98 protein-coding genes and 3 riboswitches (2 of these 101 only partly in view) are annotated in these 115343 nt (G+C 52.2%); of the genes, 74 read left to right on the top strand and 24 right to left on the bottom strand.

Annotation, left to right across the window (positions count from 1 at the left end; all coding sequences use genetic code 11):
- A protein-coding gene (locus ACR9FF_RS04345) for a formate/nitrite transporter family protein (RefSeq protein ID WP_435169278.1) crosses the window boundary here: on the top strand, positions 1-350 show its 3' end. The gene continues 439 nt to the left of window position 1, outside the view; only the last 350 of its 789 coding nucleotides appear in the window; the start codon falls outside the window, past its left edge; the stop codon is at positions 348-350.
- A 235-nt stretch (positions 351-585) separates the two neighbouring features.
- Here ACR9FF_RS04345 and ACR9FF_RS04350 read toward each other — a convergent pair whose 3' ends face one another.
- Positions 586-3507 carry an S-layer homology domain-containing protein gene (locus tag ACR9FF_RS04350; RefSeq protein ID WP_435169280.1) on the bottom strand — a complete coding sequence of 974 codons (2922 nt, stop codon included), beginning with the start codon at positions 3505-3507 and terminating at the stop codon, positions 586-588.
- A 162-nt stretch (positions 3508-3669) separates the two neighbouring features.
- Here ACR9FF_RS04350 and ACR9FF_RS04355 point away from each other — a divergent pair, with 162 nt between their 5' ends.
- The 4 genes from ACR9FF_RS04355 to ACR9FF_RS04370 all read left to right on the top strand — a co-directional run bounded on the left by ACR9FF_RS04355 (position 3670) and on the right by ACR9FF_RS04370 (position 8824).
- Positions 3670-4527, top strand: a complete 858-nt coding sequence (locus tag ACR9FF_RS04355; RefSeq protein ID WP_435169282.1) for an AraC family transcriptional regulator — start codon at positions 3670-3672, stop codon at positions 4525-4527.
- Positions 4528-4642: 115 nt separating this feature from the next.
- Positions 4643-5605 (top strand): N-acetylglucosamine kinase, encoded by a 963-nt coding sequence (locus ACR9FF_RS04360; protein ID WP_435169284.1) that lies wholly within the window; start codon positions 4643-4645, stop codon positions 5603-5605.
- A gap of 37 nt (positions 5606-5642) precedes the next feature.
- Complete coding sequence (locus tag ACR9FF_RS04365) at positions 5643-6956, top strand: 6-phospho-beta-glucosidase (RefSeq protein WP_127496250.1); 1314 nt, start codon at positions 5643-5645, stop codon at positions 6954-6956.
- Positions 6957-7178: 222 nt separating this feature from the next.
- Positions 7179-7279: riboswitch (purine riboswitch) on the top strand.
- A 159-nt stretch (positions 7280-7438) separates the two neighbouring features.
- Complete coding sequence (locus tag ACR9FF_RS04370) at positions 7439-8824, top strand: NCS2 family permease (protein ID WP_435169286.1); 1386 nt, start codon at positions 7439-7441, stop codon at positions 8822-8824.
- Positions 8825-9011: 187 nt separating this feature from the next.
- On the opposite strand, the gene ACR9FF_RS04375 is transcribed toward ACR9FF_RS04370, so the two are convergent.
- The gene (locus ACR9FF_RS04375) at positions 9012-10085 is read right to left on the bottom strand and encodes a phosphodiester glycosidase family protein (protein WP_435169288.1); all 1074 of its coding nucleotides are present in this window, start codon (positions 10083-10085) and stop codon (positions 9012-9014) included.
- Positions 10082-10510, bottom strand: coding sequence for a hypothetical protein (locus ACR9FF_RS04380; protein WP_435169290.1), 429 nt, complete (start codon positions 10508-10510; stop codon positions 10082-10084). The genes ACR9FF_RS04375 and ACR9FF_RS04380 overlap by 4 nt, the downstream gene beginning before the upstream one ends.
- Positions 10511-10793: 283 nt before the next feature.
- On the opposite strand from ACR9FF_RS04380, the gene msrB reads away from it, so the two are divergent.
- The 5 genes from msrB to ACR9FF_RS04405 all read left to right on the top strand — a co-directional run bounded on the left by msrB (position 10794) and on the right by ACR9FF_RS04405 (position 15112).
- A complete protein-coding gene (msrB, locus tag ACR9FF_RS04385; RefSeq protein ID WP_317980407.1) occupies positions 10794-11750 on the top strand; it encodes a peptide-methionine (R)-S-oxide reductase MsrB in 957 nt (318 codons plus the stop codon).
- 18 nt (positions 11751-11768) lie between these two features.
- Positions 11769-12341, top strand: a complete 573-nt coding sequence (locus tag ACR9FF_RS04390) for a nitroreductase family protein (RefSeq protein ID WP_127496246.1) — start codon at positions 11769-11771, stop codon at positions 12339-12341.
- Positions 12342-12529: 188 nt separating this feature from the next.
- Entirely contained in the window at positions 12530-12976 is a 447-nt protein-coding gene (locus ACR9FF_RS04395; RefSeq protein WP_435169293.1) for a MarR family winged helix-turn-helix transcriptional regulator, read from the top strand.
- Between the two features lie 135 nt (positions 12977-13111).
- Positions 13112-13546: a MarR family winged helix-turn-helix transcriptional regulator gene (locus tag ACR9FF_RS04400; protein ID WP_116394132.1), complete on the top strand. Its 435-nt coding sequence runs from the start codon at positions 13112-13114 to the stop codon at positions 13544-13546.
- 48 nt (positions 13547-13594) lie between these two features.
- The gene (locus ACR9FF_RS04405) at positions 13595-15112 is read left to right on the top strand and encodes a DHA2 family efflux MFS transporter permease subunit (protein WP_317980409.1); all 1518 of its coding nucleotides are present in this window, start codon (positions 13595-13597) and stop codon (positions 15110-15112) included.
- A gap of 434 nt (positions 15113-15546) precedes the next feature.
- Here ACR9FF_RS04405 and ACR9FF_RS04410 read toward each other — a convergent pair whose 3' ends face one another.
- Together ACR9FF_RS04410 and ACR9FF_RS04415 are read right to left on the bottom strand one after the other, a co-directional pair.
- On the bottom strand, positions 15547-16737 hold the full coding sequence (locus ACR9FF_RS04410) for an IS256 family transposase (RefSeq protein ID WP_317982533.1): 1191 nt from the start codon (positions 16735-16737) through the stop codon (positions 15547-15549).
- Positions 16738-16897: 160 nt separating this feature from the next.
- Positions 16898-18184, bottom strand: coding sequence for a LysM peptidoglycan-binding domain-containing protein (locus tag ACR9FF_RS04415; protein WP_435169296.1), 1287 nt, complete (start codon positions 18182-18184; stop codon positions 16898-16900).
- A gap of 253 nt (positions 18185-18437) precedes the next feature.
- Positions 18438-18538: riboswitch (purine riboswitch) on the top strand.
- A gap of 191 nt (positions 18539-18729) precedes the next feature.
- Between ACR9FF_RS04415 and purE the strand changes: the two genes are divergently transcribed.
- The 16 genes from purE to ACR9FF_RS04495 all read left to right on the top strand — a co-directional run bounded on the left by purE (position 18730) and on the right by ACR9FF_RS04495 (position 36504).
- The gene (gene purE / locus ACR9FF_RS04420; protein WP_435169298.1) at positions 18730-19215 is read left to right on the top strand and encodes a 5-(carboxyamino)imidazole ribonucleotide mutase; all 486 of its coding nucleotides are present in this window, start codon (positions 18730-18732) and stop codon (positions 19213-19215) included.
- Positions 19212-20378 carry a 5-(carboxyamino)imidazole ribonucleotide synthase gene (gene purK / locus ACR9FF_RS04425; RefSeq protein WP_435169300.1) on the top strand — a complete coding sequence of 389 codons (1167 nt, stop codon included), beginning with the start codon at positions 19212-19214 and terminating at the stop codon, positions 20376-20378. The genes purE and purK overlap by 4 nt, the downstream gene beginning before the upstream one ends.
- A 7-nt stretch (positions 20379-20385) precedes the next feature.
- Positions 20386-21681 (top strand): adenylosuccinate lyase, encoded by a 1296-nt coding sequence (gene purB / locus ACR9FF_RS04430; protein ID WP_116394136.1) that lies wholly within the window; start codon positions 20386-20388, stop codon positions 21679-21681.
- A 21-nt stretch (positions 21682-21702) separates the two neighbouring features.
- Positions 21703-22602 carry a phosphoribosylaminoimidazolesuccinocarboxamide synthase gene (locus ACR9FF_RS04435; protein ID WP_435169302.1) on the top strand — a complete coding sequence of 300 codons (900 nt, stop codon included), beginning with the start codon at positions 21703-21705 and terminating at the stop codon, positions 22600-22602.
- Between the two features lie 351 nt (positions 22603-22953).
- Positions 22954-23196 carry a phosphoribosylformylglycinamidine synthase subunit PurS gene (purS, locus tag ACR9FF_RS04440; RefSeq protein ID WP_435169304.1) on the top strand — a complete coding sequence of 81 codons (243 nt, stop codon included), beginning with the start codon at positions 22954-22956 and terminating at the stop codon, positions 23194-23196.
- 3 nt (positions 23197-23199) lie between these two features.
- Positions 23200-23895, top strand: coding sequence for a phosphoribosylformylglycinamidine synthase subunit PurQ (gene purQ, locus ACR9FF_RS04445; protein ID WP_116394138.1), 696 nt, complete (start codon positions 23200-23202; stop codon positions 23893-23895).
- A complete protein-coding gene (gene purL / locus ACR9FF_RS04450; RefSeq protein WP_435169307.1) occupies positions 23873-26116 on the top strand; it encodes a phosphoribosylformylglycinamidine synthase subunit PurL in 2244 nt (747 codons plus the stop codon). The genes purQ and purL overlap by 23 nt, the downstream gene beginning before the upstream one ends.
- Positions 26101-27579 carry an amidophosphoribosyltransferase gene (gene purF, locus ACR9FF_RS04455; RefSeq protein WP_116394140.1) on the top strand — a complete coding sequence of 493 codons (1479 nt, stop codon included), beginning with the start codon at positions 26101-26103 and terminating at the stop codon, positions 27577-27579. Before purL ends, purF begins: the two co-directional genes overlap by 16 nt.
- A 24-nt stretch (positions 27580-27603) precedes the next feature.
- On the top strand, positions 27604-28647 hold the full coding sequence (gene purM / locus ACR9FF_RS04460) for a phosphoribosylformylglycinamidine cyclo-ligase (protein WP_127496239.1): 1044 nt from the start codon (positions 27604-27606) through the stop codon (positions 28645-28647).
- Positions 28647-29258, top strand: coding sequence for a phosphoribosylglycinamide formyltransferase (gene purN / locus ACR9FF_RS04465; protein ID WP_127496238.1), 612 nt, complete (start codon positions 28647-28649; stop codon positions 29256-29258). Before purM ends, purN begins: the two co-directional genes overlap by 1 nt.
- Before the next feature lie 35 nt (positions 29259-29293).
- The gene (gene purH, locus ACR9FF_RS04470) at positions 29294-30844 is read left to right on the top strand and encodes a bifunctional phosphoribosylaminoimidazolecarboxamide formyltransferase/IMP cyclohydrolase (protein ID WP_116394143.1); all 1551 of its coding nucleotides are present in this window, start codon (positions 29294-29296) and stop codon (positions 30842-30844) included.
- A gap of 129 nt (positions 30845-30973) precedes the next feature.
- Positions 30974-32242 carry a phosphoribosylamine--glycine ligase gene (purD, locus tag ACR9FF_RS04475; RefSeq protein WP_435169310.1) on the top strand — a complete coding sequence of 423 codons (1269 nt, stop codon included), beginning with the start codon at positions 30974-30976 and terminating at the stop codon, positions 32240-32242.
- 421 nt (positions 32243-32663) lie between these two features.
- Positions 32664-33482, top strand: coding sequence for an alpha/beta hydrolase (locus ACR9FF_RS04480; RefSeq protein ID WP_127496236.1), 819 nt, complete (start codon positions 32664-32666; stop codon positions 33480-33482).
- Positions 33483-33566: 84 nt separating this feature from the next.
- Positions 33567-34637 (top strand): DUF3048 domain-containing protein, encoded by a 1071-nt coding sequence (locus ACR9FF_RS04485; protein WP_435169313.1) that lies wholly within the window; start codon positions 33567-33569, stop codon positions 34635-34637.
- Between the two features lie 230 nt (positions 34638-34867).
- Positions 34868-35479 carry a DUF47 domain-containing protein gene (locus tag ACR9FF_RS04490; protein ID WP_116394147.1) on the top strand — a complete coding sequence of 204 codons (612 nt, stop codon included), beginning with the start codon at positions 34868-34870 and terminating at the stop codon, positions 35477-35479.
- Between the two features lie 29 nt (positions 35480-35508).
- Positions 35509-36504 carry an inorganic phosphate transporter gene (locus ACR9FF_RS04495; RefSeq protein WP_116394148.1) on the top strand — a complete coding sequence of 332 codons (996 nt, stop codon included), beginning with the start codon at positions 35509-35511 and terminating at the stop codon, positions 36502-36504.
- 59 nt (positions 36505-36563) lie between these two features.
- Here ACR9FF_RS04495 and ACR9FF_RS04500 read toward each other — a convergent pair whose 3' ends face one another.
- Together ACR9FF_RS04500 and ACR9FF_RS04505 are read right to left on the bottom strand one after the other, a co-directional pair.
- Positions 36564-37907 carry a lytic polysaccharide monooxygenase gene (locus tag ACR9FF_RS04500; protein WP_435169315.1) on the bottom strand — a complete coding sequence of 448 codons (1344 nt, stop codon included), beginning with the start codon at positions 37905-37907 and terminating at the stop codon, positions 36564-36566.
- Positions 37908-38299: 392 nt separating this feature from the next.
- On the bottom strand, positions 38300-38869 hold the full coding sequence (locus ACR9FF_RS04505; RefSeq protein WP_162862772.1) for a hypothetical protein: 570 nt from the start codon (positions 38867-38869) through the stop codon (positions 38300-38302).
- Positions 38870-39210: 341 nt separating this feature from the next.
- Here ACR9FF_RS04505 and ACR9FF_RS04510 point away from each other — a divergent pair, with 341 nt between their 5' ends.
- The 9 genes from ACR9FF_RS04510 (at position 39211) to ACR9FF_RS04550 (ending at position 49481) form a co-directional block, all read left to right on the top strand.
- Positions 39211-39501 carry a YerC/YecD family TrpR-related protein gene (locus tag ACR9FF_RS04510; RefSeq protein ID WP_015842506.1) on the top strand — a complete coding sequence of 97 codons (291 nt, stop codon included), beginning with the start codon at positions 39211-39213 and terminating at the stop codon, positions 39499-39501.
- Between the two features lie 4 nt (positions 39502-39505).
- Complete coding sequence (locus ACR9FF_RS04515; protein WP_435169318.1) at positions 39506-40279, top strand: sirohydrochlorin chelatase; 774 nt, start codon at positions 39506-39508, stop codon at positions 40277-40279.
- Positions 40280-40314: 35 nt separating this feature from the next.
- Positions 40315-41229, top strand: coding sequence for a diacylglycerol kinase (locus ACR9FF_RS04520; protein ID WP_127496231.1), 915 nt, complete (start codon positions 40315-40317; stop codon positions 41227-41229).
- Positions 41230-41344: 115 nt separating this feature from the next.
- Entirely contained in the window at positions 41345-42853 is a 1509-nt protein-coding gene (gene rlmD / locus ACR9FF_RS04525) for a 23S rRNA (uracil(1939)-C(5))-methyltransferase RlmD (protein ID WP_373312761.1), read from the top strand.
- Between the two features lie 107 nt (positions 42854-42960).
- Positions 42961-43362, top strand: a complete 402-nt coding sequence (locus ACR9FF_RS04530; RefSeq protein WP_201007002.1) for a hypothetical protein — start codon at positions 42961-42963, stop codon at positions 43360-43362.
- Positions 43363-43549: 187 nt separating this feature from the next.
- On the top strand, positions 43550-44920 hold the full coding sequence (locus tag ACR9FF_RS04535; RefSeq protein ID WP_435169321.1) for a spore germination protein: 1371 nt from the start codon (positions 43550-43552) through the stop codon (positions 44918-44920).
- A 28-nt stretch (positions 44921-44948) separates the two neighbouring features.
- Positions 44949-46052 carry a GerAB/ArcD/ProY family transporter gene (locus tag ACR9FF_RS04540; RefSeq protein ID WP_435169323.1) on the top strand — a complete coding sequence of 368 codons (1104 nt, stop codon included), beginning with the start codon at positions 44949-44951 and terminating at the stop codon, positions 46050-46052.
- On the top strand, positions 46049-47149 hold the full coding sequence (locus tag ACR9FF_RS04545; RefSeq protein WP_435169325.1) for a Ger(x)C family spore germination protein: 1101 nt from the start codon (positions 46049-46051) through the stop codon (positions 47147-47149). The genes ACR9FF_RS04540 and ACR9FF_RS04545 overlap by 4 nt, the downstream gene beginning before the upstream one ends.
- 256 nt (positions 47150-47405) lie before the next feature.
- The gene (locus tag ACR9FF_RS04550; protein WP_435169327.1) at positions 47406-49481 is read left to right on the top strand and encodes a choice-of-anchor J domain-containing protein; all 2076 of its coding nucleotides are present in this window, start codon (positions 47406-47408) and stop codon (positions 49479-49481) included.
- A gap of 70 nt (positions 49482-49551) precedes the next feature.
- On the opposite strand, the gene ACR9FF_RS04555 is transcribed toward ACR9FF_RS04550, so the two are convergent.
- Together ACR9FF_RS04555 and ACR9FF_RS04560 are read right to left on the bottom strand one after the other, a co-directional pair.
- On the bottom strand, positions 49552-50190 hold the full coding sequence (locus tag ACR9FF_RS04555; RefSeq protein ID WP_435169329.1) for a cyclodeaminase/cyclohydrolase family protein: 639 nt from the start codon (positions 50188-50190) through the stop codon (positions 49552-49554).
- Positions 50191-51045, bottom strand: coding sequence for a bifunctional 5,10-methylenetetrahydrofolate dehydrogenase/5,10-methenyltetrahydrofolate cyclohydrolase (locus ACR9FF_RS04560; protein ID WP_435169331.1), 855 nt, complete (start codon positions 51043-51045; stop codon positions 50191-50193).
- A gap of 82 nt (positions 51046-51127) precedes the next feature.
- Positions 51128-51212, bottom strand: a riboswitch (ZMP/ZTP riboswitch).
- A 449-nt stretch (positions 51213-51661) separates the two neighbouring features.
- Between ACR9FF_RS04560 and ACR9FF_RS04565 the strand changes: the two genes are divergently transcribed.
- From ACR9FF_RS04565 to ACR9FF_RS04595, 7 genes are all read left to right on the top strand, one after another.
- A complete protein-coding gene (locus tag ACR9FF_RS04565) occupies positions 51662-59278 on the top strand; it encodes an S-layer homology domain-containing protein (protein ID WP_435169333.1) in 7617 nt (2538 codons plus the stop codon).
- A 121-nt stretch (positions 59279-59399) separates the two neighbouring features.
- Complete coding sequence (locus ACR9FF_RS04570) at positions 59400-60617, top strand: HupE/UreJ family protein (RefSeq protein WP_435169335.1); 1218 nt, start codon at positions 59400-59402, stop codon at positions 60615-60617.
- Between the two features lie 17 nt (positions 60618-60634).
- On the top strand, positions 60635-61699 hold the full coding sequence (locus ACR9FF_RS04575) for a permease (RefSeq protein ID WP_435169337.1): 1065 nt from the start codon (positions 60635-60637) through the stop codon (positions 61697-61699).
- Positions 61700-61712: 13 nt separating this feature from the next.
- The gene (locus tag ACR9FF_RS04580) at positions 61713-62660 is read left to right on the top strand and encodes a TIGR03943 family putative permease subunit (protein ID WP_435169339.1); all 948 of its coding nucleotides are present in this window, start codon (positions 61713-61715) and stop codon (positions 62658-62660) included.
- 33 nt (positions 62661-62693) lie between these two features.
- Positions 62694-63551 (top strand): hypothetical protein, encoded by an 858-nt coding sequence (locus ACR9FF_RS04585; protein WP_435169341.1) that lies wholly within the window; start codon positions 62694-62696, stop codon positions 63549-63551.
- Between the two features lie 152 nt (positions 63552-63703).
- Positions 63704-64774, top strand: coding sequence for a CapA family protein (locus ACR9FF_RS04590; RefSeq protein WP_435169343.1), 1071 nt, complete (start codon positions 63704-63706; stop codon positions 64772-64774).
- A gap of 72 nt (positions 64775-64846) precedes the next feature.
- Complete coding sequence (locus tag ACR9FF_RS04595) at positions 64847-65266, top strand: hypothetical protein (RefSeq protein WP_435169345.1); 420 nt, start codon at positions 64847-64849, stop codon at positions 65264-65266.
- 48 nt (positions 65267-65314) lie between these two features.
- Here the strand turns inward: ACR9FF_RS04595 and ACR9FF_RS04600 are convergent, their stop codons facing one another.
- Together ACR9FF_RS04600 and ACR9FF_RS04605 are read right to left on the bottom strand one after the other, a co-directional pair.
- Complete coding sequence (locus ACR9FF_RS04600; RefSeq protein ID WP_127496221.1) at positions 65315-67093, bottom strand: ABC transporter ATP-binding protein; 1779 nt, start codon at positions 67091-67093, stop codon at positions 65315-65317.
- Positions 67080-68855: an ABC transporter ATP-binding protein gene (locus tag ACR9FF_RS04605; RefSeq protein ID WP_116394162.1), complete on the bottom strand. Its 1776-nt coding sequence runs from the start codon at positions 68853-68855 to the stop codon at positions 67080-67082. Before ACR9FF_RS04605 ends, ACR9FF_RS04600 begins: the two co-directional genes overlap by 14 nt.
- A gap of 249 nt (positions 68856-69104) precedes the next feature.
- Between ACR9FF_RS04605 and ACR9FF_RS04610 the strand changes: the two genes are divergently transcribed.
- From ACR9FF_RS04610 to ACR9FF_RS04655, 10 genes are all read left to right on the top strand, one after another.
- Positions 69105-69890, top strand: a complete 786-nt coding sequence (locus ACR9FF_RS04610) for an aminoglycoside adenylyltransferase domain-containing protein (protein WP_435169348.1) — start codon at positions 69105-69107, stop codon at positions 69888-69890.
- 650 nt (positions 69891-70540) lie between these two features.
- On the top strand, positions 70541-70789 hold the full coding sequence (locus tag ACR9FF_RS04615) for a hypothetical protein (protein ID WP_435169350.1): 249 nt from the start codon (positions 70541-70543) through the stop codon (positions 70787-70789).
- Between the two features lie 25 nt (positions 70790-70814).
- On the top strand, positions 70815-71357 hold the full coding sequence (locus ACR9FF_RS04620) for a histidine phosphatase family protein (protein WP_435169352.1): 543 nt from the start codon (positions 70815-70817) through the stop codon (positions 71355-71357).
- An 83-nt stretch (positions 71358-71440) separates the two neighbouring features.
- A complete protein-coding gene (locus ACR9FF_RS04625) occupies positions 71441-72556 on the top strand; it encodes an AI-2E family transporter (RefSeq protein ID WP_127496213.1) in 1116 nt (371 codons plus the stop codon).
- Positions 72557-72694: 138 nt separating this feature from the next.
- The gene (locus ACR9FF_RS04630; protein ID WP_435169354.1) at positions 72695-73828 is read left to right on the top strand and encodes a GerAB/ArcD/ProY family transporter; all 1134 of its coding nucleotides are present in this window, start codon (positions 72695-72697) and stop codon (positions 73826-73828) included.
- Positions 73818-75407: a spore germination protein gene (locus ACR9FF_RS04635; protein ID WP_435169356.1), complete on the top strand. Its 1590-nt coding sequence runs from the start codon at positions 73818-73820 to the stop codon at positions 75405-75407. The genes ACR9FF_RS04630 and ACR9FF_RS04635 overlap by 11 nt, the downstream gene beginning before the upstream one ends.
- 4 nt (positions 75408-75411) lie before the next feature.
- Positions 75412-76521, top strand: a complete 1110-nt coding sequence (locus ACR9FF_RS04640) for a GerAB/ArcD/ProY family transporter (protein WP_435169358.1) — start codon at positions 75412-75414, stop codon at positions 76519-76521.
- Positions 76518-77750, top strand: a complete 1233-nt coding sequence (locus ACR9FF_RS04645) for a Ger(x)C family spore germination protein (RefSeq protein ID WP_435169360.1) — start codon at positions 76518-76520, stop codon at positions 77748-77750. The genes ACR9FF_RS04640 and ACR9FF_RS04645 overlap by 4 nt, the downstream gene beginning before the upstream one ends.
- Positions 77751-77753: 3 nt before the next feature.
- Positions 77754-78011 carry a hypothetical protein gene (locus tag ACR9FF_RS04650; RefSeq protein ID WP_127496208.1) on the top strand — a complete coding sequence of 86 codons (258 nt, stop codon included), beginning with the start codon at positions 77754-77756 and terminating at the stop codon, positions 78009-78011.
- Positions 78012-78243: 232 nt separating this feature from the next.
- Positions 78244-79239: a LysM peptidoglycan-binding domain-containing protein gene (locus tag ACR9FF_RS04655; RefSeq protein ID WP_435169362.1), complete on the top strand. Its 996-nt coding sequence runs from the start codon at positions 78244-78246 to the stop codon at positions 79237-79239.
- 455 nt (positions 79240-79694) lie between these two features.
- Here ACR9FF_RS04655 and ACR9FF_RS04660 read toward each other — a convergent pair whose 3' ends face one another.
- Entirely contained in the window at positions 79695-80912 is a 1218-nt protein-coding gene (locus ACR9FF_RS04660) for an MFS transporter (RefSeq protein WP_435169364.1), read from the bottom strand.
- Positions 80913-81026: 114 nt separating this feature from the next.
- Here ACR9FF_RS04660 and ACR9FF_RS04665 point away from each other — a divergent pair, with 114 nt between their 5' ends.
- The 4 genes from ACR9FF_RS04665 (at position 81027) to ACR9FF_RS04680 (ending at position 83277) form a co-directional block, all read left to right on the top strand.
- Complete coding sequence (locus tag ACR9FF_RS04665) at positions 81027-81827, top strand: helix-turn-helix domain-containing protein (protein WP_435169366.1); 801 nt, start codon at positions 81027-81029, stop codon at positions 81825-81827.
- Between the two features lie 121 nt (positions 81828-81948).
- A complete protein-coding gene (locus tag ACR9FF_RS04670) occupies positions 81949-82314 on the top strand; it encodes a MerR family transcriptional regulator (protein WP_435169368.1) in 366 nt (121 codons plus the stop codon).
- Between the two features lie 2 nt (positions 82315-82316).
- Entirely contained in the window at positions 82317-82634 is a 318-nt protein-coding gene (locus ACR9FF_RS04675) for a thioredoxin family protein (RefSeq protein ID WP_116394238.1), read from the top strand.
- A gap of 121 nt (positions 82635-82755) precedes the next feature.
- A complete protein-coding gene (locus ACR9FF_RS04680; RefSeq protein ID WP_317980441.1) occupies positions 82756-83277 on the top strand; it encodes an ankyrin repeat domain-containing protein in 522 nt (173 codons plus the stop codon).
- Between the two features lie 135 nt (positions 83278-83412).
- Here ACR9FF_RS04680 and ACR9FF_RS04685 read toward each other — a convergent pair whose 3' ends face one another.
- From ACR9FF_RS04685 to ACR9FF_RS04700, 4 genes are all read right to left on the bottom strand, one after another.
- On the bottom strand, positions 83413-84975 hold the full coding sequence (locus ACR9FF_RS04685; RefSeq protein ID WP_435169371.1) for an ABC transporter substrate-binding protein: 1563 nt from the start codon (positions 84973-84975) through the stop codon (positions 83413-83415).
- Between the two features lie 156 nt (positions 84976-85131).
- Positions 85132-86010, bottom strand: a complete 879-nt coding sequence (locus tag ACR9FF_RS04690) for a carbohydrate ABC transporter permease (protein ID WP_435169373.1) — start codon at positions 86008-86010, stop codon at positions 85132-85134.
- Between the two features lie 20 nt (positions 86011-86030).
- Positions 86031-87023, bottom strand: a complete 993-nt coding sequence (locus ACR9FF_RS04695; protein ID WP_435169375.1) for an ABC transporter permease — start codon at positions 87021-87023, stop codon at positions 86031-86033.
- Between the two features lie 177 nt (positions 87024-87200).
- Positions 87201-89528 carry a helix-turn-helix domain-containing protein gene (locus ACR9FF_RS04700; RefSeq protein ID WP_435169377.1) on the bottom strand — a complete coding sequence of 776 codons (2328 nt, stop codon included), beginning with the start codon at positions 89526-89528 and terminating at the stop codon, positions 87201-87203.
- Positions 89529-89736: 208 nt separating this feature from the next.
- On the opposite strand from ACR9FF_RS04700, the gene ACR9FF_RS04705 reads away from it, so the two are divergent.
- Complete coding sequence (locus ACR9FF_RS04705; protein ID WP_435169379.1) at positions 89737-91824, top strand: right-handed parallel beta-helix repeat-containing protein; 2088 nt, start codon at positions 89737-89739, stop codon at positions 91822-91824.
- A 122-nt stretch (positions 91825-91946) separates the two neighbouring features.
- On the opposite strand, the gene ACR9FF_RS04710 is transcribed toward ACR9FF_RS04705, so the two are convergent.
- Genes ACR9FF_RS04710 through ACR9FF_RS04720 form a run of 3 tightly spaced genes read right to left on the bottom strand, consistent with a single transcriptional unit; the run spans position 91947 to position 94779 of the window.
- Positions 91947-92513, bottom strand: coding sequence for an NAD(P)H-dependent oxidoreductase (locus ACR9FF_RS04710; RefSeq protein WP_435169381.1), 567 nt, complete (start codon positions 92511-92513; stop codon positions 91947-91949).
- Positions 92514-92553: 40 nt separating this feature from the next.
- Complete coding sequence (locus ACR9FF_RS04715) at positions 92554-94335, bottom strand: DHA2 family efflux MFS transporter permease subunit (RefSeq protein WP_435169383.1); 1782 nt, start codon at positions 94333-94335, stop codon at positions 92554-92556.
- 3 nt (positions 94336-94338) lie between these two features.
- Positions 94339-94779 carry a MarR family winged helix-turn-helix transcriptional regulator gene (locus ACR9FF_RS04720; protein WP_127496847.1) on the bottom strand — a complete coding sequence of 147 codons (441 nt, stop codon included), beginning with the start codon at positions 94777-94779 and terminating at the stop codon, positions 94339-94341.
- A gap of 563 nt (positions 94780-95342) precedes the next feature.
- Here ACR9FF_RS04720 and ACR9FF_RS04725 point away from each other — a divergent pair.
- The gene (locus ACR9FF_RS04725) at positions 95343-96626 is read left to right on the top strand and encodes a histidine--tRNA ligase (RefSeq protein WP_435169385.1); all 1284 of its coding nucleotides are present in this window, start codon (positions 95343-95345) and stop codon (positions 96624-96626) included.
- Positions 96627-96640: 14 nt separating this feature from the next.
- Here ACR9FF_RS04725 and ACR9FF_RS04730 read toward each other — a convergent pair whose 3' ends face one another.
- Positions 96641-97459, bottom strand: a complete 819-nt coding sequence (locus tag ACR9FF_RS04730; protein ID WP_127496845.1) for a methyltransferase domain-containing protein — start codon at positions 97457-97459, stop codon at positions 96641-96643.
- Positions 97460-97631: 172 nt separating this feature from the next.
- On the opposite strand from ACR9FF_RS04730, the gene ACR9FF_RS04735 reads away from it, so the two are divergent.
- From ACR9FF_RS04735 to bshB2, 3 genes are all read left to right on the top strand, one after another.
- A complete protein-coding gene (locus tag ACR9FF_RS04735; protein WP_435169387.1) occupies positions 97632-98186 on the top strand; it encodes a GNAT family N-acetyltransferase in 555 nt (184 codons plus the stop codon).
- A gap of 84 nt (positions 98187-98270) precedes the next feature.
- The gene (locus ACR9FF_RS04740; RefSeq protein WP_116394239.1) at positions 98271-98615 is read left to right on the top strand and encodes a YojF family protein; all 345 of its coding nucleotides are present in this window, start codon (positions 98271-98273) and stop codon (positions 98613-98615) included.
- A gap of 35 nt (positions 98616-98650) precedes the next feature.
- The gene (gene bshB2 / locus ACR9FF_RS04745; protein ID WP_116394191.1) at positions 98651-99313 is read left to right on the top strand and encodes a bacillithiol biosynthesis deacetylase BshB2; all 663 of its coding nucleotides are present in this window, start codon (positions 98651-98653) and stop codon (positions 99311-99313) included.
- Between the two features lie 62 nt (positions 99314-99375).
- Here bshB2 and ACR9FF_RS04750 read toward each other — a convergent pair whose 3' ends face one another.
- Entirely contained in the window at positions 99376-99984 is a 609-nt protein-coding gene (locus ACR9FF_RS04750; protein ID WP_435169390.1) for a transglutaminase-like domain-containing protein, read from the bottom strand.
- A gap of 130 nt (positions 99985-100114) precedes the next feature.
- Here ACR9FF_RS04750 and ACR9FF_RS04755 point away from each other — a divergent pair, with 130 nt between their 5' ends.
- The 10 genes from ACR9FF_RS04755 to ACR9FF_RS04800 all read left to right on the top strand — a co-directional run bounded on the left by ACR9FF_RS04755 (position 100115) and on the right by ACR9FF_RS04800 (position 107171).
- The gene (locus ACR9FF_RS04755) at positions 100115-100459 is read left to right on the top strand and encodes a DUF1801 domain-containing protein (protein WP_435169392.1); all 345 of its coding nucleotides are present in this window, start codon (positions 100115-100117) and stop codon (positions 100457-100459) included.
- A gap of 162 nt (positions 100460-100621) precedes the next feature.
- Entirely contained in the window at positions 100622-101725 is a 1104-nt protein-coding gene (locus tag ACR9FF_RS04760; RefSeq protein ID WP_435169394.1) for an amidohydrolase/deacetylase family metallohydrolase, read from the top strand.
- Complete coding sequence (locus tag ACR9FF_RS04765; RefSeq protein ID WP_201007087.1) at positions 101703-102815, top strand: DgaE family pyridoxal phosphate-dependent ammonia lyase; 1113 nt, start codon at positions 101703-101705, stop codon at positions 102813-102815. Before ACR9FF_RS04760 ends, ACR9FF_RS04765 begins: the two co-directional genes overlap by 23 nt.
- A complete protein-coding gene (dagF, locus tag ACR9FF_RS04770; protein WP_435169396.1) occupies positions 102808-103566 on the top strand; it encodes a 2-dehydro-3-deoxy-phosphogluconate aldolase in 759 nt (252 codons plus the stop codon). The genes ACR9FF_RS04765 and dagF overlap by 8 nt, the downstream gene beginning before the upstream one ends.
- Positions 103556-104575 carry a sugar kinase gene (locus tag ACR9FF_RS04775; RefSeq protein WP_435169398.1) on the top strand — a complete coding sequence of 340 codons (1020 nt, stop codon included), beginning with the start codon at positions 103556-103558 and terminating at the stop codon, positions 104573-104575. Before dagF ends, ACR9FF_RS04775 begins: the two co-directional genes overlap by 11 nt.
- An 11-nt stretch (positions 104576-104586) precedes the next feature.
- Positions 104587-105300, top strand: a complete 714-nt coding sequence (locus ACR9FF_RS04780; protein WP_435169400.1) for a GntR family transcriptional regulator — start codon at positions 104587-104589, stop codon at positions 105298-105300.
- Between the two features lie 17 nt (positions 105301-105317).
- On the top strand, positions 105318-105689 hold the full coding sequence (locus ACR9FF_RS04785) for an iron chaperone (protein ID WP_127496831.1): 372 nt from the start codon (positions 105318-105320) through the stop codon (positions 105687-105689).
- A 1-nt stretch (position 105690) separates the two neighbouring features.
- A complete protein-coding gene (locus ACR9FF_RS04790; protein ID WP_435169403.1) occupies positions 105691-106212 on the top strand; it encodes a GNAT family N-acetyltransferase in 522 nt (173 codons plus the stop codon).
- 34 nt (positions 106213-106246) lie between these two features.
- The gene (locus ACR9FF_RS04795; RefSeq protein WP_435169405.1) at positions 106247-106729 is read left to right on the top strand and encodes a DinB family protein; all 483 of its coding nucleotides are present in this window, start codon (positions 106247-106249) and stop codon (positions 106727-106729) included.
- Between the two features lie 127 nt (positions 106730-106856).
- Entirely contained in the window at positions 106857-107171 is a 315-nt protein-coding gene (locus tag ACR9FF_RS04800) for a hypothetical protein (protein WP_435169407.1), read from the top strand.
- Between the two features lie 60 nt (positions 107172-107231).
- Here ACR9FF_RS04800 and ACR9FF_RS04805 read toward each other — a convergent pair whose 3' ends face one another.
- The 3 genes from ACR9FF_RS04805 to ACR9FF_RS04815 all read right to left on the bottom strand — a co-directional run bounded on the left by ACR9FF_RS04805 (position 107232) and on the right by ACR9FF_RS04815 (position 111369).
- Positions 107232-107570 (bottom strand): hypothetical protein, encoded by a 339-nt coding sequence (locus ACR9FF_RS04805; RefSeq protein WP_435169409.1) that lies wholly within the window; start codon positions 107568-107570, stop codon positions 107232-107234.
- 447 nt (positions 107571-108017) lie between these two features.
- The gene (locus ACR9FF_RS04810) at positions 108018-109646 is read right to left on the bottom strand and encodes a response regulator transcription factor (protein ID WP_435169411.1); all 1629 of its coding nucleotides are present in this window, start codon (positions 109644-109646) and stop codon (positions 108018-108020) included.
- A gap of 10 nt (positions 109647-109656) precedes the next feature.
- On the bottom strand, positions 109657-111369 hold the full coding sequence (locus ACR9FF_RS04815; protein WP_435169413.1) for a sensor histidine kinase: 1713 nt from the start codon (positions 111367-111369) through the stop codon (positions 109657-109659).
- A gap of 219 nt (positions 111370-111588) precedes the next feature.
- On the opposite strand from ACR9FF_RS04815, the gene ACR9FF_RS04820 reads away from it, so the two are divergent.
- The 3 genes from ACR9FF_RS04820 to ACR9FF_RS04830 all read left to right on the top strand — a co-directional run.
- Positions 111589-112473, top strand: a complete 885-nt coding sequence (locus ACR9FF_RS04820; protein ID WP_127496825.1) for an ABC transporter permease — start codon at positions 111589-111591, stop codon at positions 112471-112473.
- 13 nt (positions 112474-112486) lie between these two features.
- Positions 112487-113365 (top strand): carbohydrate ABC transporter permease, encoded by an 879-nt coding sequence (locus ACR9FF_RS04825; RefSeq protein WP_201007096.1) that lies wholly within the window; start codon positions 112487-112489, stop codon positions 113363-113365.
- 63 nt (positions 113366-113428) lie between these two features.
- On the top strand, positions 113429-115343 hold the 5' end (the start) of the coding sequence (locus ACR9FF_RS04830) for a carbohydrate binding domain-containing protein (protein ID WP_435169416.1). The gene runs 2387 nt beyond the window's last position; 1915 of the gene's 4302 nt are visible here — the first part of the coding sequence; its start codon is at positions 113429-113431; its stop codon lies off the right edge, out of view.

The following is a 115343-nucleotide window of genomic DNA, read 5'->3' on the forward strand; positions in this document are numbered from 1 at the left end:
AAAAAATGACTCTTGGCACCTCGCAGCTGTTTTTCAGGGGAATCTTGTGTAACTGGCTTGTCTGTCTGGCGATCTGGACTTCAAAACGGGCTACAAGCGATGCGGCAAAGCTCATTCTCATCTGGTGGATGTTATATGCCTTCATTGCTTCGGGTTATGAGCATAGCGTTGCGAATATGACCGTGCTCGGTCTGGCATTGCTGCTTCCTCATCCGGACACGATAACGATTGCCGGTTGGTTTCACAATATGATACCGGTTACCCTCGGCAATATCGTTGGCGGCGGGTTGTTCCTGGGCGTGGTGTACTGGTTGATTTCCCCGTATCGCGAAAAGGAGCGGAAAGCGTGACTACTCTTCCGGGAGGCCTTGTCATGAAGCCTCCCTTTGCCTCCATATGACAGGGGTTGACCAGTCGGCGGCAACACTTCGGTCCCGGCAAATATGAGGACCGTAGAAGACCAGTTCGAGGATTGGCAAGGCGTTATCGAAGACGACCGTACCCGTAAATACGGTAGAAAGCGTTCATAACAGGCGAAAAAACTCCCTTCAAGCTGCGATATAGCAGCCGGAAGGGAGTTTTTGATTAAATATTTAGAGCATCAAGCAAGGCATAAGCGACCTTCACGGCTTCGGCGCGCGTCAGGGTGTCATTCGGGCGGAAGCTGCCGTCCGGATAACCGCTCACGATACCCTCGGCAGTCGTTTGACTTACCGCATCGAGGGCCCAGGCCGGGATAGCATTTGCATCGTTGAATGTCTTGCCGGTGCCAGGCGGAGCGATGCCGCCAGCCTTCAGAACGCGCGCGGCGATTACCGCGATTTCGGCGCGTGTGATTCGCTGCGATGCGTTAAAGACAGAGCCGTCTTTCGTATCGAAGCCGGTCACATAGCCGGCATCGGTGGCTGCTTTCACTTGCGACTTGGCCCAAGATGGAATCAGGCTGTCATCGGCAAAGCGGGTTGCACCGGGCGCGGCAGGAAGATTTAGCGAGTCTGCCAGCAGCTTCACCCATTCTGCGCGTGTCACCGGCTGGTCCGGACGGAACGTTCCGTCTTCGTAACCGGAGATTACCTCCATGCCGATCAAGCGGTCGGCATAAGGTTTTGCCCACGATGTGGTAAGATCCGGGAAGGCTTGAGGCGCGTAGCCGAACACGCCGAATTTCGTGAAATGCTTAACGTTGACCGTAATGCTGCTTCCGTTTGCTTGGCCGCCGAGGAAAATCCATTTCTTCAGCTTTTCGTTATAGTAGTACACGGCAGGCTGGCCGTTTGGCGCAGCCGAATTCACCGCGTAGTTAAAGGTTAATTCAACCGGCTTGCTGAACGTTGTACCGGCGCTGCTTGTCATCTCTACGATTGAGCTCAGCGCTTGCAGATTGCCAAGCGGAGGCTGTTGTCCTGAAGGGAGAACCTGCGCTCCGATTGTACCGCTTGCGGACAATGCTCCTGCCGGTATCTTGAAGGCGATCACGTCTTTCAAGCTGCCTTCCGCGCCTTTGGCCGAATCAAAGGTAACGGAAACGGATGTTGCAGGCGTGCCCGGTGATGTTGTGTTTCCGCCGCCACCCGGGGTTGAAGTTGATGGCATCGCTTTGATCGTGATGGCAAAGGTTTTGGAATCCGAGGAATCGCCGCGCGAAGCGGTTGCTTTAAGCGTAACCGACGCGTCAGGCTGTCCCGCCGCAGGGCGGCTCACATTGGCGATGCCATTTTCAATTGCAACTGCATTGGCTTGGTCAGCCGTTTCCTCCCAGGCAATTGCTGCACCATGCTCTCCATCGGAAGGGAGAGTGATATTCTCGGTAACCGCATCCGTATGGCCAAGCGTCAGCTTGCCGAGCGTATCTTGCACCGCCTGCTCATCCGTGTATGCAGCCGTATCCACGAAGATGGGATTCGAGTAGAACCACAGATCCTGATAGTTGCGGTTGTTAATCTCGTTGAATCGGGCCGTTGCATCGGCGGTTGTTGTTTTTGGATCGATGAGCGGATTGCCGTCCAGCGTCTCGCCCGGCACGTTCATTCCGAGATTCGTGCCTCTCAGACGGAAATATTGATCCTTGCTTGCTTTCGGCAGGTCGTAAGTGATGACGTTATAGCCGTTTGCGTCCGTTGTCCAATCCTCGCTGGTGAAAGTGGCAACGACGCGGGTGGAATCGTTCGTATCCTTGTCGTAAGCCGGAGTTCCTTTCTCCGCCGGGCCGGTCACATCGCCTGCAATCAGATCGATATGGTCAACCGCCGGCTTCATGCCGCCGGATTGTCCGCTGTTGATCGGATTCTCGTAGTTATTGGCCTCCGGGCTCTTGAACTTGATCGTAAGGGTAAGCTTATCCCCTTCGGTTGCCTGCAGGGTTCCGCCCATCTCGGCATTGGTGCCGCCGTCGGCAAGGCGGAAGTCCAAGGCGTTAATCAGGTCGCCAAAAACGGAGAACGATTTACCCGAGCGCATGCCGTTCAGTATATCCTGCGTAGATTTTCCTTCGCTCCAAATATAGTTTTTAGCGTATTCGCCCGGCCAGTAGCCGCTAGAATTGGTATCGATGGTTTTAAAATGGTAGTCCGAATTCGCGAAATTCCAGAACTTGCGGCCTTCGCCAAGCAGGGAATCCCATACGCCGCCAACCTTTGCGACCATGTAATCGACACCGCCGTAGGAACGGTTCTTGTAGTTGTCGTTGGCCGTAGGGTTAGCGGGATCGTACGCCGAGTTATACCCGCCGCGGTCCGGCTCCATTTGATTGCCTAGCATCCCCTCGAAGCCAAACGCGATGTCCGGAGCGGCATTGTTGAAGTCGCGGAAGTCGGAAATCTTGTATTTGCCTACACCCCTGGACGGATGGTTGACAATCATGTAGCTGGTCTCGGGATAATTGCGTTTGAGCCAGTTAATCGCGGATAAACTGTCTGCATGCGTGCTGTACGCCCGGTTATCGGCGGCCTGCCACTGCAGAACATCGGCAGGGTTAAACCAGGATGCATCGCGGTTCGTGAACAAGTATTCGAATTGGTTCGCGGCTTTCAGCGCTGCTTCGGAGCCGGGTTCATCCGTAAGAATGCCAACGGAGCCATGCTCATGCGAAGGGATATCCCATTCGAAGCCGGAGAATATCGTCTTGCCGGCGTATTTGCCTGCATCCTGCAAAGCTTTTATTTTTGGAACCTGGTATTCTAGCAGCCCTTTCGATAAAGGAATAGGACCGCCGGGAATGTCTGCGCCCGTATCGTCCCGTTTGGAAGAGCGCAAATGATCCGCCAGCATAATAAAATCAAGGCCGTAGGTTGTCAAACCGTGATCCAGCACCGATTCGAGCGAGCTTTGGGCATCGTCGGATTCGAAGGTGTGAGCGTGGAATTCGCCGGTTAACCATTGACCCTGATCCTGCGTGGCGATTGTATCGGCAGCCGCAGCTTTAGGAAGGGGAACTGCAAGGCTAGTAGACAGGATACTAGCCGAGAGAACCATAGGGAATACGATTCGAGCTTGCTTGTTAAATTTCAAAACGTTAGTACACCACCAGTCTGCAAATGTGTTGCCCAAGAGGAAGTAGGGGCATGATCAAGTGTACAAGTCTAACATCAAGGGGGTGTTAGGCAATGGAGTTGTTATGTTAGTTGAATGTAAAATATACTACTATTAACTACTCTCCCAGGAGGTCCTGCCATGAAGCCGATTCCTACCGTCTCCCGCGATTTGATTGAGCTGCCGCCGGCTTTTCCGATCGTCATCTCGCAGTCGGAAGGCGTCAGCCCGCTGTTTCAGCGGCTGCATTGGCATACGGCTCTGGAGATTAACTATATCAACCGGGGAAGCGGCTACTATCTGATTAACGGTACGAGGCATGACTTCCGGGAAGGGGATATTCTTCTTATCAACTCGAATGATCTGCACCGCGCCTTCGAGAACGAAGCGCTGGTCATGACGATCATTATGTTTGATCCGGCGTATTTTGCCTTGGAGCAGCGTTATGATACGGAGCTTCTGATCCCCTTCCGCGAGATCGGGATGAGGTTCGATAACCTGCTCGACCGGGGTCATCCGATGCTGCCTCGGCTAGGTGCGGCGATAGAGGAGATGCGCAGCGAATTCGCCCGCCGGGAGCCGCATTACGAAGCGGTAATCCGGTCCCAGCTGGTGCAGTTTATGGCGTTCGTCAACCGTTACTTCGCGAAGGAGCGGGAGCGCCGTTCGTCCCATATTCGGGGAATGGATACGGTGCGCTTAGTGTTGAATACCGTAGAAGCTGACATTGCTTATCCTTGGACGTTAAAAGAACTGGCCGCTGCCGCGCATCTTAGTCCGTCTCGCTTCAGCGCCTTGTTTGTACAGACGGTTGGCACATCGCCGATGGACTATTTGATTCAGTTAAGGCTGTCCGCGGCGGTTACTCTGCTGGAGTCCTCGGACAAGAAAATTATCGAAATCGCGGAATCTACGGGATTTCGCAATTTATCCAATTTCAACAGGCTGTTCAAGCAGCATATCGGGAAGCAGCCGTCGGAGCTTCGTCCTCATCACTAATCTCAAAAACAGTAAGATTGTATCGGAACATCGTTCTTTGTTGGTAGAAGAGCGGTGTTCTTTTCTTTTATTCTCTATATATATCTTTTATAAAGCGGTAAGGAGCGTGGCTAAGATGTTGTTTCTTGGAATAGATGCCGGCGGAAGCAAGACTCATGCTTTGCTTGCGGATGAGAACGGCCGCGTGCTTGGCAGGGGGAGCGGCGGCAACGGTAATCATCAGACGGCCTTTGAAGCGGCAAGAACCGAGATTGACCGGGCTTGCGCGGAAGCGCTTCGGCAGGCTGGAGCAGCCATAGAAGAGATAGACTTCGCCTATTTCGGCCTTGCCGGGGCGGACCGCGAACCGGATTACGCGATTCTTCGTCCGATGATCGCTTCTCTGAATTTCCCCCGCCACGACATTGCTTGCGATACGATGATCGGCATGCGCGCGGGTACGCATCAATCCTACGGCGCTGTCATTATCAGCGGCACGGGCTTTAACGCCGCGGCTCGTAATGCCAAGGGCGAAGAGCAGCAGTACGGCGGGTTCGGTTATTTGTTCGGAGACGGCCAAGGTTCCGGCACGGATCTGGCGATTCATGCTTTTCGCTCGGCGGTGCGAAGCTGGGAGGGGCGTGAGCTCCCATCCATTCTGACGGAGCTGGTGCCCCGTCAGATGGGCTATTCCTCCGTCCGGGAGATGTACGACGATGCGCTCGATAACGGAGTTCGTCCAGCGAAGTCGCTTTCGCAAACGATGTTTGAAGCGGCTTCGTTAGGCGACAAGGTGGCCATCCGGATCCTAGAAGAGGCCGGATACGAACATGGGAATGCCGTCAATGCCTTGATTCGAAGGCTTGGCATGGAGCAGGACAGCTTCGACGTTGTCCTAACGGGAAGCGTGCTCGCGAAAGGCAGCTCCCCGCATATGGTTGATGCGATCAAAGCTTCGGTTGCCGCAACCGCCCCCCATGCAAGCATCGTAAAGCTCACGATCGATCCGGTCATTGGCGCGTTAATGAGCGCGATGGACAGCAGCGGCATCGCGATTTCGGCGGAGACGGACGCGGCGCTGCGCCGGATTACGTTTTAATGATTGAGCGATCATTCTTTTTAAGGAGATAATGTCCATGACTATAACCAAACAAGGATTAAAGGTTGCCGTGATCGGAGGAGGCTCTTCGTATACGCCGGAACTGGTAGAGGGTTTTATCAAAAGGTATGACGAGATGCCGATTCGCGAGCTGTGGCTTGTTGATATTGAAGAGGGACGCCATAAGCTGGAGATTGTCGGGAAGCTGGCGCAGCGGATGGTTGAGCAGGCAGGTGTGCCAATGGATGTGCGCTTAACCTTGAACCGCCGAGAAGCGATCGCCGGAGCGGACTTTGTCACGACGCAGATGCGCGTCGGCCTTCTGGAAGCAAGACGCCGGGATGAGCATATTCCGATCAAGCTTGGCGTTATCGGCCAGGAGACGACGGGTCCGGGCGGGATGCTTAAGGCGCTTCGTACGGTGCCGGTTATATTGGATATTTGCCGGGATATCGAGGAGCTTGCGCCAAATGCCTGGATGCTGAACTTTACGAATCCCGCGGGTATTGTGACGGAAGCGGTGCTGAAGCACAGCAAGGTGAAGACGGTTGGGCTATGCAACTCGCCGATCAACTTCCAGAAATATCTCGCCAAGCAATACGGCGTCCCGGAGAGCGAAGTGCTGCCGGAGTTTGTGGGCATCAACCATCTGCACTGGATTACGTCGGCCTACGTGAACGGCGAAGACAAGCTGCAGGAGATGATCGGGGGAGGCAAAGATTACTCCGCCACGAACGTCACCGCCTTCGACTGGGATCCGGAGTTTCTGCGCTCGCTTGGCGCGCTTCCAACCTATTATCTGCGTTACTTCTACATGACCGATACGATGTACGCCGAGATGAAGGAATCGTTTGAGAAGAACGGCACGCGCGCCGATGTGGTCAGCCGGGTGGAGGAAGAGCTGTTCGAGCTGTACAAGGATGTGAACCTGAAGGAAAAGCCGAAGCAGCTGGAGAAGCGGGGCGGAGCCTTTTATTCCGAGGCGGCGGTCAATCTGATGTTTTCCCTTTACACGGACCGCAAAGACATTCAGACGTTAAACGTGCGTAACGGCGGCATTATCGGCTTCCTGCCTGAGGATGCGAGCATTGAGGTGAACTGCGTGGTGACGGCGCAAGGTCCGATTCCATTGCCGCTGCAGCGGGTTCCCGAGCAGATCAAGGGGCTTCTTCATGCGGTAAAAACCTACGAGTCGCTTACCATCGAAGCCGCGGTGACGGGAGACCGCGGGGTTGCGCTTCAGGCCATGGTGCATCATCCCCTGGTGCCAAGCGTCTCCGTCGCGAAAGCTTTGCTTGGCGAAATGCTGGAAGCGAACAAGAAGTACCTGCCGACCTTTTTCGAAGCTTAAACGATTATACTAAAGCCGCATAACTGCGGCTTTTTTTGTCCTCACAAACGACCATTACACCCCAACAATCGCTCATGGATGTAACTTTATACCAGAACCGGGACGAATGGACTACCAGTTTTTCGGTAAAAGACGAATGTTAGCTTTTCGAAACAAGACGAACGTTCGTAAAAATTCATTGACAAGCTGCAGGTTCCTTATTATATTAATTTACGGATAACAACGAATTTAATAATAACTTTTCGTATAATCTCAAGAATTGGCTTGAGAGTCTCTACTCGATCACCGTAAATGATCAGGCTACGAAACAGTGGAAGAGTTGCCGCGCATTGTCATTCCGTTATGATAGTAATAAAATGACAATGATTCGGTCCGCGGTATACTTTTCCCCTTTTTGCAAAGCCTAGGAGATAAATGCGTATTTTGCGCATCTGTTCCTAGGCTTTGTTGCTTGTACACATTTTTGGGGGGTTAATGGGAAAATGGAACGGTTCTTTAAGTTCAAGGAACATGGTACAAACTTCAGAACGGAAATTATGGCGGGTCTGACTACCTTTATGACGATGGCTTACATCCTGGCGGTCAATCCGATCATCCTGACGCCTACGGGTCTCGACTGGACGGCAGTATTCCTGGCTACGGCAATTGCGGCAGGCATTTTCACGATTGCAATGGGCTTGTTCGTTAACTTCCCGGTCGCTTTGGCGCCTGGCATGGGCCTTAACGCTTATTTCGCTTCAACCGTTATTGCTTCGCAGGCTACAGATAAGCCGATCTCGGTTGCCATGGGTCTGACAGCGGTATTTATCTCGGGTATTATCTTTATCATCCTGACGCTGACGCAAATTCGTCAAATGCTCATTACGGCTGTACCGGACAGCTTGAAGCATGCGATTACGGTTGGTATCGGTTTGTTTATTACCATTGTAGGCTTGAAAGGCAGCGGCCTGATGACGGTTGCCGTAACAGCCTTTGGCGATATTAAAGCAAATGCCTATACGGATGTTTCCGGTTCGGAAACGGTTATCCATATCGGCAGCTTCGCAAACGAAACGGTTATCATGACCGTCGTTGCCCTGTTCATTATCGGGATCCTGATGGTTATGCGCGTACCGGGCGCAATCCTGTGGGGTATCCTTGGCACTACCGTGCTTTCGATCATCCTTGGGCAAGTTGATTTCAAGAAGACCTTTACGAATCAAACGTGGGTGCCTGATTTCTCGACCATGAACATCGGTCACTTCGACTTCCCTGGCGTATTCGAAGTTGGTATCGTAACGGTCGTCCTGACGTTCACATTCGTTGAATTGTTTGATACATTCGGAACGCTGGTTGGTACGGCGAACCGCGCAGGCTTTATGAAAGATCCGGTTGAAGGCAAAAAACGCGTCGGTAAAGCGATGTTCGTTGACGCCGTAGCCGTAAGCGGCGGTGCATTGCTTGGCACAAGCACGGTAACGGCTTTCGTGGAAAGCTCCGCCGGCGTTGCGCAAGGCGGTCGTACGGGTCTGACTTCGATTACTACGGGCATCTGCTTCCTGCTTGCGATCTTCCTGTCGCCGGTTGTGGCGCTGGTTCCTGCGGCTGCTACTAACGCGGCGTTGATCATCGTTGGCGTATTGATGCTTCAATCAGTGAAAGAAATCGACTTCTCCGATATGGTATACGCGATTCCTTCGTTCCTGACGCTGGCGCTTATGCCGTTCACGTACAGCATCGCTAACGGTATCTCGTTTGGTATCGTATCGTACGTTGTTCTGGCGACAGTCGCTAACGTATCGAACAAAGGCAAATACAAAGTTCACTGGCTCATGTGGATTCTGGCCATCCTTATCGTTGGCCGCTACGTGATCATGGGAACTGAATAGTATTATAATAGAAGAAACAGAAAGCAGCGCTGGACCGGCGCTGCTTTTTTTGTTGCCTGAATCCGGCAAATCGGAGCGATAGAGCAACCCTCTACCGCTCTGTGCCGAATCAAAAACAAAAAATAGCGTTGCAGGGATAATCCCTGCAACGCTATTTTTATGAGTTGTTTTACTACATTGCGGCTGATTATTTAAAAAATAAAAAGTGCGTAGGAAGCTTTCTAAGCTGTCCGTCGGAAGGCTTGTTAATAACGCGCCCGTTCCAGATCAGCGACGAGGAGCCGCCGCCGTCCAGGTTGTAGCCGTCTACGGCGCCAAACCGCTGCAGCAGAATCTGCACTTCGGCCAGCGTCGCGCCGGAGCTGCCGCCTTCGTTGCGGCCATCCGCTACGATGATCAGCAGCTGTCCATCCTTGTAGTTGGCAATAACGGTGCGAGGCGCACGCGTTGGACTGCTTTGCCACTTGCTTGGTATCGCCGTCGGACTCCCGTTCTTCAGAAGCACAGGTACAAACGACGCGCCAAATTTGACGTTAAGATGATCAAGCTGCTGCTTGCTTGTGAATTTACCGCCAACCAGCTTGTTGCTGGCGTTAAGACCAACGAAGAACAGGTCGGCCCGGGTTGGTTCGAAGCCCTCTACATAGTCGCCGTTCAAAATGGTTGTGCTTAGCGGATACCGCTTGCCCCCGCCATCGGCAAAGCCGCCCGCATTGACCCCGGCTACGGCGCCGTAACGTTGTACGGCAGCCAGCGTGGTCTCGGCACCGCCTACCTTATCGTTGCCGAGCACCATTTTCATCGCGTCGCCTGACTTGAGCTTAATCTTCATCGCATAGCTTTGGAAGTTGTCGGCCTTTATGTAGTATAACTGCGCGGTCAGCTTGTCCGAGCTGATCGTTCCCGAAGGGGAGCCTAGCCGTCCGGTAATGATTCTGTCGTAAATGACTAACGGGCGGTTAGCCTGGGTGGTTGCCGTATTAACGATCTGTTTCATATCGGCGTTTGTCTGGTTATACAGCTTTAGCTGCTTTTTAATGGAGGCGCTTGTCGCCGCGGCGGTCTGACGGGCCTGATCGAGTCCGCTGGCGACAGATTTGGCATGGTCTGCGGCAGTCTCTTGCCGAGTGCCGGCCTCCGGGAAAATGCTATCCGGTAGGACAATGGAAATATTCGTGACCATAAGCCATAACAACATCGCGACAAACGGTGTGCAGGCCAGCAGCATCGTTCGGTTCAGTGCTCGGATGGATAACGTCATTTGAGCACATCCAGATTTTTTTGCAGTTCGTTCAGCTTCTTTTTCACTTCGTTTAATTGCGTGTAAAGCTTATTGCTGTTATCGGTTTTGACATCAGCATTATCCTTCGTGAAGGTAAGCAGCTCGTTAAGGGCTTCTACCTTGGATTCCAATTGCGACAGCTCTTCTTTATAGCCGGTTTCCACTTTGGCAATCCGGTCATCGTATTGCTTTTGCATCTCGGCAATTTGCGCGGCTGTCTGGCGTTCCACGTCAGCAGCAATCTGCTTCTGGACATGCTCGCTGTACAGCTTGGCACCGGTAATGCCGGCGGCAATCAGAATAACCCATACACATACAAAGATGACGAAAGCACGCTGCTTCGTAGCCTTACGCGATTTCGTTTCATGATAAGAAGCATTTGTTTCTAAAGCGGTATTGCTCATGGGCGTTCACCTCGTTTTCCGTTAATAAGGAAGTGAACGGACTGCAAAAAAGCATTTAAGCTAGTCTATCATGTTAGACGAACGAACGATGCCCAAGGTTAAGTCTGTCACTACATTGTAACAAAGATTGTTAGGGAAAGAGCCAATCATTTTGTGGGAATTGAAGGATAAGGTATAATAATAACAATTACGCTTAGTTCACGCTTTCGAAGCATGAATTATCACAATTGGCTTTAAAAATTTGCAATTCGGGTGAAAATTCATTTTAGGAGGTAATCGAAACATGACCACAGCTGTAGAACAAGCCATGTTTGCCGGAGGATGCTTCTGGTGCATGGTATCGCCGTTTGAAGAAACACCGGGTATTTTGTCCGTTGTATCGGGTTATTCCGGAGGCCATAAAGCAAATCCAACGTACGAAGAAGTGTGTTCCGAAACAACCGGGCATGCGGAAGTTGTCCATATTACTTTTGATCCTTCGATTTATTCCTATGAGAAGCTGCTGGACGTGTTCTGGCATCAGATTGATCCGACCGACGCGGGCGGCCAATTCCATGACCGCGGGGAATCCTACCGGACGGCTATCTTCTATTATAATGAAGAGCAGCGCCGGAAGGCGGAGGCTTCCAAGGCGGCTTTGGCGGCAAGCGGCAGATTCGACAAGCCGATTGTTACAGCCATTGAGCCGGCGAAGGAATTCTACCCGGCGGAGGACTATCATCAAGGTTATCACCGGACGAACCCGTTCCGTTATAAAATGTACCGCAAAGGCTCCGGCCGAGATGCCTTCATCAATAAGCATTGGACGGTTAAGAAGGATGAAGGCGAGCTTCGCTCCCGTCTTACTCCTCTGCAGTACGAAGTCACGCAGAACAATGCGACGGAGCGTCCTTTTACGGGCGAATTTTGGGATCATAAGGAAGAGGGCTTGTATGTCGATATCGTCTCGGGCGAGCCGCTCTTCACATCCCGCGAGAAATACGATTCTGGTTGCGGCTGGCCTAGCTTTACGAAACCTGTGAAGGAAGCGGCGATTACCGAGGTGCTCGATACCAGCCACTTCATGGTCCGCACCGAGGTGCGCAGCAAAGAAGGAGATTCCCATCTGGGCCATGTATTCGACGACGGTCCGGGACCTAACGGACTCCGCTACTGCATTAACTCCGCTTCGCTCCGATTTATCCCGGCAGCGGATTTGGAGAAGGAAGGTTACGGCGAGTACGTCAACTATTTCAAATAAGCGATTGGGGGAGAAACGATGCATATTGAAGAAGCGATCCGAACGAGACGTTCCATTGGGCGCGTCAAGCAAGATCCGGTTGATCGAAATCTGATTGAGAAGGTGCTGGAAGCGGCAACCTGGGCGCCAAGCCATCATAACACGCAGCCTTGGAGATTTATCGTGATGACCGGTGACGGCCGGGCCAAGCTTGGCGAAGGTTATGCGCGCGTCGCGCTTGCAACGCTTGGGGCAGGGGAAAGCCCCGAGCTGGAAGAACGTCTCCGCAAGGAGCGCGTTAAAGCGTACCGTTCGCCGGTAGTTATTGCGGTTGTCTGCTCGCCGTCCGCTGATCCGCGGGCTACATTGGTGGAGGAAATTGCTGCTTCGCATACGGCGGTGCAGAATTTGCTGCTTGCCGCGCACGCGAACGGACTGGGAGCGATCTGGCGTTCCGGCGACCCGATGTATCATCCGCTTATGAACGATACGTTTGGTCTGGCTGAGAACGAGAAAATCGTAGCGCTGGTGTATATGGGTTATCCGGATATGACTCCGCCGGAACCAAAGCGCACGCCGGCAGCGGAAAAAACAACCTGGCTTGAATCTTAATCTTAATCTTAAGCGAAACAAGGCGCCCGCAAGGGCGCTTTTTTTGTTGTCCAATTGGGGAAAATAATAGTGGACGAGTTGCAACGAATTTTTTAGCTGTGAATACTTTATTTGTAATTAATTTAGTGTTAAAATATTTAGAGTTAATAAAATTGCTTTGACTGACTGGCCCGAAAGGAGTGAGGGGAATGACAAATGCCAGCGAAGAGTTGATTAATCTTATCGGCCAGTTCCGATTGTTCCTGAAAAATGTTGCGAACGACTGGAGCAAGAAGACGATGGCCGGCATGAACACAACGCAGTTCAAGCTGTTATACACGCTTCATTCATCCGGTCCCCTGAAAGTATCGGAGCTTGCCGATTTGCTTGGATTGACGTCCGGCGCCATTACGGGTATAGCCGACAAGATGCTGGCGGAAGGCTTGATCAGCCGCGAACGAACAGCCGATGACCGGAGAGTGGTCATTATTGCTTTGACTTCGGCAGGCGATAAGCTCGTTAACCAGGTGATGGAATGTCATGAGGAACTATTTTCTTCCTTTTTCAACGGACTTCCGGAAGAAGATCTTCAGCATTTGAGAAGAATTTTCTCGAAGCTGACGGCCATTATCGATGAAGGCAAGCTGGAAAAATAATTTGCATGGACGGATTGACTGATTCACAAAAAAGATATATAGTAGTAAATGCTTTGTTAATAATTTATTTAGTATTAAAATATTAAATGCTAATGGATTATCGATTCATGCAATCGGTGGGAAAGGGGAGAGGCAATGACGAATGCCAATGAAGAGCTGATTGGTTTCATGGGACAATTCAAGACGTTCCTGAAAAACGTAAACAACGAATGGAGCCGGAAAACAATGACGGGCATGAACTATACCCAGTTCAAGCTGTTGTTTACCCTCCATACATCGGGCTCCCTCAAGGTTTCCGAACTTGCCGATATTCTCGGACTGACCTCCGGTGCTATTACGGGTATTGCCGATAAGCTGGTGGCGGAAGATTTGATCAGCCGCGAGAGGGCAAATGACGACCGCAGGGTTGTATACATTGAGTTAACGGCTAAGGGCAAGGATGTGGTTGACGACATTCTCGAGTCGCAGAAAGAGACATTTTCCTCCTTTTTCAATGTATTGCCGGAAGAAGATATTCAGCATCTGAGGAGAATTTTTACCCAGCTGCTTGCGAATATGGATAACAAATAGCATTTCAGCTTGAATCACAGAAACATAGAAAAAGGAGAGAAAGACCCTATGAGTAATGCTGTAGCGGCATTAAAAAGAGGCCCGATCGTCGCATCGGTGCTTATCGCAGCCTTCGTAGCGCTTTTGAGCCAGACGCTCCTTAACGTTGCGCTTCCGAGTATCATGGCTGACCTGAAGGTCAGCGCGAATACGGTACAATGGCTGTCCACCGGTTATTTGCTTGTTAATGGCGTCCTTATTCCAATTAGTGCTTATTTGATCAGCCGGTTTTCAACAAGGTCATTATTCGTAGTTGCAACAAGTTTATTTACGGCAGGTACCATCGTCAGCGCCTTGGCGCCGAACTTTGAGACCCTGCTCACAGGACGTATTATTCAGGCGGCGGGCGCAGGTATTCTGATGCCGCTGATGTCCATCATCTTCCTGACGATTTTCCCGATTGAACAACGCGGTAAGGCAATGGGTATGATGGGGATCGCGATGATCTTCGCGCCTGCCGTTGGCCCAACGCTGTCGGGTTGGGTTGTTGAGCATTACGACTGGCGCGTTTTGTTCTACATCGTATTGCCGCTGTCGCTGTTCGGCTTGATTTACGGCGCTATATCGATGAAGAACGTTACGCAGACCGCGAAATCGAAGCTCGATATTTTTGCCGTTATTTTGTCCACTCTGGGCTTTGGCGGCCTGCTGTACGGCTTTAGTGACGCAGGCACGGACGGCTGGAACAACGCTACCGTGTACACAAGCTTGATCGTTGGCGTTGTTGCCTTGATTGGTTTTGTATGGTACCAGCTTGTTGTTAAGAAGCCAATCCTCGAAATGCGCGTTTTCAAGTTCGGCATGTATTCCCTGACTACCGTCATCAACGTCATTATTACAATGGCCATGTTCTCGGGTATGATCTTGCTTCCGATTTATTTGCAAAATATTATGGGCTTCACGCCGCTTAAATCCGGTCTGCTCCTGCTGCCGGGCGCAATTCTGATGGGTATTATGTCGCCAATCACCGGTATGATCTTCGATAAAGTCGGTGCTCGCTGGCTGGCGGTTACCGGTCTTATTATTACCGTTTACTCGTCTTATGAATTCAGCCAGCTGACGGATCATACGACATACGGTTACCTGATCACAATGTACACTTTGCGCATGTTCGGTATGTCCATGCTGATGATGCCGATCCAGACGGCAGGCATGAACCAGCTGCCGCAGCGCTTGAACGCCCACGGCTCGGCGATGTCGCAAACGCTGCGTAACGTAGCGGGCGCTTTGGGTACGGCGTTCCTCGTTACGCTGATGACGAACAAAGCGGCTTCGGAAACGAAGCATATGGTTGCAACGCAAGGTATTGATCCTAACGATAAAGCGGCAATGGCTCATGTGATCCAAGAAGCGACGATTACGGGTATCAACCACTCGTTCGTTGTGGCAACTTGGTTCGCCGTTGCGGCACTCGTGCTGGCCTTCTTCATCCGCAAAGTAAAACCGCATGAAGAGCCGGCTACCGTAGTAAACGCATCTTCCGAAGGTCAAGCGAAAGCTCAGCTTGCCGCGACCCAATCGAAATAAGGGTTGGTTAAACGCCAAGCTGCGCTTGGATTTAACCAATAGGTGAATATAAAAGGCGGCCGTGCAGATTCATTTCTGCACGGCCGCTTTTGTTTTGTAGTATATCGGAAGCCTTAACGATACGCGGTATCGTTAAGGCTTCCGATCTTCGGTATTTTGATCATCTTAACGATGTGCGGCATCGTTAAGATGTCTATAAAAGAAGAAAAAAAGATAAAACCGGCGGCTTTTCCTATTCTTAACGATGCGCCGCATCGTTAAGGCTCTGGAAAAGCCGCCATCTGATGGTCTTAACGATGTGCGACATCGTTAAGGGATATCTAGAACGGTAGCGTCAAGAAGTTTGTGTAGTAGGGATTTCCATCGGGACGATGGAAATGAATATTTAGCTGTTGACCTTCTAGAGGGCAAAGCCCAAGCGAAGGCGCGGGAACTCATTCTTCTTTAAATGAATTGTTTGCGTAACGCTCACTGTACATGGCTTCAAACGCAGCTCTGGTACCAGGATCACTAAAACCACGAACGGCTCTACCACACCAATTCTCGTTGTAATCAATGGCTTGTAAGTAAATAATCTTCTCTGCAGCTTCAATGTTAGTTAGGCTGTTCATTGGTTTTAGCCGCTTTCGCAGTTCTTTGTTCATGCGCTCGATCGGATTCGTCGTGTAGATCGCATTTCGGACTAATGACGGGTACTTGTAGAATGTAAGCAAAGTTGGAAGCTGCTCTTCCCACGACTTCACTTCCTTTGGATACCGCTTGCTCCATGTACTTTTGAAGCCGTCAAACACAGCCAGGGCAACATCCCTATCCATAGCGGTGTAGACTTGTTTCAGGTCGCTCAGAAACGCCGTCTTATCCGCCATACGGATTTTTGGGAAAGTAGCACGGACTTTGTGGACGACACAATGCTGAACATCAGCCATTGGGTAGATCTCACGAAAAGCGTCTTCCAGACCAGGTAGGCCATCAAATACGCCGAGCAATACATCTGTGGCACCACGCTTCTTAAGGTCTTTGAGTACCTCGCGCCAACCGTTTGAGCTTTCGTGACCGCCAACGTAGAAGCCGAGGATTTGACGAATTCCTTTCTCATCAATTCCCATCACTAAGTACACGGCTTCGCTGCTTACCGTGTTACGTTTGAGTTTGACGTAGAGACCATCCAAGTAGAGGACGGAGTAGCGTTTCTCCAGGGGGCGTGTTTGCCACTCTTCAATGTCCTCCATAACCGTTTGTGTAATGTTACTGACCGTTGTTGGAGAGTAGTGTGTGCCAAACATACTTTCGATGAACTTAGCCACCTCGCGCGTACTCATACCACCTTTGTACATGTGAATAATGGCCTCCTCTAACCATCCTTCTCTGCGTTGGTATGGCTCGAAAAGTTGCGTCTGGAAGGTCCCTTTACGGTCACGTGGAACCCGAAGTGCGTTAATGGTGCCATAGCGCGTCTGGAACGAACGCTTGTAATGTCCGTTTCGGCTATTGGATGAAGTCGGTTTTTCAATGGTCATGTAATTCTTAATTTCTTCTTGAAGGAGCAGTTCAAGCTTTTCTTGGAGCAGCTTAGTAACAGTATTTTCAAGTAGATTATGAAAGGCATTTTCGGGTATATTAGTCATCGAGTAGGGTCCTCCTCTTGGTGATGTCGCAATCCCGAGGATACCCTACTTTTTTGCGTTCTGGAAAGACTCCAGATCTTGGTACACAGACTATTTTACGTCATCTCTAGAACGGGCGGGTCCGGACGTATTAGGGCAGTATGTTCACACTTGCCACACTTTACCTCACAGGCTTATAAACATGAAAGTTATGCTCCAGCACCTGCCAGAAGGCAGGGAACGGAACATCAAGCACCCAGGTGCTCACCCCTCGCAGATGATAGCATTTGACCAGATCAAGCTTCGCCTGCACGCTCCTCGCATCCTCGTACCAGACCTGATGGTCGCGCCCGTACTCATCCCTGTAACCGTAATACGGCGATTCGGCGATTGGATCGTAATGAATAGCAGCGCCATACCTGGCAGCACTTCGCACCGCATTGCCCGAACTGATGGACATCGCCCAATCCTGACCCGGGATATAAGGAAGTGTCCAGTCATAGCCGTAAAGCGGCATCCCAAGCATAATTTTGGTGGACGGAATCAGAGATATCGCATAGTTCAACACTTTGGCTACTTCATTCTTTGGAGCAACCGCCATTGGCGGTCCGCCCGCCCATCCCCATTCGTAAGTCATAAGAATAACGAAATCGAGAATCCGGCCTTGCTCGGCGTAATCCTGCCCTTCGAAGAGCTGTCCGTCCTGGTCGGGTGAACTAACCGGCGGCAGGGTCGAGGAAACAAGGCATCCGATGGCATGAAGAGAGCCGGCAAGCCGTTCCAGGAACTGATGATACAGCTTGCGGTCGGCCGCCAGAATAAAAGCAAAATCTACGTTAAGAGCCCAATACTTGTTCATCCGCATGACGTATATGATCCCTTGGATCAGCCGCTCCTTCACGGCTTCGTTCGTTAGAATGAAATGGACCAGACTTGGGCTGAACGCATAGCCGTCAAAATTCGTAATCACCATCATGGGCGCAGCCCGTCCGCGGTAAGCTTCCTGAATAGCCGGCAAATCATTTAAGGCGCTTAGCGAGCCGTCCGGCCTAACCTGATAACTGAAAGGACTAAGGAAGGTTAAATGTCTGGCTGCAGCAGCCGCGCTGGCGGTGATGCCCGAAGTCGAGACAGCAGGCTCGGCATAGCCGTTCGCTTCGATCGTCATCTTGCGCGGACTCGGAATGCGGAGCCGCATGCCGGGAAGAATAATGGCGGGATTAGTAATATGGTTAACTCTGGCCAGCTCCTGCAGAGTGATGCCGTATTTTTGCGAGATCGTCCATAAGGTTTCTCCCGGCATGACCTGATGGCTGTCAGCCTCGAGGGGGATAATGAGCGCTTGCCCGGCGGCGAGAGGCTCGGTTGCCTGCATGCCATTGGCGGCAAGGACAGCTTCCTGGGACAGGCTATACTGCAGCGCCAGACTCTGTACGGTGTCCCGCCCTTTGACGGTATGGATCAACATCGCCTCTCGCCTCCTTTAATGATTCGGATTCTTCTCCTACTATTCTATTCGGCAGCTCCCCTAACTTAAAACCATGCCAAATAAATTGATAACGGCAGAAAAAGGAAAGCGAATTCCTTGCAATTTAAGACAAAAACGAACTTTATTTGAACTCATTTATTTTAATGTTCGTATTTTATACGCTTTTCATTGACAGACATAGGGGGATTGGATAAACTGAAATAGGTTAAGGCGGAACATTCGTCGAATGCTCCGTAAATAGGTTGAAAGATCTCGTATATCCTCGGGAAAAAGGCCCGAAAGTATCTACCCGAAAACCATATTTTTCGGACTACGAGTTGATGGAACAAATAGACAGGTTGCCCCTTTAACAGGGCAGCCTTATGCTGTCTTTGCATTGCGAAACTTTTGTAATTGAAGTAAAGACAACAATTGTTGCCATCTGCTCGGGTCCCGGCAGCATCCATAGAAAGTATGGTTGCGGCGCGGGATTTTTACGTTTCGCGGGATATACACAATTTATAGATGAAGGAAGGTTTGAACGCATGTCTGCGAAAGTAGGCGTCATCATGGGCAGCAAGTCGGATTGGGATACAATGAAACTTGCCTGCGACGTGTTAGAAGAGCTGCAAATTCCTTACGAGAAAAAGGTTGTTTCCGCTCACCGGACACCGGATTTAATGTTCGAATATGCGGAGACGGCTGCAGAACGCGGTCTTAAAGTAATCATCGCGGGTGCCGGCGGTGCCGCGCATTTGCCGGGCATGGTTGCTGCGAAGACGATTCTGCCGGTAATCGGCGTGCCAGTCAAATCCTCGAATCTGAGCGGTCTTGATTCGCTCCTGTCGATCGTGCAGATGCCAGGCGGCATTCCGGTTGCGACGGTAGCCATCGGCAATGCCGGCGGTACAAATGCCGGACTGCTGGCCGCTCAAATGCTCGGTGCTTTCGATCCTGATGTACAAGCCCGGGTGGAAGCGCGGCGCGAGCGGATCAAGCAGGAAGTGCTGGAAAGCAGTGAGACATTATGATGACGGAAGATAACAAGCGAACGCTTCTGCCGGGCAGCACCATTGGCGTGCTGGGCGGCGGACAGCTTGGCCGGATGATGGCGCTCGCAGGCAGCGCGATAGGTTACCGCTTCGTAGCGCTTGACCCGACAGCCGATGCGCCTTGCGGACAAGTAGCGGACCAGATCGTCGCTGCTTACAACGACCGCGAAGCGGCCCGCGAGCTGGCGCGCCGGGCGGATGTCATTACGTACGAGTTCGAGAATGTCGATGCCGATGTGGCGGCGATGCTCATGTCGGAATCGTACGTGCCGCAGGGCAGCGAGCTGCTCTATACGACGCAGCACCGGCTTCGCGAGAAGCGTGCGATCGAAGCGGCGGGCGTACGGGTTGCCCCGTACAGCGAAATCCGGAGCAGCGAAGAGCTGCGAGCCGCAGCTGAAAAATTTGGACTTCCATGCGTGCTGAAGACGGCAATGGGCGGTTATGACGGCAAAGGGCAATGGGTGATTCGGAGCTTTGACGAGATCGAAGAAGCGTATGAGACGTTAAGCCGTGCCGGCGTAGAGCTAGTGCTGGAGCAATTCATTAAGTTTGACAAAGAATTATCCGTTATTGCGGCAAGAAGTCCTCAAGGCGAGATAAAAGCGTTCCCCGCTGCGGAAAATATTCATGTCGAGAATATTTTGCATCTGTCGATCGTTCCGGCACGCATTGCGGAGAGCGTTCAGCAGGAAGCGGAGAAGCTGGCGGTCAAGATCGCTGAAGGGCTTGGCGTAGTTGGCCTGATCGCCGTAGAGCTGTTCCTGACGGCCGATGGCGAGCTGTTCGTTAACGAGCTGGCACCGCGCCCTCATAACAGCGGCCACTATACGATGGAAGCTTGCCGGACCTCGCAGTTCGAACAGCATGTTCGCGCGGTATGCAATTTGCCGCTGGGCGATACGGAGCTGCTTACGCCGGTTGTTATGGTGAACGTCCTTGGTCAGCATGTAGAGCCACTGCTTGCGCGGATGGCGAAGCATGATGAAGCGGCGGCAAGATTAAACGTTGCTCCGAAGGTTCATCTGTATGGCAAGAAGGACGCCGTATTCAAACGGAAAATGGGCCATGTAAACGTGCTTGCCGGCGATGTGCAGCAGGCGCTTGATTGGATAGAAGAGACAACTATTTGGAAGGTGTGAACGGTACATGTTAGAGCGTTACAGCAGACCGGAAATGAGAGCAATTTGGACGGAGCAGAATAAATTCCAGGCATGGCTTGAGGTTGAGCTTTGCTCCTGCGAGGCTTGGGTTGAGCTTGGCGTTATTCCGGCAGAAGACGTAGAAGCGCTTCGCAAAGCGGCTACTTTCAATATCGACCGCATTTACGAAATCGAGCAAGAAACCCGCCATGACGTAATCGCGTTCACTCGCGCGGTATCCGAGACGGTTGGTCCGGAACGCAAATGGGTTCACTACGGCCTGACTTCGACTGACGTTGTCGATACGGCAAATGGCTACCTGCTTCTTCAAGCAAACGCGATTCTCAAAAAAGACATCGAGCGTTTCATCTCGATTCTTCGCGAGAAAGCGATCCAATACAAAGATACGCCTATGATGGGCCGTACGCATGGCGTGCACGCCGAGCCAACAACGTTTGGCCTGAAAATGGCGCTGTGGCATGAAGAAATGAAACGCAACCTCGAGCGCTTCGAGCATGCCGCAAACGGCGTTCAATTCGGTAAAATTTCCGGTGCTGTCGGTACTTACGCGAACATCGATCCGTTCGTTGAAGAGTTTGTTTGCAAAAAGCTCGGCATTAGCCCGGCTCCAATCTCGACGCAAACGCTGCAGCGTGACCGTCACGCTGAATACATGGCGACACTGGCGCTTGTTGCAACATCGCTTGATAAATTCGCTACGGAAATCCGCGCTTTGCAGAAGAGCGAATTCCGTGAAGTGGAAGAAGCTTTCGCAAAAGGCCAAAAAGGCTCTTCCGCAATGCCTCACAAACGCAACCCGATCGGCTGCGAGAACATCTCCGGCTTGTCCCGCGTCATCCGCGGCCACATGCTGACCGCTTACGAGAACGTACCGCTGTGGCATGAGCGCGACATCAGCCACTCGTCTGCGGAACGCGTTATTTTGCCGGATGCAACGATGCTTCTGAACTACATGCTGAACCGTCTGGGCAACATCATTCAGAACCTGACCGTGTTCCCTGAAAATATGAAGAAAAACATGCAGCGCACATTTGGCGTTCCGTTCTCCGGCCGCGTCATGACAAAGCTGATCGACAAAGGCCTCAGCCGCGAGCAAGCTTACGACACGGTACAGCCGCGCGCGATGCAGGCGTGGGAAGAGCAGCGCCAATTCCGCGACATCATCGAGTCGACACCTGAGATCACAAGCCTTCTGTCGGCTGAAGAGATCGAAGATGCTTTCAATCCGGCTTGGCACCTGAAGCATGTGAATACTATCTTTACGCGTCTTGGCTTGAACTAAAGGGCAAGGGGGATTCGAGGAATGACTGCACAATCGCAAGCTTTATCCACGGCGGCGGACTACATCAAAGCTCCGCTGCTGTATAAAGGCAAGGTTCGTGAGCTTTACGACCTTGGCGAGCATTACCTGATCGTCGTGACAGACCGCATCTCGGCATTCGACTATGTACTGGATCCGGCTGTTCCGCAAAAGGGCAACGTGCTGAACCGCCTGTCGGCTTTCTGGTTCGAGCAAACGGCCGATATCCAAACGAACCATGTCGTACACACGGACGTCGAGAAGCTTGGGGATATCGTTACGGCGCCCGAGCTTCTGAAGGACCGGATCATGGTGACGAAAAAAGCGGAGCGTATCGACATTGAATGCGTCGTTCGCGGCTATATCACCGGCGGCGGCTGGAGACAATACCAGCAAACGTCCGCGATCAACGGCATCGAGCTTCCGGAAGGCATGCGCAAAAACGAACGCTTTCCTCAGCCGATCTTTACGCCGGCAGCGAAAAACGACGTTGGCCACGACGAGGATATCCCGTTCGAGCGGATGCAGGAGATGGTTGGCGCTGAGCTTGCTGAAGAGCTTAAGGGCCGCAGCATCAAGCTGTACGAATTCGCTCACGACTATTGCGCGAAGCATGGCATTATCCTTGCCGACTGCAAATTCGAATTCGGACTGATCGACGGCAAAGTCATTCTGATCGACGAGATTTTTACCCCGGATTCCTCGCGTTTCTGGGCGGAGAGCAACTACGCTTACGATATCGAGATCGACAGCATGGACAAAGAACCGGTCCGTACTTACCTTCTCGGTTCCGAATGGGATCGAGACAGCAAACCGGCTCCTCTTCCCGAATCCGTCGTAAACGAAACAACCAATCGTTACCTCGACATTTACAGCCGTTTAACCGGCCGTTCGCTGGTATAGATCGAAATTATATAGGTTTTTGAATTTATATATTGTTCTTAGACTTTTTTGTTCTTAGATGATATTTAAGGTCTGGCGTTAAGCACGATAGTGCGCTAACGCCCCAGCTGCTGTACACACGACTACCCGGGAGGGTGTTGGGAGTCCGGCAGCCGGGAGTGAGGGAGCAAGGGTGTCTGTTGGAGAGCGACAGCGCTCGCCTTTGAAATTCGGAAAATATCCGCTGAGCAGATTAAATGAAATTTTCCGATTTCAACAGCGACGTAGACAGACACCCTTGCGACCGAGCGACCCGAGCTGCCGAGCACGCACCACATACGACCGGAAAAACCATTTTCAGGAGGCCCTACTATGAAAGCAAAAGTCTACGTCACGATTAAAGAAAATGTACTCGACCCGCAAGGTCAAGCCGTTCAAGGCTCGCTGCACACGATGGGCTTCGCGGAAGTTGATAAAGTCCGCATCGGTAAATACCTGGAGCTTCAGCTCGAAACAAGCGACCGCGCGGAAGCGGAAGCACGCGTGAAAGTCATGTGCGAAAAGCTGCTGGCAAACACGGTAGTCGAAGATTTCCGTTTTGAATTGGAGGGATAATCGATGAAGTTTGCGGTTCTCGTATTCCCCGGCTCCAACTGTGACATTGACTGCTTCAAAGCGGTAGAAGATACAATCGGCCAAGAGGTTGATTACGTATGGCATACGGCGACTGACCTTTCCGGTTATGACGCGATTCTTGTACCGGGCGGCTTCTCCTACGGCGACTACCTGCGCTGCGGCGCAATGGCTAGTTTTGCTCCGGTCATGAATGAAGTTGTAAAAGCAGCAGAGCAAGGCAAGTTTATCCTTGGTATCTGTAACGGTTTCCAAATCCTGACCGAAGCTAACCTTCTGCCAGGCGCACTGATTCGCAACACAGGTCTTAAATTCCGTTGTCAGCAGCAGCTGCTTGAAGTGGTAAACAACGGAACAGCATTTACGAACCAATACTCGCAGGGCGAGATTATCGATATTCCGATTGCGCATGGCGAAGGCAATTACTATTGCGATGACGCAACGCTGGCTGAGCTGAAAGCGAACAACCAGATCGTATTCCGTTATGCAGGCGACACGAACCCGAACGGTTCGGTAGAGAACATTGCGGGCATCAGCAACAAGAAGGGCAATGTCGTGGGCATGATGCCTCACCCGGAGCGCGCGGTTGACCAAATCCTCGGCTCGGAAGACGGCAAACGGATGTTTACATCGATTTTGAATGCATGGAGGGAACAACATGGCGCAGCAATTAACGGCTAAGGAACCGACGCCTGAACAAATCGTCGAGCAAAAGATCTATCAACAATTCGGTGTATCGGATTACGAATTTGAGCTTATCTGCGGCTTCCTCGGCCGTACACCTAACTATACGGAAATCGGCGTATTCAGCGTTATGTGGTCCGAGCATTGCGCGTACAAGAACTCCAAGCCAATCCTGAAGAAATTCCCGATTACAGGCCCTCGCGTCCTGATGGGACCGGGCGAAGGCGCGGGTATCGTGGATATCGGCGACAACCAAGCGGTTGTATTCAAAATCGAATCGCATAACCATCCGTCCGCGGTTGAGCCTTACCAAGGCGCCGCAACGGGCGTAGGCGGCATTATCCGCGACATTTTCTCGATGGGCGCCCGCCCTGTAGCTTTGCTGAACTCGCTTCGTTTCGGCAAGCTGGAAAATGACCGCGTGAAATATCTGTTCGAGAACGTCGTAAGCGGCATTGCCGGCTACGGCAACTGTATCGGTATCCCAACCGTTGCGGGCGAAGTCATGTTCGACGAGAGCTACGAAGGCAACCCGCTCGTTAACGCGATGTGCGTTGGTCTTATCGATCATGACAAAATCCAGCGCGGCGTGGCAAAAGGCGTTGGCAACCCGGTATTCTACGTTGGTCCGGCAACGGGCCGCGACGGCATCCATGGTGCAACTTTCGCATCGGTTGAGCTGTCCGAAGAATCCGAAGAAAAACGTACCGCGGTGCAAGTCGGCGATCCGTTCATGGAGAAGCTCGTTATGGAGTCTACGCTTGAGCTGATCAACTCCGGCATCGTACTCGGTATTCAAGATATGGGCGCAGCGGGCCTCACTTGCTCGAGCGCAGAGATGGCTTCCAAAGCCGGCAACGGCCTGGAGCTGTACCTGGATGAAGTTCCGCAGCGCGAAACAGGCATGACGCCTTACGAAATGATGCTGTCGGAATCGCAAGAACGCATGCTGTTCGTTGTTGAGCCTCAGCATGAAGCGCAAGCGCAAGAAATTTTTGACCGTTGGGGCGTTATCTGCAAGAAAGTCGGAAAAGTTACCGACGACGGCCGTCTCCGCCTGTTCCACCAAGGCGAGCAAGTTGCCGACATGCCGGTTAAAGCTCTCGTTGACGAGTGCCCGGTATACAACAAGCCATCTTCCGAGCCTGCTTACTACCGCGAGAACGCAAGCGTGGATGCAGCTGCTTTCGAAGAAATTACCGACCTTAACGGTGCTCTTGAAAAAGTACTCGCTTCGCCGACTGTGGCAAGCAAAGAGTGGGTATATAACCAATATGACTACATGGTTCGTACGTCGACGGCCGTTCAACCAGGCTCCGACGCGGCAGTGGTTACGATTCGCGGCACCCGCAAAGGTCTTGCGATGACGACGGACTGCAATGGACGTTACGTATATCTTGATCCTGAAGTAGGCGGCCAGATCGCCGTAGCGGAAGCTGCCCGCAACATCGTGTGCTCCGGCGCAGAACCGCTTGCGATTACGGACAACCTGAACTTCGGCAGCCCGGAGAAGCCGGAAGTATTCTGGCAGATCGAGAAAGCTGCAGACGGCATGTCCGAAGCTTGCCGCGTGCTTGATACGCCGGTAATCGGCGGCAACGTCAGCTTGTACAACGAGAACGCAAAAGGCGCGATCTATCCTACTCCGGTAATCGGCATGGTTGGTCTCGTGCATGATGTGGATCACATCACAACTCAAGGCTTCAAAAAAGAAGGCGACGTTATTATCCTTGTCGGCGAGACGAAAGCGGAGCTTGGCGGCAGCGAGCTGCTCTACGCTCTGAACGGCTCGGCGGCAGGTCGTCCGCCGCAAATCGATCTGGCAACGGAGAAGACAACGCTGAACGCTATTCTGACAGCGATCCAAGGCGGTCTGGTAGCTTCGGCGCATGACCTGTCCGAAGGCGGTCTGGCGGTCGCGCTGGCTGAATCCGCAATTAGCGGCGGCATTGGCGCAGAAGTAAACGTAGCAACGGATCTTCGTCCGGATCACCTATTGTTCAGCGAATCGCAATCCCGTATTCTGCTTTCGGCAACGCCTGAGAAAGCAGCGGCATTGCAAGCGCATCTGAACGGGCAAGGCGTAGTGAATGCGGCAATCGGCACTGTCAAAGGCAGCAGCCTGACCATCAACGTAAACGGCAAATCCGGCGTAAACGCACCGGTACAACAACTGGAGAAGGTCTGGAAGGATGCGATTCCATGTCTGATGAAATAAAACAGCTGAAGCTGTGGACGGGAAATCATTATAACGAAGGCATTGGCCGTGACGATATTTTTGATAAACTGCGCGAGGAGTGCGGCGTGTTCGGGGTCTTTAACGTCCCGAACGCGTCCTCCCTCAGCTATTACGGCCTTCACGCCCTGCAGCACCGCGGCGAAGAGAGCGCGGGAATCTGCGCTGTGGATACGGAGAACGGCAGCCGTTTTGCCTACCACCGCGGCATGGGACTTGTGAAGGAAGTATTCGATAAAGAGCGGATTGAGTCGCTTCCCGGCAACCGCGCTATCGGCCACGTTCGTTATTCGACCGCTGGCGAGAGCAAGCTGGCGAATGCGCAGCCGCTTATTTTCCGTTATCGGGACGGAGATCTGGCAGTCGCAACAAACGGCAACATCGTTAATGCGCCTGAGATCCGCAAAGAGCTCGAGAGCCAAGGCTCGATCTTCCAGACTTCCAGCGATACCGAAGTTATTGCCCACTTGATCGCTCGTTCTCCTAAGAGCTTCGAGGAAGCGGCAAAGGATGCCCTGCAGCGCATTATCGGGGGCTTTGCATTCCTGATCATGACCAATGACAAGCTGCTGGTAGCTTCCGACCCTAACGGTCTTCGTCCGCTCGTAATGGGCAAATTGGGTGACGGATACGTCTTCTCTTCCGAATCCTGCGCATTCGAATCGATCGGTGCCGAGTACGTCCGCGACGTGCAGCCTGGCGAGCTCTTGTACCTTGATGCTGACGGCATGCGCGAGGACCGTTACGCGGAAGTGGAACGCCGGGCAACCTGCGCAATGGAGTACATCTATTTTGCCCGTCCGGACAGCGATATTAATACGATCAACATCCACTCCGCGCGTAAGCGGATGGGTAAACAGCTTGCGATGGAGTCCTTCGTGGATGCGGATATCGTAACCGGCGTGCCGGATTCGAGTATTTCGGCGGCAATCGGTTATGCCGAGCAAACGGGTATTCCATACGAGCTTGGATTAATCAAGAACAAATACACGGGCCGTACTTTTATTCAGCCTTCTCAGGAGCTTCGCGAGCAGGGCGTTAAGATGAAGCTGTCCGCCGTGCGCAAAGTCGTGGAAGGCAAACGCGTCGTTATGATCGACGACTCGATCGTACGCGGCACGACTTCCCGCCGGATCGTGAACATGCTTCGCGAAGCTGGCGCGACGGAAGTGCATGTGCGGATTACATCGCCGCCATTCAAGAACCCTTGCTACTACGGTATCGATACGCCGGACCGCAAGGAGCTGGTTGCTTCTTCGAGAACGGTGCAGGAAATGTGCGAAATGATCAATGCGGACTCTTTATCTTTCCTTAGTCAAGAAGGCTTTATCGATTCGGTAGGCGGCAATGACGGCGCGTACAACCGCGGCATGTGCCTCGCTTGCTTCGATAACGATTATCCAACGCCGGTAAACGAAGAGTCGGATAAGAGCTGCAGCTGTTAATAGTATAAAAAGGGGTTGACTGGTGTGTCAGAAGCGTACAAAAAAGCCGGTGTCGATATTGCGGCCGGCAATGAAGCAGTCGAACGGATGAAGAAGCATGTTAAGAAAACGTTCCGCCCGGAGGTACTGACGGATCTCGGCGGTTTTGGCGGATTGTTCGGCCTTAACAAGGACAAATACGAGGAGCCTGTACTCGTATCGGGGACGGACGGCGTCGGCACGAAGCTGAAGCTGGCGTTCTTGATGGATAAGCATGACACGATTGGCGTTGACGCGGTTGCGATGTGCGTAAACGATATTATCGTACAAGGCGCCGAGCCTCTCTTCTTCCTCGATTATCTGGCATGCGGTAAAGTCGTTCCGGAAAAAATCGAAGCGGTAGTCAAAGGCATCTCCGACGGCTGCGTGCAAGCAGGCTGCGCCCTGATCGGCGGCGAAACAGCCGAAATGCCAGGCATGTACCAAGGCGACGAGTATGATATTGCCGGCTTTACGGTTGGCGTAGTGGATAAGAAGAAAATTATCGACGGCACGACAATCGCTCCAGGCGACGTTGTACTCGGATTCGCATCGAGCGGCATCCACAGCAACGGCTACTCGCTGGTACGCCGTCTTCTTCTCGAAGAGTGCGGTTACGCACTGGACCAGCGCCTGCCTGAGCTGAACGATGAGGTTCTTGGCGACGTATTGATCGAGCCAACCCGCATCTATGTGAAATCGGCTTTGAAGCTGATCGAGCAAGTAAATGTAAAGGGCATGGCGCACATTACGGGCGGCGGCTTTATCGAGAATATCCCGCGCGTTCTTCCGGAAGGCGTAAACGTCAATATCGAATACGGTTCGTGGCCGATTCTGCCTGTCTTCCAGCTTATGCAGGACAAAGGCGCAATCACCAACCGCGATATGTTCACAACCTTTAATATGGGCATCGGGTTAGTCGTAGTGGTTCCAGCAGATCAAGCGGAGAAAGCCCTTCAAGTGGCGACTGAGCTTGGCGAAAAAGCATACCGAATCGGAACTGTAACGGAAGGCAGCCGCGTAGTTACGTTCACGGGAGCGGACGTTTAATGGGAACACTCCGAATAGCCGTCTTCGCGTCAGGGCAAGGAACGAACTTCCAAGCCCTGGCCGATGCGGTGCGGCAAGGAAGGCTCGATGCAACCATCGAGCTTCTTGTTTGTGATAAGCCTGCTGCTCCGGTTGTGGAGCGGGCTCGCATGGCCGGGATTGATACCTTCCTCTTTGTGCCGAAGGAATACCCTTCCCGCGAAGCATACGAAACCGAAATTTTGGAGGAACTTCAGCGCCGCGGCATCGAGCTGGTTGTCCTTGCGGGTTATATGCGCATTATTACTTCCGTGCTCGTTGAGCCCTATTACGGCAGAATGATTAATATCCATCCGGCTTTGCTGCCTTCTTTCCCCGGCGTAAACGGGATTGGACAAGCGCTGGAATACGGCGTGAAGGTGACGGGCATTACCGTTCATTATGTGGACGGGGGAATGGACAGCGGGCCGATTATCGCGCAAAGCGTTGTTGAAGTGCAAAGCGGCGACACGGAGGACACGCTAGGCGAGCGGATTCACGCAGCCGAGCAGCAATTGCTGCCCCGGGTTGTGCAGTCCATTGCGGAGGGACGCGTAACTCTGGAAGATCGTATCGTTACGGTTAAACTTTAAATATATAAGTACCTATTTTGAGGAGGCAATATCGCGTGGCAATTCGTAGAGCGTTAATTAGTGTATCGGACAAGACTGGCATTGTTGAATTTTCTCGTGAGCTGGCAGCTCAAGGCGTGCAAATCATCTCGACTGGCGGTACGTTTAATCTGCTGGAGAAGGAAGGCATTCCGGTTATCGGCATTTCCGACGTAACAGGCTTCCCGGAAATTTTGGACGGCCGCGTTAAAACCCTTCATCCTGCGGTTCACAGCGGGCTTCTCGCGATCCGCGACAATGAAGAGCATCAAAAGGTTATGCAGGAGCTTGGCCTGGACTACATCGACCTTGTGGTTGTTAACCTGTATCCGTTCAAGCAAACCATCGCAAACCCTAACGTGGAATATGAGGACGCAATCGAGAACATCGATATCGGCGGTCCTACTATGCTTCGTTCGGCCGCGAAAAACCATGCATTCGTAACGGTAGTTGTGGACGCTAACGATTATGCTGGAGTTATCGAAGAGATTAAAGCCGGCGGCGACACCACGCTGGAAACGCGCAAACGCCTGACGGCAAAAGTATTCCGTCACACAGCAGCCTACGATGCGCTGATCGCGGACTACCTGACGAAGCAAGTTGGCGAAGAGCTGCCTGAGTCTTACACGGTTACTTACGAGAAAGTGCAGGATCTGCGTTACGGCGAGAACCCGCATCAGAAAGCGGCGTTCTACAGCAAACCGCTTGCTCCTGTCGGCAACATCACAACGGCTGAGCAGCTGCACGGCAAAGAATTGTCCTACAACAACATTAACGACGCGAACGCGGCGCTTGCGATCGTCAAGGAATTCGACGAGCCAGCCTGCGTAGCCGTGAAGCATATGAATCCATGCGGCGTTGGCATTGGCGCAGACATCCATGAAGCCTACCAAAAAGCATACGCGGCCGACCCTACTTCGATCTTCGGCGGCATCGTTGCGGCGAATCGTACGATCGGCGCGGAAACAGCCGAGCTGCTGAGCCAAATCTTCCTCGAAATCATCATTGCGCCGGACTTCACGCCTGAAGCGCTGGAAGTGCTGACGAAGAAGAAAAATATCCGTCTTCTGAAGCTGGGCGAGCTGGCCGGTTCCGCGGCTGAGCGCAAATCCGACTGGCTGTCGACAACGGTTGACGGCGGCTTGCTTGTCCAAGAGAGCGACGTTCGCAGCCTGACCGAAGCGGACCTGCAGTTCGTTACGAACCGCAAGCCGACGGAAGAAGAACTGAAGCAATTGCTGTTCGGATGGAAAGTCGTGAAGCATGTGAAATCGAACGCGATTTTGCTGGCGAAAAACAACATGACCATCGGCGTAGGCGCAGGTCAAATGAACCGCGTAGGCGCAGCGCGTATTGCCATTGAGCAAGCGGGCGAGCAAGCTGCGGGAGCGGTACTCGCTTCCGATGCGTTCTTCCCAATGGGCGATACGGTTGAGCTGGCCGCCAAACACGGCATCACCGCAATCATCCAAACCGGCGGCTCGATCAAGGACGAAGAGTCGATCGCCGCAGCGAATGCGCATAACATCGCGATGGTGATGACGGGCGTTCGCCATTTCAAACACTAGGATAAGCAAAGCTTAAGGTAGCGGAGCTTCTTGTCGCAGCGTGCACGGGTAAGGCATGCGGCGGCAGGACTGCTTCGCTATTAGGCATTTATATTCGCTCACTATCATATCAGGGGGTATATCGAAGCAATGAGAATTTTAGTTGTTGGCGGCGGCGGACGTGAGCATGCGATTGTCTGGGCGCTGAAGAAAAGCGAGAAGGTCAAGGAAGTGTTTTGCGCGCCGGGCAATGCGGGGATTGCGCAAATTGCCGATTGCGTGCCGATTGCGGTTAACCAATTCGACGAGCTTGTGAAGTTTGCGAAGGATGCGGCGATTGACCTCGTCTTTATCGGTCCGGACGATCCGCTGGCGGCGGGTATCGTAGATGCGTTCGAAGCGCATAACATTCCGGTATACGGTCCGAACAAAGCGGCAGCCGAAATTGAAGGCAGCAAAATCTTCATGAAGGATCTGCTCCGCAAATACAACATTCCTACAGCGAAATACGAGACGTTCACGAGCTACGAGCCGGCTCTAACTTATTTGCGCGAGCAATCCGTTCCAATCGTGATCAAGGCGGACGGCCTTGCAGCAGGCAAAGGCGTAACGGTTGCGTATTCCATGGAGGAAGCGGAGAAAGCGTTGAAGGAAGCGATGGTCGACAAGGTGTTTGGCGAAGCCGGCAACCAGATCGTTATCGAGGAATTCCTGGAAGGCCAAGAGATGTCCATCCTTGCTTTTGTAGACGGCGAGACGGTTAAAGCGATGGTACCGGCGCAAGACCATAAGCCGGTATACGATAACGACAAAGGCCCGAACACGGGCGGCATGGGTACCTATACGCCTCTGCCTCATATCGATCAGGCCATCATCGAAGAGTCCATCGAGAACATCATCAAGCCAACGGCGAAAGCGATGGTGAGCGAAGGACGTCCGTTCCGCGGCGTATTGTTCGCCGGTCTGATGATTACGAAGGACGGTCCCAAAACGATCGAATTCAACGCGCGTATGGGCGACCCTGAGACGCAAGTCGTTCTGCCGCGCCTGAAGACCGAGCTGGTTGACGTCGTTCTGGCGTCCCTGAACGGTCGCCTGGACCAGCTGGAGCTGGAATGGAGCGACGAAGCGGCTGTTTGCGTTATCGTTGCATCGGAAGGCTATCCGGCTTCGTATCCGAAAGGCCGCGAGATTACCGGCCTTGATGCGGCTGAAGCGCAAGGCGCGCTCGTGTTCCATGCGGGAACGGCGGAGAAAGACGGCAAGATCGTAACGAGCGGCGGACGCGTGCTTGGCGTTGTAGGCCGCGGCCGCGACATTGCGGAAGCGCGTGGCCGCGCTTACGAAGCGGTTAGCGTTATTCATTTCGACGGCATGCACAGCCGTACCGATATTGCGGCAAAAGCGCTGAAGGGCTAAGCTCTTCGGACGGCAAAAAGACCTTCTTCCAGCCAACGGGGCGGAAGAAGGTCTTTTTTTCTTAAGACCGGTTACTCCTTGTAGAACAACAGGCTGCGTTCAAGGATGATATATACGACGGCAACCACGATGCCGGCGAGCAATAGAACCGTCAGCCAATGGTCCGTTAGCCAGGATATCCACATCGGCATAGGAATCATCTCCTTGGTTGGACATTAATGTACTGATTATAGATTGAGCAAGGAGCCGCACAACTATTCCTCCCGAAGAGCATTTTATAGTGGTGAACCCTCATCATTCGGACAGAATAACGGTATTGACACCATCCTCGTAAGGATGATAATATGAACCCAATACAATTCATAGTAATCGGGTAGGAATTATAGATAATAAGAATGGAACCGCAGGAGGACTTATCGTTATGGAGAAACAATTATTGCTGCGTCATGAAGAGCTCGAGCTTACCGCTACGCTTCATTATCCGAGCGATCATCAGAAAGACAATGCCAAGAAGCAGGCCATTATTATATGCCACGGCTTTATCGGAAGCCGCGTCGGGGTTGACCGGTTGTTCGTTAAGACGGCAAGAGCGCTGGCGGCGCAAGGCTCTTACGTGATCCGGTTTGATTACGGCGGCTGCGGCGAGAGCAACGGGGATTACGGAGCGCTTGGCTTTGAAAGCATGATTGACCAGACCCGCACGGTGATTGATTACATTGCCGGCATGGATTGCGTGGACCCAAGACGAATCGTTCTGCTTGGCCACAGCCTTGGCGGCGCGGTTGCGCTTATGACGGCGGTACGGGATAAACGCGTGAAGCGTCTTGTTATGTGGTCTCCGGTTGCGTATCCGTTTAATGATATTGTCCGGATCGTCGGACGCGCAGGTTATGACGAGGCGGTTCAGAAGGGCAGCACGGACTATGCGGGCTTTACGCTTCAGCCGGTATTTTTCGAATCGCTGCTGCAGCATCAGCCATTCCAAGCGGCAACGCGCTTTGGCGGAGAAGTACTGCTTGTCCACGGCACAAGCGATGATCTGATTCCGGTCGATTACAGCTTCCTGTACCAGAAGGTATTCTGGACGCGCAGCGACGGGTTATGCGACAAGGAGATTATCTTCCAGGCGAACCATACGTACTCCACCCGCCATCATCAGGAGGAAGCGATCCGCGTGACCTCCGAATGGCTGGAAGGGCTTGATAAGAAGCAGCAGGAATGGCATAACTGGAGTATTTAGGAAGACATGTCCCGCTTTTTATGTTTAAATGATAGTAATCGTTATATCGAACGCTATCATTCTCTACTAAAAGGCGGGGAACTTATGGGAAGTCGTTTTCGCAGGGCATGGTTGATCAGCTTAGTTATTCTACTTGTTTTCGTATCCGCTTGCAGCAGCGGTACAGGCAAAAATACGGGAGAAGCAGCACCTTCTCCGACATTATCCGAAGAGCCGGAGGCTACGCCGTCGGCTGAGCCTACGCCGGAGCTTTCTTTCACGGCTCCTCTTACGGGGCTGAAGCGGGAGACGGACGCGGCGGCGCGGCCCGTTGCGGTTATGGTCAACAATCTGAAGCCGGCGCGTCCGCAATCCGGACTTACCAATGCCGATGTGGTATGGGAAGTGCTCGCGGAAGGCGGCATTACGCGGCTGGTGGCGATCTTCCAAAGCACGGACAAGGGTGCCGATGCGATTGGACCAATCCGCAGCATTCGCCCGTACCTGATTGATATCGGGGAAAGCTACGGAGCTATTCTGGCTCATTCGGGAGCCAGCAATGACGCCTATGATATTTTGCAGCATCAGGATAAACCTTATCTGGACGAAATCTCGAACGCGGGTCCGTATTTCTGGCGGAGCAAGGACCGCAAGGCGCCCCATAATCTGTACTCCGAGCTGGATAAGCTTCGGGCAGGTGCCGAGAAGAAGGGGTACCGCAGCGAGGTAACGGTTCCGGCCTATACCTTTGCGGAAGAAGGCGCAACCGCTTCGGGCGCGGCAGCGTCCTCGATACAGATCAAGTTTCTGCTCAAGGACTACAAGGTCTCCTATGAGTATGACGCGGCAAGCGGCTTGTATAAACGACTCGTCAATGATGAGCCGCATACCGACCTGAATAACGGAGAGCAGCTGAGCGCGGCCAACGTGGTTGTGCTTGGCGCCAATCACAAGACGCTGGATGATGTCGGGCGGCTTTCGGTTGATCTTCATGCAGGAGGCTCGGCGTTATTGTTCCAGAAGGGCAAGGTCGTCGAATGCGAATGGGTTCGCGCGAGCGACAATATGGTGAGGCTGATGAAGGATGGCGCAGAGCTTCCGTTCGTACCGGGGAAAACGTTCTTCCAGGTCGTTCCGAATAAGCCAACTTTCGCCGAGCATGTGATTTATGGGTAAAAAAAAGACAAGTCGGACACACTCTAACTAGGTGTAGAGGGTGTCCGCAAAAAGAAATGAAGCGGTGCGTTCCTTTGCGGAACGCATCTTTTTATATTTTTTTTGCAAAAACGAAAACTTTTCATAAATCCTTTACATTCCCTTAACAAATATAAAGTAAACTGTGTTAAGATATTGTGGGCTCATTTCGAAATGATGCCTAACCATCCAGTCGGGTAAAGGGGATTACGATGTTTAAGAAAAAGGATATTTTCTTTAAGACGTTTGAAGAAATGGCGGATACACTGGTTGACGCAATCGAATATTTCGCAAACGGTGTTTCGGACCTGTCGGATGTCGCTCAGTTCGCCAAAATCATGAAAGAGCATGAGAGCAAAGGCGACCAGTACGTTCATACGATTCTGAAAGAACTGAACAAAACGTTCATTACCCCCATTGAGCGGGAAGATATAATGGCTTTAACAAGTTCGCTCGACGATGTGCTTGACGGCATCGAAGCATGCGCATCGCGCTTTGAAATGTACAACATTCAGGAAAAAGACGAGTACATAACGCTGTTTGGCGATATACTGCTTCGTTCCGCGAACCAAATCAAGAAAGCGATCTATCTCCTTACCGACAAGAAGCTGCTGGCGATCCGCGAGCCTAACATTGCGCTTAACGAGCTGGAGAACCAGGCGGATGACCTGCTGCGCGTTTGTATCAAGAGCCTGTTCACGAATGTGACTGATCCCATTGAACTGATGAAGCGGAAAGAAATATACGAAATGTTGGAGCAAACGACCGACTACTGCGAAGACGTAGCGAACACGCTGGAATCGATCATTATGCGCAACAGCTAAGCTTACACGGAGAGTAGGAGTCAATTCAAATGGATTCAATCACATTATGGATGGTTGTCATACTTGCGCTCGGTTTCGATTTTATTAACGGTTTCCACGATACGGCGAACGCGATCGCTACGACGGTATCAACCCGTGCCCTGAAACCAAGGGTTGCCATTATTATGGCGGCGTGCATGAACTTTATCGGTGCGATCACGTTTACGGGCGTTGCGAAAAAAATCGGCAGCGGCGTTGCCAATCCGGCGGATTTGTCCAATGGGGTAGAGATCGTTATCGCGGCCTTAATCTCGGCGATTGCCTGGAATCTGCTTACCTGGTGGTTCGGCATTCCATCTTCTTCCTCGCATGCCTTGATCGGCTCGCTTGCCGGCGCGGTAGCTTCGGGAGCGGGATTTGATGCCATAAACGCACACGGGTTTGTCGATATCGTTAAGGCGCTTATCTTCTCGCCGCTGATTGCTTTCACGGCCGGTTTTATTATCATGTGGATCTTAAAGCTAATCTTCGCAAGGACAAGCCCGCATCAGGTGAACAAGGGCTTCCGGTTCGGACAGATCCTGACCGCGGCATTCCAGTCGTTCTCCCATGGTACAAACGACGCCCAGAAAGCGATGGGTATCATTACGTTTGCGCTCGTGGCAGGCGGTATCCAGGATCACTTCGAGGTCCCGCTGTGGGTTAAGATGTCCGCCGCGCTTGCGATGGCTCTTGGTACATCCATTGGCGGATGGAAGATCATTAAGACGATGGGCACGAAGATCTTCAAGATCGAGCCGATTAACGGCTTTGCAGCAGACGTAGGCTCGGCGGGCGTTATCCTGTCGGCAACAATGCTCGAGCTGCCTGTCAGCACAACGCATGTTATCACCTCTTCGATTCTCGGCGTAGGCTCCGCAAAACGCTTCTCCAGCGTACGCTGGTCGCTTGCCGGGAAAATCGTTATCGCATGGTTTATTACAATTCCGATCACGGCGCTTTTTGCAGCAGGCGTGTATTGGGTAATTGATACGGTATTTATGTAAGAAGAAAATAAAAAGTGCCGGGGATGGTTCCCGGCACTTTTTATTTTCTTATTGAAGCTTTATTGCAGCTGCCACAGGGCAGGTACGTTGGAAGGCTCCCAACCGGTGAGGGAAGTATGAGCCTGAAGGCATTTATAAGTAGCTCCGTTATACGTAACGAGGGTTCCTACCGCATAAGCCGTATTTGGCGCCCAGGCAGGCGCGCCCGTAGACGCTGCCGTTGTGCCGCTGACCGTGCTGGCAGACGATTGGTTGCCGGCCGCATCGATGGCATATACGGCGAAGTTGTAGGTTGTGCTCGCCGCAAGACCTGTAACGGTATAGGATGTTGCGGTACCTGAGGTCGTTGCGACGAGCGTGGACCCGTTGTAAATTTTGTAGCCCGTAACGCCTACGTTATCGGTAGACGGACTCCACATCAGCATCATGCTGGAGGAGGTTGGAGTACCCATGATATGAAGTCCTCCCGGTGCGGTAGGTGCCGATGTATCGACGGCCGGAGGCGCCGTTGTCGTAATGCTCAGGCTGTTGCTAGCGGCTGATTCGTTGCCTGCGGCATCCACCGCTTTTACGGTAAACGTATAGGCCGTGCTTGCCGTGAGGCCGGTAACGGTATAGCTGGTGCCCGTTGCCGTTCCGGCTAGCGTAGTGCCTCTATAAATTTTGTAGCCCGTTACGCCAACGTTATCGGTCGAAGCATTCCAGGACAAGGTTACGCTTGTCGCTGCCGTAGCGGTTGCCGCAAGAGAAGCTGGGGCGGAAGGAGCCGTTGTGTCGACGGGATTCGAGCCGGTAAAGTTAACGTCGATGACGTTATAGAAAGCATTGGCCGTATCGGCTACTTCCCACACGGCGAGGATGACATGGTAGCCGCTTCGTTCGGGCACGTTGCAAGTATTGGAGTAGGAGAATGGCGGCTGCGCGCCGTTATAAGCAACGGAGCAGAATGGCGTCAGATCGAAGGAATCGCGGGTAAGCGCGGCATTGGGGTTCCAGGTCGGCTTGGTAATATAGTACTTCCAGCTTGCGGTTGAATGATTGGCCGTCAGCTTCCAGGTGAAGGTGTTTGTGCCCGAGGAAATGTTCACTTTCGACCAGCGGGTTGCGGATTGCTCATCCAGCTTGGGAAAAGCACCGTTCGCGCTTGCGATTTTGCCGTCGGCAGGTCCTGCTGCAGGGAAGCCTTTAGGGGCTTCCAGGCTTTGCGGCTCATACACGATTGCTCCGCAATCGGTGTTGGCTCCGCTTTTGCACAGCGCTGCCCGGCTGGCCGGTCCTTCCACGTAGCCATGCGAGTACGCTTTTGCCGTCGTGAACAGCATGGAGACGGCGGCAAGCACGAGAAGAGCGCAAATCGTCATGATCTTGAATGGAGTAGGCCGCGATAATCGTAATACAGTCATTATTCATACCTCCTAATAATTTGTTTATATAAACTCGGGGGGAGCTTATATCGGGCAAACAAGGATCGGGTACAATGGCTGCAGCGATAAAGTTGTATCAAAAGTTATAAGGTTATAATGATTGTAGTGGAAGTTAAGAAAATCCTCATGAGTCTTTTGGAGTAAAGTTCCAAAATTATGAAATTTATGTTCAAAATATAGCTCTGCCTGTGCAAAAACGAGTGTTGAATTTGACAACCAACGTCAGAAAGCGTTGATTCGACAATGCCGCTAGTTCTATAGTCATAGGGGAGCATGGACTAATCTTGCATAACTCGACAAACGGGCAAATAAAAAAACCACCCCGCCTGCAGCCGGAGCTGCAATCGGGGTGGTTCAGTAGGCATTGCTAATTAACGCTGCCGCTTCCGCTTGCGGCGTCTGCCGGCGGAGCCTGTTGGTTTTCTGCGGCGTTTGCGCTTCTTCGGCACAACTTCGATATCTTCGTCCGCCGCGTCGCTGCCGGAGTCCTTTTTGAAGGAGCCCAGAATGACCTTGACGAGAGGAGCCATCTGCGACACACTGGATACGACCTTTTGAACCTTGCCCACCGTGGTCAGAATGCCATCCAGTCCGCCAATCCGGTCAACAAAGCCTTTGATTTCGGTCAAGCTTGGCATGCTAAAGCCGCCGGCTTTGGCCGGTGTTGTCGTCTCCACCAATTCTGCCGCCGTAGCCGGCACGACGACGGGAAGGCTTTCCTCATGTTGTATAATAGTCTCTTCCGTCGAAAAGACAGGAGGCGCAGGTGGAATCGGGGCGCCGTCCGTACCGAAGCCAAGAGGATTCTGGAAGCTGTTAAATCCCTGACTGGTCTGGTTACGGGCATAGCCGCGCCGGTGATGGCCGCTGTGCGGTGAGTGCGGCGGATACTGGTGAGGGTTCGAATGTCCGCCCCCGCCAGGATAGTTCCGGTAATTCACGCGGATCACAACCTTTTTTCAAAGTTTATGGAACAATGTCTTCCCTACTCCGTCCGCTTCCACATGGGGGATCAGCCTGCACGCAGGTCCGGTCCCGTATGCCGTATAGGGAAGTATTCTTGGTATTAGTCTATGGTATAGGCAAACATGACGATTGGACGAATGCCCTTTTTTTATATAAATAATGCGGATATTTACCTACGGGATGCTCTTCCGTCCTGTAAAGCGTGAATACGGTAATGCTTGAAAAAACCCCCTAAAAAAGCTACAATGTGAGCATTAGACATTAATGACAATGCCTGAAATGCGCGTGTAATCACGCCCCTGAGGAGTGGATGACAATGCAGCTTAAGAAGCTGAACGATAAAGCAATCGATCAATTATTCGAAGCGATTCTTACCCTTAAATCCGTCGAGGAATGTTATATCTTTTTTGATGATCTGTGCACGGTAAACGAAATCCAGTCGCTGTCGCAGCGTCTGGAAGTTGCGCGCATGCTGGGCAAAGGCAGCACGTACAACCAAATCGAAGCAGAGACAGGCGCCAGCACGGCTACGATTTCCCGGGTTAAGCGCTGTTTGAATTATGGCAACGATGGGTATAAAATGACTTTAGAGCGTTTAGGCAGATAGTGCCATGAAGCCGGGCATTCTCGTGATAAGTCATGGTTCGAGGGAAGCAGAATGGGTTCGGCTGGTTGACGAGGCGGTCGCCGCTGCGGCAGCTTCTCCGCGCGTGCAAGGCGTGCCGGTCTATTCTTCTTTTCTCGAAATTGTTGAAGGCCGCTTGATTCAGGATGGCATAGATGCTTTGGAAGAGCAGGGAGTAACGGATTTATTCGTGCTTCCTTTGTTCCTTTCGTCCGGCAGCACGCATGTCGATGAGATCGGGCAGGCATTTGGCCTGCCGCCGGTAGCCGAGCTTGAAGGCGATCTTGGCATCTTCAGGGTTAACGCCAAGGTTCATTACGGCATGCCGATTGACGACGATCCCGATATAGCGGAGCTGCTGCTGTCGAATATTAAGCCGCTGTCCGTTCAGCCTGAAGAAGAGACGGTTATGCTTATTGCGCATGGCAGCCGGGAAAAGGTTTTCCATGAACGCTGGCAGCACGGTCTGAACCAGCTCGCGGAACGGCTTCGGAAGCTGGGCGGATTCGCTCACTCCGCTACGGCGATGCTGCTGCCCGACCAGGCGACGGATCATTTGAGAGCTTTGCAAGAAGAGCGGCCAAATGAAGCGGTAATCGTCGTTCCTTTATTTTTGAGCAAGGGTTATTTTACGAATACGGTCATTCCATCGCGGTTGAAGGGTCTGGATTACCGGTATAACGGGCAGGCTATGCTGCCTCATCCGGCTATTGAGCGTTGGCTGGAACGGCGTATGACGGCTTGGCTTCAGGACAGGTAAATGACCGTTTTTTGAAAGAAATGGTGGGTTAATCGATGAAGCGTGCAAGATTGATTTACAACCCGACATCGGGAAGAGAAGAGATGAAGCGTCGTCTCCCGGATATTTTGCAGAAGCTGGATCAGGCAGGAATCGAGACCAGCTGCCACGCAACGATTGGAGCGGGAGATGCAACGATTGCCGCGGCGGATGCAGCCGAGCGGGATTATGATCTGATTATAGCGGCAGGCGGCGACGGAACCATCTATGAGGTCATTAACGGAATGGCCAATAAGCCTAACCGGCCTCCTCTTGGCATTTTACCGCTGGGAACAACGAATGATTTCGCCCGCGCGATGGGCATCCCGAAGCATTGGGAATACGCGTGCGATCTGATTATCCAGAATTACACGCGGCCGATTGACGTCGGTCAAGCCAATGAGCGTTATTTCATCAATATCGCGGGTGGCGGCTCGCTGACCGAGCTGACCTACGATGTGCCGATCAAGCTGAAGACGATGATCGGGCAGCTGGCTTATTATTTGAAAGGCTTAGAGAAGATGACCCGCTTAAGCCCGACGGAGCTGATTATCGAAGCGGATGGGGTAGGCAAATTCCACGAGGAATTTATGCTTTTCCTGATCTGCAACAGTAATTCGGTTGGCGGCTTCGAGAAGCTGGCGCCGGATGCGAAGCCGGATGACGGGCTGTTTGACGTCGTGCTTCTCCGGAGATGCAATCTGGCCGAATTTATCCGGATCGCTACGCTGGCGCTTCGGGGCGAGCATCTGAACGACTCGCATGTGATTCATTTCCGTACGAATAAGATGAAGGTCACTTCACCAAGTTATGTGCAGATTAACCTGGATGGTGAATACGGCGGTACGCTGCCGTTTACGTTCTCGGTGCTGCCTTCGCATCTGCAGATTTTTGCCGATGAGCATGGCGAAGCTTCCTATCGCAATCGCTGATAGCAGCAATTGGAATAAACCTCTAATAGCAGGCGTGGTGCCTGTTGTTGGAGGTTTATTTCTTTATGCAGATGCATTACACTATAGGGATAATAGCATGAGGAAGCGGAGAGCAATGATGAATAGAAATCATACGCGTAATAATGCGGGTTCAAATAGAAAAAGTCATACGCAAGGCGGCCGCAAGAACGGGGGAGCGGGAAGAGCTTCTTCGCAGGCTGTCGTGGATGCGCCAGTGCAAAAAAACGATGAGGTCGTTGTCGACATCATTGGTCTGACCCATGACGGCGAGGGGGTTGGCCGGGCGGACGGCTATACCTTGTTCATTCAGGGGGCATTGCCAGGCGAGCGTGTACGGGCGAAAGTGATGAAGGTGAAAAAAGCATACGGCTACGCGCGTTTGCAAGAGCTGCTGGAGGCAAGCGCGGACCGCATTGTTCCGGTATGCGGCATTTACGACAAATGCGGCGGCTGCCAGCTCCAGCATATGGACTATGCCGCGCAGCTGAACTGGAAGCGGCAGCATGTGGTGGATGCGCTGGAGCGGATCGGGAAGCTGCGGATTGCCGGCGAAGGCGAGACGTCGTCCGGAATTATCGTTCATCCAACGGTAGGGATGAACGATCCGTGGCGCTACCGCAACAAGGCGCAGGTGCCGGTCGGGGCATCGGCGGGCGACGGCGAGCTGGTTGCAGGCTTTTACGCCAAGGGCAGCCATCGCATTATCGATACGGATGAATGCCATATCCAGCATGACCGCAACGATGAGGTTGTCCGGATTGTGAAGGCGATCGGCCGCGAGCTTGGCGTTTCGGCCTATAATGAGGAAACCGGGCAAGGGCTGCTGCGTCATGTCATGACGCGGACAGGCTTTGTAAGCGGCGAGATTATGGTCGTGCTTGTGACGAACGGACGCAAGCTGCCGCAAGCCGAGCAATGGGTGGAACGGATTCGCGCGGCGCTGCCGGAAGTAAAAAGCATTGTGCAGAACGTAAACACGCGCGATACGAATGTCATCTTTGGCGACGAGACGCGGGTGTTATGGGGCAGCGAGGTTATCTATGACGAGCTTGACGGTATCCGGTTCGCGATCTCGGCGCGTTCCTTCTATCAGGTAAATCCGGCGCAGACGGTAGAGCTCTACCGGACCGCGGTTGATTATGCGCAGCTGACGGGCAAGGAGTCCGTTATCGACGCTTATTGCGGTATCGGAACGATCTCTCTGTTCCTCGCACGGAAGGCGGGCCGAGTCTACGGCGTAGAGATTGTGCCGGAGGCGATCGAGGACGCGAAGCGTAATGCGGAGCTGAACGGTATCGGCAACGCTTCGTTCGAGGCAGGTCCGGCGGAAGTGGTCATCCCGCGATGGCGCGAAGAGGGAATTATTCCCGACGTTATCGTCGTGGACCCGCCGCGCAAGGGCTGCGACCCGGCGCTGCTGGATACGATTCTGAAGATGCAGCCGGAGCGGGTGGTATACGTCAGCTGCAATCCTTCCACGCTGGCGCGCGACTTGCGAACGCTCGAAGACGGCGGATATAAGACGGTGGAGGTTACGCCAGTCGATATGTTCCCATGGACTTCGCACGTGGAGTCTGTTGTGTGGATGAAACGAAGCATGTAACTGAAAGCTTCCTTCCGAGATGCGGAAGGAAGCTTTTTTATCATGTTTAAGAGGCTGGTACGTATAGTTGTAAAGGCAGTGGATTCTATTGATAAGGGGGTTATGGCATGTACAATTCGCCATTCGATCGTCTGGATGATCATCCCGTGCTAATGAGTGCCAGGCAGATAGCCGCAAATCAAATTCTGTTAACGTATGATCGGCGGGCTGACCTTAATTCGGCCGTACGTTTATCGAACTATTGGATTCGGAGCAATGCCGGAACGAATAGTGCCGCAAGCGTAAATATGGGGGATGCCCTAACGGCTTCGAACGCCATCCGGCCGGATATGGCGATGATAACGCCGGCGGACAATTCAGGCATGCATTTTCTCATGACGTTCAGGAGCAACATTCCTCCCCGCACGTTTTATATTGTTCTTCCTTGCTTTGTGAATCTGGAGGGGGGAGCAGGATTTAACGGCGAGAACTGGGGACCTTTCAGCATGAATATGTTTATCGGCATGTAATTTTTAATTCATCAAGACTCAGTAAGGGAGCTTTAAGCCACTTCACGTGAAGTGGCTTTTTGTTTTTTTTGGAGGACAGCGATAAATAAGGCGTTGAACATCAGATGCTTTTTTTACATGTCTTGGGCTTAACTGGAAACAATACAACAAGGATACTCCATTCATTCAAACAAGGAGGCCCAACTTTATGCGCGATATTCTAGCTTCCATCTACCGTTTGACCGAACAGCCGGATTCGGTGCCATTACTCGGGCTTCTTAACGAAGCCTTCGCGGATTCCAGCGACTACAGGGCATCGCTCATAGGAGCGGTCGAAGGCGAAGAATTGTACTTGTGTTATTTGGATTCTTTGTGCTCGACTGAAAAGCTTGAATTTCTGCTCGGGGATGAGAGCGGCGGGGATTTATCCTTTCGCCTTTCCCGATATAGCGGAGCCGGCTTAATGGAAGGAGAGTTTCAACGCTGCGAAATAGCGGTTTGCAGCGGGGCTGCCGTGTTATGCAAGCAGAGCTCCTCTGCCGGGCTGATCCTGCCTTTAGCGGAAAACCAACAAAGGGGAATCGGATCGCCCGTAACCGAAAATGTTCTTCAAGGCCCGATGAACGCCTTTATCGAAAGCCTGGATGTAAACACCGCTCTCATCAGGCAGCAGATCCATTCGTCAAAGCTGAAAATGTGGGAAACCGTAATCGGTACGGCCAGCCATACGCGTGTTGCCCTGTATTATTATGCGGATGCCATTGACCCCGAATTGTTATCCGATCTGCAGGATCGGATCGCCGAAATTCGGATCGAATCCATCCAGGACAGCGCGCAGTTCCTGCGGATTCTCATGTCCAGAAAACGATTCCATCTATTTCCCTTGGCAATTTCCACGGAAAGACCGGACCGGGTTTCCATGGATCTGCTTAAAGGAAAGGCCATTATTATGATTGACGGCTCTCCGTTTGCTTTGAGCATTCCTTCGGTATACACCGACTTCTGGCATTCTCCAGAAGATAAATACGTCAATCCGTTTGTAACCAATTTCCTTCTTACGCTGCGTTTCCTGGCCATGTTTATCAATTTATTCCTTCCTGCCCTGTACGTAGCGCTTACCTCCATCAACGTGGACGTCAATCGTCTGGAGATCAGCCTGGCAGCTGCCGCAAGCCGCGAGGGCGTGCCTTACCCCGTGTTTGTGGAAACGCTTCTCATGCTGATTATGATCGACTTTATAACGGAAGCGGGCTTGCGGCTGCCCAAGACGGTTAGCTCAACGGTTACGATGGTTGGAGGGGTTGTGCTTGGGCAAGCGATCATTCAGGCAAATATCGTCAGCAATCTGCTTATTATCGTGGTGGCGGCTACCGCCATTACGAATTTTATTGTAATCGACTATCAAATGGGGCTCGTCCAGCGAATTCTGAAATATTTCATTGTAGCGGGAGCTTCCATAGCAGGCTTGCTTGGCATTGTTTTCTGCTTCGCCTGCCTCATTATATACCTTAGTTGCATAGAGACCTTTGGAACGCCGTACCTCACATCCTTGTGGCCAAAAAAGAATAAGGTAACCTAATTCGTATCGAAAAGGGAAGGATTGTCCTATGAAGCGTCTATCGACTCTCAGCGGCTATGATATGCTTGCCATTCAAATGCTATACACTGGAGCGGTGGCAGGCTTTATTTACCCTAACTTTATCATTCGCAGCACGGAAGGAGCCTATTGGATTCCAATTGCTGTATGGGCCGCCGGCGCGCTGCTCAGCTCGTGGATTTTTAGCAGGTTACTGGCTCAATTAAACGGAGAGAAGCTTATAGCCGGAATACATGCCTCAATTGGGGGAATCTGGACCTGTGTGATCTGTCTGCCCGTTATCTTTTTTTTGCTGACGGCGCTTGTCGTTATGCTGAGGGCTTATACGGAGGTTATTACGATGACGATGCTTCCGACCACGCCTATCGCTTTTCTTAACGGCATGCTGATTGCTCCGGCCATACTTGCTCTAGCGGGGATGATGCCCATCGTTCGGGCGGCCAGGGTGTTTTTTTTATTGACGCTGCTATTAACCTTGGTCCTGCTGATTGTTGGTCTGAGTGACGTGCATTGGATAGTTGGGGCACCCTGGATTCGCACAAACGGGGATTTTCTATTGGACAAACGGTTCTATGCGGCTTCGTACATTTGGATGGGTTTCGTTATCACGTCACTTATCGGACCTTATACGCGGCATTCCGCAAAGCGCAATTGGAAAATGTATTCGGCTGCCCTTTTATGTACGCTTCCTCTAATTATGGGTTATATCTATTTGCCGGTTATGACGTTCGGTAGAGAATTAAGCAAGAGGCTTACCTTCCCGTTTATCTCCAAAATGGACAGTATATCGCATTATTGGATTTTGTTCGAGAATCTTACGGCGATTTTTGTATCGGTGACGATGTTCTATTTGTTTATCATCATTGCTTTGAAGCTCCATGCCATTGAAGAGATGGTCGCCGTTATAATGCCCCGGGCAAACAAACGGTGGATTCATTCAGGCGCATTTCTGGTCGTGTATGCTTCGGCTACTCTCCTAGTCTCCTGGAGAGTAGTAGAGAACATTACGATCTTAACGATCGGTCTAAGGCTCTACGTCATGTTTGTTTTTCCGTTGCTTGGCTTGCTTGCACTGGCTTATGGCCGGAGAGCCGGGAAGGAGGGGGCACTGTGAGCACAAGCGGATATGGACGGGCAATGCTGCTGCTGCTCTGCCTGCCAATCGTTTTTGTTGCGGGATGCTGGGATTCCAAAGATATTGATAATCGCCTAATGCTTGGCGTTATGGGTCTCGAGAAACGCTCCGTCGATTCCCCGCTAAATGTATGGTTCCGGTTTCCGCTTCCCAAGGGAGCGCAGGACGGGACAACGTCCAAGCAAGACTTTTTCACGACGAACCAGTACGGGCAGACGGTATCGGATGCCATGAATAAAGTAAGATACAAGCTGCCCAAAGCGCTTGATCCTTCGTCTACCCGGGCGATACTCCTCGATGAGTCCTTGGCCAAGACAGGCGTGGATCCTTATTTGGAGTTCGCGATCAGAGAGCGGTCCGTCCCGCTGGATGCGGTTGTTGCCGTCATCAGGGGAAACATGGAGCGTATATTCACTCACGCAAATCCAACCGGCGAGCTCACGGGGATTTATACGAAGCTCTTTTTCGAAAAGTACGCCGGAGGCATTCCGAGAAAGAACAGAACGATGCTCTGGGAGGTATACGCGAAGCTGTATAACCCCTTGCATTCGAATCTGATTCCTCTGTTAACGGAGGGAAAGCAGAACTCCTATGTATTGGCAGGGAATGCGATATTCGTCAAAGACAAGCTCGTTGGTGAGTTGAATCTGGATGAATCGCTGCTTTACGAGATTTTCACGCACCGGTTTCATGACTCCGAGGTAGAACTAATGAGCAAATCGGATATCCGTATCGTACATAACCATACCCGTGTAAGCACCTCTTTTAAGGATGGCAAGCCGATTATTCGACTGGATACCTCCCTTGTTACTACGCTCATTGACAGCTCTCGCTATCGGAGACAAAATGCTTCGGAGGTTGTCGCCGAGCTTGAAGCGGATCTGAACGCGCATGCCAAATCGATGTTTGAAAAAACGCAGCGGCTTGGAGCGGATGTGTTCGGTTTCGGCGATCGTTTCCGTATCCGTCTTCAGCCGTCGGAGTACGAGAAATGGCCGGAAATGTTCAAGCATGCGGAGATCAGCTATTCGTTCCGCGTCGATCTGAGAAATACGGGATTGGAGTTTCTCGACTGACGCGTCCTCCGGTAAATAGGAAACCGACCGAATTTGACAAAAGCTAGGGCGTTAGTTATGCGGCACAAGTCTTCCTTACTCTGACATGTATGGTAGCAGCGGCACTTTCGTATATTTTCCTCCTTGTTATGATAGTTGACATAGCGTAAGAATAATCGCAATCAGCCTATACCGGGCTGCTTGTATGATCATTCTTTAAGTTTATGCTTACGCATCAAGTTTTGCTTCGCAGAACTTTTGAGGAGGAGTGTATGTGGTGAAACGCAATCTTTTTGGTCTGATATCGTCGTTTATTCTGGTTGGCGGCCTCCTGGCGCCGGCTGCGGCAACGGCAGCGCCAACAAAGCAGCAAAGCTATAACGCTAATCCCAGCGTACTGGATGTAGGTTCGAAGCTTAGGGCCGATACTTTGGAAAGCGTCGAAGCCGAGGGACGGCTGGATCTGACAGGCAGCGAGGCTTCCGGGAATCCAGGCTCGTCGTCAGAGGCGGCCGGCTTGACGGAAGCGGATGTGGGCACTGTCAAACCGTGGCTCACGAATAACGATGTGAACGGCCAATATTATTTGACGAATTTTACTCTTCGGGCCGTCGGGAAGAGCGGCGAGGTATGGGTAGCGAACAACCTCAAATTCCCGGACGGCGATCCTCGAAACGGCTCCGTTCAAATTACGGACGAGCAGGTACAATACCTGCTGAACGAATTCGAAACGCGCATTTATCCGAAAGAAATCGAATACTTTGCGCCGCCGGCGGAACGCAAAGGAGAAGAGGGGTATAACGGCTTGTACAAGGATGACAGCGGGCGCGTTGTTATTCTGATCGACAACATTAAGGATCAAAGCTACTATGACCCTAACTATCCGAGCTATATCGCCGGTTATTTCTCCCCGACAATCAGCGATTTTGCCGACCGCAACGTGATGACGATAGACAGCCTGGATTGGCTTAACAGAACCGGACCATCCGCAGCAAAGCCCTATCTCTATGAAGGCGTATTTGCCCATGAGTTTCAGCATTTGCTGCACCGGGATACCGATCCTGCGGAAGAAAGCTTCATCAATGAGGGCTTGTCCGATTTCGCCCAGTACATGGTCGGATACGGCCATTCCACGGACCACGTAAACGAATTTTTATCCAATCTCCGCAACTCGCTTACTTTATGGGGCGATCAGTCCGATCTCCAGATTCTTTCCGATTACGGCAACGCGTATCTGTTCCAGCTGTATCTCTATGATCATTACGGTGAGTCGTTTATTCGAACCTTGTTCCATAACCCTAATACCGGTATTAGCGGTGTGGAAGCTGCGCTGACCGAAGCGGGAATCAATAAGTCATTCGCCGACTTATATGCCGACTACATGACGGCCGTTGTGCTCGACAGCGGTTATAAGGGGGATTCCTCCACCTACAAGTTTAATTCCATTGATCTAGCTCCCGACTTTGCTTCTTCGGTTAAGTCGGACAATGTTACGCCTGCATGGGGAACAGACTTCAAGGTGCTTAAGCCCGACTCCAAAATTGATCATCTCTATTTCCAGGGACTCGACTTCCTGCGCACCAACTGGATATCCGTAGAGGATCCCGAAAGAGGGAAGGTCCTATGGAGCAATCAAGGCGACCAGGCAGACAATTTCCTCATCAGGGAACTCGATCTGACCGGTCAGGCAACACCGGAGCTCAGCTTCGATACCAGCTATAATATCGAGGAGCAATGGGATTTCGGCGTGGTGCAAATATCGGAGGACGGAGGAAAGACCTGGACCTCGCTGTCCAACGAGGATACGCGTAGCGATCTGGTCGAAGGAGGCTATCCGAAGACGGCAGCGAATCTGCCGGGCTTCACGGGCAGCTCCGAAGGCTGGAAGACGGAGACCTTTGATCTGTCCGCTTATGCCGGCAAGAAGGTGCTGCTTGGATTCCGTTACCTGACGGACTGGGGCTACAACGAAGCAGGCTGGTACTTATCCAATCTACGGCTGAACGGGACCGTCATTGATCCGATGACGGATACCTCCGGCTTTAAGAGCCTAGAGCAGACGATTGGCCAATACGTCAATTATCAGGTGGAGTTCATTGGCCTTATGAAAAACTACGACAAGCAGAAGGACAAGGAACAGGGCAACCAGGTTAAGGTTATCCGGGTACCTGATCCGATCAACATGTCGGAGTCGAGCCGCATCGAGCTTGCCGACATGCTCCACAGCTCCAAGTACGGCAGTATCATTATGATGACGACTTACGCCGCGCCTGAAGGCACCGTGAGCAGCGTGCCTTACGATTACGACGTTGTCTTAAAGTCTAACGGAAAAAAAGACAAGCCGTCTAAATAAAAAAAATAGAAGAAGACGCCGGGATTCTCCTGGGCGTCTTCTTTTCGTGCGATAGAATATTCATGTTTTTTTATCCGAGGATGCGATTGCGCGTGATTTGAAGGCAGCTGCTTTTCAGTTCCTGAATCTCGTTCATTAGCGAAACTACCTTGTCCGAATAGAGCTGCTTTAGCTCCGCGTCCTTTAACGAGGCCAGATTGATCTCGATCGTCAGCAATGCAGACTGGGCTGCAGCTTCGAACAAAATCGCTCCAATCCCTAGATCGGAGATGACGTTTTTGTTGGAAGACTCCGCAATGCGGCGGGTAAATACCAAGCCTTCCCGGCACACCTCAATGAGACGCAGAGGAACATCAATCGCTTGAATCGCAGCTTCGCGAAGCGCGGTTTTGCGTATATGTTTCTCTTCATCGGAGCTCTTTGGCAGCTTTAGCGCATCCATGTATCCATTAAAAGAAGAGATGTCCGCCTGGAGCAGCTCTTCGCATTCTGTCGTTAAGCGACGCATCTTCTCTATGACTTCAACAATAGTAGATTGAATATCGGCGAACTTCTCACCTTGAGTCAAGTTCCCAACCATTGAAGTCATCGAAGCTGCAAGCGCAGCAATTAATGCGGCTACGCTTCCTCCGCCCGGCGTAGGACTAGCGCTGCCGGCTTGCTCCAGAAAATGACGGATGGAATCATCCCACGAAATCGTTGCAGTCATCTATTTGTCCTCCCCGAGTTGAAGGTCAATAGCCTTCAGCAGATTTTCGTACAGGATAGCCGTCGTTAACGTTCCGACCCCGCCAGGTACGGGGGATACCGCCGCTGCGCTTAATTGAACGCCGATTGCAACATCGCCAATCATTTTACCCTCCGGCGTTTCATTGATTCCGGCATCTATAATGACGAGGTTGGGATGAACCATCTCCTGCGTAACCACGCTTGGGCGGCCAACCGCGACAAAGGCGATTTCGGCATGGCCCAGATGGGAAGCGATATTCGGCGTGCGCGAATGACAGACGGTTACGGTGGCGTTCTCGCGCTGAAGCATATGGAACAGCGGCAGCCCGACGGTCTGGCCGCGTCCCACGAGCGTTACGTTCTTGCCTTCAAGCGTATAACCGTAATGCTTCAGGAGACGAATGCAGGATTGGGGGGTAGCCGGATAGAGACCGGTGTCACCCGTTACCGTAGCAAGCTTGTTATCAGGCGTAACTCCGTCCACGTCTTTCAACGGGGAGATCGCCCTCTCAATGGTGCTTGCCGACAGATGCCGGGGCAGGGGCAGCTCCAGCATAATGCCATGAACGGTTGGATCATTGTTCAATCGGTTAACAAGCTGAAGGAGCTCTTCTTCCGCAACTCCTCCCGGGAACGCGTGGAGAGTAAAAGCTACGCCTAGCTTCTCGGCGATTTTTTGCTTGGCCCCGGCATAATAAGCGGATGCGGGATCTCCTTCGACCAGAATGGTCGCCATATGAGGCTGAACCCCAATCTGCTTCCATTTTTCGACCTTCGTTCTTATTCCTTCGTATACTTGATCTGCTGCTTCCTTCGCTTTCAAGAGCTTCGTCATTCCAATCCCTCCATGCCGTTTTGTTCATGAACGAAAAAAAGTACCTGCGGAAGGCTCGCGAAAAACGCGAGTCTGTCCTCAGATACTTTTCCCAGGCGAACGGAACGTCCAAGCTGCATGCTCCCCCGTGGTTGATTCCACTTTTTTCGCCAGTCGCATACAACGTTATTTTTCTTACTGTATCAAAAGTTTGAAGGAAAGAAAAGTCGGATACCTGTTCTTTTTGTAAGGGCTGAAACAAATTTCACTTGAAAATATTTCAAAAATGAACATATGAAAAAGCAGGATGGTTTACTGCTAAAAAATTAATATTACGATGACAATTGTCGAAATTAACGGTGCTATAATGCAGGTGAGGTAAGGCTAACTCGTTTTTTGGGGATTTTTATAGAATTTTGCGGAAAGGAGTCTATTCTCTTGCAAGTCATAAATAGGAATCAAATAGCCGCGATCCGATAGCTTTTGGCGGGGCGCACGGACCACGGCTTCTGAAGAAACCGGCTTATCGGCGGTTTATTTGCCGTTGATAAGCAAGCCTATTTATTTTATCACAGCTTGGCCTACCTCTGTTAGAAGACTTATTTCCAATATGAATTCATTGAACGGAGGCTTTTAAGTGGGTTATTCGGCGTTAAAAAATAAACGCGTATTCGGCATCGTTTTATCCGTTATGATGCTTCTCACGCTGCTGCAGCCGGGCAGTCTTTTGCCTATGGCATCCGCAGCTTCGGCGGTGACGCTTGCGAAATGGGACGGGACGGGCACGGGTGCAAATGCAGCCGTGGACCTTCCGGCGAACCAAAGCGTTACGCTTGATGTCAACAAAGACAAGAAACTGACGACAACCGCACCAACAGTGGGATTCTCCAACGATAAATCTACTCCTGCCATGTCCGTTGTTAGCGGCAGCGGATGGACGGTAGGGGGATTCTGGCAGACTTCCCTCGTTACGACTGGTTATACGAATCTGAAGGTATCTTCGGTTCAGCGGGGTTCAGCGACAGGGCCAAGAGACTTCCAGCTTCAATATAGCCTAGACGGAGCAGCCTGGAATGATGTTGCAGGCGGTACCGTAAAAGTTCAAAACGATTGGACGACAGGCGTACTGAGCAATGTAGCGTTGCCTTCCCAAGCGGACAATCAGCCGATGGTCTATTTGAGATGGACGCTCGTTGACAATATCTCCGTCCGTGCGGGTACGGGTACATACTCCGCTACGGAAGCTTTCGGGAGCGGAGGCACGAGTCAGATCGAAAACATCGTTGTAGCCGGCGATTCGTCTGACGGTTCCGGCGGCGACGGTGGCGACGGCAGCAATGGCGGCGTACAAGCAACGACGCCTCCGGTCGTTAACAAAATTACGTTCGTGGACGATTACGCGACGCTAAACGGCGATATCGGAGCGGTACCGGCAAATGCGGAAGTGAAAGCTTACGATGCCGACAATACGCCGCTCGGCAATACGACCGCTAACTCGGACGGTTCGTTTGCTCTGACGATCAGCAATCCGACTCATGCGGGAACGGTGACGGTAACCGCTACGGAGACGGGCAAAGAAGAGAGTGCGAAGGTGAACGTATCGGTCGGACAAACTGCCGCGCCGAATGCAGCCAAGATCACTTATTCGAGCTACTCGACCGTGTCGGGAACAGCTTCCGCCGTAGCTGGCGGTTCAGCCGTTACGATCTATTTGGCGGATGGCACAACTCCGGCGGGTTCGACAACAGCCGAAGCGGACGGTTCGTTTACGGCAAGCCTTTCCAATGCGGACGGCAATGCGAAAATTTACGTGACCGCCAAAGCGGCGAACAAGCTGGTCAGCGCTAAAACCGGCGTTGATTTTGCGATTGTGAATCCGAATAAAGCGAATCCGGGCGATGTTGTCTTCAGCATGCTGAACGTAAGCGGAACGGCAAACGGGGTTTACAAAAATAAATTTTTCGAGCTGTACAACCGTACGGACCACGATATCAGCCTGAAAGGCTGGGTTATCGATTATACGGCATTGACTAATCCCGCAGCGACGGGAAAAGGGACTGCCCTTACCGGAACAATCAAGGCCCATGGTTACTACCTCGTGTCCGGGGCAGTCAACACGAGCGGGGCGTCCGCCTTGCCCGTGGCAGCCGACGATACCGGGTCGCTTGGACCTAATGCAGGCTCCTCCGGCGGCGGCATTATCATTCTGACGCAAGCCGCGACAGCGACTTCCGATCCGAACAACGAGAATATCGTTGATATGGTTGCTTACGGCAGCGCATCTTCCTTCTTTGACGGAAAAACGTTCTTATGGGGAGCTCCGTTTATCGCATCGGATATTGCGAGCGGCGTGATGGTCCGCAAAACCGAGATTGGTTCAGACCCGCGTGCGGCTGTAGGCATGCATAACGGTGCGTACTTCACGAAGGATCCATCCAAGGATTTCGTGACCTTCGTGCCGAAAGCGGCAGCGTCGCCATCCGAAATCATCGTGAAGAACGCCTCTTATAGAGAAGCGCCCGCAGCAGCAAATATTACATTTGACGGTGCTGCATCGGTAACCGGTACGGCGGATGCGGCCGTGGCGAATTCGACAGTGAAGGCTTATGCCTATGTTGACGGCGCGTTCACGGCGGTTGGTCAGGCGACTGCCGGAGTTAACGGTTCGTTTGCCATGACCATCCAGAACTCGACCGGCATTCAATCGGTTTACCTCACGCATGCGTATGCGAATGCGGAAAGCCCGTATACGCGCATCGACGCGTCGTCCTACGCGAAACCGGCAATCGCGGCTATTAGCGACGTACGTGCTTCGGATGCAAAAGGCATGACGCAGCAGGCTGGTTATACGGCAACCGTCGAAGGTGTCGTTACGACCGCGAACGGTGTGCTAGGCACCGAGCCAACTAATTTTTACGTGCAGGACGCTACCGGCGGTCTTAATGTCATTGCCGGCGCGGTACCAGGCGTATCCATTGTACCGGGACATAAAGTGAAAGTGACCGGTTCGATCGTGTTTACGGCCGGTATGCTTCAGCTTCTGGCTTCCTCGATCGAAGACGAAGGCGATCAAGGCTTGCCGGCGGCAACAAAGGTTGAGCTTGCGAAAGCATCATTGGCAGCTACTATGGAGCCAATTGAAGGCACGCTTGCGGCCATCAAAGGCAAAGTTACGAATACGGCAGCATCAGGAGCGGATACAGACGTAACGCTCACCGATGATGCGAACAATACGTTTATCGTCAGAGTGACGGCAGGCTCGGGCATTGACATGTCGGGCAATACCATTGAACTGAACGAAACGTATACCTTCACCGGCATTATCGGGCAAGCGGACCGGGTATCTCCGTATGACAGCGGCTACCGCTTGATGCCGCGCGGTGCTTCGGACGTCAAGGGCGAGCTTCAATTCAGCCATACGCCGCTTGAGAAAGCCTACACTGGCGTGGACGTCAGCTTTGAAGCCTTGGCGAAGTTCGCCGATTCCGTAACGCTTTATTATAAAGGGGCGGAAAGCGAAAATTACCGTTCCGTTCAACTAAGCGCTGCGGACAAGGTGCATTACAACGGCCATATCCCGCAAGCGGATGTTCCTGCAACGGGCAAGCTTTTCTATTACATCGAAGCGATATCCGGAGAAGTTAAGGCAGGTTCCGGCAGCAGCGCGGAGCCAATCGTTATCGACATCGTTGAAGATAAAGACGGCCCTGTCATTACAAGCTTATCGCCAGCGGAAGGGGATAAGCTCGAAACGCAGCATCCGGCCATTTCCGCATCGTATAACGATCCAAGCGGCATTGATTATACGAAAGCCACGCTGAAAATCGACGGCGTTGACTACACGCAGCGCGCAGCATTTTCGGCAACGCAAGCAACGCTTACGCTGACTACGGACGATGATTTGGCTGTTGGCGACCACACGATTCAGTTGATTATCCAGGATACTCTTGGCAACGTAACCGATAAATCGTGGACGTTTACGATCGAAGAGCGTTTTTCCGGAGGCAACCATTACTACGGCACAACGCATAACCATACGAATATTTCGCATGACGCGCACGGCGACCCTCAGACCGCGCTTGATCAGGCTAAATATTACGGCTATGACTATTTCGCCTTTTCCGACCATTCTCATGATATCGACGCTGCCATTCGCGGAACGGCGGAAGACGCAGCTTCCCATGGCGGCATGCCTGAGCGCAAGGGCGGCGAGAGCTGGGCATTGACCAAGTCGCTCGCCAAATCGAATACGGTTGACGGACAATTCGTCGTGTTCCCGGCATTCGAAATGACGTCGACCACTTGGGGCCACTCCAACGTATTCGGCACGGACAATTTCATCGACCGGATTGAAGACGGCGGCCAGTATCAGGATCTGGATAAGTATTACTCTTGGGTAATGACTTACGATGACATCGTTGCCCAATTCAACCATCCGAACGCGCCTACGGGCTCGTTCAACAGCTTCCTGCCTTACAACAAGCAGGTAGACAAGCTGTTCACCTTGTTCGAAGTCGGCAACGGCTCCGGCAACTATTCTTACGTCAATCTTGAAAACCTGTACTATAAAGCACTTGATATCGGCTGGCATGTCGCGCCAACTTTCGGTGAAGACAACCATGATGCGACATGGGGCCAGACAAAAAGACGTACCGTCATTGTCGCGAAAGATTTGACGACGGATTCGCTTATGGATGCGATGCGCAACATGCGCGTCTACATGACCGAGGATCCAAACGCGAAATTGGATGCAACGGCTAACGGCTGGTACATGGGTTCTACCGTCGACAGCAAGACCCTCAATTTTAATATTACGGGCAGCGATAACGTACTCGAGAGCAAATCCGACCCGCGTTACAGCTATATCGCGACTCCATCCAACGATAACGTGGCGAAGGTTGAACTGATTACGAACGGCGGCGTAATAGCGGCAACGTATACGCCAACGTCGAATGAGACTTCGTTCAACTGGAAGCCAACCGTAACGGTTGCGGGCGGGCAGCAATGGTTTGTCGTTCGCGTGACGCAAGCTGACGGTGACCGCATTTACTCTGCGCCGTTCTGGTCCGAGGAAGAAGCGGTTGCTGTGAAGGTGGGCACCGTTGTGGCTGCGGAAGGCGCCATCATTGGCGGCAATGCGGCAACGCTGAACGCTTCAATCAGTAACCAAGGTACGGAAACCATTAACGGGATGACGGTCTCGTACTACTACGATCAACAAGACAGCGGTCATTTGATTGGTCAGACGACAATTGATTCCTTGGCTAGCGGCAAATCGACGACGTCGAGCGTCATTTGGAGCAATCCGATGGCCGGCAATCATGACATCATCGTTGTTCTGACAACGGCTGACGCAACGCTGAACGAGTACCATCAATCCTTCTCCATTAAAGCGCCGCTCGGCAAAAAAATTCTGATCGACGCTTCGAAGAACAACGAGAATACGACAAAGGATACCGGCAGCTATAAAGACAACCTGAAGTCGTTTACGAATCAGATGAGACTTCAAGGCTATACCGTTGCCGAGAATACGGCGTCGACGATTACCGATTCCGCTCTAAACGGCGCGGCGGTGCTGTATATTTCCCATCCGGCTGCTGCTTACAGCGCGGATGAAATCACCGCTGTTAAAAACTTCGTCAATAACGGAGGCTCGGTCTGGCTGGCGGATAAGAGCAACTATGGCGCTACCAACCAGAATCTGAATCCGCTTCTTGAAGGCATCGGCTCCACGATTGTGTTGAATAACGACGAAGTGGTTGACGAGACAAAGGACGGCAACTTCTGGTCAACGCCGCTTACTTCGAACTATTCGGTCCGCTTGCATCCGAAGCCGATCAGCAACTATTTGACGGATTTCGTATCGACCATCGAGTATTACAGCGGATCCAGCTTAGCGAAGAACAGCGGCGGTCCGGTCAAAGCGGAATTGAAGGACAGCGATACGGTAACGGTTCTCGCAAGAGGCAACGAGTCCACGTTCCAGCTTGCGTCGCAGATCAAGAGCGATACGTACTCGTATAATGTATCGTCTTCCCCGGCTCCCGCAGACTTGACGGGCGGCTCGGCGATTCCGGTCATCGCGTCGGAAACGGTTGGTGCCGGAAGAATTATCGTGTCGGGCATGAACATTTTCAACGATAAACAGATGGATGAAAGCTATAACGCAAAGGGCAATAACGAATTCGCGCTTAATGCCATCAACTGGCTTGCGCATCGCGAGACGGTTGTAAGCTCGATTGCGGAAGCACGCGCATTGCCGGTCGGCACGGATGTTGTCGTACAGGGCACCGTAACCTCCGATTCGGAAGTATTCTTCGACGCCTTCTACCTGCAGGACGCAACCGGCGGTATTATGGCGTTTAACGAATTGCCTGAGCATACGCTCTCCTTGGGAGACGTTGTGCGGGTATACGGCCACATCAGCGAATTCGAGAATAACATTGAGCTGGAGTACAACGGCTTTGCGGCCAGCGTCGTAAAAGTCAGCTCCGGATTATCGCCTGATCCAAAACTGGTTAGCACGCATGATGCGGTAGCTGCAGCGAACTTGGGTCAGCTGGTGAAAGTGATCGGTACCGTAACCTCGATCCCGGACAGCAATTCCTATGTTATCGATGACGGCAGCGGACCTTTGCTCGTGTTCGCGGACGGTTACATCGTGGATCAGAGCGGACCGATTCCGGTTCTTGGCGTCGGAGAAACGCTGCAAGCCGTAGGCTTGTCCGGCGGTTATTCCGGAGGCATGCGGATCCGCGTCCGGAATACGAAGGAACTGTCCAAGGTTGAACAGACAGCTGCCGGCCTGGCTGCGGCGCTGACAAGTCTTCCGGCACCGGCGAAGGATGCGACATCCTGGACATTGCCGGCAGCACCGACCGGATTCGCGTACACCATTAAGAGCGTGACGCCAACCGGCGTTATCGCAACGGACGGCACGGTTACGCCGCCATCCGAAGCAACAACGGTACAAGTTGTCGTGACGGTAACGAGAACATCCGATCAATCGACGGCGGATACGGCGCCAATCTCGGTGATTGTACCGGCGAAGACACCATCGGACAATGGCAACAATGGCGGAAACAACGGTGGAAATAACGGCGGCAATAACAGCGGAAGCAACAATGGCGGTTCGACCGGAGCGCCTAGCAACGTTACTCCGGTAACGGCCGACATGCTTAAGCAGGGCGTAACGACCATAGCCTTGAAGCCGGACACAACGGCCTTCAGCCTGCCTGGCAATGCTTCCGAATTACTTGGCAGTCATCCGCTTGTTCTGCAATCGGGCAGCGCAGAGCTGCAATTGCAGCCAGAGTTGCTCAAGCAATTGACCGCGCAAGTATCCGGAACGGACCTTTCGAAGGGCACGATCTCCATCCAGATGGCTCCGTTAAGCTCGAATGACGCCAGCCAGGCGATTTCGAGAAGCGAGAAAAACAGCCATTCCGTCATCCAGGCGGAAGGTCAGATTTACGAATTCAGCCTGTCCTTCACGACGGCTGCGGGCGTAACCTCGAAGCTCACGCAATTTAATGAGCCGATTACGCTCCGCCTGAAGGTCGATCCTGCGGCTGCAGCCGCAAATCCAGGCCTGCTTGGCATCTTCTACATGGGTGACGACGGCAAGCTGGAGTACATCGGCGGCGATTATGCCAACGGCGTAATGACTGCAGAGATCCGCCATTTCAGCAAATATGCCGTACTCAAAGTCACGCATAATTTCAGCGACGTTACGTCGGGCTTCTGGGCGTATAACGTCATTCAGGAAATGGCAGCCAAGCAAATCGTTAACGGTACAAGCGATACGGCCTTTGAACCGAATCGGGCGATTACGCGCGGTGAATTTACGAAGCTGTTGGTCAATGCGCTGAAGCTGACCGCTACGACAACAAAATCGTTCGCTGACGTACCTGGCAGCGCGTATTACGCGGAGCCAATCTCGATTGCGTACGGCAATGGCATTGTAACCGGCCGCACCGCAACAACATTTGATCCGCAAGGCATCATCACCCGCGAGGAGATGGTCGCCATGATGATGAGAGCTTACGAGGTCGTTAAGAAGCAACCGATCGATACCGTGAACGAATCGTCATTTGCGGACATCGGTACGGTATCGAACTGGGCGAAAAATTACGTAAATGCCGCAGCCAAGCTCAAGCTGATCAATGGCCGCTCGGGCAATAAATTTGTACCGAAGGGCATTACGACTCGCGCGGAAGCCGTGCAAGCGATTTACAACCTGATGAACAAATAAAGAAGCGAAGTATTGATTTTTTTCAAAAGCAAGGCAGGGTGCCGTATCGACTGACCGGCACTCTGCTCCTTGTTTTTCTCTTGAAATTGCCGTTTACGCTTGATCGAAGGGAGACCGGGTCATGTTTGCGCACAAGTTAGGAAAGGTTATCGCCGGGATAGGCGGGACCATTGCAATTGCTTTAGCAGCCGTATCTTTTCCATTGGCGGCATCGGCGCATGCGTACAGCGCTAGCTATACGACAGTGGAATTGACAAAGTCCGGCACCGTGGTCACTTACGCGATCGATGAATTATCCGTCATCGAATGGGTAGGCGGCGACGCCAACGACAACAAGATGCTCGAGCCGGAAGAGTTCGAAGCGGATAAAGAACCCTTTGCGGATGTATTCAATAAAAACATAACTTTGAAAATAGGCGGGAAAGCACAGGCGCCGGTTCAGATCGAGAACTACTATCTGGACCGCAAAGGCGATGCCACGCAGGTGATTATGCAGGTTCGTTATCCGGCCGCATCCGGAGGCGAATCGCTCTCGCTTTCAGATACATTGTACGAGAAGGATGCCAAGACCAATTACGTGAATCTGCTGACGATCCATTACGGCTCCGGCCAGAGCACCTCGGCATTAAACGGCGGCGACCGGACATGGGCGATGCAAATAACGGATGATCAATACGCGGCGCTGCCCGCAGACCTGCAGCCGGTTGCTGCCGGCGGCGGAGATCAAGCAAACGATGCGGCTGAAGGCGCCGTTTCCGGTAATACCGTTACGGAAAGCAGCGAAAGCTCGACCTCCGGCTGGTATTCGTTTTTTAAACTAGGCATGCATCATATACTTGGCGGTTACGACCATCTGCTCTTCTTATTCTCGCTGCTCATTGCCAGACAAACGATTAAGCAGTATTTCGTTATGATCACGGCATTTACGGTCGCGCATAGCATCACGCTGTCGATGACGGTCCTTGGCTGGATCAGCGTCCCCGGCGCATTTGTGGAACCGATGATCGCCTTGAGCATCTGTTATGTAGCGATTGACAATATGGTGCGTCCGCAAGTCAGCTACCGGTGGATGCTTACGTTTTTGTTCGGTTTAATCCATGGCATGGGCTTCGCGGATATTCTGGTTGGCATGAATATACCGCGCAAGGAGATGGGCGTAGATCTCGCCAGCTTTAATCTGGGCATCGAGGCGGTCCAGTTGGGGATTGTCTGCCTTGCGCTTCCGATTATTCTGGGTCTTCATCGTTACCGGCACGCGAGAAAATTCGTATTGGCCGGTTCGAGCACGGCTTTGCTATTGGGCGGAATTTGGCTTGTTGAACGGGTATTCATCGGATAATTCGGGAGCGTAAACTTATGGAAAATACGACAATGCAACGCAAGGCCGCATCTTCGCGCACGAATCTTTTTGCTGCCGTCAGCCTGCTGTTTATTCTTGGGCTATATTTGTTCTCGAGCAATGCTCCGGGGACATGGCTTGCCAATCCCAAGCTGCAATTGTTCAAAACATTATTTATCAGCATTATGCTGGAGGCCATGCCCTTTATTTTGGTTGGCGTTATCATATCGGCGCTGCTTCACGTATTCGTGTCGGACGCCATGATCCGCCGCTTTATTCCTTCCAATCCCGTGCTGGGGATTTTAACGGCAACGGTGCTTGGCATCATCTTCCCGATCTGCGAATGCGGGATAGTGCCGGCGATTCGGAAGCTCATTCGCAGGGGGATGCCGACCCATGTGGCGACGGCTTTTATTCTGGTCGGCCCTATTATTAATCCCATTGTTTTCTGGTCGACGTTTACCGCCTTCCGCAGTCATCCCGAAATGGCGTACATGCGGATGGGGCTTGCCTTTGCGATTGCATTGATTGTTGGGCTGATCGTCTACCGCGTTGTGCGGTTTGATCCGCTCCGGGAGACAACAGCTGCCGCAAACGTCCATACTCACGCATACATTCACCACCATCATCATGATGATCAGCACCGGCATGATGATAACCATGAACATTCGCATGCTCACCGCTCCGGCAAAATCGCCGAGGTGATGGGGCATGCGGTGAGCGAATTTTTCGATATGGGCAAATTTTTGCTCATTGGGGCCCTATTGGTTGGTCTGCTGCAGACGTTTGTGTCCAACACCGAGCTGATGGCGCTGGGACATGGTGCGGGCAGCTCGAACGCGCTGATGATGGCGCTTGGCTTCATGCTGTCGCTCTGCTCGACGTCGGATGCGTTTGTGGCGCAGTCGTTCCTGACCACCTTCGATAAAGGCGCCCTGCTCGCATTTATGGTATTTGGTCCCATGTTGAATTTGAAGAGCTTGCTGATGATGCTTGCCGTATTCAAAACAAAATTCGTGCTGCTTGTAGGCGTCTGCGTTACCGTGCTTGTATACGTCGGCTCGCTGCTTATCATGAACTAGGGAGGGAAGGACTTTGCTGCAACGCTGGAAACCCGCGTATACCGAAGCCATCGATCATTCGTTTAAAGGCTTGATCCTGATTGGCTTCGCCGCGCTGATTCTTTATCTCTGGCAATCGGGGGACATGCTGCTCTATATTGCGCCTGGACTGGTGCCTTACGTCGTGGCCGCTTCCGTTGTATTGCTCATTCTGGCAGGATCGCAATTCCGCATAGCGGTACGTTCGCTTCGGGAACGGATCATCGTATGCGACTGCGGACACGATCACGGGTATGAGCATAAGCATGATGCTGCCGGGCAGAGGCAGGGGCGCTCGCGCCGGATGCTCATGAAATCGGGGATATACGGTCTGTTTCTGCTTCCGCTGCTCCTTGGCGCAACGCTCCCGAATACAGCGTTTGCCGGATCGCTCGCCGTTAATAAAGGAATGAACATGGGAGTCGCTCCCGTTGACGACGGCAAAGCGGATCTCGAGCTTGTAGAGCTGGAAGGCAATGTGGACAGCGGGCTGAAGGAGCTGTTCCGCACGCAGCCTTACAACCTCGATTACGCGAAGCTGGGCATGCTGCTGTATCAGCAGGACATGATTGAAATGAAGGATCAATGGTTTATCGAGAAGCTTGAAGCGATTAACCGATTCGTGGATAACTTTCAAGGGAAAACGATACGGATCACTGGTTTCGTATACCGGGACAAGCAGCTATCCGGTGGCCAGTTGATCGTAGGACGGATGGCGATGACCCATTGTATCGCGGACATTGCCCCTTACGGCATGATCGTCGAAACGCCCGAAGCGGAGGATTACGCCAACGATACCTGGATTACGGTTACGGGCACGATCGGAAAAACGCAATTGGGCGGCCACGATATCATGAAAATCGTGGCCACGGATATAGAGTCCGCCGAGCCGTCCGCGGTGCCTTACGTGTATCCGGATATCCATTTTGCGTCAAAAATTTAAAACTGTTAAAACACGGAGAAGGAGGCCCCTTCTATGGGATTGCATATCGGAAGCTTATTGCTCGTGTTAGTCGCAACGGTATACCTGATGATCGCGGGAATGGCAAACCGGACAATCGCGATAGCCCTCGTATTCCTTGCTTCAACCGCTCTTGGCTTCCTGCTTATCGAAACGCTGGATTACAAGCTGCGGCTGTCCGCTGTTATTGCGGGAGTAATTGCAACGGCATTGGGCATGGCTTATATCCAAAAACATGGCGCAATAACAGCGGCCAATGCCGCGATTACAGGCTGGCTTGGCGCGGGAATAGGCTTGTTTGGAGGTTCGCGCTTTTATGTATCGGATGCACTGATGATTGGCGCGGATATCGCGTTTGTTATACTCGCGTTTCTTATGCAGAAGGCCGCGGAGCGTTACTACCGCAAGGCGGAAGAGCCGGCTAAGCAGAAAGGAAAAGCAGCCGTTAAGACGAAACGCGCATCCGGTATTCCGGCATCCGCCATGTATGCGGCAGCCGTTGCCTTGTTCTTCTCCGTGCTCCTGTCGCATGCGGATCATTCCAGCGCGGCAAAGATCGGCCAGACTTCAACGGCGGATGCCGTATACGATGCCGATAGCGGCATTCAGATCGCGACGGTGGAAGTAAACGGTGCGGGCTTTAATCCCCGCAATATTATTTTTCAACCGGATATGATGATCAAGCTGGTGTTCCATGTTTCATCGCTGGCTTCGGGAGGCATGACGTTTGTCTCCGAGGACTTGAACCTCGAGGCGCCTTTGCACAAGGGAGATAATATCTTCATGCTCAAGAAAGCTCTCCCGGGCGTTTACGGCTTCACGGTTCAGGGCTCTAACGTAAAGGGGACGTTTACGGTAAAGAATGCCTCGTAATTCATTTATTAAGGCGGCAGTGCAGGGTTAAACCCCTAGCGCTGCCGCTTATTTTTTATCTGCTCCCTCTAGTAATCTATTTCTTCCTTCCGGCATACACATTAGTAGTCTTGGTTGGAAGATACATAGATTCCATGGAGGGTACGATGCGAATGACCGTGCTTAAATACGTAATGGCTTTGCTTCTTTTTCTGGGCTTTAATCTGGAGGCGGCGGGCAATGTAACGGCAATAGCTTCTTCTGCTTCTGCAGCGGCTTCGGCAAAGCCGACTGCCGCGGAGGACAAGCCGATCGAGATTAGCTTTGCGGGGGATATTTTGCTGGATGGGAAGGTTGCGGCGAACATGGATAAGTATGGCGTGAATTACCCGTTTGAAAAGGTACGCGGGCTATTATCCGGCTCCGACATCAGCTTCGCCAATCTGGAGACTCCGATCTCGACACGCGGGCAAAAGGCGATCAAGACGTATACCTTCCGCTCCGCTCCCAAAACGCTGCAAGCGATCGTAAACTCCGGAATCGACGGAGTATCCGTTGCGAATAACCACACGCTGGACTACGGCGTGGACGCGCTGACCGACACGATAGATTATCTGAACGAATACAAGATTGGACATACCGGCGCCGGCAGCAATATCGACGAGGCGTTTACCGCCTACTCCAAGAAGGTCAATGGGAAGAAGGTAGCGATCGTTGGCATCAGCCGGGTGCTCTCGGGTCCAAGCTGGTATGCGGGGGATAACAAGGCGGGTATCGCCTCGGGTTACGATTTTGACACGATGATGCGTTACGTTAAGAACGCCGTTAAATATTCGGACATAACGGTTATCTATATTCACTGGAATAACGAATACCAGGATTACCCGGAGGACTATGCGAGAACGTATGCGAAAGCTTTTATCGACGCGGGGGTAGATGCCGTAATCGGCAGCCACAGCCATTGCCTGCAGGGGATTGAGACGTACAAGGGCAAACCGATCTTCTATTCCCTCGGCAACTTTGTGTTCACCCCAACGCAGCGTTCAAATAAAGCGTACGACTCCATGATTGCTACTTTAACGTTCGACGGGGATAAGGTGAGCAGTAAAATCACGCCGGTAAAAATCGATAACACAAGACCGATTCTGAGGGAGCAGGCTTATAACGAAACGACATACTCAAAGCTGAACAAGATTTCATTCAACGTGAAGGTTAACGAGGATGGAACGGTATCGGCAAAATAACGGCAAGAAGAGGGATTAGAAGCCCCCTGGCGAATAATTGTCCGACGGACAAAAATGCCAGGGGGTTATAATTTGAGAATCGGTAAGTCCAAATCCAAATTCAGATTTTGGATCTTTTTAGCCTTGTTCATTATGACGGTTGTTGTCATTAATGTCGCGTCCAAATATGCCGATGGAACCAACGTAGCCGTCTCAACCGTAAAAACCGAGATTAACGGAAAGCTGAGCTTGAAGATCGGCTCGCTGAAAGGGACTTACAAGGTAGACGATTTCTCCGTCGCGGAAGCGGGTTCGGTAAGCATCCCGTATGAGGCGTCCTCGGAGGAGGGAACGTTTATCCTCAAGGTCAGCCATGATGACGAGACCGTCTGGGAGAAAACCGTAGCCTCCAAGGAGACTGGCAGCATTGATTTTGAAGCAGTACAAGAGCGTTACAAAATCACGGTCGAAACCGAATCGGCGAAAAAGCTTCTTATCAAGTTATCGCGATAATAGAAAAGGCCCCCGATCCATTCCGATCGGGGGCCTTGCTTTGCTTTGTTACATGGCTTCCATCTTCTGAGCAGTGTACAGCTTGTAGTACCGGCCGCGCTGGGCCATCAGCTCGTCATGCGAGCCGGCTTCGGCGATGCCTTTGTCGGCTACGTACATAATCCGGTCGCAGTTCTTAACCGTGGACAGACGGTGCGCGATAATAAACGAAGTCCGTCCCTTAAGCAACTCGTTCAGACCCTTCTGCAGCAGGCGCTCGGTCTGGGCATCAATCGACGAAGTCGCTTCGTCGAGAATGAGGATGCGCGGATTCGCGAGCAGCGTGCGGGCGAACGAGATCAGCTGGCGCTGGCCTTGGGAAAGCTTCGAACCGCGTTCGTTCACCTCGGTCATATAGCCATGCTCGAATTCTCGGATGAAATCGTCCGCGCATACGGTTTTGGCCGCGGCGATAATCTCTTCTTCCGTCGCGTCCAGCTTGCCGTAGCGGATGTTGTCCATAATCGTGCCCGAGAAGATAAAGCTGTCTTGAAGCATAATGCCCATCTGGCTGCGAAGCGACTTGAGCGTCACGTCCGCAATGTCATTCCCGTCGATCAGAATCCGGCCGTCGGTGACATTGTAGAAGCGCGAGATCAGATTGACGACGGTTGTTTTGCCCGCGCCGGTAGGACCTACAAGCGCGATGCTTTCGCCGGCCTTTACGTCAAACTTCAGGTTCTGAAGGACGTTGACGCCAGGATCGTAAGCAAAGGTCACGTCGTCGAAGGTAACCCGGCCTTTGATAGCCGGCAGCTCGCGCGCGTTAGGCACATCGCTGACCGTAACCGGTTCGTCGAGCGTCTCGAAGATCCGTTCCAGATAGGCGACGGCGTTAATAAAGCTGTTATACAAGTTGGATATGTTAAGGATCGGCTGCCAGAAGCGCGCCGCGTAGCTGCTCATCGCCAGAATGACGCCAAAGGTGACTTCCGCCGGGCTTAACGCCAGGAGACCTACGAAATAAATCGATGTCGTTACGAGCGTCGTCAGGTTATCCACCGAGAACGGCACAAGGAAGTTGAAGTACATGGCTCTCATCCACACGCTGCGATAGTTGACCGACAAGCGGGTGAAGGTGCCTTCGTTATGTTTTTCCCGGGTAAAGATTTGCGTAACGCGAATGCCGCTGATGCTCTCCTGCAGATAAGCGTTCATATTGGAGCTCTTATTCGATACCGCCTGCCATGCGCGGCGCTGCTTCGTCTTGATCAGCAGCATGATGCCGATAAAGATCGGTAGGCCGCCCAAGATAAGAAGCGACAATCTGGCGTCAACCGCGAACATAAACGCCGCGATAAAGATCAGGTTGAGAATCTCCAGAATCAAGTTGATGATGCCGTTGGACAACACATCGGATACCGAGTTGACGTAGTTGACAACGCGGATCAGAATTTTGCCTTGCGGACGGTCGTCGTAATATTGGAACGGCAGCTCCTGCAAGTGTTTGAACAGATCGGAGCGGATATCAAAGATAATATCCTGTCCGACGCGGGTCATAATGCGGGAGCGGATCGTCGCCAGAATAACGCTGACCACAATGGTGCCGAGCATTAACAGCGACAGCCAGACAAGTCCGCCTTTATCCTTGGCCGGAATCGTAACGTCAACCACATGCTGCATGATCAGAGGCGCGGAGAGCGCGATACCCGCTGACAGGGCGCTCAGTACGAAGGCGATAATCATCGGCTTCTTCTGGCGCTTGATATAGACGAGAGCACGCTTGAAGTGCTTGATGTTAAAGGGCGACTCCAGATTCTCGTCGATGTCGAATTTATTCCTTGCCATGAGCTGTCACCTCTCTCTCGATGCCTTCGTTCTGCAGCATAAATACTCCGTAATAATACCCGCGTTTTGCGAGTAGCTCGGCGTGAGTTCCTTCTTCAATAACGCGGCCGTTCTCCAAAATGAGGATCCGGTCGGCTTGCGACGTTGTCGACACGCGCTGCGCGATAATAATTTTGGTGCAGGAGAATTCCAGCTCCTTCAGGCTCCGCTGAATATGCTCTTCCGTCTCGTTGTCGACGGCCGAGGTGGTATCATCCAGAATGAGAATCGGAGGCTGCACGGCCATCGCGCGCGCCAAAGCGATACGCTGCTTTTGACCGCCCGACAGACCCACCCCGCGTTCGCCTACGACCGTGTCGTAGCCTTCCGGCATTTTGCGGATAAAGTCATGGGCTGCGGCAAGCTTCGCGAACTTCGTGACTTCCTCCTCCGGCATATCCGGATTGCCGTAAGCGATATTGCCGTCAATCGTATCGGAGAAGAGCAGGACGTCCTGCGTCGCTACCCCGATATTGCCGCGAAGCTCATCAAGCTCAAGCTTGCGGACATCCTTGCCGTCCACGAGAACGCGGCCCTTCGTGACATCGTAGAAGCGCGGAATCATATTGATCAGCGTTGTTTTGCCGGAGCCCGTGGCGCCCATGATGGCAACGGTTTCGCCAGGCGCAATTTTAAAGCTGATATTTTCAAGTACCGTAGCGCTGTCGTATTTGAAGCTGACGTTATCGAATTCGATGCTGCCCTTATAGCGATGCTTCACAACCGGGTTGTGCTCATTGACGATTTGAGGCTGGGCGTAGTATACATCGATGATTTTGGTAAGGCTGGCGAAAAACCGCTGAATATCGTTAATAATAATGCCGATGTTGCGCATCGGGTTGGATAGACCCCAGATGAGCGCGGAGAAAGCGGAGAACTCGCCAAAGGTAATCCGGCCGTCCATCACGAGCAGACCGCCCGCAATCATGAGAATAACGTTAAAGGCCTGGGACAAGGTCTCCAGATAAGGGAAATAATCAAGCCATACCAAGGCGGCCTTCTTGTTGGCCGTCGAGTAATTGACATTCTTCTCGGTGAACTTCCGAATCTCGAACTCCTCGCGCGCGAAGGCCTTGACGACCCGGTTGCCCGCGATATTCTCCTGCGTTGTTGTATTCAGCTGCGACAGGCGCTCCCGGAGATCCACATACATCGGGCGTACGCGTCTGGCGAAGATAAAAGCGACGATTAGGATTGGCGGCGACAGGATAAGCAGCCATAACGTAAGCGAGACGTCGATAAAGAAGAAGTAGACAACCGCTGCCAAGAAGATCGTAAGAGATTCGATAATCGTCTTGATGATCCACGCGAGCGAGTGGCGCACCATCTCGAGATCGCCCGTCATCTTGGTCATCAGATCCCCGGTACGGTTGCGGTCATAGTACTGCATGTCTTGACCTTGAATTTTGTTGTACAGGTAAATCCTTACGCGGAACAGCATGTTTTGCGATGCGCGTTCGTAAAGCAGGGTAGTGAAGTAAGCGAGCCCCGTGCGAAGCAGGGAGAAGCCGATCATGCCAAAGCATAAGCCGATCAGCAGGGATCGTTCATCGGTCAGGTTTTTTACGGCATTGTCGCTTGCGATGAAGGTGTCGACAATGCGTTGACCAATGTACGGGTTGATAATCGTGAGCGATGAGCCAATCACGGACAGACATAGGGCGATTATGTACCTTGCCCGATCACCATTCAGATTGTGCCAAAGCCACTTGAATTGAAACATGTGATCACCGATTTCTGTGTTAGTGTAAATGCTTTATTGGTAAAAAACTATGGAGATTATATCACAAATAAACCATTATCCAACGGGTTTTTATAAGTTTAGCTGAATAAAAATAAAAGGGCTAAGGACTGTCTCAATCTTGAAGGAAGTATGTCTGAATATTGGAGTTTGCGATCTTGGCCGTAGACATAGGATTTTATTTTGGATAATAATGGGGGAGTGATTGTAATTCAGGGGGAGGTCGTATATTTGAAGGGGGACATGGCGGATATCGATGCTTTTTTGGAAAAGGCGGTTAGCATCTTCAGGTCGATATTATCAGACAATTTAACAGGTATCTATTTACACGGTTCATTGGCTATGGGCTGTTTCAACCCGCAGAAAAGCGATATCGATCTTATCCTTGTCGTAAAGAATAAGCTCTCGAAGGAAGAGCTGCAGCTGATGACGAGGCATATTTTGCTTCTGGATCATGACTTGACCGGCAGCAATGGGATAGAGCTAAGCATAATATTGGAGTCTTACGCAAAGGAGTTTGCGTACCCGACCCCATTCGAATACCACTACTCGGAGTCTCATCGCGAGCGTTATCAATCGGAACCCGGCTACCTTTGCGGAGGATTCGAAGACCCGGATCTAGCCGCGCATCTTACGGTTATTTATTACAGGGGCAGGACTTTATGGGGCGTTCCGATCCCTGAACTATTCAAGCCCGTTGAGAGCATCCATTATATACAGTCCATTCTTGGCGATATAAGCGAAGCATCCAAAGGGATAATCGATTTGCCGGTGTATTATTCCTTAAATCTCTGCCGGGTTTTGCTCTACTTGCGGGAAGGCGAAGTGTCCTCCAAGCAAGAGGGAGGGGAATGGGGACTAAGGGTATTGCCGAGCAAGTATCATGCCATTTTGAGGGCCTGCTTGGATGACTACATGGGACAAGGCAACCTGTCAGAGCGGGATGAGCGCCCGTTCATTGAATTTGCCGAGTATATGCAGGCTGAAATAAAGAAGGCAGTGAAAGGAAGCGGATGAGGGGACTGCCTCCTTGGAGACCGCTTTTTTTGTTTGCCGGTGGAGTGGAGGCTGGAGTGCTGGGGCTCTTACGTTGGATTTACTCCACTGTAGTTGCTTGTTTAAGAGGTTATAAGTCTTCTACATTGGAGTTTATCCAGTGAATTCTCACAAAAAAGGCGAATTGGTGCTCTTGAGGGAGTTTTTACTGTATAAAATCCAGTGTGGAGCAGTTGCCCTATCTTTATGGATCGATTTAGTTGGAAGCAATCCAACGTAGGAGAAATTTAACCATAGATTATAAGTCAGCTATTCAAACTAGGGTGTTTTTGGTTGTATAATTTTTACAACGGACCATTGGATTGAAGAAAACAATCTTACGGAAGAAAAAACGAAATAGGAGGAGAGCCTCTGAAAATTGAAATAACGACACTCGAGGATTTTATTGATACAAAGAAAAAAAAGAGGGGCTAATCGTAATCACAGATAGACCCACATCCTTGGTTAAAGTTCATAGACTGTCATGCACTTACCTATAGAAAAGGCATTTTATTCAAAAAGTTATCCAAAACAAAAATCTTAATGGACATTATTATTGGATTAGTAAAGAGTCCGAAGCAGATGACTTAAAGGCAGAATACTGTCTGCATTGTAAATAGGAGGGAATTCAATTGAAACAAAATGCAAAATGGATACCTATCGTTATGAAGAAAAAAGATGAACAAACAGAGTTTGCTAGCCTCCAAGAGTGTTATAGACATTTAAGAACATTAGAATCAACAGCAGGATGCAGTAATACTGAAGTGTATGAGATTATTAACAACGGAATTGATAATGATAAACCATGGGGAGAATATGAGTTCCATACTACTGAGGAAGCTCGCAAATTAAGAGCATCTCGTAAGACAAGAAAACGCTAGAGCGCATGGTAATGGAGGCAACGTCATGAAACATGTGTATATCGTGCGTCATTGCAAAGCTGCCGGACAGGAGCCGGATGCGCCATTATCGGAGACGGGCATTCGGCAGGCGGAAGAGCTTGCCGACTTTTTCTCCGGCAGGGAAGTAGATATCATTCTATCCAGTCCGTTCGAAAGAGCTTTTAGAACAATAGCGCCGCTTGCCGGCAGACTTGGTGTGGACATAGCTACGGATGACCGCTTAACCGAGAGAGTCCTGTCAGGAGCCAATCATGCGGATTGGCGGGAGATGCTGCGACTGACTTACGAGGATCCGGATTTGCTTTACGAGGGAGGGGAGTCCAGTAATGAAGCAGCGAGCCGTGCGGTAAACGTCGTTACGGAAGCTCTGAACAGCGGCAAAAACAACATTGTTATCGTCTCCCACGGGAATCTGATTTCTCTGCTGCTTAAGCACTTTGACAACCGGATCGGATTTGAAGAGTGGGAAGTCATGTCTAATCCCGATGTCTTTCAGCTTACCTTCCCGGCGGGTAAACCTAGCATTCAGCGAATTTGGGAGGAATAATTGCTCTTCCTATGTTTATTTCCGACCGTTTTGCGTTAATTCTAGTAATAGGAAAAAATATCGTTAAAAGGAGTTTTGTTCGTATGCCGCAAGGCAAGTGGTTTCGCATAGGTTATGGCATTATCGTTGTTTTATTGATCGCCTATCTGGCGTCTAAAGTAGATTTCGTGTTTAATCCGATCGGCAAGGTGCTTGCCGCGTTATTCGTGCCGCTCTTGATCTCCGGCATGTTCTATTATTTGTTCCGGCCGTTTGTAAGGCTGCTTTCTATGAAGCTGCCCAAGGCGGTCGCTATTTTGCTCGTTTACATAGGCGCGATTGGCATCTGTTATTTGTTCTTCTGGATGATCTGGCCTCCAATCCGGGACCAGTCCATTAATTTGGTGGACAACTTTCCGCAGATCGTCGCTTCCGTTCAGACATGGCTTGAATCCATGCAGCAGCATGAATGGTTGAGGGAAATCGGGCAGAAGGATGCCCTTTCTACGGAAAATCTGACCAACAAGCTGACCGGATCGCTGGATGAACTGCTTAATTCCGTCATCGGCAGCGTACGCGGCATTTTTAACGTGATTATGAACTTCTTCTTCCTGCTTGGTCTCGTTCCGTTTATGATTTATTACTTGCTGAGCGAGGGAGACAAGCTGCCCGGCCATATCCTGCGGATGCTGCCGGAACGTTTCCACAAGGAAGCAAGCGGGGCGCTCAAGGAGATCGATGCGTCGATTGGTTCGTTTATCCTGAGCAAAGTGCTCACGTCGCTCCTTATCGGCGTGCTGACCTTTGTTGGTTACCTGCTTATCGATATGCCTTATCCCTTGTTGCTAGGCTTGATTGCCGCCATCACGAACTTCATCCCTTATATCGGGCCGTTAATCGCCTTTATCCCGACGGCTGTCGTTGCGCTTACCGTCTCTCCGATGACGGTGCTTCTGGTTGGCGTTGTGCTGGTTGTCTCGAACCAGATTGAAGCGAACCTGATCGGACCTCGGATCATCGGCAAGCAAATGAACGTTCATCCGTTCACCGTCATGCTGCTTGTTATTGGCGCAAGCTCCATTATCGGCGCTTTCGGGATGATCATCGTAGTTCCCGTCTATGCGATTATCAAGATTATCGCCATCCGCGTTTACGCATTCCGCAAGCATAACCACATCCCGCCAAAGGATCCGCTAGCGGAGGTTATCGAACGAAAGTAGTAAAAAAGCTGTCCACCCCGGACAGCTTTTTTTATTCTCTATCAGGGTCCCTCTTCCTCATTCTGAATTATTTTCCATTCCGCCGGGCATGATAAGAAATGCAAATTTGGGCACATCTCGGACGGGAGGGGATTAGTCATGGTGACGTTGAGACAGATGGCTACGATGGTCATTCTGTTTTTAATCGGCAGCTCCTCTTTATTTCTGCTTGGCGGCACGGCGGAGCGGGATGCGTGGTTGTCGGTGGCCGTTGGCGTGCTGGCCGGATTTGTGGTTATCAGTCTTGTGACGCTGCAGATCCAAAGGCTTGAGCCTGACCGGAACCTCATTGAAATATTTATGCTGTACTTCGGCAAAGTGATTGGCTTTGTTTTTGGACTCGTCTATGTTGTCTATTTCTGTTACAAATGCACCCGTAATGTCCGTGAGTTCGCAGACCTTTCCATTATGTTTCTGCTGTCGGATACGCCGCTTTCCGTCATCATGCTCATCATTTGCATTATTGGCGGTTATGCCGTCATGGGTGGTCCCGGAGTATTCTTTCGAATGACGGAGGTGCTGCTGCCGATCCTGATTTTGATCTATGTCTTAATCTATTTCCTATTGATTTTTACAGGAACCATAGATCTTGCCAGACTGCTTCCGATGCTGGAAAAGGGCTTCAAGCCGGTCTGGGACGCCGCTATTCCCGAGATTATCTCATTTCCTTTCGGCGAGATGGTATTGTTCCTCATGTTCTGGCGGTATATCGACAAAAGCAGCTTTGGCCAGGTGATGCGGGTAACGTTAAAGAGCTACTTGTTCGCCGGAGCGTTTATTACCGTCATGAATGTAGTAATTATCGCGAGCCTAGGCTCGTTAGCCGGATGGAGTACGGTACCGCTTCTGCAAGCGACTACCTTTGTGGCGATCGGGGATGTGTTTGAACGGTTTGATCCGTTTGTCGCGCTCTTGTTCTTTACAGCGGTATATGTAAAATTGACGGCTTATTACCTTGGCGCTTCGCTTGCCCTAGCCTACTTGCTTCGCATTTCGCTTCGAATTGCGGCCATACCGGTCGGGATCGGTATTTTTTTCGGCTCGTTCTGGTTTAAGAGCTACATGCACCAGGTTAACGTCGGCTTCGAACAAAATATCAAATATCATTTTCCAATATTCCAAATGTATATTCCGATCCTGCTGCTGATCGTTATGCTTCTACGGTCCGGCGTTCGATCGCGCGGCAAGGTACAAAAACAGCCATCTAGCGAGGACAGCAACCATGCTAATTGATAAGACTTCATCTAAGTCGGGCAAGCAGACCTCTTCGTCCGGTCAGGAAAAGCAGCCTGAGCAAGTGCTGCTTCCGGATATGGAAATCAATATCGAGCGCCTGCACCGGTTCCTGGGGGGCGGCGAGGATGTCGTATGCCGTACGCTTCAGCACCGTTCCTTTAACAATACTCGTTATGCGATCCTTTATATTGACGGCATTGTTGAGGGGACGACTATTAACACGCTGCTGCTTAGTCTGCTGGACGATGCCAATAATTCGTATACGAATGAGAAGAGCAGCGAAGGGGCCGGCCTATATCATCATTTAACCGAACAGTCCATCGCAATCGGCAAGCTTAGCGAAGTCAGCACGATTGAGCAAGCAGGCTACAGCATACTTGAGGGAAGCACGGTCCTTGTGGTGGACGGCAGCCTGAGGGCTATCGTGATGGATACTACCGGAGGCAAAACCCGTGCGGTAGAGGAGCCAAGCAGTCAGACGGTTATTCGGGGGCCGAAGAGTGGCTTTACCGAAAATCTGCGGACCAATACCTCGCTTATCCGCAGAATAATTAAGTCTCCCGATATACGGTTTGACTACAAGATGATCGGACGCCAGACAAGAACCAATGTGGCGGTTGTCTATTTGGAGGGAATCGCGGAGCAGGAAATCGTCAATGAGGTTCACCGGCGGTTGGATAAAATCGATATCGACGGCGTGCTGGAAAGCGGCTATGTCGAAGAGTTTATTCAGGACCGGGCGTTTACGCCTTTTCCGCTGCTGCAGAATACCGAGCGTCCGGATGCGGCAAGCGCTGCTCTGCTGGAAGGCCAGGTTGTGGTTATGGTATCCGGAACGCCGTTTGTGCTGATCGCGCCGGTAACCTTTGCCAAGTTTTTTCAATCGAGCGAGGATTACTATCAGCGTTACGATATTGCGACCTTTCTACGGATCATCCGGATGGCCTCCTTCTTTATATCCATGCTGCTTCCGTCGCTTTATATTGCGATCACCACCTTCCATCAGGAAATGCTGCCGACCTCGCTGCTGATCAGCTTGGCGGCCCAGCGGGAAGGGATTCCTTTTCCGGCCTTGCTTGAGGCCTTCCTGATGGAGATTACCTTCGAGATTTTACGCGAAGCGGGTGTCCGGATGCCGCGGATTATCGGACCCGCGATTTCGATCGTTGGAGCCCTCGTGCTTGGCCAGGCAGCCGTACAGGCGGGGATTATATCGGCAGCCATGGTTATCGTCGTGTCCTTTACGGCTATTGCGAGCTTCGTTATTCCTGCCGTCAATATGGGCATTGCCGCCAGGCTTATCCGCTTTGTGTTAATGATTCTGGCCGGTACGTTCGGTTTGTTCGGCATTATGTCCGGGCTTATGATTCTGCTTGCCCATTTATGCGGATTACGCTCATTCGGCAAGCCGTATATGATGCCTTTTTCGCCTTTTGTACCGTCCAATTTGAAGGATGTACTGATTCGCGTGCCATGGTGGGCCATGCGTAAACGCCCTTTGAATATCTCTAACGATAGCAATGTAGTAAGGGAAGGCGCGGGGCAGAAGCCCAGCCCAGATCAGGAAGGAGCCTAGAGTCATGAAGCCGGCTATATCGACCCTGCAGACCGTTGCCTTAATTCAAAGCGCGGTTACGCCTACGCTCGTATTGGCAGTGCCAAGCGTAATGGTCACGATTGCTCACCATGACGCCTGGATTTCAGGCGTAATAGCAACCATAGCCGGCATGATTATGGCTCTGGGAATTGCCCTGATCTGCAGGGCTAATAAAGGACAGCTTTTCCTGGAATGGATGGAAAGCAGCTTCGGAAGACCGATTGGCGTGGGGATAGGATTATTTATAGGGATTTATTATTTTAATTCCTTTTGCGTCATTGTCCGTACGTTTGCCGATTTTATATCCGATATCGTCCTTGATTCCACTCCGCTGTTTATGCTGACGGCCATTATGGTCGTCGTAGCGGCTTTTACCGTCATGCAGGGAATCGAAGCGATTGCTCGATCGTCTTTTTTGGTGCTAATCCTGATCATGCTTATTGTGCCAATATCCGTCTTTGTTCTTTATACAGACATTGATTTCAAGAGGCTTATTCCACTGTTTGATACGAGCCCGATAAGATTGGCGATTGCTTCTTTTCCTCCTATCGGTCTGTTGTCGGAGGTAGCTGTCCTGCTTCTTATAAATCCTTATATGAAAAAACCGGCATCCGTTGTGAAAGCAGGTCTTTTGGGCACTTTCCTTGGATCCTCGCAGCTTGTGCTCGTTATTTTGCTTAGTCTTACGATCTTTGGACAGCAGCTTGTTCCGTTTATGTCCTACGCCTTTGTTAATGTCATGTCGATCGTGGAGGTTGGCGAGTTTCTGGAGCGGATCGAAATATTTACCGTTTCGGTCTGGGTCCTGACGATGTATATCAAATTAGCCGTGTTCCTGTTTGCAGCCGTTCATTGTATCTTCCACTCTCTTCGTCTGCGCAGCGAACGCCATACGGTTATCGGATTAAGCCTTCTGGCGATCGTAACGTCAGCGAGCGAGTGGCCGCAAGATATGGAGAGCACCTTTATGACAACCCTGGTCAACATGCCGGTGCTGCTGATCACGAATATTTTGCTGCCCATTCTTATTGCTCTGGGACTTCTCGTCACGCGAAGGAAACGAAAGCAGCAAGGAGGCATGCGGAAGCCATGAGATTGCGATTTAAGTCTATTTGTTGCGCTATGCTGCTTCTTCTGTTTGCGTCCCTGACAACCGGCTGCTGGAACCGGATCGAGCTGAACGAAGTGGCCATCACATCGGCAACGGGCATTGATTGGGACGGAAACAGCTGGATTGTGTCCTACCAGGTTGTTATTCCTGCCGCAATATCATCGGTTATGGGGGGATCGGGAGGCAGCGGCCCGAAGTCGCCTATCATTGTATACTCGACGAAAGGCAAAACCATACGGGATGCGATTATGCACAGCTATTCGGAAAGCCCGCGCAAGCTATTTTTCGCGCATAACCGTGTCGTGGTTATTGGGGAAAAAGCGCTGCAGCATGGCGTAAACGAACTGATCGACGTCTATTTCCGCAATTCGAGCACCCGGGAGACCGTAAGTGTGCTTGCGACGCCGGGCACGGCGCGCCGAATTCTGGAGCAGTTCATGCAGCTGCAGGCGATTTCGGGGGCAGGTATGAAGGAGATTATTTTATCCGAGATGAAAAACACCTCCATTTTGCCCAATATTCCGGTCTATCAGCTTGCTATGGAAGTGACGGGGGATGCGAAAAGCGCCGTTGTCCCCGAGATTTTTGTGTCCGGAACGGAGGATACGTCCTCTCTGGATTCATTCGGAAGCACATCTATTCCTTCCAAGCTGAAGCTGGGACGCCTCGCCGTCCTGAAGGATGATAAAATGATCGGCTGGATGAGCCGGAAGGAATCGCTAGGAGCATCTTATTTGAGGGATAGCGTGAAACAGTCCTTTGTTGTTGTTCCTTGCGAAGACGATAAAGGTAAGAAAGGCTATGACACCATTCAAATTCTGAAGTCCTCCACGAAGGTTATTCCGAAGCTGAAGAGCAATCAGCTCACGTTTACGGCGGAGGTCGACGTGACCGGATCCTTATTGGAATCCACTTGCTCGCAGGATTTATATAAACCCGGCATCATCCAGTTGCTTGAACAAGGGGGGCAGCTGCAGGTTAGTGCCCTGCTTCAAGAGGCATGGAAGAGGGGGCAGCAGTTAAATGCGGATATATTCGGAGCGGCGGAGAAGACGCATCGCAAATATCCGAAGCAGTGGAAGGTATGGAGCAAGAATTGGGATCAGGTGTTCAAGCAGGCCCCGCTTGAGACGAAGGTCAAATTCCGGATGGCACGGATGGGATTAAGCAACAAATCCTTTGATTACTTGATGGAAAAGAGGGAGAAGTAGGTCGTGTTATATGTCGCTATTGTGATCGTACTGGCGTACGTCGTATTGTTGCTTGTAGGTGGAAAGCCGCTCCTCCGCAAAAAATGGTACAAAGATTTCGTCGTTTACCTGGTTCTGCTGACCTGGAGTGCCGTTATCGCGGTAGGCTTTGTTCTCAACTGGCCGGGTACGGAATCAGGGACAACGGTAGCGCTTATTAACATGGCGATGGAGCCGATTAGAAAAATAATGGTAGGCGTAATTGGCTGGGGGATGGATTAAAGACTAGTTCTTGAATCCTTGCGAGGGTTAGGTATATTGGGAAAGGGTAGTTCCGGAAGAACCCGCTGTTGCGGGTTCTTTTTGCTTTCGGCTCCTACGTACGCACCAATTGTTGGCGGAGGCTGCCGAACAAGAAGGAATCCTGCCGAATGACAGCGAATCAGATGAGCCGCAATTATTCCTTCAGAAGGTGTGATCATCGTTGAGCAGGTTGTCGAAGTGGGTCCTTTGTATGATTATGGTTATGGTGGCATTGGCGAGTTATCCGGGGAATCTGGGGGCAGAGGCGGAGAAGGCTGCCGGCATTGCCGTTCCTTACACCGTTAAGCCGGGAGATACGTTGTTTGGTATCTCGAAAAAATACTATCTGACAGGCGATTACGAACAAGTAGCGAAACTCAACGGCCTGAATCCCAAAGCATCGTTGAAAGCCGGAACGGTGATCAAGCTGAAAAGCCCTCTCGTACTGGATTACTACGAGGTACAGCCGGGAGAAACCCTATTCGCGATTACGAAAAGCTATTTTAACCGCAGCAACTATATGGACACGTTAATGACCTACAACGGGATAAGCGATCCCAATACCGAGCTGCAACTCGGGATGACGCTTCGCATTCCGCTGCCGTCGGGAGAAGGCAGGCATCATGTTGTAAAAGGCGATACCCTGTATAGCCTGTCGGTCAAATATTTCAAATCGCAGGACTATCAGAAGGCGGTTGCCCAGACGAACGGGGTGGGCACGGATACAAGCCTCATTCAAACAGGGCAAGAGCTACAAATTCCTAATCCGTATTACATGGCGGCGGCGAAGTCCGGCAGCACGGTTGCCGCGACGGCTTCGACCAAGCTTTCCATAGAGATCGATATTACGAAGAATAAGCTGTACGTAAAATCCGGAGGGACAATTAAGAAGACATTTAATATTGCCAGCGGGAAAAAAGCGGGTTTAACGCCAACCGGAACCTTCGAGATTCTAACAAAGATCGAGAACCCTTGGTATTCCGCCAAAGGGATTCCCGGGGGCGATCCGAAGAACCCGCTCGGCAGCCGCTGGCTGGGACTAAGCGTCCCGAATACCCAAGGAACGAAGTACGGCATTCACGGGACCAACGCCCCTTCATCCATCGGCACGAATGCAAGCGCGGGCTGCATCCGCATGCTGAATGAGGATGTAGAATGGTTATATAATGCAGTGCCTACGGGTACGAAGGTTACGATACATAAATAAAGTGATTTTAAGGGTTGGACAAGGGTGTTAAGGTTCCTAAGGAGCCTTAACCCTCGGAACGCAGCGGCGATTTGCCGGGATAAGGCCCTCTAGGGAACTTAAGGATGCGGAATTTATGGCGAGAGCCGGCAAAATAAAGGGATTCCGGCTTTTAAGGTCCTTGAGGGACCTTAAGCGTTAGAACCCAGGTGTGGGATGAACGCTACCTAGAGTGGAGCGAATAAGACCCCGGCAGGGTCTTATCTGGCTCAAGTAGGCTAGACAAGCAGCGAATAAGACCCCGCAAGGGTCTTATTTTGTTATGTAGCGCATGGATGTGGCGTTTTAGCGCTCAAAAGTAAGAGGTAAGACCCTGCCGGGGTCTTATCTCATTCGAGCAGAGTGGCAATAAACGAAATAAGACCCTCACAGGGTCTTATTCGGTCTGGAGCTATCAACTTGGCGAAGCTCCCCACCTACGCCTTGCCCATCAGCTTCGAGTCCTTCGGCAGGAAGAACGCGCAAAGTCCAAGCAGCGGGAGGAAGGAGCACAGCTCGATCGTAAAAGCAACGTCCTTCACGTCGGTCAGCCAGCCGAGCAGAACGGAGCCAAGTCCGCCCATGCCGAACGCGAGCCCGAAGAATAAACCGGATACGGTGCCGATATGCCTTGGCATCAGCTCCTGCGCATAGACGATGATAACGGAGAAGCCGGACATTAGAATCAGGCCAATCGCGCAGCACAACACGAGGGCGACTGCCGGGCTTGCGTAAGGGAGCAGCAGCGAGAATGGCGCCGTTCCGGCGATGGAAATCCAGATCATCGTCTTGCGGCCGAACTTGTCGGCAAGCGGTCCGCCAAGCAGCGTGCCCACCATGCCCGCGAATTGCAGAGCGAACAAGCAAATTTGCGCGCGCGAGAACGACAACCCGTAATGATCGATGAAATAGAACGAATAATAACCGGTCATGCCCGCAATATACACAAACTTGGAGAACAGCAGGATAATGAGGAGCGCCATCGTGCCGGCCACGAACAACGTGGAATGGGGCGATTGCTGATCCAGCATCCGGTTAGCCGCTTTTTTAATCGATGCGGCAGCTGTTAATTGACCGGCATACCAGCGGCTGATGATTTGTTGTATGACGATTCCGGCAACGGCGAAAATCGTAAACCACAGGAAGCCTTTTTGGCCATGCGGCATTAACAGAAAAGCAACCAGCAGCGGCGCCAGCGCCTGGCCGGTGTTGCCGCCGACCTGGAATACCGATTGCGCCATCCCTTTCCCGCCGGATGCTGCCATCCGGGCTACCCGGGAGGATTCCGGATGCAGGACGGACGAGCCTACCCCGATGAGGGCGGAAGAGACGAGCAGCATCCAGAAGCTGTCCGCATATGCGAAGCCAACTACGCCGGCCAGCGAGAAGAGCATGCCAAGCGGCAGCAGGAAGGGCATTGGCCTGCGGTCTGATACGTATCCGATAAACGGCTGGAGCAAGGATGCCGTAATGTTGAGCATAAAGGCTACCCAGCCGATTTTGGTGAAGCTTAGATGCATCTCGGATTGGAACAGCGGAAAAGCAGAAGGCACGGCGGTCTGCATCGCGTCATTCAGCAGATGGGCGAAGCTGACGCCAAACAGCATCCAGATCGCCGGATTGCGCTGCGCCTGTAAAGCAGCGGTCGTATTCATGGAACGGTTCCCCCTTTTATTTTTTTTAGTATAGCGGGGGAGGCGGAAAACGGTCGTTGCGAAAAGTGCTGCAAATGGAGCAACTTTTGCTATAATGATGGCAGGTGAAGAGACATGGAGATGAAAGTAGAGACCAACTGGATCGAGCTGTGGCAAGGAAGCCATAGCTTCAAGAATGTTCCCCATAAGCATGAGGACTGGATGCAGGTTACGCTTCCGATCAAGGGCACGGTTCACTTTACGCAGGAAGAGCGGAGCTATGGCCTGAAGCAAGGCAACGGCTTGCTCCAGCCGCCGGGGACCGAGCATCATTTTTATCTGGGCAAGCAATCATCCGTAATCATTATAAAAGTTCGCGAACGCGGAGACGGCGGGATGGAATCCCTGCAGCCGCATTTCATGGCGGGAGCCGGGCAGGACATCCGGCAGGAATTCCATACCGGAGACATGATAGGCCGATTCCGTCAATGGATGATGGCGCTGATGGAAGGGCAGGCTTTGGCCGATCCGATTGCGGTGCAGGAGGTGGAGCAGGATGTGCTCGCCTATCTGGGGGGCATGCTTAAGCTTGGCCAGAAGGAGCTGCTGCCGCCGGGCATTAACGATCCGCATATTCGGCGGGCGTTGACCTATCTCCATGACTGCTACGACCATACGATTAATATCGAGGAGCTTGCCGGAATCGCGCTTCAAAGCCGTTATCATTTTATCCGCTCCTTCCGCGAAGCAACCGGCACGACGCCGTATCAATATTTGCTGCGGCTGCGCATTACGGAGGCCATGAACAGACTGCGCCGTTCCGACGCTACGATCGGGCAGATCAGCGTGGATCTCGGCTTCTCGAGCACGAGCCAATTTCACCGCGCTTTCCTGAAAATGACCGGCGTTACCCCGCAGGCGTACCGCCAGCAATAATAGAAGCTTGCCCTTCCGACCGAGGAAGGGTTTTTGTCTACTTTAGCCGTTTCATCTTGACCCTCACATTAATGTGAGGGTATATAATCGATTCGAATCGACGATGCAGGAGGCGTTAAGGATGAAAATCGGAGAGCTTGCGACGCGTACGGGAGTTAGTCTGCGGTCGCTTCGTTACTATGAGGAGCAGGGACTGCTTACTCCCATCCGGCTGGAGAACGGGTACCGGGAATATTCGCCGCTTGCCGAGGAGCAAGTGCGGACGATTCAGCTATATCTCCAGCTTGGATTATCGACGGAGCAAATCGCCGGTTTCCTGCACTGCGTCTTGAAGAACAAAGAGGCGTTCTGCAAGGAGGTGCTGCCGATCTACCGCGACAAGCTGGGGGAGATCGAGACGCAGATTCAGCTCCTGAGCAGCATTAAACGCAATCTGGAGGACCGCATTCAGTCGATTCTGGAAGAGCAGAAGGAAACGGAGGAATGAAGATGAGCGTTAGAAAAATAGACGGACAGTCGTTCCATCAGGCTGTTCGCTCGAATGGAGCAACCTTAGTTGAGTTCGGGGCCGCATGGTGCCCGCCGTGCAAGGTGCTGCTGCCGATTCTGGATGAGCTTCAGCAGGAGGAAGGCGAGCGTGTCTCCATCCTTCAAGTGGATTGTGACGAATCGCCGGAGATTGCTTCCGAATTTGGCGTGATGTCGATGCCAACGGTTATCGTCTTCCATAACGGCGAGCCGGTCGACAAATATATCGGACTCCGTCCGAAGGATGTGTACCAGCAGGCAATTGCCCGGTATGCGTAAGGCGTGAGGGGAAATGGCCGGTCACTTATGTGGCCGGCTTTTTCAATTAGCAGGCAGGAATTGGAAGGTTCTTGGGAGAAGTTCAAATAGGCTTATTATCTTCCAGATGGAGGTTATACGAATGGAGTTACAGTCTTACATAAATGATCTGTTCCAAGCGGCTCAGAGCGGCGACGCAGCCAAAGCGCAAGAGCTGATTGAGTCCCATCCGCAGCTGGCCAATACCGAGAATCAAGACGGACTTACCCCGCTTGGCTATGCCGCGCATTTTGGCAACGCGGAAGTTGCGCGTGTATTGCTGGAGTTAGGCGCGGACGTCAATGCCGTCTCCCATTCCGGCATTTCGTTTATTCCTTCGAATACGGCCCTGCATGCGGCGATCGCGGGGGAACGGAGTCTCGAAGTCATTAAGCTGCTGCTCGCAAAAGGGGCAAATCCAACAATCCTGGACAGCAACGGCCATACCTGCCTGCACTCGGCGGCTTTCCATGATGACAATCTGGAGATGATCCGCCTGTTAATGGAGCATGGAGCGGATATAAACGCCTCGGCGGATGGCGGGGACACGCCATTGTCGCTGGCTGTTCAGCAGGGGCACGAGAACGTGGCGAGCCTGCTTCGGGAGTATGGCGCTCTCCGCTAGAGCGGGTCGAAGCCGTAAGGAACAACTTTTGCAGCTAAAAGAGAATCACAGCACAGCGCACAGCGAAAAACACGATTCGACAACCCGCCTGACCCAAAAAGCAGTCCCCCGGCATTCGCCGAGGGACTGCTTCTATTATTTCAGGCCTTTTTGCGCAAGGAAGGCATCCCACTGCTTCTGCACTTCCGCGTCTACCTTCTCCGCGCCGGAGGCTTTCAGCTTCGAGATATATTCCGGCAGCACTTTGTTAGGATCAACGGCGCCGGTCTCCAGCGCGGTTTCGTATTCGTTCTTCACCGCGTTGATGTTGGCGACCTCCGCTTTGAAATTCTCCTCGTTTACCGTAAAGCCGCTGCTCGCCAGAACGACGGCGTTGTCGTTCAGCTCAATGGTCTTCTGCCATGTATCCGCAGCCATGCCCGGCTTCAGATAAGCGTTAAATTGGTTGCCGAATACCCAGTCGCCGTTAGGCGCGTAACCGGAGCCTTCGATCGGCTCGATGTACTGGTCGTCGACTTTTTTGTAATGCTTGCCTTCAATCCCGTTGCAGATCAGGTTATACAAGTATTTATCCGTATTCAATAGGTTGATAAGCATAAGGGCGCGTTCCGGATTTTTCGAGTTTTTGTTGATGACATGCATGGCGCTTGCGATACCCGTGAAATAGCTCTCGGAGATTGGAACATATACGACATCGTTGCCGCCGTTGATTGCTTTTTCGCCAATCTCGCCGCCCGGCTTCGAAGTGAACTCGATCGATACCGCAACGTTGCCTTTTGCCTTCAAGTCGTTAATGTTCTGGAGGACGGGAGCGTCCTGGTTGATATAGCCCTTCTCGTACCATTCATGCAGCTTCTGGAAGTATGGAAGACGGTCATTGGCCGTGTTCAGGAACGTCGACAGCGTGTAAGCCGAATCGTCTTTTTTATAGTAAACCGGGGAGCCGTCCGTGCCTGCAACGGTTGGGTCGATATACATGCCTCTGGAGTTTTGCGCGAGACCAAGCGGCACGACATCCGGCTCGTTTTCCTTCAAGGTTTGCAGGAACGGCTCGATATCGCTGTAGGTATGGATGCTGGAGACGTCAAGATTGTATTTGTCGATAAAACGTTTCTGGATAATCAAGCTCTTTTGCTTCGCCGCTACTTGATAGATCGGGAAGCCGTACACCTTGCCGTCGGCGGCAAGCATATCCGGCCAGAATTTATCCGGAATATTCGCGCGCGCTTCGGGAGCATACTTGGCAATCATGTCATCCGTAATTTCATGATAAGCGCCGCGGTCGATATAAGGCTGATAGTTGCCAAGCCAGCCCTTGGAGCTCCAGGCAATGTCGAAGTTCTCGTTCGCCGCGAGCATCGCGTTCAGCTTCGGCTCGTATTCGTCGAAGGTGAGCGGTTTCAATTCGACGGTGGCGTTAATCTTTTCCTTCAAGTATTTGTTGATCTCGTCGTTAACGAGCTTTTGGTCCGGACCGGGATCGGCCGCTACCGGATAAAGGAATGTAAGCTTAACAGGATCCAGAGCCGGCTCCGATGACTCGGCAGGCGTATCGCTGGCCGCGGTTGACGGTTCCGCCGAAGGCGTTGGAGCTTTGTTGTTATTGCTGTTATTGTTGCTGGAACAGGCTGCGAGAATGCCAAACAATAAGATGACCGACAGCAGCGTTGCGAACAATCTTTTTTTGTTGTTGTTCACCGTAAACCCTCCAATTATCATTCCTGTTTTATTATTACTACACGCCGTGAAGCAGACCTTCTTAAGCCGCGCAAAAGTGTGCGGATCACCTCCTAAAAAGAATTGACACACGCTTTTTGTGGCAATTCTTGCTTCGAAAGCATGGGCTTTTGATTGTCAACCCTTCAAAGAACCAACGGTTAACCCTTTGACGAAATACTTCTGGAAAAAGGGGAAGATCACCAGCATCGGCCCGCTGGCCACGATGGCCATCGCCATCCGTACGGTCAGCGTAGGGAACTGCGCGAATTTCAGCTTATCCGCCACCTCGGCCATCGGCGAGTTCGCCAGAAACTCGGCCTGCGACAAAATCCGGACGAGCAGCAGCTGAAGAGGTACGTATTTATCGTTATCGATGAAGAGCAGGGCATTAAACCATTCGTTCCAGTAGCCGAAAGCAATGAACAAGCCAAGCGTGGCCAAGGCGGGCGTGGAGAGCGGCAAAATGATGGTGAAGAAAATCCGGTATTCCTTTGCCCCGTCCACCTTTGCGGATTCGATGATTTCTCTCGAAATTTTGTCGAGGAAGCCTTTCATAATCATGATGTTGAACGGGCTCATCACGGCGGGAATGATCAGGGCCGCCAACGTGTTTTTCAGATGCAAATATTGCGTCATCAGAATATAGAACGGAATAAGTCCGCCGTTGAACAGCATCGTGAAGAAGACGTAGAACGTGAGCGGCCGTTGATAGCGGAAGTCGCTGCGCGAGATCGGATAAGCCATCAAGGCGGTCATGAAGAGCGACAGCACGGTGCCGATAACGGTAATCGCAATCGTCACCCCGTACCCTCTAAGCAAAGGCTCGGGTTTCTCGAACACAATCCGGTAAGCCTCGAGGCTCCATTCCTTGGGCAGGAATTGATAGCCGAACTGATGCAGGCTGTTCTCCGAGCTCAGCGAGATCGCGATGACGAGAACAAAAGGCATGGCAATAAGCAGACAAACAATCAGGAAATACAGGTTAATGACGATATCGGCGAATTTGATTTTCATGGGCAGGCTGGCCTCCTCGGTCAGAAAAGCGCATTGTCTTTGTCAATGCGGCGGACGATCAGGTTCGCGGTTACGACGGTCACAAGCCCAACGACGGATTGCAGGAATCCGACCGCGGCGGCGGAGTTGATGTCCCCAAGCTTCGTTAAGGCGCGGTAGACGTAGGTATCGATAATGTCCGTGGTAGGGAAGTTAGGCCCGACGTTATTCGGAACAAAGTAATGCAGCCCGAAATCTCCTCTGAAAATATTGCCGAGACCTAAAATAAACAAAATGATAACGAGCGGCTTCAGAAGCGGCAGCGTAATCCGGGTCATCATCTGCACGCGGGAAGCTCCGTCCAGCCGGGCCGCTTCGTAATAATCAGTGCTGATTCCCGTAATGCCGGCGAAGTAGACGAGCGTGGAGAAGCCGACTCCTTTCCAGAGGGCGACAAGCGGAAGGATAAAGATCCACGGCGTTGTCTCGAGGTACCAGTTATGGCCCTTCTGGCCGAACAATTCAAGGATCGTGTTCAAGTACCCGTTCTGGAAGTCGAGAAAAGCGTTGCCGATATAACCGACCAGCACCATGGAGATGAAATAAGGAAGGAACAAGGTCGTCTGGTACACCTTGATCAGCTTGCTGGTCAGCTCGTTAAGCAGAAGGGCCATGAGGAGCGAGACCGCCATCGTGAGCAGGATGTACGTAAAGTTGTACAGCAGCGTATTGCGTATAATGCGGAAGGCGTCCTGCGCTTTGAACAGAAACTCGAAGTTGTCGAAGCCAACCCATTTGCTGCCGAATATGCCTTGGTCATACCGGAAGTATTTGAAGGCCAGGATCAGCCCGACCATAGGCAAATAGGCAATGACCAGTTTGAATAAGACGCCTGGGAGGGCAAGCAGGATCAGCTCGCGGTTTCGCCGGATATGCCAGAGCTCTTTGGCAAGCCAGCTTTTGCGTTTAACGGGAACAGGGGCTGCTGGCTGCTCGTGGCTGCTTGGTAGACCGGCAGGCGGGATGTTAGGCAAGTGCATCTCCTCCAATCTTTGATGAGTCCAGCATGCCATGACCCGAACCGGGCCGGATAGGGTTCATTGTTTGAATAACTGTAAAAGCGGGCTGTACTTATTGCGAATAACTGTTTTATACCGCTTGCGGCAGCAAAAAAACGCCTGCTTCCTTGGGAGGAAGCAGGCGGCTTAGCTTCAGGAGATTGATTTTTTGATGCGGAATTCCTTAGGCGTCGTGCCGAACTTGCTTTTGAATAGGCGGAAAAAATAGCTCTGGTTGCCGTACCCGACCTTCTCCATAATCTCGGTAATGGTTCCGTCCTCTTTGAGCAGCAGCTCCTGCGCCCGGCGCAGGCGGACGTCGTTGAGATATTCCGTAATGGTCATTCCGCAGCTGTCCTTGAACAGCTTGCCAACGTAAGCGGAGCTTAACTTGACGGTGGAAGCGATGGACTGCTGGCTCAAGTTGTAGTCGCTGTATTTTTGCCAGATGAGCTCCTTCACGGTTTCGATAATCATTTCGTTGCGCTCCATGCTGGAGGGCTTCGCTTCCTCGCATATCGCGGTGCAGAGGGACAGAAAAGCGAGATGAAGCTCATCCAGCGTATAGTAATCCTGCGGCAGGAGCGGGATGCGTTCGATGTCGACGGACAGCTGGGTAATGCGGTTGCTCGTAATCTCGGCCGCCGCGTTTTTGATAATCCAGGCCATATCGGCGATAGCTCTTCTCATATCCTCCAGCTGCAGCGCGGCCAGCAAGGCAAAAGCCCGTTCCAGCTCGCTGCCGGCTTCGGTCAGCTTGCCTTTCTTGATGGCCTCGGACAGCTTTTTCTCCACGTCGCCTGGCAGAGACTTTTGCTTGTTCTCGAGATTTGTACGTATATCCTGTGTTTCTATAATCGCTTTGTAGCCCATTAGAATACTGTACTGGCTAAGCTGATAGGACTGATAATAGCTTGCGGACAGCTGGGTCAGTTGGGTAACGGCTTCGCCGATCCCGCAAGTCAGAGAAAGGTTGTAATAACGCTCGAGAATCTGCTGGACATCGAAGATAGCGGGTTTGATCGCTGCCGGATCAAGCAGCTCTTCCTTGCCGGACAGCAGGATGGTGAAATGATCCTCCTGCATATCGACCATCTCGCAGCGGAAAACCCGCGACAGCACTTCCTTCGCGATATTCATAACCGCAAAGCTATGCAGCTTCTTCATGCCGGATGATGTCCTTCGGTCGTATTCATCGTACCGGTCGAACCGGAGCGTGCAAACCATATACGGCCCGCTTGGCGCCAGCTGCAGCTCGTGCTTTCTGATCAGCTGCCTCATATCCAGCTCGGAAAGGCTGCGGTTATCGGTCAAAAACTTGCGGATATAGTATTTGCGAACAATCTGCTCCGAGCTGATCTCCTGCAGCTGTCCGGAGAGCTGCTCGTAAAGATCGCCCATGGCATCCAATTCGTTGCGCTTGCCCGAATCCGGGGCGGCATTCCTCATATGCGGGAGAATCCGCTTCAGCATCCCTTCGATTGGACCGTACAGCTTGTAGCTCAGCCAGACGGAGATTCCGATGGAGAGCAGGATAAAAGCGCCGGTCAGCACGAAATTACGGGTCCGCATATCCGAGACGGCCTTCATGATCTCCTTGTAAGGCTGAATGTACAGAATCGTCCAGTCGCCGATGCCGTGCAGGTACGTGATCATCACTTTTTGCCCGCCGGAATTGCCGATAACGAAGCCGGAATCGTTCGATGCTCCGGACGCCTCGTTAGGTGCCTGTATCAGCTTGCCTATGCTTGCTTGATCGAGAGGCAGGGTCTGCCGGGAATGGCCGCTGTCGAACAGCTGCCCGCCGGACGTTCGGATCAGAATCTCGCCGCTGCTCCCGCTGCTTATGCCGTTCAGCTTGCTTAAGCTGTCGAATACCCAGTCGGGCTTGATGAACAATATAATAGCCGATTGGCTTGGGGTGAACGGACCATACGAATCCGTGACGATAAACGCAAAGGCATCAATCTGGTTGGAATGCTGGAAGCTGAACGGGATGAGCCGGGATGCCGGCAAAGAACCTTCCGAGGAATGGAGCAGCCATTCGAGGATGCTGCTTTTTGTCGTGCCGCCATCTACCAGGAAATCGCTGGAGGAGCCGTACAGCTCCCGGGTTGAAGCGTTATAGACCGCCATCGAATGCAGGAACGAGGAGCTTTCCAGCATATTGTACATTTGCTGATAGCCGCGGATATAGTCCATTTTGGGCAGGTTGTTGCTGAACATCAGCGGAATCAAGGCGTTATCGCGGAAAGCGAAGGTAGACAGGTGCACGATGATTTCGTTCATATAAGAGAGGTTGTATTGGGTCTGGGTGAGCACCTTAAGGTTCGCGTCCTCCTGGACATGCTTGACAGACCGCTCGAGCAGGTACGTATTGGCTGCGGACAAGCCGGTAAGGATGAGAGCCATTGTCAGCATGATGGAAAATAACACGCGCTTGAAATATTTTTTCGAGGTAAAGTAGCCGTACGCTTTCATGAGTATCCTGCCCCTTTATCCAGCATGTAGTCTCTCTATGTATAGTTGTAAACGCTCCCAAACCGATGCGCAAGGGTTATTTTAGCCGGAATCACCTTAGAAAGCAGTGAACCGGATATCGTACGCTTTTTAGCGTTTTGTGCAGTTTACAGTATAGCGTATGCTGTGGCAGTGTGAAGTCAAACAGCAGGCAAAAGGCGGTGGGGCGATGCTTGAAATCTATGTAAGCGCATGGGGAAATGATCATGGGGACGGAAGCAAGGAGAAGCCGTTTCGCAGTATTCGGGAGGCTCAGGCGACCGTTCGTTCTTTGGTGAAAAAAGGGGTGACCGGCGGAATAACCGTTATTGTGGGAGAAGGGACCTATACGCTTGATGAACCTCTCCGGTTTGGAAGCGGCGATGCGGGAGGGGAACGCTGCCTTGTTACATACCGCAATGCGGAGGGGCGGACAGCGGAGTTGATTGGCGGGAAAGTCCTGTCCGAATGGAAGGATGCGGGAAATGGGGTATGGACCGCGCAGGTGCCGAAGGGAGTGCGGTTTCATACCTTGTACGCCGATGGCAGACGTATTTCGAAAGCGAGAATGCCTGCCTCCGGTTATTACCGCTCGCTTCCGCTCGAAGAAGACGGACGGGCCGGCATCCGCTATGAGGAAGGGGAGTTTCCGGATATTCCGAAGGAGGACGCGGATAGCTTGCAGATTTATGTATGGCCGGGCGGCGGCGAAGCGAACTGGTTCGCTGAGACCATTCCGGTGGCCGGAATGAAAGAGGGCAAGATTTTATTTAAACGGCCTAGCTGCTGGGGGATTGGAGAAGGCTCCCGATATTACTTGCAGGGCTCGCGTGCCTTTCTGCGGGAGCCTGGCCAGTTCCATCTGGATGAGGCGGCAGGCTTGCTGTATTACCGGCCGCGAAGCGGGTCGCCGCTTCATGAGCGGGTGGTTGCTCCGGCTGTCGGCCGAATATTGCATATCCAAGGAGATAGTGATGCGGAGAGGGTGTCCGGACTTGCATTCTCGGGACTGACGTTTGCCTGCACGGACTTTACGGAGGACTTTCGGATGATGCGGGAAGAGCCCGGCATGGACAACGCGGAGCCCGATGAGAACCGGAACGGTATCGTATACATGCGGAATGCCCACGGAATCGAGGTTTCGGACTGCGTTATTCGAAATTCCGGAACATGCGGGGTCTATCTCGACCGCAGCGTTGAAGACGTGCGGCTGCTTCGCAACCGGATCGAGCGGATGGGGCATACCGGCATCTATGCCTCGGGCTATGCGCCGGGAGAAGGAGCTTTTCAAGATCATCTTGCCGCTTATCGGAACAAAGGGCATTGCATAACGGACAATATCATCACGGATGGCGGCGAGCTTGTTGGTCATGGCAGCGGCATTGTGCTGTACCAGAGCGGAGATAACGAAATTGCTTATAACCGGATAGCGAACATGCCCCGTTACGGGATATCGATGAAGGGTCTTCGCTACCAGCGGATGCCGGAGGAGCTTTGGGGAGTTCCCGTAACCTGGGATAATCATGCTTCGTTTCTGTTCACCCGCAACAATGTCATTCGCCATAACGACCTGTCCAATGTCATGACCGACAGCCAGGACGGAGGCATCATTGAATCCTGGGGAATCGGCCGGGGTAACGCGATTCATGGCAACCGCCTTCATCATAGCGGCATCCATTTTTCCTTCGGATTCGGTATTTATCTGGATGATGCTTCTAGCGATGTGGAGGTGACCCATAATCTCCTTGATCATTTGTACCAGACGGGAGAAGGCAAGCTGTGGATGGCTATATTCTCGAAAGGAATCGGCAACCGGATTATCAACAACTTAATCGCGAATAACGAATCGGAATGCGCCTTTGGCACGCAGGAGATGGCAGGCGAGAGCAATAGGGATATTGTTATCCGTTCGAACATCGTATCGAATTCGGGATACATGTACGCGCATGTGAATTGGAGCGATGAGCGGCTGGCCTCGGCTGACTGCAATTTATACTGGCGAGGCGGCGAGCCTCCTCTTGTGACCAGCGAGGAGCTGCCGTTTCCGGCGGTTGGCGAGAGCAAGGTCTGGGGGAAGCTGTATCATTGGGACTCCTGGCGTTCGCTCGCGGATGGAAAGCTTGATGCGCAGACGATACTGGCACCTGCCGGTTTTGTAGACGAAGCAGCGGGAGACTACCGCTTGCTGCCGGCTTCTCCGGCCTACCGGCTTGGCTGGCAGGATATCGACTTCTCGCGGTTTGGTCCAAGATTGAACCCACAGGAGGGCAGAGGTTGAGACAGAAAACGCCCGGGCGGAAAATCAAGCCGATTCAATAAAAGCGCGACCCCTGGAAGGGCCGCGCTTGTCATATCATAAGGCCAGTTCAAATGCCTCTTAAACGCGTTAACCGCGCTTGCTTATACCGTCGTCCCGAGCGTCTTTTTGCCCGCCGCATAAGTGCCCGCCGCATTAGCTACGCGCGTTCCGAGAGCTTCGCCAAGCGCCAGCCCTTTCGAGAATAGCGATTGGCTCAGCGGATCGTGGGTATCCTCAACGGGCGATGTGACGCCTACCCCGTAATAACTGCCGTACAGCGCATTTGCGGGAATATTGGCCGGCAAGCCGACGATGATCATCCCTTGGTGAAGCATCGGCGTAATCAAGTTCAATAAGGTGGCTTCTATCCCGCCGTGGATGGTTGCAGTCGTGCAGAAAACGGCGCCGATTTTATCAACCAGCGTTCCGTTGGCCCATAAATAGCCGAGTTTGTCGATCCACTCTTTCATGCCGGAACTGATCGTGCCGAAGTGCCCGGGACAGCCCCAGATAATGGCATCCATCTGAGCGAGGTCTTTGACGTTCGCCTGTTTGACGTGATTGATGAAGACCTCCGCTCCTTCCACGCTTTCGGCACCTTTGGCAATGGAGCGGGCAAGTTGTTCCGTGTGGCCTGCTTCGCTATCGTAAACAATATAAATTTTCATCGTTTAATCTCCTCTCTTGGCTCTGAAAAAACGCGATTTCTCATTCGCTTTCTTTTTGCGGTTTGTTGAGCTTCTTAAGCGACTCCCGGTATGCCTTATCGTTCATTTCTTCCTGGCGGTCATCCTGTTCGGGAGTGCCTTTTAACCTTAGAATCGCCTTCCGGTATTCCTGATCGTTAAAGTGTTCGTTGTTCTTGTCTTTCGGCGGTTCAGGCGTAAGGAACCCGCGGATGGCGTTGCGGAATTCGCCGTCTGCGCTTTGCCGGTTCGAGCGATTTTCGTTGTTAGCCAATTCCGCTGCAGGCGCCGCCTCCTTCTCCGCCTTATCCGGCATCTGCACCGCCTCCGCAGTCTTATCCGGCACCTGCACCGCGTCCTCGGCAGGCTTCACCTTGCGGATGAAGAAGGCGAGCACGAGTGCGGCAATCGTCAACCATGTCGCGACGACGAACGATTGGTTAATACCGTAAATCGTCGATTGTATGGTGATTTCGCCCATTTTTGCTTTGTCGGACGGCGCGATGTTGCCGGCGATGATCAGCTCCTTCGCATGCGACGCGGCTTTGTTGGTCATGATGGTGACGAGGATCGCGGTACCAAGCGCGCCGGAGACGTTCCGGAGCGTTTGGGACATGGCCGAGCCATGCGCATTCAGGCGGCGCGGCAGCTGGTTGAGGCCAGCTGTCTGGATGGGCATCATCAGCATGGACATGCCGAACATCCGAAGCGTATAGAAGAGCATCATGTGATTGTATGACGAATCGATTGCTAAATGACTGAATTCGTACGTCGTAACGGCTGTAATGGCGAGGCCGACGACGGCCAGCCAGCGTGCGCCGATTTTATCGAACACCATGCCGGTGATCGGCGACATGATACCCATCAGAATAGCGCCCGGGAGCAGCAGCAATCCGGATTCGAGAGGCGTAAAGCCGCGGATATTCTGCAGGAAGATCGGCAATAGAATCATGCCGGAGAACATCGCCATGGTAATAATGGCGTTGATCAACGCGGTAAGCGAGAACATCGGATACTTGAACACGCGCATCTCAAGCAGCGGAGCTTTCATCAATATCGAACGGACAATGAACAGAATGAGCGCAATCGCGCCGACGGCCAAGCAAACGATGACTTCGGTGGAATCCCAGCCTTCTGTACCCGCTTCACTGAAGCCGTATAACAGGCCGCCAAAGCCAAGAGTGGATAGCACGACGCTCAGAATGTCGAGATTAGGCCGGGACGTTTTGATAACGTCCTTCATCGAGAAAGCGCCGAATACAACGGCGAGAATGGAGAGCGGTAATACGATATAGAACAGCACATGCCAGTCGTAGTGCTCGACGACCCAGCCGGAGAGCGTTGGTCCGACGGCCGGTGCGAAAATCATCGCAACGCCCATCAGGCCCATCGCTTTGCCGCGCTCTTCGACGGGGAAGATGGTCAAGGTGACGATAGTCATCAGCGGCATCAGAATGCCGGCGCCGCATGCCTGTACGAGACGCCCGGCTAACAAAGAGCTGAAGTCGCCCGACAGGGCGCATACGATCGTACCGATCGCGAATAAGGATGAGGCGACCAGAAACAACTTCCGGGTCGTAAACCGATTGATCAGATAAGCGCTGATTGGGACCAGCACGCCGTTCACCAGCATGTAGCCGTTGGACAGCCATTGGATCGTGCTTTCGCCGACGTCAAGATCTGCCATCATTTTCGGCAACGCGACGTTAAGCACGGTTTGGCTCAACAGAGCCACGAACGCCGCGATGAGCAAGGAGGCCATTATCGGCCCTTTGCGCAATTGATTGGACACAGCTGTTGTCATGGCTTAAGCTTCCTCCTTGGATTGTTTTAGTAAACGCAATACTTCGTTCTGGAGCCGGCTCAGCTCGCGGTGATCTTGCTCGGTCATCGACAGCAGGGGACGCATCATATTCATGCGCGTCGCATCCGTCTCGCGCCAGAGCTCCTTGCCTTTCTCCGTCAGCTTCATCGTCATCGCCCTGCGATCCGCTTCCGTTCGTTCGCGCTCCAAGATGCCTGCCTTCACCATCCGGTCCACGATGCCGCTCATCGTGCTGTTGCCCACATTCAGCTTCTCGGCCAGCTCGGACATGCGGATTTCGGGGGTTTCGTGCAGTACTCGCAGCACCAAAAGCTGAAGAGCGGTCAAGTTATGCTTGCTAGCCGCTTTGGATAATATCTGGAAAAAGACTTGATTGATTTCGCGATAAGCTTGAAAAATGCCCACGATCCGCTGTTCTTCCACTGCAGCTTTCCTCCAAAAATAGTTTGCGTGCGAATTATTATGAACTAAAGTAATATGAGGTGTCAATCAGACTTCTGGCCGTTAGTTTCCGCAAAGGTCCTGCTGCTTATCCCGTAACCGAGGGTTTGGTACTTCTTTCCCAATGTTGTGAAAAGGTCATATGATGTCGGTTCTGGAAAGAAAATATCCGATCTTCGCAGGACCGATTACCGGTCATTGCATCTTTGAATCAGCCCTGCTATAATCAACGATAATTATTCGAGTTTGAATGAAGGAGTTACGCATATGCGGACATTCGCGTTTAATCAACTTCATCATCACTACAAAAAGCGATAGCACCCCTGATACAAAAATTCAGGGAGGCTAACGCCATTCGCGTTGGCCTCCCTGCGGCATACGTGACGCGCAGGACCAAGAGGTCCTGCGCGTTTTTTATTTTAAAATATAAGAAAGTATACGTTTTTCTATACTGTGCTTATATTTCATTCGCGAAACGTATGCTGCCCCTCCTAAGGACGGCGCAGCCGTTTACGCTTGCCCAAAATAAAGGAGAGTGCCGGGTTATGCAAAACGTAAAAGGAACCTACGATTTTTTCGGAAAGGAACAAGCCGTCCGCCAGAAGGTTAGAGGGGTGCTGCAGGAGGTTTTCGAGCTGTATGACTTTGAGAGCATGGAGTCTACGGTGCTTCACGAGCTGGATTTATTGACCTCCAAGTATGCGGGCGGCGACGAGATATTGAAGGAGATGTACCGGCTCACGGATCAAGGCGGAAGGAAGCTGGGGCTGCGTTACGATTTGACGATTCCTTTCGCGAAGGTCATGGCTTTGAATCCCGGAATCAAGCTTCCGTACAGACGGTACGAGATCGGGAAGGTTTTTCGCGATGGTCCGGTGAAGCGCGGCCGCCTGCGGGAATTTCTCCAATGCGATGTGGATATGGTAGGCGTTGAGGGGCCTGAAGCGGAAGCGGAGCTGATGCTGATAGCGGTTGAGGTGTTCAAAAGGCTCGCCATTCCGGTCACGCTGCGCTGGAATAACCGCCGGTATTTAAGCGAAATATTGGGTGCGGTAGGCGTACCGGCGGAGGAAAGCCTGTCCGTGATGCTTACGCTCGACAAACTTGAGAAGATAGGCAGCGATGGCGTTCTGGCGGAAATGAGAGACAAAGGAATTTCGAGGTCAGCCGTTGAGAAGATTGCAGAGCTTATTGCCCTGCAAGAACCTTCTTTCGGTCTTCTGGCGGAGCGCTATGGTCTCAAGGAATCGCAAGGAGCTGCCGAGGTCCGCGCTCTTCAGACGCTGATCGACAAGCTGAAGCTTTCGGACATTTGCCGCTTTGATCCTTTTTTATCGCGGGGATTTTCGTTCTATACGGGAACCGTCTATGAGATTTTTGATGCCAGCGGCGTTTATGCATCCAGCATAGGAAGCGGCGGGAGGTACGACGCGATAATCGGCAAGCTGATCGGCAACGAGGATATGACCTACCCGGCGGCAGGCTTGTCGTTAGGCATGGAGTCCATCATGGAAATGATCCGGGACCGGCCATTCCCGGGGCAGGCTCCAAAGGTCGTTGTCTTATCCATCGGCGATACAAGGGGGGATGCCTTGATGGCTGCGACCGTCCTGCGCTCGGGTGGGATTCAGACCGGTATGGAGCCGGCGGGCAGAAAGCTGAAAAAGGCTCTGGCCTCGCTTGAAAGCAGGGCGATCCGTTACGCGCTGCTTATTGGCGAGGAAGAGGCCCGAACCGGCAAAGTGCGGCTGAAAGACATGAAGGCCAGGGAAGAGTATGTGGTTCCGCTTGATGAAGCATTATATCTATTAGAAAAGAACGAAACGTAAGCTAACCGTCTTCGTCACGCCTTCTGCGCCATAACCGTGCTCATCGCATGCTGATGGGGAATGCCGCTGGAGTTGCAGTCGAACACGATCTCGGCGCTGTCTTTAATCAGCCAGTCCCGATAGTGCGATAACAGCTCGCCCGAATGCCATTTGTAGGCATGAGGTTCGTTTTCAGGCGGCGGGGCGATAAACGGTTTATGCACGAACACGTTCAGGACATGGATTCCGCCGGGGTTAGTGAACTGCTTGTAGTTCGCGAATATCTCCTGGCGGAACTCCGGCTTGATGTAATGAAGAACCCCGCTGGAATAAATAATGTCGTATGGCTTGTCGAGACGGAAATCCAGCACATCCGCTTTCAACACGTTAACCTGGACGCCAGCGTATTCGGCCAGCCGTTTTGTTTTCTCAATGCCGGCATCCGAAACGTCGATTCCCGTTACCTCATAACCGTTCCGGGCGAAAAATACCGCGTCCCTGCCTTCACCGCAGCCAATATCCAGAAGCTTCAGCCGTCTGCTCGGCGGCATAGCCTTCAGCACCTCGTATACGCCGCTGTTCGGCTCCGTTCCCCAATAATAATTTTCCGTCTTATATTCTTCTTCATAAATCGTAATCGGCTTATCCTGCGAGACGTAACCAAGCAGTTTGTCGATGCTGACTTCAAGCGTGCGGCATAACTCCGGCACTAGCGAGAGGTCCGGCATAGTCACGGCGTTCTCCCATTTGGATACGGCCTGAAACGAAATGCCCAGCCTGGTCGCCAGCTCCTCTTGCGTTAATCCTCTTTCTTTCCGGTAAATGGCGATGTTCCGCGCCAGTTTCTCCTTCATGTTCGCTCACGCTCCTTTTGATACTCCTCATTCTATTGAAGTTACCCCAGCCGGACAATAACGCATGGATTGAACTTTCGCCGGACTCAACCTGCGGTTGAGATTTGTAGAAGTTTGGCTAAAGAGAGTATACTGGAGGTATCTTGGGCCATTAGCAGGAGGGCAGTCATCCATGTTTACGCAATCAGAACCAATCGGGATTATTCAGAATCATATAAAAGTATTCCAGGCCACGGAAGGGGATACGCCAGCCGTGCTGGGACTGCTGGTGCAGACGGCGGAATGGCTGAAGAGCAGAGGCTCTACGCAGTGGAGCGGACTGCTGCAGGGCGAAGACTCCCATCGTACGCCGGAAGCGATCAAACGCGGGGAAGTGTATATTTTCGTACAGGATGATACGCTTATGGGGATGGTTATGCTGATGCAGCAGGCGAGCCCTTGGGATCGCGAGCTGTGGGGCGAGGAAGGGCATGAGAGCTCGGTCTATCTGCATCGTCTTAATATTAACCGCGCAGCCGCGGGGAGTAATCTCGGCGAAGCTATCGTTCATTGGTCAAGCTCGGACATTCATTTCCCGGGTAAAGACCGGATCAGGCTGGACTGCATCGCCAATAATCCGAAGCTGAACGACTTCTACCGCAGCACTTGCGGTTATGAATTCAAAGGCACCGCAGCCAATCCAATCGGCGATTTTAACCTGTATGAGAAAAAGGTATCGGAACAGTAATCTTATTCTTGCTATTCCGATAAACTTACTATACAATCTTCTCAATTCATTATTCATTTTATGGTTAAAGGAGAATCCAAGATGATGCAACCGATCCATCCCGCCGAGGTTCAACGACGACTGGAAAGCTTGAAAGATCAAGATGTCTATGTTCATCTTGAGATGACGACAGGAGCATACGCGGCTCATAACGATGCTTCCAAGCATCCGGCCGCTACTTTTATATCGAATGCCGTTATTCAATATTCGCATGGTTTGATATCCGGGAACGGTCCTTTCCGTGTCGGACTCAAAATGCAGCAGGGCTGGGTTTATTCGGAAGGCTTGACCCATTATGAAGAGAGCGAAGCCGAACGGCTTATCCTCGCCGGCCATGACCAGCAGGGCAAGCTTGTTGTCGCTTTGCAACTCAGCCGGGAGCCTTTTTAAGTTGGAGCTTTCTTTTAGAAAGGAGAGTAAAATACATGGAACGTATATTAGTAGTTCTGCCGCATCCGGATGATGAAGCATTTACAATGTCGGGTACGCTGGCGCAGTTGATCGATCAAGGCGCGCAGGTTACCTACGCCTGCCTGACCCTTGGGGAGATGGCGCGGAACATGGGCTTTCCGCCGTTCGCAAGCCGGATAACGCTGCCGCAGATTCGCCGGGGCGAGCTTGAAGAGTCCTGCGCGGCGATTGGAATCCAGGATCTGAGAATGCTTGGCTTCCATGACAAAACGATTGAGTTCGAGGACAAAGTGTTCCTTGATGAACATATTCATGCTCTTATTGAAGAAGTGAAGCCTGACGTTATCTTCACGTTTTATCCGGGCTACAGCGTTCATCCGGACCATGACGCAACCGGGGAAGCCGTTGTTCGGACGGTCGGAAGACTGCCGGAGGAAGAGCGGCCGCCTGTCTATTGCGTAGCTTTCTCCCGAAATCATGAGCAGTTTATTGGCAAGCCGGATATCTCGTTTGACGTGCGGGATTATACGAAGAACAAGATGGCTTCCATCCGGGCTCACCGCTCCCAATTCAACAGTTCCGAAATCTTCGGGAACAAGCAGCACACGGACAAAGAGGTTCAGGAACGCTTGGGAACGGAGAGGTTCTGGACTTATAAGTTTGAAAGCTGGAAATAAATAGCGCATTTGACAATAACCCCTTCACGCATACGGTGAAGGGGTTATTTTTTATCCAAGCGTTATAGCTCAGCCGGGAGACCGTGCAGATACATGACTTTGCAATCGTTATGCTGACGCAAAACCTGGATGGTGCTTGGATGAGGTTCGGAATAAATGATCGGATAATCAACTTCGTCATATTCCTTCCGGATTGGAAAGGCCAGCCGTTCTTGGTCTAAAGAGAATTGAGCATCAATCCCCGGCTTGTTGCCGCGCGCGTCTATTCTGATCCATCTCTCCGCATTGCGAAGATATACCGCGTTCAGTGCATGGATGACGTATCCGGTATCCGGCGTATCCCCAAGCGTCAAGCGCTGATAGCAATATCCCGCGGGTATTCCCTGACTGCGCAGAATGGCGCATAACAGGTTCGACTTGGCATAACAGATGCCTTCTTTATGGGCTAGGGCATCGGAAGCGCTGCAAGTAATGAGGGAGCTTTGGATATCCCAGGAATGGGAGATTTGATCCCGGACGTATTCGAAAGCAAGCCGGATAAACGTTGTCTCGTCGGGCGCCTGCTGACGCAGCTCTGTCGCAAGCGACTGAATAGCGGGATGGTGATAATCCGCTATATCGGAGTCGGCGAGATAGTCGGTTAAGGACGGGGAGTTGCAGAGGTAAGGCAAGACGGCAGCCTCCTTTGCATTTTTATATAATTATGCAATAATATGAATATATATTCAATCTACGAATTTCCTATAATTTAGGCGAAATGGTATAGTAATTGATAGAATCATTGCAAAGGGAGAGGATGGCATGAAGCAGGCAGAAGTTACGTCGTTCATCGAGGAGCTGGCGCAGCCGTGGCAGGCCGAGCTGGCAAGCAGCCTTCGGGATATGGTCCACGAGACTGTGCCGGGTGCGGAGGAACGGATTCAATACAAAAAGCCCCATTTTTTGAAAAATGGCAAATATGCCGCGGTTATTTCGACAGCGAAGGATGCCGTCAGCTTTGTTATTTTTAACGCAGCTGAAGTGGAATTCCCTGAAGGGCAGTTCAACGGTCCGCCGGAACGAAAAACAATCAAATTCAAAGCAGGGCAAGCGGCTGATTTCGATGTGCTCGCCAATCTGTTGAAGCAGGCATCAGAGTCGTTGTAATCCGGCAGGAGAGAGCTTGCAAGTTAGTGGAAGGGATTCTCATTAACTTGCAGGCTTTTTTTCTGTTTAAACATTATAATGTTTGTTGACCGCTTCACCTAATCGATGTAATCTAACATTATAACGTTATACTACATGTCTGTTGCAGAAAAAGGTGGCGGTATGGAATTGATATGGCGGAACGTAAAGCTGTTGGACCGTTTAGAGAGGGTCGACATTGTGATGGGTGCGGATGGCCGGATTGCGGAGCTGTCGGATGCATGCACGGCAGAAGGCGGCAACGTAATGGATTGTACCGGCATGTACGCCTCAAGCGGGTGGATTGACCTGCATGTGCATGCGGTTTCGGGGCTTGCGCCGTATGGCGATGAGATTGATGAGATTGGCGTGAGGCATGGCGTAACTACGATTGTTGACGCGGGAAGCTGCGGCGCGGACCGGATTGACGAGCTGGCTGCAAGCCGGGCTGAGGCAAGGACGAGAGTATTGGCGCTATTGAACGTATCCCGGCTTGGCCTGCAGCGGATAGATGAGCTGTCGGAGCTTCAATGGATTGACCGGAAAGAGGCGCTAGAGGCTATTGCCCGTCACCCGGCGTTTATCGTTGGGTTAAAGGCGAGGATGAGCGGAAGCGTTGTCGGCCGAAGCGGCCTGGAGCCTTTGCGGCTGGCGAGGGCTTTGTCCGTAGAAAGCGGGCTGCCGCTTATGGTCCATATCGGCTCGAGACCGCCCGGAGTGGAGGAGATCCTGCCACTGCTTCGGGAGCGCGACGTGGTGACGCATTATTTGAACGGCAAGCGGGATAACCGGTTGTTTGATCATAATGGCGGCGCCTTGCCGGTTCTCAAGGAGGCGCTGGACAGAGGTGTTAGGCTGGACGTCGGGCATGGGACGGCAAGTTTTTCGTTCGAAGTGGCGGAGATGGCGAAACATGCGGGAATCCGGTTCGACACGATCAGCACGGACATTTACCGGGGCAACCGGCTGAACGGTCCGGTGCATAGCTTATCTCAGGTGCTGACGAAGTTTCTAATGCTAGGCTATTCATTGGAAGAGATTATAGCGGCGGTGACGGTCCGTCCCGCGGAGTGGCTGGGCAGACCGGAGCTTGGACGCATGAAGGTTGGCGAGCCCGCGAACCTGACTTTATTCGAGGTGGCGGACAGCCCGTCGGAGCTGCTGGATTCCGAAGGCGAGAAAAGAACGGCGGGGCAAACGATTCAGGCGAGGGGAGTATATACGAATGGACAGTACTTTGCATGCTAGATACGGGTTGAAGAGAGTTATTAACGCCAGCGGCCGGATGAGCATTCTAGGCGTCTCCGCGCCGACCGATTCGGTTATGGAGGCAATGAAGCGTGGCGGACAAAGCTATGTGGAGATTGCCGATCTGGTCGACAAAGCAGGCGACTATGTTGCGGGGATTATCGGCTCCGAGGCTGCCGTCATCGTGAACTCCGCTTCCAGCGGCATTGCGCTGTCGGTTGCGGGAATCGTGACGAAGGGAAGCCGGCGGTTGGCGGAAAAGCTTCATCAAGAGCCAATCCAGCAGAACGAGATTATTATTCTCAAAGGCCATAACGTGCAATACGGAGCGCCGGTTGAAACGATGGTTTACTTGGGCGGCGGCAGGCTGGTCGAGGTTGGCTACGCGAACGAAGGAACAGCCGGGCATATCGAGGAAGCCATCAATGAACGCACGGCAGCTATTCTGTACGTGAAGTCCCATCATGCCGTGCAGAAGAATATGATCAGCGTCGAGGAAGCCTGGGAAGTCGCGCAGCGCCGGGGCGTGCCGATGATCGTGGACGCGGCGGCGGAAGAGGATCTGCGGAAATACGTCCAATATTCCGACCTTGCCATTTATAGCGGCTCGAAGGCGATTGAAGGACCAACCTCCGGCATTGTAGGCGGCAAGCGGACCTATATCGAGTGGGTGAAAATGCAGCTTCACGGCATCGGACGAAGCATGAAGGTCGGCAAGGAAACGTCCTTTGGCCTGCTTCAGGCGCTGGACGAATACCGCGATAAGCCGGATAACAGCGAGCGGGAGAAGGCAGCGCTGAACAAGCTTCTTCCGCTTTCCGAGCTTCCCGGCATAAAGGTAACGATAGTGCAGGATGAAGCGGGAAGAGCGATATTCCGCGCAAGAATTCAAATCGATCCAGCCCTGTCCGGTACAACGGCAAAGGCCGTCAACGATGGGCTGCGGGAAGGCGACATTGCGATTTATACCCGGGATTACGGCGTAAAACAGGGCTATTTCGATATCGATCCCCGTCCGTTAACGGGCGACGATATGGAAGTCATCGAAGCACGCATACGAGAACTGGCAGGAGGCCGCAACCATGTCTAATATGACGAAACGATTGTATAAAGGACGCGCCGCGCTTAATGTGCTCGCGGGCAGCATCGGTAATGCGAAGGATGTATTCGAGGCGGCGGAGGGCTACGTGTTGGTTGGCGTTTTGTCCAAAAACTACCCGAATGCGGAGGCTGCGGTAGAGGCCATGCGTGAGTACGGTCTCGCGATTGACGATGCCGTATCCATCGGCCTTGGCGCGGGGGATAACCGCCAGGCGGCCGTTGTTGCGGAGATTGCGAAGCAGTACGGAGGTACGCATATTAACCAGGTGTTCCCTTCCGTAGGAGCAACGCGCGCTAATCTCGGAGAAAAAGACAGCTGGATTAACAGCTTGGTATCCCCAACCGGTCAGGTTGGTTACGTCAATCTGTCAACGGGACCGGCCAGCGCGGCGGCGCAGGAGCAGGCTATCGTGCCGGTGAAGGCGGCGATTGCGCTTGTCCGCGATATGGGCGGCAATGCGCTGAAATATTTTCCGATGAACGGACTAGACTGCGAAGATGAGCTTCGGGCGGTTGCCAAGGCATGTGCCGAGGAAGGCTTTGCGCTTGAGCCAACAGGCGGCATTGATAAGGGGAACTTCGAGGCTATTCTGCGAATAGCGCTGGAAGCGGGCGTACCGCAGGTTATTCCGCATGTGTATTCCTCGATTATGGATAAGGCAACAGGGGCAACCAGAGTGGAGGATGTGCAAGAGCTGCTGATCACGATGAAAAAGCTGGTCGACCGCTATGGCGGCTAAGCGGATCGCGGCTTTTGGCGAAGTGATGATGCGGCTGCAGACGCCGGGCTTCCAGCTGTTGACGCAGGCGGACAGCTTGTCTTATTCATTCTCGGGCACGGGCGTTAACGTGATGTCGGCACTCTCGCGGTTTGGTTATTCGGCGTCCCTCATCACGCGGCTGCCGGATAATCCGCTGGGCGAAGCGGCAATCGGAAGCTTGCGCAGGCTTGGAGTGGCAACGGAGCTTATAGAGCGCGGCGGACGATATATCGGGATGTATTTTCTCGAGAATGGCTTTGGTTCCCGTCCTAGCCGCGTCACTTACACGAACCGGCAAGAAAGCAGCTTTAATACGGCTCCTGCCGATATTTACGATTACGACCGGATTTCCGCCGAACTGGACGTTCTTCATCTCTGCGGCATTGCGCTGGCGATGAATGACGGCGTCCGGCTCCATATGCGGAACCTGGCAGAGGCGGTGAAGAAGCGGGGCGGAGTGGTCGTGTTTGATTGCAACTACCGTCCTGCTTTATGGGGCGATGACGGCTACGGCGCGGCGAAGCCTCATTATGAGCGGATGCTGCAGCTGGCGGATATGGTCATGATGAACGAACGGGATGCGATCCATATTTTGGGGATGCAGGCTGCGGCAGCGGAGCGAGAGGAACAACTCGTCGAACTAATTTCGGTGGCGGCGGACCACTATGGCATTTCCGTTATTGCAGGCACGCACCGTACCGTTAATGCCGACAATACGCATTCGCTGCGTGGTTTTCTTTACAAGGAGCAAACCTTTTCTTTTTCGCCGGAGCGGTCGTTTATGGTGTATGATCGGATTGGAGCCGGCGATGCTTATACGAGCGGGATCATTCACGGGGAACTGCAGGGGTTTGCTCCCGAGAAGACGGTAAGTTTCGCGGCGGCCGCAGCCCTATTGGCGCATACTACGGCCGGAGATACGCCAATGTCGTCCGAACGGGAGGTTATGAGGGCAATGGCGGAGAAGGCGGCCGATGTGGAAAGGTAGGTAGAACGGCGATGAAGCTGGTACGAAACAACAGCCCTTTGTATATACAAGTGATGAACATTATAAAAGACCGGATTTTGCACGGGGTGTACCCGGTGGATGCGAATATTCCATCCGAGCCGCTGCTGGAGCAGGAATTCCAGGTCAGCAAAATAACGGTACGCAATGCGATCAAGGCGCTGGTGCAGGAAGGGTACCTGGAGACGAGCAGCGGCAAAGGCACGAGAGTCATCCGCAATACCTCCTCCTCCAAGCTGTCCAAGCTGAAACGGTTCACGGAGGTTCTGGTAGAAGAGGGACATCAGATCGGCAAGCAGCTGCTGCGCGCGGGACTTTCGAATAACGAAGAAGGAACGGAGCCGTATCGTCTGTTCGGGCCGCAAGCTTTGAAGATCGACAGGTTGTATCTGCTGAACGGGACGCCCTATATTCATTACACGCATTATTTGCCGGCGAAGCTGCACGGCAGCGCGGACGTTCTTAGGATTCAATCGCTATACGACTGGCTGGAGGAGCAGGGCTTTGTACCCGAGCATTACCGGGATGAATTTGCCGTATCGCCGGCCCCGGACGAAGTGCAAGAAGCACTCGGAATGACTGCGGGACAAGCTATCGTGCTGAAGCGTTCCCGGTTTGCTTATGGCCCCGACGACGGTTTGATTGAGTACAGCGTTGGCTTTTATAATACGGATATGCATCCTTACGTCGTTAATTACGATGTGTAAGGACCAAGGAGGCCGACATGGAAACAAACGCCGCGGAGTACAAAACGATTGATGAATATATTGCAAACTTTCCGTCCGAGCTGCAGACGACCCTTCAGAAGATTCGGGAAGTGATACGGGAAGCTGCGCCGGACGCGAAGGAAAAGATCAGCTACCAGATGCCGGCTTTTGAGTTGAACGGAAATTTAGTCTATTATGCCGCGTTCAAAAAGCATATCGGATTTTACCCGACGGCGGCAGGTATCAGCGCTTTTCAGGAGGAGCTGTCCGGCTATAAAGGAGCCAAAGGTTCCGTACAATTCCCGCTGAACAAACCTATTCCGTACGAACTGATCAAACGGATCACCGAATACCGGGCAGCGGAGAACAGGCAGAAAGGGAAGAAGTAAGATGGCGGATGTTTATTTGGTTCGGCCGGGTCTGGAGTGGAAGGAGCCTTACCTGGATTTTTACCGGGAATGGATCGACAGCGGCGAGGATATCGTCCCTTGGGTGGTGGAACAGGATCCTTCGGACTTCCAGGCGATGATTGGGTGGCTGGAGGACGTCTCGAACGGGATTGGTCTTCAAGAGAGCTGGGTGGCGAACTCCACCTATTGGCTGGCAACGGAAGACCGCAGAATCGTTGGCGCGGTGAACATCCGGCATGCCTTGTCGCCTTGGCTGATGGAAAGGGGAGGGCACATCGGATACGGAATCCGCCCTTCCGCAAGAAGGCAAGGATATGCGACGAAGCTGCTTGCCCAATCTCTCGAGAAGACGAGGGAGCTTGGCATCCGGAAGGTTCTGGTCTGCTGCGACGAGAGTAACGTTGCATCGGCAAGCACGATCTTGAACAATGGCGGAGTTGAGGATACGAGCTTCAAGGAAGAGAATGGGAACGTGATCCGCCGGTTCTGGATAGAGGGTTAGACTTTCTTGATTATGGACGAAAAGAGGGATACCGATGAGTAAAGGATTGCTTCACCAACTTGGCTTTATCAGGCAGGTAACGGTAAATACGGTTCGCGGTCTGTCGGAAGCTGCGCTGGATCATGTACCGGACGGCTTCAATAACAATATCAGGTGGAACCTCGGGCATATTTACGTGGTTCAGGAAAGGTTTGCTTTTCATTTCGCAGGGGAGTCCGTACACCTTCCCGAAGGCTTTGAGCGGTGGTTTGCGAAGGGCACCAAGCCGGGCGATTGGCAGGATGAAGATCAACTGCCGGAGCTTGAGGATTTGCTGGAGCTGCTTGCCGGACAGCCGATTCGGATTGCGGAAAAATTGCATGATAGAATAGATGAGCAAGTGGCCGTTCCGTTCACCACGGGGACGGGACTTACTCTCCATACGGTTGGCGAATTCCTCAGTTATACCTTATACCATGAAGGGATTCACTTCAATTCCATCAGTCTGCTCAAGCGTTTCGCGGCTAACAAACCGTAATTGTTCTTTGTAAGCGTTTTGTTTTAAAATTGTCAAATTTCACACAAACCAGTCGAAAGGTTTTGGGCGCATTTTATCAACATGTCACCTTTTATCGCATATGGTGTTGCAAGGTGGTGATGATGGAGTGACATTTACACTTATCGACTGGATCAAGTATACGTTTTGGGGCGTATTCGGGTTTATGATTATCGACTTCGTAATTGCCTTTTCCAAGTCGTTCTGGCAGGGAAGTTTCAAGACATCATTTCTGCCTTATCTAAAGGACATTCTATTCTACGTATATCCTCTATATTTCCTATTATCGATAGTCAACCTGGACCCGACGGAGTGGACGCTGATTACCCTATTCTTCATAGGCGGCTTATCCCTGATGATCAAGTACGTGCTTGACATTATCGGACGGTTCAAGCCAAAAGCCGAAGACGAAAGCGGGACGTAGCACCCGCACGACCTAACGCAAAAAGACCCCAAGAGGGTCTTTTTGCGTTAGGCCCACACCTTAGTTACGGGAACGGTTGCAGCAGGCAAAAAGCCTGCAGCAGCCGATCGAGCGCCTTGGCGCGCGGAAGAATGAGGCGAATAGCAGGCAAAAAGCCTGCTGCAGCCATTCGGGAGCCTTGGCACGCGGAGGAATGAGGCGAATAGCAGGCAAAAAGCCTGCTGCAGCCATTCGGGCGCCTTGGCGCGCGGAGGAACGTGGCGAATAGCAGGCATAAAGCCTGCTGCAGCCATTCGGGCGCCTTGGCGCGCGGAGGAACGAGGCGAACAGCAGGGAAAAAGCCTGCTGCAGCCATTCGGGAGCCTTGGCGCGCGGAGGAATGAGGCGAATAGCAGGCAAAAAGCCTGCTGCAGCGGTTCCAGCACCTTGGCGCGCGGAGGAACGTGGCGAATAGCAGGCAAAAAGCCTGCCGCCCAAGCGGCATGGCAGCCCGAAGAGAGTGGCGAGTTCCAAGCCACGAGAACGAGCAGGTAGCTAATACAAAACCGGAGCAGAAAAAAAGACCCCTGCGAGGGTCTATCTTTCTGCTTCATCCCCAAACGATGAAGCGAGGTTTTTGTGGTGTAACGACGCACGGAGCAGGCGGGCACGGAGCAAGTGAATGTTCTGGAGAAGCGGAGCGTTTGCCTTTGTTTCCGGATTCGGACCACTGTCCGATTGTTCAAAGAATCCGGAAACAACAGCAATCGGAAGAACATTCACTTGCGTAGAGCCAGCCCCAGCTCAGTACCACGCGAGCCCTTGCGTAGAGCCAGCCATCGGCCAGTTACCTACAACTATTCTGCTTTATCCGCCCCTCCCCTCATCGTCCCTATACTCCTGGGGAGTCACGTCAAAAAACTTCTTAAACACGCGGATGAAATACGCGGTATTGTTATAGCCGACGATCTCGGCGATCTCGAATACCTTGGACGGCGTTGTGCGTAGCAGGAAGGCGGCCTTCTCCATCCGCAGCCGGTACACGTATTCCGTCAGCGGCTCGCCGGTTTCCGCTTTATAGATTTTCGAGAGATACACGGGATGCAGATGGACATGGTCGGCAATAGCGGGCAGCGATACGTCCTTCGCCAGATTGGCGTCGATAAACGACCGGACCGCGCGAACAATCGTACTATGGTTATCTTTGAGCTCCTGATCGGCATCCTCGCGAATACCCTGCAGGATCCGGATCGACCATTCCATCAGCTGCGCCGCCGTGGTGTAAGCCGGAGCATGGAAGAACTTGAGTGCCTCAGGCGAAAGAACGGAGGACAACAGCTTGCCGTTCTTGTGAATGATATACGAGAACGCGCCGGCCAGCACATGATAAGCTTCAATCAGCTGTTCCGACATATCCTGTTCGCCGCCCGTCTCCAGCATATCGCGGAAAATATGCCGGATCTTCGCCTCGACGTCGTCGAACCGGCCGGCATCCAGAAGGCTGATCAGGGTAGGCGGCTCGTATAAGGACCAGACCGTATTCATCGGGCTGGAATCCAAGGCTTCCTGCGTGGTCACAAACAACCCTTTTCCGTGGCCCATCTTCCGGCGCATGGAGGTAACGGCATGCTCATAGATTTCCTTCACTTGTCCCGGAAACGTTCCTTGACCCCCTACGAGTACCGAAATAGCCCCCTTGAGATAGTTCTGCACATTGGTCTGAATTTGCGCGGCGTAACGCTCGAGCAAAGACCTGGCTCCGGCGCCAGCAACCGCCGGATTCCTTGGTTTTACAAGAATCACGATGTAATCATGAGCATCCCGGGCGTGCCAGATATGATAGTCATTTTGCATGATTTCACTCGTTATATTGCAAATTGCGTACTCCATCAGCGCGGAATCCTGTCCCGGCATTTCGGCAAAACGCTCCTCCATCCGGATCAGCATCATGCACACCTGATCGCCAACCGCAAAAGGAAGCTCCAGAAGCGTCAGCTTGTCCGCGAGCGTTGACTGATTGCTGCCTCTCAGCAGCTCATTTAGCGTATTAGCCCTCAGCAAAGGAAGGTTCTCGTTTAAGGTGTACAAGGTTTTCCGGTAGGAGGCAACCTCTTCCCATTTCTCCTTGATTTGTTTCACAACGCGCTCAACCGAATGGATCAGATCCTCGTCGCTGACCGGCTTCAGCAGATAGTCAAAGGTATTCTGAACGATCGCTTGCTTGGCATAATCGAAATCGGCATATCCGGTGAGCAAAATAGTCCGGACATGCGGCCATTTGCTATTAATCGCCGTAATGAGCTCTATGCCGGACATCCCCGGCATTTTGATATCGGTAATCACGATATCGATCGCATGGTCTTCCATGATTTGCAGGGCTATCGGCCCGGATAAGGCTTCGTGAACAACGCTAATGCCGCATTCTTCCCAAGGAATCGTCTCGGCAAGGGTCTCGACAACGGACCGTTCATCGTCTACAAGCAAGAGCTGTAACATGCTGCTTCACCTACTCTATTGTTTTGTCACTCCAGGTAATAGTCGTCTTGATTCCCCCCAAGTCTGAGCGGGAATAAGACAAGCCGGCTCCTTCTCCAAACAGATAGATCAATCTTTGATGCACATTCCAAGTCCCGCAGCCCATATTGTCGTCAAGCGGTTTGGTTAAGCTGAGCTGCAGCTTCTGAGTTTCCTCGTCTGTCATTCCAATCCCGCTGTCCTCCACGACTAACCGATACACCCCGTCCTCCGCATATCCGCGGATCCGGATCTCGCCGTTCTCCGCCTGCGGCTCCAATCCGTGGACAATGGCATTTTCGACAATCGGCTGCAGGGTTAACCGCGAGATCGTCTTGTTCATCAGCTCATCCGGCACCTCAATCGTAAACCGCATCCGTTCAAGCCGGAGAGACTGGATTTCCAGGTAATTCGTGACCATGCTAAGCTCCTCACGGATCGTCGCACCGTCGTTTTCCGATCTCGTAATATAGCGGAAATACTCTCCAAGATTCAATGCCATCGCAACAACGGCTTTTTCGTTTTTCATCCGTGCCATGTTTTTGATATAGAACAGGCAGTTGTACAGAAAATGCGGATTGATCTGGGATTGCAAATGCTTCAGCGTTGCTTCACGCCTCCGCAGCTTCTCCTCGTATACGTTCTCGATCAGCTCCTGGATTCGCTGGGCCATAATGTTGAACCGTCCGAGCAAAAGGCTGAATTCGTTATGGCCCGAATGGCTCAGCCGCACCGAGAAATCGCCGGAAGACAGCCGCTTGGTACCCCGGACAAGCTTGAGCAGTGGGACCTGCACACTTCGGTAAATCACGAATATAACGGCGATACTCATGACGAGCAGGACGGCAATCGACGTATAGAACAAGTTCCGGCTGTTCGTAATCGGACTCAAAATCTGCTGCATCGGAACATAATCGACATAATACCACTTCAGGCTATCCGACTTGATGTAAGAGACGTAATACTCGGTATTGTCCAGCTTCGTACGGAAGCCTCCCCGCTCCCCGAGCTTGGATGATTTCAGCTTCTCCGTGAGAAGAACGATCTTCGCGGCGTTGGCGGAATGATTGCGGATCGATCCCTGCTCCGGATTAAACAGGAACGGATCGCCGCTGTTGTTCACTTTGTTTTCGTCCAGCATGGCCGTCACATGATTGATCGGGAAGCTGATCTTCGTAATGAGCCTCGCGCTGCGCGGATTGGACATTGCCGTCGTTGGTTCGGTGGCATACCAGACGAAGCTGTCGCCCGTATACTCCCAGGATTTGAGGAACGGCCTCGTAAAAGCATCCTCCCGATACGTGATCGTATTGTAATAGTCCGTGGACAAGGCGTCTCCCGTGCGCGGGAAAAACAACGTAATGGTGGAATGCCACTTGCTGGCGGCGTTGTACAGATTCATTTTTTCCAGTATGGCGACGCTCAGCTTTACCCGTTCATAAGGCTGCTCCCGGAAGTCCGGACGCTGGTACTCCTGAATGCTGGAGTCTTGCCCGATCGATACGCCGTAGAGGGATAACTGATAAATATTCGACTCGACCTGGGCGGCGAAAGAAGACAAGCGATTCGTTGTGCCGCTTTGGATTTCGTTCTCGATGACGCGCACGCTTTCCCGGTTGGAATAGGTGTACAGGGATAGGACCGGGATAAGCAGGAGCAGGACGAGAAGGGAGATTTTCGTAAAAACATTGAACCGCAGCAGCAAGATGATGCCCCCTTCAGATAGTTAAAATATCAATATCGTTGTTGCAATATTAGGATATAGATCACAAATCCCCGTTGCTATAATCGTTATATTACAAGGTCAGGACGACCTAGAAAAGCACAAATTTGTCTGAACATGGAGGATACCGCGGTGAAAGAAACAGCTTTACAGCTACCTGCACAACAAGAAAAACGCCGTGTTTCAAGGAAAAGCTGGAACATGAAACGCAACTGGCCCCTGCACGTGATGCTCCTGCCGGCGCTTGTTCTCGTCATTATTTTCCAATACGTTCCGATGGCCGGAATCGTAATCGCGTTCCAGGATTTCAAGCCTTGGAAAGGGTTAACCGGATCTGAATGGGTCGGCCTCGACAACTTCCGGTTTCTGTTCAAGTATCCGGATATCGGTCAGGTGATTTGGAATACGCTTGTCATCGCTTTTTTCAAAATGGCAGCCGGACTTATCGTTCCGTTCCTGTTCGCCATTCTGCTCAATGAGGTCAGGCTGATGGCCTTCAAACGGGTTACGCAGACGCTTGTCTATCTGCCGCATTTCCTGTCCTGGGTTATTCTTGGGGGCATTCTGCTCGATATTCTCGCTCCGGACGGGGGATTGGTCAACAAAGCCGTAACGGCGCTGGGGTTTGAACCGGTATTCTTCCTCGGGGACAACAACTGGTTCCGTTTCACGCTTATAATCAGCGATGTCTGGAAGGAGTTCGGCTTCGGAACAATCGTCTTCCTGGCGGCACTGGCGGGAATCAATCCGGCGCTTTACGAGGCTGCGGAGGTGGATGGGGCGTCAAGGCTGAAGCAGACCCTTCACATTACGATGCCGGCGCTGATGCCGATTACCATCGTGCTTGGAACCTTGTCGATCGGCAATATTTTGAATGCCGGGTTTGATCAGGTGTTTAACCTGTACAACCCTCTCGTGATGGAGAAGGGAGATATTATCGACACCTTCGTTTATAGGCTGGGGATATTAAACGGGAAAATGAGCTTCGCCACAACGGTCGGACTGTTCAAATCCGTCGTAGCGACGATTCTCATCGCGACATCTTACCGGTTGGCCTATAAATTTGCGAATTATCGCGTCTTCTAAGGAGGTTCTACTTTTGTACCACAAAACGTTAGGCTACAAAATTTTCAACATCGGCAACTATGTGTTCCTTGGTCTTCTGTCGCTTCTGTGCATCCTGCCAATTATTCATATTCTAGCCGTATCGTTCAGCAGCATGGCGCCGGCTTCCTCGAATCTGGTAGGCTTCTGGCCGATCGGCTTTACGACTGATGCTTACGAGAAAACGTTCGGCAATTCCAATTTCCTGAACTCGCTTGGCGTTTCGGTTATGAGAACCGTATTATCCACGGTAATCGGCATGGCTCTTTGCCTAATGACCGCTTATCCGCTGTCGAAGGAGGATCTTCATTTCCGGGGCCGCACGATGTATATCTGGATTTTTGTCTTTACGATTCTGTTCAGCGGAGGCTTGATTCCAAGCTATATTCTGATTCAGAAGCTAGGCCTGATGGATTCCATCTGGGCGTTAGTGCTGCCCGGCGCGGTGTCGGTATGGAACGTCATTCTGATGCTGAACTTTTTCCGGGGCCTGCCGAAGGAGCTGGAGGAAGCGGCTTATCTGGACGGGGCGGGCCAGCTGAAGACGCTGGTGCTCGTGTTTATTCCATTGTCGATGCCGTCGATCGCGACTTTGTCGCTGTTCACGATGGTCTATCAATGGAACTCCTGGTTCGACGGGATGATCTATATGCGGGATATCAAGGATTATCCGCTGGCTTCGCTCCTCCAGACGATTATCGTTCAGCAGGATTTCAGCAAGATCAACGTCGATCCGAAGCAGCTGGAGAACATTTCGCAGCGCACGGTACGGGCCGCGCAAATTTTTATCGGCGCGCTTCCGATTCTGCTCGTTTATCCGTTCCTGCAGCGGTTCTTTGTTAAAGGGATGGTAATTGGCGCGGTAAAAGAGTAGCGATAGGCAAAGGAGGGGCCGCTTGATGCGGCCCCGATCATGTAAACCATTTGGGAGGTAACTATGTTAAAAAAGAGATTATCGCAATTAACGGCCTGCAGTCTGCTGGCAGCCACTCTTAGCCCGCTTGTTGGAGGGACAGCGATTCATGCCTCGGAAGCGGCTGCAGCAACTTCGTTTAAGGATCTCCAAGGGCATTGGGCGGAAGCCGCCGTCAATCGCATGGCTTCGTTTGGAGTTGTAAGCGGTTACGAAAACGGTGCGTTTAAGCCAGGCTCGCCAATCAGCCGTGCAGAATTTATTGCCATGCTGGACCGCATATTCGGATTCGCCGGACAAGAAGCAGCCGGATTTCAGGATGTGGCACCTGATGCGTGGTATTCCGACGCGGTAACGAGAGCAAGCGGTTCCGGCATTGTTCAAGGCGTGGACGCGAAGCATTTTGCTCCAAGCGCCAGCATTACGCGGGAAGATGCAGCGGTTATGATTGACCGGGCGTTCGAGCTCTCGACGGGCTTGGAAACCGATGCGCAGCTTCAGCAGTTTAGTGATTTGGCGGATGTTTCCGGATACGCAAAGAAAGCGCTTACTTACCTAACGGACGAAAAATACTTAAAAGGCTATAACGGTAAGCTTCAGCCGAAGTCACCGATTACGCGCGCCGAGTCGGCCGTGCTTTTGTCCGGCATGATCGGGGATTTGGTTGCTAAGCCGGGCAAGTACGACGCTGCGCAAGTGGAAGGCAACCTCATCATTCGCTCCACGGATGTTACCGTCGACCGTACGGCGGTGCACGGAAGCCTGCTGCTTGCCGAAGGGATTAAAGAAGGCGATGTGACGCTCAAGGGCGTTACCGTTACAGGCAAGACGGTTGTTAAGGGCGGCGGAAGCCATTCGGTTGTTTTTGACGGTGCCAAGCTGAAGGATGTGCTTATCAACAAGCCAGGCGGTCCGGTTCGCGTTGTTTTCTCAAACGGAACGACGGCGGATCAGGTCCTTATCCAGCATCCGACGGACTTCGAATGGTCTGCGGACAGCCGCGTAGGAAGTCTTCAGGTCCAGTCGGGCGGCGTAACGGTGAATGACAAAGCCGTGCCGGCAGGCACGACAACCACCCTGGGTACGGGTTCCGCGGGAACAACCAATCCTCCTGCAACCAACCCGCCGGCTACGTCCGGGGAGAAGCCCGTACCGCCGACAACGATAGCGGATAACGAGTGGAAGCTCGTATGGAATGATGAATTCAACCAATCAACGATTGATTCAAGCAAGTGGACGGTTCAAGATACCGGCGTTGTTTACAATAACGAGCTTGAGTACTACAAGCCGGATAATGCGGTTATTGAACAAGATGGCGACCGCAGCGTCCTGAGCCTTAAAGCCAAGAAGGAAGAGCATAAAGGAAGCCAATACACCTCCGCGAAGCTTATCTCCAAAGAAAAAGGCGACTGGACCTACGGCAAGGTTGTTGTCCGCGCCAAGCTTCCCGTTCAGCAGGGCATGTGGCCGGCGATTTGGATGATGCCAACCGACGAAGCCCATTACGGGGGCTGGCCGGCTTCCGGCGAGATCGATCTGATGGAGCTGATTGGCGGAGCGAACAAGAACCGCGTCTTCGGCACCCTTCATTACGACAGCGTTCAGCCGGATGGCTCGCATGGCTCCGAACAAGGCAGCTATGTTCTGCCGGAGGGCAAGAGCTTTGCCGACGATTACCACGATTTTCAACTGGAATGGCTCCCTGGCGTCATTCGATTCTATGTGGACGGCCAGCTCTACCAAGAAGTGAGCGACTGGAAAACCAAAGGGCCGGGACAGCCGGACTATTATACGTATCCCGCTCCGTTTGACCGCCCGTTCTATCTGATTCTGAACCTGGCGGTAGGCGGTGATTGGCCGGGTTCGCCAAACGGCGACTTTACGGCCGATGAGATGAATGTCGACTTCGTAAGGGTGTATGAATACAAGAATTTGGACA

Source organism: Paenibacillus glycanilyticus (assembly GCF_051200795.1).
GTDB classification, from domain to species: domain Bacteria; phylum Bacillota; class Bacilli; order Paenibacillales; family Paenibacillaceae; genus Pristimantibacillus; species Pristimantibacillus glycanilyticus.

What these genes read in the sequence shown, in the direction of transcription:
- ACR9FF_RS04635 (WP_435169356.1), top strand. Translation starts at nt 73,818, where the DNA reads ATGCTAATTGATAAGACTTCATCTAAGTCGGGCAAGCAGACCTCTTCG.
- ACR9FF_RS04690 (WP_435169373.1), bottom strand. Translation starts at nt 86,010, where the DNA reads ATGAAAATCAAATTCGCCGATATCGTCATTAACCTGTATTTCCTGATT.
- ACR9FF_RS04405 (WP_317980409.1), top strand. Translation starts at nt 13,595, where the DNA reads ATGAGTAATGCTGTAGCGGCATTAAAAAGAGGCCCGATCGTCGCATCG.
- ACR9FF_RS04780 (WP_435169400.1), top strand. Translation starts at nt 104,587, where the DNA reads ATGAAGCTGGTACGAAACAACAGCCCTTTGTATATACAAGTGATGAAC.
- ACR9FF_RS04360 (WP_435169284.1), top strand. Translation starts at nt 4,643, where the DNA reads ATGTTGTTTCTTGGAATAGATGCCGGCGGAAGCAAGACTCATGCTTTG.
- ACR9FF_RS04700 (WP_435169377.1), bottom strand. Translation starts at nt 89,528, where the DNA reads ATGAAAGCGTACGGCTACTTTACCTCGAAAAAATATTTCAAGCGCGTG.
- ACR9FF_RS04665 (WP_435169366.1), top strand. Translation starts at nt 81,027, where the DNA reads ATGGAGATGAAAGTAGAGACCAACTGGATCGAGCTGTGGCAAGGAAGC.
- ACR9FF_RS04355 (WP_435169282.1), top strand. Translation starts at nt 3,670, where the DNA reads ATGAAGCCGATTCCTACCGTCTCCCGCGATTTGATTGAGCTGCCGCCG.
- ACR9FF_RS04630 (WP_435169354.1), top strand. Translation starts at nt 72,695, where the DNA reads ATGGTGACGTTGAGACAGATGGCTACGATGGTCATTCTGTTTTTAATC.
- ACR9FF_RS04660 (WP_435169364.1), bottom strand. Translation starts at nt 80,912, where the DNA reads ATGAATACGACCGCTGCTTTACAGGCGCAGCGCAATCCGGCGATCTGG.
- ACR9FF_RS04655 (WP_435169362.1), top strand. Translation starts at nt 78,244, where the DNA reads ATGATTATGGTTATGGTGGCATTGGCGAGTTATCCGGGGAATCTGGGG.
- ACR9FF_RS04555 (WP_435169329.1), bottom strand. Translation starts at nt 50,190, where the DNA reads ATGACTGCAACGATTTCGTGGGATGATTCCATCCGTCATTTTCTGGAG.
- ACR9FF_RS04645 (WP_435169360.1), top strand. Translation starts at nt 76,518, where the DNA reads ATGAGATTGCGATTTAAGTCTATTTGTTGCGCTATGCTGCTTCTTCTG.
- ACR9FF_RS04620 (WP_435169352.1), top strand. Translation starts at nt 70,815, where the DNA reads ATGAAACATGTGTATATCGTGCGTCATTGCAAAGCTGCCGGACAGGAG.
- ACR9FF_RS04790 (WP_435169403.1), top strand. Translation starts at nt 105,691, where the DNA reads ATGGCGGATGTTTATTTGGTTCGGCCGGGTCTGGAGTGGAAGGAGCCT.
- ACR9FF_RS04540 (WP_435169323.1), top strand. Translation starts at nt 44,949, where the DNA reads ATGAAGCGTCTATCGACTCTCAGCGGCTATGATATGCTTGCCATTCAA.
- ACR9FF_RS04480 (WP_127496236.1), top strand. Translation starts at nt 32,664, where the DNA reads ATGGAGAAACAATTATTGCTGCGTCATGAAGAGCTCGAGCTTACCGCT.
- purE (WP_435169298.1), top strand. Translation starts at nt 18,730, where the DNA reads ATGTCTGCGAAAGTAGGCGTCATCATGGGCAGCAAGTCGGATTGGGAT.
- ACR9FF_RS04730 (WP_127496845.1), bottom strand. Translation starts at nt 97,459, where the DNA reads ATGAAGGAGAAACTGGCGCGGAACATCGCCATTTACCGGAAAGAAAGA.
- ACR9FF_RS04490 (WP_116394147.1), top strand. Translation starts at nt 34,868, where the DNA reads ATGTTTAAGAAAAAGGATATTTTCTTTAAGACGTTTGAAGAAATGGCG.
- purL (WP_435169307.1), top strand. Translation starts at nt 23,873, where the DNA reads ATGGCGCAGCAATTAACGGCTAAGGAACCGACGCCTGAACAAATCGTC.
- ACR9FF_RS04590 (WP_435169343.1), top strand. Translation starts at nt 63,704, where the DNA reads ATGACCGTGCTTAAATACGTAATGGCTTTGCTTCTTTTTCTGGGCTTT.
- ACR9FF_RS04600 (WP_127496221.1), bottom strand. Translation starts at nt 67,093, where the DNA reads ATGGCAAGGAATAAATTCGACATCGACGAGAATCTGGAGTCGCCCTTT.
- ACR9FF_RS04675 (WP_116394238.1), top strand. Translation starts at nt 82,317, where the DNA reads ATGAGCGTTAGAAAAATAGACGGACAGTCGTTCCATCAGGCTGTTCGC.
- purB (WP_116394136.1), top strand. Translation starts at nt 20,386, where the DNA reads ATGTTAGAGCGTTACAGCAGACCGGAAATGAGAGCAATTTGGACGGAG.
- purQ (WP_116394138.1), top strand. Translation starts at nt 23,200, where the DNA reads ATGAAGTTTGCGGTTCTCGTATTCCCCGGCTCCAACTGTGACATTGAC.
- ACR9FF_RS04785 (WP_127496831.1), top strand. Translation starts at nt 105,318, where the DNA reads ATGGAAACAAACGCCGCGGAGTACAAAACGATTGATGAATATATTGCA.
- ACR9FF_RS04370 (WP_435169286.1), top strand. Translation starts at nt 7,439, where the DNA reads ATGGAACGGTTCTTTAAGTTCAAGGAACATGGTACAAACTTCAGAACG.
- purK (WP_435169300.1), top strand. Translation starts at nt 19,212, where the DNA reads ATGATGACGGAAGATAACAAGCGAACGCTTCTGCCGGGCAGCACCATT.
- ACR9FF_RS04485 (WP_435169313.1), top strand. Translation starts at nt 33,567, where the DNA reads ATGGGAAGTCGTTTTCGCAGGGCATGGTTGATCAGCTTAGTTATTCTA.
- ACR9FF_RS04755 (WP_435169392.1), top strand. Translation starts at nt 100,115, where the DNA reads ATGAAGCAGGCAGAAGTTACGTCGTTCATCGAGGAGCTGGCGCAGCCG.
- ACR9FF_RS04585 (WP_435169341.1), top strand. Translation starts at nt 62,694, where the DNA reads ATGGGATTGCATATCGGAAGCTTATTGCTCGTGTTAGTCGCAACGGTA.
- ACR9FF_RS04810 (WP_435169411.1), bottom strand. Translation starts at nt 109,646, where the DNA reads ATGTTACAGCTCTTGCTTGTAGACGATGAACGGTCCGTTGTCGAGACC.
- ACR9FF_RS04760 (WP_435169394.1), top strand. Translation starts at nt 100,622, where the DNA reads ATGGAATTGATATGGCGGAACGTAAAGCTGTTGGACCGTTTAGAGAGG.
- ACR9FF_RS04765 (WP_201007087.1), top strand. Translation starts at nt 101,703, where the DNA reads ATGGACAGTACTTTGCATGCTAGATACGGGTTGAAGAGAGTTATTAAC.
- ACR9FF_RS04520 (WP_127496231.1), top strand. Translation starts at nt 40,315, where the DNA reads ATGAAGCGTGCAAGATTGATTTACAACCCGACATCGGGAAGAGAAGAG.
- ACR9FF_RS04575 (WP_435169337.1), top strand. Translation starts at nt 60,635, where the DNA reads ATGGAAAATACGACAATGCAACGCAAGGCCGCATCTTCGCGCACGAAT.
- purN (WP_127496238.1), top strand. Translation starts at nt 28,647, where the DNA reads ATGGGAACACTCCGAATAGCCGTCTTCGCGTCAGGGCAAGGAACGAAC.
- ACR9FF_RS04715 (WP_435169383.1), bottom strand. Translation starts at nt 94,335, where the DNA reads ATGACAACAGCTGTGTCCAATCAATTGCGCAAAGGGCCGATAATGGCC.
- msrB (WP_317980407.1), top strand. Translation starts at nt 10,794, where the DNA reads ATGACCACAGCTGTAGAACAAGCCATGTTTGCCGGAGGATGCTTCTGG.
- ACR9FF_RS04410 (WP_317982533.1), bottom strand. Translation starts at nt 16,737, where the DNA reads ATGACTAATATACCCGAAAATGCCTTTCATAATCTACTTGAAAATACT.
- ACR9FF_RS04515 (WP_435169318.1), top strand. Translation starts at nt 39,506, where the DNA reads ATGAAGCCGGGCATTCTCGTGATAAGTCATGGTTCGAGGGAAGCAGAA.
- ACR9FF_RS04510 (WP_015842506.1), top strand. Translation starts at nt 39,211, where the DNA reads ATGCAGCTTAAGAAGCTGAACGATAAAGCAATCGATCAATTATTCGAA.
- ACR9FF_RS04375 (WP_435169288.1), bottom strand. Translation starts at nt 10,085, where the DNA reads ATGACGTTATCCATCCGAGCACTGAACCGAACGATGCTGCTGGCCTGC.
- ACR9FF_RS04500 (WP_435169315.1), bottom strand. Translation starts at nt 37,907, where the DNA reads ATGACTGTATTACGATTATCGCGGCCTACTCCATTCAAGATCATGACG.
- rlmD (WP_373312761.1), top strand. Translation starts at nt 41,345, where the DNA reads ATGATGAATAGAAATCATACGCGTAATAATGCGGGTTCAAATAGAAAA.
- ACR9FF_RS04725 (WP_435169385.1), top strand. Translation starts at nt 95,343, where the DNA reads ATGCAAAACGTAAAAGGAACCTACGATTTTTTCGGAAAGGAACAAGCC.
- ACR9FF_RS04415 (WP_435169296.1), bottom strand. Translation starts at nt 18,184, where the DNA reads ATGTTGATCCATACCGTCAAAGGGCGGGACACCGTACAGAGTCTGGCG.
- ACR9FF_RS04560 (WP_435169331.1), bottom strand. Translation starts at nt 51,045, where the DNA reads ATGACGAAGCTCTTGAAAGCGAAGGAAGCAGCAGATCAAGTATACGAA.
- ACR9FF_RS04435 (WP_435169302.1), top strand. Translation starts at nt 21,703, where the DNA reads ATGACTGCACAATCGCAAGCTTTATCCACGGCGGCGGACTACATCAAA.
- ACR9FF_RS04570 (WP_435169335.1), top strand. Translation starts at nt 59,400, where the DNA reads ATGTTTGCGCACAAGTTAGGAAAGGTTATCGCCGGGATAGGCGGGACC.
- ACR9FF_RS04380 (WP_435169290.1), bottom strand. Translation starts at nt 10,510, where the DNA reads ATGAGCAATACCGCTTTAGAAACAAATGCTTCTTATCATGAAACGAAA.
- ACR9FF_RS04605 (WP_116394162.1), bottom strand. Translation starts at nt 68,855, where the DNA reads ATGTTTCAATTCAAGTGGCTTTGGCACAATCTGAATGGTGATCGGGCA.
- dagF (WP_435169396.1), top strand. Translation starts at nt 102,808, where the DNA reads ATGTCTAATATGACGAAACGATTGTATAAAGGACGCGCCGCGCTTAAT.
- ACR9FF_RS04400 (WP_116394132.1), top strand. Translation starts at nt 13,112, where the DNA reads ATGACGAATGCCAATGAAGAGCTGATTGGTTTCATGGGACAATTCAAG.
- purD (WP_435169310.1), top strand. Translation starts at nt 30,974, where the DNA reads ATGAGAATTTTAGTTGTTGGCGGCGGCGGACGTGAGCATGCGATTGTC.
- purS (WP_435169304.1), top strand. Translation starts at nt 22,954, where the DNA reads ATGAAAGCAAAAGTCTACGTCACGATTAAAGAAAATGTACTCGACCCG.
- ACR9FF_RS04625 (WP_127496213.1), top strand. Translation starts at nt 71,441, where the DNA reads ATGCCGCAAGGCAAGTGGTTTCGCATAGGTTATGGCATTATCGTTGTT.
- ACR9FF_RS04495 (WP_116394148.1), top strand. Translation starts at nt 35,509, where the DNA reads ATGGATTCAATCACATTATGGATGGTTGTCATACTTGCGCTCGGTTTC.
- ACR9FF_RS04390 (WP_127496246.1), top strand. Translation starts at nt 11,769, where the DNA reads ATGCATATTGAAGAAGCGATCCGAACGAGACGTTCCATTGGGCGCGTC.
- ACR9FF_RS04820 (WP_127496825.1), top strand. Translation starts at nt 111,589, where the DNA reads ATGAAACGCAACTGGCCCCTGCACGTGATGCTCCTGCCGGCGCTTGTT.
- ACR9FF_RS04710 (WP_435169381.1), bottom strand. Translation starts at nt 92,513, where the DNA reads ATGAAAATTTATATTGTTTACGATAGCGAAGCAGGCCACACGGAACAA.
- ACR9FF_RS04735 (WP_435169387.1), top strand. Translation starts at nt 97,632, where the DNA reads ATGTTTACGCAATCAGAACCAATCGGGATTATTCAGAATCATATAAAA.
- ACR9FF_RS04395 (WP_435169293.1), top strand. Translation starts at nt 12,530, where the DNA reads ATGACAAATGCCAGCGAAGAGTTGATTAATCTTATCGGCCAGTTCCGA.
- ACR9FF_RS04530 (WP_201007002.1), top strand. Translation starts at nt 42,961, where the DNA reads ATGTACAATTCGCCATTCGATCGTCTGGATGATCATCCCGTGCTAATG.
- purF (WP_116394140.1), top strand. Translation starts at nt 26,101, where the DNA reads ATGTCTGATGAAATAAAACAGCTGAAGCTGTGGACGGGAAATCATTAT.
- ACR9FF_RS04640 (WP_435169358.1), top strand. Translation starts at nt 75,412, where the DNA reads ATGAAGCCGGCTATATCGACCCTGCAGACCGTTGCCTTAATTCAAAGC.
- bshB2 (WP_116394191.1), top strand. Translation starts at nt 98,651, where the DNA reads ATGGAACGTATATTAGTAGTTCTGCCGCATCCGGATGATGAAGCATTT.
- ACR9FF_RS04740 (WP_116394239.1), top strand. Translation starts at nt 98,271, where the DNA reads ATGCAACCGATCCATCCCGCCGAGGTTCAACGACGACTGGAAAGCTTG.
- ACR9FF_RS04775 (WP_435169398.1), top strand. Translation starts at nt 103,556, where the DNA reads ATGGCGGCTAAGCGGATCGCGGCTTTTGGCGAAGTGATGATGCGGCTG.
- ACR9FF_RS04535 (WP_435169321.1), top strand. Translation starts at nt 43,550, where the DNA reads ATGCGCGATATTCTAGCTTCCATCTACCGTTTGACCGAACAGCCGGAT.
- ACR9FF_RS04680 (WP_317980441.1), top strand. Translation starts at nt 82,756, where the DNA reads ATGGAGTTACAGTCTTACATAAATGATCTGTTCCAAGCGGCTCAGAGC.
- ACR9FF_RS04670 (WP_435169368.1), top strand. Translation starts at nt 81,949, where the DNA reads ATGAAAATCGGAGAGCTTGCGACGCGTACGGGAGTTAGTCTGCGGTCG.
- ACR9FF_RS04365 (WP_127496250.1), top strand. Translation starts at nt 5,643, where the DNA reads ATGACTATAACCAAACAAGGATTAAAGGTTGCCGTGATCGGAGGAGGC.
- ACR9FF_RS04705 (WP_435169379.1), top strand. Translation starts at nt 89,737, where the DNA reads ATGCTTGAAATCTATGTAAGCGCATGGGGAAATGATCATGGGGACGGA.
- ACR9FF_RS04795 (WP_435169405.1), top strand. Translation starts at nt 106,247, where the DNA reads ATGAGTAAAGGATTGCTTCACCAACTTGGCTTTATCAGGCAGGTAACG.